Source organism: Kitasatospora sp. NPDC056446, from assembly GCF_042796115.1.
GTDB lineage: Bacteria > Actinomycetota > Actinomycetes > Streptomycetales > Streptomycetaceae > Kitasatospora.
In genome coordinates this window covers 1-113804 of sequence record NZ_JBHTRF010000018.1, presented here as the reverse complement: position 1 = coordinate 113804, position 113804 = coordinate 1, and the positions used below count along the sequence as shown (strand labels likewise).

Below are 113804 nucleotides of genomic sequence, written 5' to 3'. Positions count from 1 at the left end.
CTCGCCGAGGCGGTCGGCCGTCAGCTGACGCTGACTCGGCAGGGCTGGGCCTACGGCGCCCGTTCCGTGGTCGACCACGGCATGGGCAATCCGGAGTACGTCCGGATCGCGGAGAAGAAGACCGACCCGACCCTCGGCCTGCTCTACCTGGACGGCCTCGCCGACCGGGTGACGCTGACGGACGGCACCTGGCCGACCCCCGCCGCCGTCGGAGACCCGCTGCCGATCGTGATCAGCAAGAAGGCCGCCGAGACCATCCACATCAAGCTCGGTGACGTCATCGACAACGGCGAGGAGGGCGCGGGCGCCAAGCGGACCGCCGTGGTGGCCGGCCTCTACCGGGTCAACGACGTCCAGGACCCGTTCTGGCAGGACCTGGGCTGCCCGGACCGCGCCTGTCTGCGGACCGATCCGCGGCAGGAGCACTGGGCGACCACCGGATTCGTCGACGGCGGCAGCCTGCCCGCGATGGCCCACTGGGGTACGAACGCCGAGAACTTCTGGCGGCTGCCCGTCGATGCCGCCTCGCTGCACGCCGACCGACTCGACCGCACCCGCGGCATCCTCGCCTCCTTCATGACCGGGCGCGACGCCACCGCCCTGGCCGGCCTGACCGGGCGCCCCGACCTGCACACCTCCTCGGGCCTCCCCGACCTCCTCCGCCGGGCGGACGACCGCTACCGGGCCTCGCTGTCGCTCAGCACGATCGGCCCGGCCGGCGTCGCGGGCGTCGCCACCGTGGTGCTGTTCCTGGCCGCCGCCCTGAGCACGGACCGGCGCACCGCCGAGATCCGGCTGCTCCGGGCCCGCGGCGGCTCCCTCGCCGGGGTGGCGCGGCGGCTGCTGGGCGAGGGCGCGGTGACCGTCCTGCCCGCCGCCGTGCTCGGGACGGCGCTCGCGCTGGTGCTGCTGCCCACCCCCCGGTGGGAGTACGCGGTGTCGGCGGCCCTGGCCGCGACGCTGATCGCCCTGCTGGCCTTCCCGGCCCGGGCCGCCCTGCTCTGGGCGCGCCCGCGGGCGGCGGGCGGCCGGCGTCGGCTGGTCGGCGAACTCACCGTCCTGGCGGTCACCGCCGCGGCCGTGGCCGAGGTCCGGCGCCGGGGCGTCGGCACCGGCGCCGGACTGGATCCGCTGCTGGTGGCCGCTCCGCTGCTGCTCGCGGTCACCGGCGGCCTGCTGCTGGCCCGGATCGAGCCGTTGCTGGTCGGGTGGCTGGCCGCGCTCGCCGGCCGGGGCCGCGGACTGGTGGGCTTCCTCGGCCTGGCCCGGGCGGCCCGCGACACCTCGGGCCGTCGGCGGCCTTCCGCCCTGCCGTTGCTTGCCCTCCTGATCGCCGTCACCACGACCGGCTTCGGCGCCACCGTACTCACCACCGTCGACCAGGTGCGGACCCGCGCCGCGCGCATCTCCACGGGCGGGGACATCAGCGTCTCCCTCCCGGGCTACGCCACCCTGAGCGAGTCGTTCACCAAGGCCGTCGGCGAACTGCCGGGCGCCCGGGCCTCGACCGCGGCGTGGGTCGAGTCCAAGGCCCGCATCGCCGGCGCCGACCGGAGCTACACCGAGGCCCACCTGGTGATGGTGGTCGATCCGAACGCGTACGCCGAGATCGCCCGGACCCTCGGGGTCGGCGAGTTCGACCCGGCGAAGCTGGCGGCCGCCCCCGGCGGCCCGGACAGCCCGGTGCCCGCGCTGGTCAGCCGCGACCTGGCCGAGCGCCTGGCCGCCGGGTCGTCCCAGGTGCGCACGCCCAACGGCAACGACCTGCGCCTCACCGTCGCCGAGACCGTCGTCGCCACGCCCGCGCTGCCGGACCCGGGCAAACCGTTCATCGTCGTCCCCGCCGGTCCCGCCTGGGAGCGCCTGCCGGACACCAAGCGGCTGAACGAGTGGTTCGCCGTCGGCGACGTCGACCCCGAGCAGGTCAGGGCGGCGCTGCGGGACAAGAACGGCGGGGCCCAGCCGACCGGTGTCGCCAAGCTGGTCGCGGACGGCGCGGAGGCCGTCGGAAAGGCCACCCATGGCCTGCCCGCCGGGTACACGGTGCACAGCAGCCGGGAGAGGGCCGCCGAGCTCGGCGACGATCCGCTGCAGCACGCCGCCGGGCGGCTGTTCTGGTACGCGGCGGCGGCCGGCGCCGGGTTCGCCCTGCTCGCGGTGCTGCTGACGCTGTTCCGGGCCGCGCCCGACCGCACGGCGCTGCTCGCCAGGCTGCGGACGATGGGCCTGCGGCCCCGGCAGGGGCTCGCGCTGATCGTCACCGAGGCGCTGCCGCAGACCCTGGCAGCGGCCGTCGGCGGGGGCCTGGTCGCCCTGGCGGCGGTCGGACTGCTGGGCGGAGCCTTCGACATCTCGACCCTGGTCGGCGCCAGGGTCGGCGAGGTGATCACCCCCGTGCTGGTGCCGGTACTGCTGCCCACCGCGGGCCTGGCCCTGCTGGTCGGCCTCGGGGTGGTGCTGGAGACGCTGATCGCCGGGCGGCGTCAGATCGCCACCGAACTGCGGGCGGGGGAGCAGTCGTGACAGCGGGACGAGCGGGGCGGACCTGACCGTCCCGGCCCGGGCCGGCTACGACACGAGGCCCCGCGCGCCACCGTTACGGGGCGTGCGGGGCCTCGCCCCTTTCCACTGCTCTGCGCGTGACGCCTTGCTGCACGGCACGATCGGCCGAGGGGCCGGGCGTCCGGGCATCCGACGTCAGAGTTTGAACATCGCGGTGTACGGCTGGGGAACGCGTTCCTGCCGTGATCCGAAGTCGACGAGGACCGCGATGTCGCCGTCGCCTTCGACGCCGATGACCATGCCGAGGCCGAACCCGTCATGGGTGACCCGGTCGCCGACGGCGAAGTACTTGCGCGGGGGCTCCACCCGAGGCTTGAAGGGGCTGCCGGGCAGGGGGCGGTGACCTGCTGAAAATTTTGTCATCACGTCCAGTATGGGCCCGGAAGCGTGGCTGCGGGAATGATCGGCGCAGAGAATTTCCGACCGGACCTTGAAATCCCACCGGCAGGGTGAACGTTGCGCACCGCGGGAAAACCCGCCGGGGCCCGGGGGCGCGCCCAAGGGGCCTGCTGCTGAAGGGCGTTCACGGTCCGCTCGGCCCGGAGCCGGCGCCCCGGGGAGCCGCGCCGGTGAAACCGGGAGCGGGACGGCCCGCCGCGGCGGGCCGCGGCCTGCTACAGTCGAGTTAGTTGCAGTAGTGGTTCCCATGAACTTTGTGTGCGCCTGCTGATGTATTGCAGGCGCATTTTTTGTTCCCCGGCTCTTCCCCGGTGGGCGCTCCATGCGGTGACTCGAAGCGCGCGCTGTGCGTGTTTCGGTACAGTCCCTTGAAGGAGATTTTTTTATGGCTAATGGCACTGTGAAGTGGTTCAACGCGGAGAAGGGCTTCGGCTTCATCGAGCAGGAGGGTGGCGGCCCCGACGTCTTCGCCCACTACTCGAACATCAACGCCAACGGCTTCCGTGAGCTGCTCGAGGGCCAGAAGGTCGAGTTCGACGTCACGCAGGGCCAGAAGGGCCCGCAGGCCGAGAACATTCGCCCGCTGTAGTTCGACTGCCACGGCACCTGCCCAGCAGTGAGGGGCCCGCACCGCGCACATGCCCGGTGCGGGCCCCTCGGCATTGGCGCCAGGGCATGTCCCCCCCCGGCCGTCCAGGCCCATGGCTCCGCCACCGGCGGCCGTCCCCACGCGAGACGCACAGCGTCGCGTCCGGATCGGCGCCCTGCCGTGACACCTCACGGTTCAAGGTTCCTCTGCTCCCGCCTTCCGCGGTGAGCGTCGACCGCAGACGGCGTGCCGCACGGTTCCACCGTCCACGCTCCGCCCGTCACACCTCCGGCCCGTTCCCCTGCGGTCTCCGCCGGCGCCCCGCGCCGCCCCGGGCCTTCCTCGTGACGTGCCGCCCCGAAGAAGGTTTCCCGCATGAACCGCTCCAGTCGTTCCTCGCACTACAGCGCCGCCTCCCGCTCCGGCGGCAGTTCCGGGTCCCGCTCCGGCGGCAGCTCCTTCTACGGCGACCGGCCGTCCGGAGGCCGCCGCCCCGCAGGCCGGGGCAACCGTCAGGGCTCCGCTCCCCAGGGCGAGTTCGCGATGCCGGTGAGCACCACGCCGGCGCTGCCGGCCGTCGAGTCCTTCGGCGCACTCGACATGCCGAAGGCCCTGCTGTCGGTGCTGACCCGCAACGGCGTCACCGAGCCGTTCCCGATCCAGGCCGCGACGCTGCCGAACTCGCTGGCCGGCCGCGACGTCCTCGGCCGGGGCCGGACCGGCTCCGGAAAGACCATCGCGTTCGGTCTCGCGGTGCTGGCCCGTACCGCCGGGCAGCAGGCCGAGCCGCGCCGCCCGCTGGCCCTGGTGCTGGTCCCCACCCGCGAGCTCGCGCAGCAGGTCACCGACGCCCTCACCCCCTACGCCCACGCGGTGCGGCTGCGGATGACGAGCGTGGTGGGCGGGACGTCGATCAGCCGCCAGGCACAGGCGCTGAACCGCGGGGCGGAGGTCGTGGTGGCCACCCCCGGCCGGCTCAAGGACCTGATCCAGCGTGGCGACTGCCGGCTCGACGGGGTCGGCATCACGGTGCTCGACGAGGCCGACCAGATGGCCGACATGGGCTTCCTGCCGCAGGTCACCGAGCTCCTGGAGCAGGTCGCCGAAGGCGGCCAGACCATGCTGTTCTCCGCCACCCTGGACCGCAACGTCGACCGCCTGGTGCGGCGCTTCCTCAAGGACCCGGTCACCCACTCGGTGGACCCGTCGGCGGGAGCGGTCAGCACCATGGAGCACCACGTGCTGCAGGTGCAGAACTTCGACAAGAACGCCACGATCGCCCACATCGCGTCCCGCGACGGCCGGGTGATCATGTTCATCGACACCAAGCACGGTGCCGACCGCCTGGTGGACGACCTGCTCGCGAACGGCGTGAAGGCCGCGGCCCTGCACGGCGGCAAGTCCCAGCCGCAGCGCACCCGCACCCTGGAGCAGTTCCGCACCGGCCAGGTCACGGCCCTGATCGCGACCAACGTCGCCGCCCGCGGCATCCACGTCGACGGGCTCGACCTCGTCGTCAACCTGGACCCGCCGGGCGACCACAAGGACTACCTCCACCGGGGCGGCCGCACCGCCCGGGCCGGAGAGTCCGGCACCGTCGTCACGCTGGTGCTGCCCAACCAGCGTCGCGGGATGGCCCGCATGATGTCGACGGCCGCCATCACCCCCGTCACCACCAGGGTCAGCGCCGGCGGCGAGGACCTGGCCCGGATTACCGGCGCCCGCGTGCCCACCGGCATCCCCACCGTGATCGCCGACCCCGTCGTCGAGCGGCCGCGCCGCCGCCCGTCCGCGAGCCGCTCCCGCTACGGCCGCCCCACCCGGGCCTCCGGCGGCACCCGGACCGCCACCGACCGCGACAGCCAGGGCTCCTCGGACCGCCGCCGGGCGCCCAGGAGCGCCACCCGCGCCGGGTAGCACCTTCGGGCCCGATCGTCGGGCCCGATCGTCGGGGACGGCGATCGGGCCCGGGGTCGTCGCGGCCGTGGCTGTCGCAGGCGCTGCTGCCGTCGCCGCAGCCGCTACCGCCGCTCGGGCGGGGGAGGGATCGTCGCGGTGTCCGGTGCCGGCTCCGGCCAGACCAGCAGTACGGGGCAAGGCGCGTGGTCGACGACGAAACGGGTCGCGGGGCCGAGACTGTGCGGCCCGAGGCGGCTGCGGTCGCCGTCGCGGGCGAGGACGAGCAGTTCGGCGCCCTCGGCCGCCGCGACGACCTCGCGCTCGACCCGCCCGGTGCGCTCCACCCGGGCGCAGGGCCGGCCGAGGCGGTCGGCGGCGGCGTCCAGGAGGTGCCGGGCGGAGGCCGCCGCCAGGCCCTCCACCCGGGTGCCGGGATCCCGTTCGCGGTGGCCGCGGCCGAGCAGCCCGGCGAACGCGCCGTGCGCGACGCCCGGCACCTCCCGGCCGCTGACATGGAGCAGCACGACCTCCGCGCCCTGCGGCGCATGGGTGCGGGCGGCGTCCACGCAGCCGGGCCAGGTGCCTTCGGTGATCCAGACGACGACGGTCACGGGGTCCTCCTCCTCATGGTCCCGGTGCTCCTCATACCCCGATGACCTGCAACGATCCCCAGAGTGCCAGCACGGACAGGAGCAGGGCGGCGGGCACGACGAGCAGCCCGAGCCGGGTGAACTCGCCCAGGCCGATGCCGGTGTCGTGCTCGCGGACGATGCGCCGCCACAGCAGGGTGGCCAGGGACCCGGCGTAGGTGAGGTTGGGGCCGATGTTCACCCCGAGCAGCACCGCCAGGACCGCCCCGGCGCCGGACGGCACGGCCAACGGCAGCAGCACGAGGGTGGCGGGCAGGTTGTTGATGGCGTTCGCCAGCACCGCCGCCAGTACCGCCGTACCGAGCAGCGCGGGCAGCGAGACGCCGTGCGGGACGAGGTGTCCGAGCGCGGAGGCCAGCCCGTTGTCGACGACCGCCCGGACCACGATGCCCAGCGCCAGCACGAAGGCCAGGAACGGCACGGCGGCCGAGCGGACGATCGCGACCGGGGTGGTGCGTCGCCGGACCAGGGCCCGGACGGCGAGCGCGAGCGCGCCGGCCAGGGCCGCCCAGGCCGGATCGACGCCGACGACCGAGGCCAGGACGAAGCCGGCGAGCGTGCAGGCGACGGTCACGAGGGCGAACAGCGGCATCGGCGGTGCCGCCACCTCACCCGCCGCTACCTCGCCCGCGGCCGGTGCGCCCGTGGCCGGTGCGCCGGCGTCCAGGTCGGCGGCGAAGAACCGGCGTAGCACCAGGTACTCGACGGCGATCGCCGCCAGCCACGGCAGTGCCATCAGCGCGGCGAAGCGGGTGAAGCTCAGCCCGCTGGCGGCGAAGGCCAGCAGGTTGGTGAGGTTGGAGACCGGCAGCAGCAGCGAGGCGGTGTTCGACAGGTGGGTGCAGGCGTAGACGTGTGGCTTGGGCCGGGCGCCGAGCCGGGCCGCGGTGACGAACACCACCGGGGTGAGCAGCACCACGGTGGCGTCGAGGCTGAGCACCGCCGTGACCACCGAGGCCACCACGAACACCTGCGCCAGCAGCCGCCGCGGACTCCCGCCTGCGGTCCGGGCCATCCACGCCCCGCAGGCGCGGAACAGGCCCTCGTCGTCGCACAGTTTGGCCAGCACCAGGACGGCGGCGAGGAAGCCGATCACCGGCCCGAGCCGCTCGGCCTCGGCCGCCGCGTGCGCCGGCGGGATCGCGCCGGTGGCGACCACGAGCCCGGCGGCGGGGACCGCGACCACGGCCTCCGGCCACCCCCACGGCCGCACCACCGCGCAGACCAGGACCAGCGCCAGCAGCCCGATGGACAGCGCTTCCGCGAACGACGTACTCAGGGCTCTGCTCCTTGCGGGCGACGGTGGCGCATCCGTCCCCGAACCGGAAACACCAGGTCACGGCCGGTCGGTGCGGTCGGTGCGGGCCAACGGTACGCGGTGCCCACCGGGTGGGCGGACGGCGCCCCGAGAGGACGGGCGACCCGGCTGACCCGGCCGGGGTGGCCGGGCCGGCCGGGCCCTGTGCTCAGGGGCCGACCGGCAGGACGGACGTGGGTGCGGTGACCGGGAAGGGTTCCCCGGCGGGGGTCAGGCGCCCGGAGACCGGGTCGCGGTGGAAGGCCGTGAGGGTGTCGGACCTCTGGTTGGCGCAGAACAGGAGCCGCCCGTCGGGGGTCAGGGCGATGTCGCGGGGCCAGGATCCGCCGCACGCGACGATCTCGACCGGCTCGACGGTCGCACCGTGGTCCAGGAGGGCGTACACGGTGATCGCGTCGTCGCCGCGGTTGGTGGTGTAGAGGAACCGGCCGTCCGCGGACACCCGGACGGCGGCCGCGGAGTTGGCGGTCGGCGCTCCCGGATCCCGGCGCGTCTCCAGCTCGGCGGTGGGTTCGAGGCAGCCGGAGAGCGCGTCCCAGCGGCAGACGGTGAGGGTGGAGGAGAGCTCGTTGAGGACGTAGGCGTGCCCGGCCGAGGGGTGGAAGGCGAGGTGCCGGGGGCCGTTGCCGTCCGGCAGCCGGGTCGTCCGGTGCGCGCTGAGCAGGCCGGTGGCCGGGGCGAAGGCGTAGATGTGCACCCGGTCGGTGCCGAGGTCGGTGCAGAGGAGGAACAGCCCGTCCGGGGAGGGGGCGGCCATGTGGGCGTGCGGGGTGGTGTGCAGCCCGCCGGAGGCCTCCCGGCCGGGGTGGCGAATGGTCTGCACCGTCTCGGCGGCGGTCGCGTCGTCGCCGAGACGGATGACCGAGAGGACGCCGTCGTCGTAGTGGGCCGCGAAGAGGTGCGAACCGTCGGGGTGGATCGCGAGGTGGCAGGGGCCCGCGCCGCCGCTGGCGGTGGTGGCGGGCAGGCCGAGGACCCCGGTGCCGGGATCGATCGGGACGGACAGGACCTGCCCGGTCTCCTGCTCCAGGACGGCGTGCAGGACGGCGCGCGTCGGGTCGAGGGCCGCGTAGGAGGGCTGGTCGACCGGCACCGTGCCGACCAGGCTCATGGCGCCGGTGGCGTCGTACCGGACGGTGGACAGGCCCGCGCCGCGGGTGCCGGCCCGGGCGGCGCTGCCGATGACCAGCGAGCCGCCGGACGTCGTGGTCGGGAGGTGGTTCAAGGGTGCCTGCTCTCTGTCCACCGCTCGGCGAACGGTCCGTCAGGGGACGTCATCCGGGCGGCGCTGCCCGGGACCGGCATCCTACGGACGGCGGACTCGCCGAGTCGAACACCGGATCGTCGATCGGTCGGGTCAGCGGGTGTGGCTGCGGGGCCTGAGCGGGCTGCCGAGGAGCGCGGCCGCGGGGAGGGCCGGCCGCGGTCGGCGGACCGTCGGCAGCGGCCGGGGCGCGGGTCAGAGCCGTGCGGGGAGGTCGCGGCGGGACGGGACGGAGAGCTTGCGCAGCACCCTGGCCACGTGGTTCTCGACGGTCCTGGTGGACAGGTGCAGTGCGGCCGCGATCTGACGGTTGGTCAGGCCGTCGGCCGCGAGTCCGGCGACCTCCCGTTCGCGCGGGGAGAGCCCGGGATGGGCGGGCCGGCCGCGGCGCGGGGGCGCGAGGGCGCGCAGGCGGGAGCGGACCCGGGCGGCGTCGTGGGTGGCGCCGAGCCCGGTCAGCACGAGGAGGGCGTCGGTCAGCCGGTCGACGGAGTCGCGGTCGACGTCCTCGCTCTCACCCGTCGCCTCGGCGCAGCGGGCCGCGGCCTCCGCCGCCAAGGCGGACATGTACGGGCGGGGCAGCGCGGCGTAGGCGTCCGCGCCGGCGCGGTAGCCGGCCGCGGCACGCGCGAGGTCTCCGTCGTGCTCGGCCAGGGTGGCGCGGCACCACCGTCGGGCGGCCGCGGCGAGGGGCAGGTGCGGCGCGGCGGGGACCGCGAGGAGGTCCCGGGCCATCGTCCGGGCCGTGGCGGGGTCGCCGGCGCTCAGCGCCGCCGTGACGGCCCAGGGCGCCAGTTCCGCCGCCCAGGCCCAGACGCCCTTGCTCCGCAGCCGGCCCCAGGCCTGTGTCGCGTGCGTCCTGGCGTCGTCATGGTCGCCTCGGGCCAGGGCGAGGCGGACGAGGACGGTCGAGGAGAGCGCCGCCACCGGTGCCAGCTGCTGGTCCGGGTGCGGCGCCAGGTCGCCGGCCAGCCAGGCCCGGCACTGCGACCACTCGCCGCGGGCGAGGCACAGCGCGGCGAGGACGGTGCGTGCCTCGTGCCCGAGCACCGGGGTTCGCGCGGTGTCCGCCACCAGGTCGGCCGCCCGGTCGGCGAGGCCGCTCCAGCGGCCGGTGGCCCAGTCGAGGAGCAGCCGGATGCTGCGGATGCCGTGGGCGACGTGGGGACCGGCGTGGTGGCGTCCGGCCAGGGCCGCGCCGCGTTCGAGGAACGCCCGGCTGTCCTGGTAGCGGCCGAGCCACAGGGTGGCGTCGGCGGCGTTGCACAGGGCGCGGGCCCGGTGGCCGGCCGACGCGGCGTCGCCGTGGTCCCCGTTCCCGTTCCCGTTCCCCTCCTCGTCCTCGTCCTCGTGCCCGTCCTGGTTCTCGTCCGGTCGCGGGGCCGGGAGCGACTGTTCGGCCCCGGGGTCGCCGAGGGTCAGGAGCAGCCCGACGAGGTTGGCGTTGACGGCGGCCCGCAGGACGGGGTCGGTGGTGGCCGCCATCGCGGCGCCGGCCCGTCGCGCGCACTGCCGGTGCTCGGCGAGGGGGATGCCGGGCCAGTGCGGCATGGACATCGCGGCCAGGACGCGTGCGGCGAGGCCTGGTTCGTCGGGCAGGGTCCTGGCGGCGCGTTCCAGGTGCAGCCAGCTGTCGTGGTCCGGTGTCGTCGGGGCGCACAGCGACAGTCCCTGCAGCACCCGGGCCTGCGCGCGCAGCGGGCCGGGCAGGAGCGGGGCGCGGGTGAGGGTGTCGAGCAGGGCGCCGGCGTCCTGGAGGGTGAACCCGGCGAGGCGGCGCAGGGCCGTCGTGGCGAGCCTCGCGCGGGCGGGGCCGGGGATCCGGCGATCGGCGAGCAGGTCCTGGAGGAGCCGGGCGGCTTCGCGGTGCCGCCCGGCGGCGGCGTGGGTCTCGGCGGCGCGCTCGGCGGCCCGGAGCAGGCCGCGGCGGACCCCTGCCGCCAGGAGGTGCCCGGTGACCTGCGGCCAGGGGGCATCGGTGCGCCGCCTCAGTACCCGCGCCGCCCGGTGGTGCAGGTCGGCGCGTTCGGGGGCGGGCAGGCTCGCGGCCACGGCCCGGGCGGCGAGCGGTACGCGGAAGCCGTACCGCCGGGGGCCGAGGTCGGTCAGCACGGCGGTGGTGAGGGCGGCGAGGAGCGCGCGGCGGGCCGGCTCCGCCGCCAGACCGGTCAGGGCCGCCAACTCGGCCTCGGCGGCCGGTTCGTCGAGCACCGCCGCGGCGTGCACCAGCAGCCGGGCGTCCGACGGCAGGCCGGCGAGTCGGCCCAGCACGGTCTCGGCCAGGCGCGGCGGGGCGTCGAGCGCCTCGACGGCGTCCACGGTCGGCCCGTCCGGGGCGGTGCCCGCCAGGACGGGCAGGACGTCCACGAGCACCTGGGCGACACCGCCGGTGACCGCGTACAGCCGCTCGATCACGTCGTCCGGACAGCGGGCGCCCAGGGTCCGTTCGGCCAACTCCCGTGCCACCGGGGCCGGGAGCGGGCCGGTCCGGATCCGGAGGGCGGCGGCGCCGGGTGGGCAGGCGAGCGGCTCGCCCAGCAGGGGCCGGGCGGCGGGGAGGTCCTCGGGCCGCCAGGTGAGCACCAGGGCGCACCCGCTCGGCAGGGTGCGGGCCAGGCGCAGGATCCGGCTCCTGGTGCGCTCGTCGGCCCGGTGGACGTCCTCCACGACCAGCAGCGTCGGGGCGGCGGCCCTGGTCAGGGGGTCGAACACGCGGGCCAAGGCGTCGAAGGCGTGCCGCGCGCCGTCGTCGGACGGGTCGGCACAGGTCAGGGCCAGGCAACCGGATCCGGCCGGGTGGCGGCGGCGCAGTCCTTCCACGAGGTGCGACTTGCCGGTGCCGGCCGGGCCCTCCACCAGCAGGACCGTCCCGGGGCGGGCGGGGTCGCCGAGGGAACCGTGGAGCACGGTCCTCCAGGGGTCGTTCATACGCGCCTCCGCTCGTCCTGACGGTGTGTGCGGGGCTGCGCCCGCCCGCCGTCCGCGGCGGGGCCGGTGCTGTCCGGTCCGGTCCGGTGCGGGCGGGGGCGGGTGTGCGCTGGTGTGCCCACCCGTGAGGATGCCCGCCGTTCGGGGGCCGGACGCCCGCCCGATCCGCCAACGGGCCTTCCGGCTGGGCGGATTGATTGAGTATGGGTACTTCGGGCGGCCGGATTGTGTCGTGCCGGGGCCTGGCCCACGCTGATGGCCACCGCTCCGCCCGTCGGTGACCGGATCCCCCGTGCAACCGGTCCGGTCCCGGCGGGCGGCGGGCTGCCACCGCCGGCGGTTCCCCCACGACTCAGGAGTGTCATGAGCACGACATCTTCGTCCCGCTCGTCCGGCTCGTCCCGCTCGTCTCGTTCAATCCGTCCGTGCCGTCCGTCCGCGCTGAGGACGGCGGCCGCGGCCGCCGGCGTGTGCGCACTCGTCCTCGCCGGTACCGTCCTCGCCCCCGGCGCCCAGGCGGCCCCGGTCTCGGCGCAGGCCCCGTCCGCCGCCCACGCCGTTCGCCCGGCCGCCCCGCGGGCCGACGCACCGACGGGCGCCCCCGTGTCCGGCCGCGTTCTCGGCGACGCCGGCATCAGGCCGCAGGACCGGCCCGGCGTCCAGCGGTTCCGCGAGCTGCGCGCGGGCCTCGCCACGGAGGCGCGGCCCTCGGAGGCACGGCTCTCGGAGGCGGCCGCGAACCGCACCGCCCGGGAGCCGATCGCCGCCCAGACCCACCGGTGGTGGGGCACCGAGCTGGGCCCCGGCGGCAACACCGGCTTCGACGCCGTCATCGCCACCCACACCCTCGACGACACGCTGCGCCTGAGCGGCGCCAACGACTTCCTCTACGCCCCCACCACCAAGCCGCGCAGCAACTCCTGCATCGAGATGGTCACCGTCCACACCCGGGACAGCGCCCAGATATGGGCCTGGGACTGGTGCACCACCGACCCGGCCCAGGCGGTCGGCGCGACCGTCGACATCGACGCCGCCTTCCTCCGGAAGTACGGCGCCACCGTGAACGGCCGCTCCGCCTACAGCGTCGAGATCCAGCTCACCGACGCCCGGACCAACACCTGGAGTGCGTCCTTCTACAACGTCGCCACCAGCACCTGGGACCCGTTCTTCACCAGCCGGGGCACCGACCAGACCGGCCTCGACTACGGCTGGGACATGTTCGAGTACTACTCCGACCGGACGGCCGGCGGCAACGTGGGAGTCTGCCGGGACCTGAGCGGACGGGTCGTCGAGACCACCGGGCTGAAGGTCCGCACCCCCGCCACCGGCACCTGGAGCGACGCCGGCCCCTCCAGCTCGACCGTCTTCCCCGCCGCCACCATGAACCCGTCGGCCTACTTCTGCCCCGGCATCGCCGGCCGCATGACCGCGGCCTACAGCGCCTGGCAGGTGAGCGTCCGCTGAGCCGCCGGGCGGGACGGTGGCGCGAACCGGTCTCGGGGCAGGGAGCCGTACCCGGTGCTGCCGGTGCCCTCGCCGACCTCGCCGACCGCGCTGATCCACCGCGGTCGGGCCGCGCACCCGGTCTTCTCGCCCTTCGGGGTGCGGAGGCCGGGGCTCGGCGGGCGGCCGTGCCGCGACATGCCGACGCCGGCCGGCCCCTGGACGGGGTGGCCGGCGCCGGTGGGCCGGAGCGGAGCGAATTCACGTCACAGAAAATTCGATGGCGACCAAAGTGATCCGGGGACTTGCGGCTATTCGGCCGGGCGAATTTCCGTTCGGGGACCGCTCCGCCGGATCGTCAGAGGATTCGGATGGAGTTGACCTTCGGCGGGTGGTTCGGGAACGTGATGTCGGTCCAGCGGTTGATCCTCACCGAGTCGCCGTTGTCGTCGGAGTAGACCAGGTCGTTGTTCCCCGTGGAGATTCGGTCGACCCACCAGCCGCCGAAGCCGATCGATCCCCCGTTCGCGTAGCAGTCGACGCTGTCACGGCCGTCGAGGTGCGACCAGATCTTCAGGAAGTCATTACGGCTCCCGTCACACGGGATGTGGTCGATGGCGAAGGCGTTGCCGGACGGCACGGCCACGGTGAGCGTGGCCGCCGCGGCGAAGGCCATGGCCATCGAGCTCACGACCTTCTTCGTCTTCGAGATCATGGATTCTCCTCAGTCGGATGAAATGTCGAATCGGAGTCCGCTTCGCAACGAGTTTCCGTTGCGTCGTGCTCGATCAGTATCCAGGCCGCCTTTGTGAGGGTCAATCGAACAAATCCTGACCTGACGTGTTATCGGTCATTTCCATCCGAACTTTCGGCTAGACGTGGGGCAGGTGGGGCTGGTCGGTCGCGAGTGGTTCCGGGGCCGGGTGGGCGGGCCGTCGACCGAAGGCCGCCCACGGGCCGCTCTGACGTGGGGTGATGGCCGGACCGCCGACCGCGTGCGACGGCTGTCGGGGGTGCCTGGCTGGGAGAGGGGGGGTGGGGCTGGCGAGTTTGCGCATGACGTGCACATGCCGCCAGGAGGGAGTGCGGCGGCGTCCGCGCGCCCCCAACGGACCGTCAGGGGTGGTGGGCCGGCCGTGGACCGGGGTGAAGCGTTCGGGCTTCCGCCTGCTCGTCCCGGCCCGGCCGAAACGGGGGCCGGGCCCGGGATCCCTTGACCCGCTGTTCGGGGGATCGCCATGATGGGCCGTCATGTCGTGACTCCGCCGACGGGGGAAGTCCGGTCCGAATCCGGCGCTGACCCGCAACGGTAGGCCGCCCGACCCCGCGTCGGCGGCGAGCCCGAGTACCCGTCGGCGGAGGTGTGTCACTCCCTCCTCCCGTCGTGGTCTGCGGGCCGGAGCCCGCCGGCCGTCGGCGCTCGCCGACGCCTTTCCGGGCCCCTGCGTCCAGGCCCGGAAAGGCATCCCATGCCCGCCGTTCGCCGCTCCCTCGGCCTGCTCGCGATACCCGCCCTCGCCCTCGCCACCCTGCTCCCGGCGGCGGCCACCGCCCACGCTGCCCCCGTTGCCGCGACCTCGTCCGCGACGGTCCGTCCTGACGCCGCCGCGGGCGGCTGGCTGGCCCGGCAGCTCGTCGAGGGTGACCACTTCGAGTCCGTCTTCAACGGGACCGCCTACCCCGACCAGGGCCTGACCATCGACGCCGTGCTGGCCTTCGCCGCCTCGCACGGCTCCGACCAGGCCGCCGCGAAGGCCACCGCCTGGCTGGCGAAGCCGGAGATCATCAGCGGCTACCTCGGCGACGGCACCAGCGAGGCCTACGCGGGCGCGACCGCCAAGCTGCTGCTGGCCGTCGAGGTCCGCGGCGGAGACCCGACGGCCTTCGGCGGCGTCGACCTGCCGGCCCGGCTGCGTTCGCTCCAGACCGCCGAGGGCCGGTTCTCGGACCGCTCGCAGTGGGGCGACTACAGCAACGCCTTCGGCCAGTCGCTGGCCCTGATCGCCCTGCACCGCACGCCCGGCGACGCCCCGGCGGCGGCCGTGGACTTCCTCGCGAACAGCCAGTGCGCGGACGGCGGCTTCCCGGTCGCCTTCGGCCAGGCCACCTGCGCCGGCGACGCGGACGCCACCGCGCTGGCCGTCCAGGCCCTCGCCGCCACCGGCCGCACCGCCAAGGCGAACAGCGGCCTGGGCTGGCTCGCCGCCCACCAGAACGCCGACGGCGGGTTCGCGGCCGCCGGGGCGACCGTCTCCAACGCCAACACCACGGGCCTGGCCACCCAGGCGCTGCTGGCCGGCGGGCGCTTCGGCGCCGGCCTCAAGGGGTGGGGCCGGCTGGTGAAGTTCCAGCAGGGCTGCGAGGCCGACCCCGCGGTGCGCGGCGCCGTCGCCTACGACGCCTCCGGCTTCAACGCGGGCAACGGCGCCCGGGCCACCGCGCAGGCCGTCCTCGGCCTCGCAGGCACCCCGCTGGCCACCCTCTCCGCCGCCGGGGCCCGCCCGGACGCGCCCACCCTGGCCTGCCCGGCCCCGGCTTCCCACTGACCCGCCGAAGCCCGACACCCAGAGGAGAGCTCCGATGACCGACACCCTCACTCCGGCGCGCCCGGTCCGCCGTACGCTCGGCTCGATCGCCGCGGCCGCCGCCCTCACCGCCGGTCTGCTCGGCGTCTCCGCCGTCCAGGCCCCGCAGGCTCAGGCCGCTGCCTGCAGCGGGACGACCGGCGTCACGGTCGTGGTCGACTTCACGGCCGTCGGCGGCGGTGTCCAGACCGGCTGTGCGCTCGGCGACCCGGCCAGTGGTCTGGCCGCGCTGACCGGCGCCGGGTTCTCGTACTCCTTCCACCCGCGCTTCCCGGGCTTCGTCTGCACCATCAACAGCCTGCCGACGACCTGCACCAACCCCACCGGCAGCGCCTACTGGTCGTACTGGCACGCCCAGCACGGCGGCTCCTGGTCGTACAGCACCCTGGGCGCGGGCAGCTACGACCCGGCCCCCGGCGACGTCGAGGGCTGGTCCTTCGGCGCCGGCGCGCAGCCGGGCATCACGGCCCCCTGAGCCCGGGCGCACGCGCGCCCCGGCCCCTCCGCGGACGGAGGGGCCGGGGCGTCGGCCACTGGTGGACCCGCCTCCGGCGGCGGTGGAGGCGGTGCCGTCGACGGCACGTGTGAACGGACCTACGCTGTGGTGAAAGCGATATGACGACTCGTTGACGATGGCTCCGAGCGCGTGGTGTGATGAACCGCTTTTCAATCCTCGGCAGTCAGGGGAAGCCGGTCCGATTCCGGCGCTGACCCGCAACCGTAGACCCGCCCCCAAGGGCTGGTGAGCCGGAATGCCTGCGCCGGGCCTTGTTCATGAGTACATGCGTCGTCGTGGACTACGACGCGGTCGCGACGGCCCCCTGCCGGGGGAGAGCCGTCGGCTGCGCCGTGGGACCCGACGACCGATCGGGGAGTCGCCGGTGAGGGTCAGCAGCAGTCCTACGCGTCGCGGAAGCAGAGAGCTGGGCTCGCTTCTGGTCACCACGGCCGTCGCGGTGGCCGCGGGAGGAACCGTCCTGCTGGGCCACCCCGGCTCAGCGGCAGCCGACCCGATCGGGCAGTGCCCGGCGACGACGGGCGCGATCGTCGCCGTCGACGCCGGCCACGGGGGCGGCGGGGGCGTCCGGGGCTGTGACGCCCACCCGACGCCGGGGATGAACCCGCCGCACAGCGCGATCGCCGTCCTCGCCCCGCGCACGGCCCCTGGCTACGAGGCGGCCGCCGAGAAGGGTGCCACCACACCGCCGACCACCACGCCTTCGACCATGCCCGCAGCCGCGCCCGCCGGGAGGAAGCCCGACGCCGTGAAGGGGAGCGCCTACCTCACCGACCCGTCCCGGCTGATCGGCGGTCACTACTACGAGGGGTTCCCGGCCTTCGCCGACTTCGGCCTGACCATCGACGGCGCCTACGCCCTGGCCGCGACCGGCACCGACGACGCCGCGCTGCGCCGGATCGTCGACTTCCTGGACCAGCAGGGCAAGGACGCGAGCGAGCGCACCGTCAACGACTGGACGGCCATCGGCGCCGAGTACGCCGGAGGCGGGTCCATCGGCAAGGAGGCGTTGCTGGCGGAGGTCGTGGGCCGCGACCCGCGCGCCTTCGGCGGCCACGACCTGATCGCCGCCCTCGCCGCGATGGTGTGCACCAAGGCCGACGCGAACACCGGCTGCGCTGCCCCCGGCAACTACGTCTACGCGACCTCGGTGTTCTCCCAGGCGCTCGCCGTCATGGCCCAGCTCCGGGCCGGCGACGCCGCCCACGCCGCCCCTGCGGTCGGCTACCTGAAGGGCCTGCAGCACGCGGACGGCTCCTGGCCGAGCCTGGTCCCCGCCACCGGCGACTCGGACGTGGACAGTACGGCGATGGCCGTCATGGCCCTGGCCCTGGTTCCGGGCGACGAGGCGGCGCAGGCGGTCGACAGGGGGGTCGCCTGGCTGGCCGCGCGGCAACTGCCCGACGGGGGCTTCCCCGGTGCGGCCGGTGACTCCACCAACTCGGCCGCGCTGGCCGTCCAGGGCATGACGACACGTCAGTCGCTCTACGGTGCGCAGATCGCCAAGGCGCTCGACTTCCTCGCCGGGCAGCAGAACGGCGACGGCGGGTTCAACGTCGCCTCCGGCGGCGGGCCCGGCTCGGACGTCCGCGCCTCCACACAGGTGCTGGGCGGTGCGACCGGGATCTCCTTCGGCACGCTGACCCGCACCCTCGGAGGTACGCCGACGCCGACTCCCACGGGGACGCCGACCGGCACGCCCACGGGGACGCCGACCGTTACTCCCACGGGGACGCCGACGGGCACCGCGACCGCGACCGGTACGCCGACCCCGACGGGCACCGGCACGCAGCCGGCGACGACGTCCCCTGCCTCCGTCGCGCCCGATCCCGGTGACGGCTCGACCACCGGGCCGTCCGGCGCCCCGCCCGTCGGTGACCCGCTCGTCGGTGACCCGCTCGTCGTTGGTGTTCCCGCCGGTGCCGGGCAGTCCGGGGCCGGGCGCTCCGGTGTCGGCGGCCTCGCGGCCACGGGGAGCGAGGCACTCGCACTGACGGGTGCCGCCGGCCTGCTGACCGCGCTCGGCGCCGCGGCCGTCCTGGCCGCCCGCCGTCGTACCGCCTCCGGCCCGGGGCGTCACCGGTGATCCGGCGCTTCGCCCGGCTGCTGGGCGCGGCCGCCACGACCCTGGCCGTCGCGTTCGGGGGTGTTGCCGTGGGCACCGCCCCGGCGTCCGCGGCCCCGCTGCCGATGGACCAGTGCACCACCACCTCCGGTGTCGTGCTCGCCGTGGACTTCGGAAAGTGGGGCGGCCCGCTGCTGCGCTCCTGCGGCACCACTCCCACCACCGGCTACACCCTGCTGAACCAGGGCGGCTGGAGGACCACCGGGACCGGGCACGACGGCCCGGCCTTCATCTGCCGGATCGGGTACAGCGGCTTCCAGGGCGGCAGGCAGTTTCCGACCCCGGACCAGGAGAAGTGCGTCCTGACGCCCCCGGCCACCGCCTACTGGTCGTACTGGCACGCCGATCCGGGCCAGAACACCTGGTCGTACAGCCAACTCGGCGCGATGCTCTACCAGCCGAAGCCGGGCAGCGTCGACCTGTGGATCTTCGGCGGCACCGACATCGAGGGCGCCGAGGGGCGTCCGGCCTTCTCGCCGGACAGTGTCCGGGCGCACGACCCCGGCCCCGGCGGGCAGCCGGCCGACCCGGGTCAGGGCACTGCGGGCGGCTCCGGCGGTGCCTCAGGCGGCTCCGGCAGCGGCTCCGGTGGCTCCACCGGCACGACCGGCACGACCGGCACGACCGGCACGACCGGCACGACCGGCGGCCCCGGGGCCGGACGAGCCCCGGCTCCCGCCAAGCCCCCGGCGGGCGGAGCCCGTCCGCCCGCGCCCGGCACGCCCCCCGGCACCGCCGTCACCCCCGAGGACGGCATCACCCCGCCGGGCGCGCCCGATCCGACGCCCGTGCCGGCCACACCGGTCCCGGTCGACACACCTCCCGCGACGCCCACGGACACGCCGAGCGACCAGCCGTCGGAGCAGCCCGCCGTGGCCGCGCCGACGCCCACCCCTGCCGTACCCGGCGCAGTGGTGAACGCCGACCCGGTGGCCGATGCCCCGCACGACTCCGGCTCGATGGTTCCCGCCGTGGTCGGGGTCGTCCTCGTCGTGGTGCTCGGGGTGGCCACCGTGGTCGCGGCGCGGCAGCGCCGCCGACGGGCCGAGTGATCGGGTGAGCACGCTCGACAAGGCCGTCGCCGGCTCCTCCCCGCGCTCCGTCCTCGGGCGGGCGGCGGCGAGCGGGCGCGCCCCGCGGAACCTGCACCCGCTGGCCTGGTGGGCCTGGGCGCTCGCCCTGGCGACGGCGGCCAGCCGCACCACCAACCCGCTGCTGCTCCTGCTCGTCCTCGGCGTGCTCGGCTTCGTGGTCACCGCCCGGCGCAGCGAGGCCCCGTGGGCGCGCGGCTTCACCTACTACCTGTGGCTGGCCCTGACGGTGGTGGCGATCCGGGTGGTCTTCCGGTGCGTCTTCGCCACCGGGACCACCCCGCACGACCATCTGCTCTTCTCGCTGCCGCACATCCCCACCCCGGCCTGGTACGCGGGCATCGAGATCGGGGGGCCGGTGTCGCTGGAGGCCACGCTCTCGGCGGCCTTCGACGGGCTGCGGCTGGCCTGTCTGATCTGCTGCATCGGCGCCGCCAACACGCTGGCCAACCCCAAGCGGGCCCTGCGCGTCCTGCCCGGGGCCCTGTACGAGCTGGGCGTCGCGGTGACGGTGTCGCTCAGTGTCGCGCCGCAGCTGGTGCAGAGCGTCCAACGCGTCGCCCGGGCCCGGCGGTTGCGTGCCGGGCGGCGCAAGGGCGTGCGCGCGCTGCGCGGCATCGTGGTGCCGGTCCTGGAGGACGCGCTGGAGCGCTCGCTGAGCCTGGCGGCCGCGATGGACTCGCGCGGCTACGGGCGTTCCGGCACCGCCTCGCGCCGCTCCCGGCGGCTCACCGGCGCCCTGATGCTGCTCGGCATGTGCGGCCTGTGTGCCGGGGTGTACGGGCTGCTGGACGGAACGGCTCCGGCCGCGCTCGGCGTGCCGGCCTTCGCGGCGGGTGCCGGGCTCTGTGTGGCGGGCCTGCTGCTCGGCGGGCGGCGGGTGCGGCGCACCACCTACCGGCCGGACCGGTGGCGGGCCGCCGAGTGGGCGGTCGCCGGGTGCGGAGTGGCCGCCGCCGTGCTGCTGTTCGCCACGGTCGGCTACGACGCCACCGACCTCAACCCCTCCCTCTACCCGCTGACCTGGCCGGCCCTGCCGCTCGTCCCGGTGCTCGCCCTGTTGTTGGCGGGCGCCGCCGGGATCGTCTCCCCGCCGCCGGGCCGAACGCCCGCGGCCTCCGCCGTCCCCCCGCCAGTACCGACCGTTCGCACACCGAGGTGACCACGTGATCCGATTCGACCAGGTCGGCGTGGTGTACGACGGCGCGACGACGCCCGTCCTGCGCGACGTCGACCTGCACATCCCGGAGGGCGAGCTCTGCCTGGTGGTCGGCCGTACCGGCGCCGGCAAGTCCACCCTGCTCGGCGCCGTCAACGGGCTGGTGCCGCACTTCACCGGCGGCACCCTGCGGGGCAGGGTCACCGTGGACGGCCGCGACACCGCCCACCACCCGCCGCGTGAACTCGCCGACGTGGTCGGCGTGGTCGGGCAGGACCCGCTGGCCGGCTTCACCACCGACACGGTCGAGGAGGAACTGGCCTACGTCATGGAGCAGTTGGCGATCCCGCCGGAGGTGATGCGCAAGCGGGTCGAGGAGACCCTGGACCTGCTCGGCCTGGCCGACCTGCGCCACCGGGCCCTGCACGAGCTCTCCGGCGGCCAGCAGCAGCGCGTCGCCATCGGCTCCGTCCTCACCGCGCACCCCCGCGTGCTGGTGCTGGACGAGCCGACCTCGGCGCTGGACCCGACCGCCGCCGAGGAGGTGCTCGCCGCGATCACCCGGCTCGTCCACGACCTCGGCGTCACCGTGCTGCTCGCCGAGCACCGGCTGGAGCGGGTCGTCCAGTACGCCGACCGGGTCGCCTACCTGCCCGGCGACGGGACGGTGGTGCACGGGCCGCCCGCCGAGGTCTTCCGGGACACCGCGATCGCGCCGCCCGTCGTCGACCTCGGCCGGCTGGCGGGCTGGCGGCCGCTGCCGCTGTCCGTCCGGGACGCCCGCCGGGCCGCCGCGCCGCTGCGCGAGCGGCTCACCGACGTGCCCGTTCCTCCGCCGCGCCGGGCAGCGGTGGCGGGGGAACGGGTGCTGGACGCCCGGGGGGTGGTCGTCCGGTACGGGCCGGTGGCCGCCGTCCGGGAGGTCGACCTGGCGCTGCGCGCGGGCGAGGTCACCGCGCTGACCGGCCGCAACGGCTCCGGCAAGTCCTCGCTGCTGTGGGCCCTCCAGGGATCCGGGCCGCGCCAGGGCGGCAGCGTGAAGGTCACCGGCACCGGGGGCGGGAAGGCCGAGGACCCCAAGCGCCTGCCCGCGGCCCGGGCCCGGCAGCTGGTCGGGCTCGTCCCGCAGACCCCCACCGACCTGCTGTACCTGGAAACGGTCGCCCAGGAACTCGCCCAGAGCGACCTCGAAGCGGACCGCGCGGGCGGGCCGACCGCACGGCGGATCCTCGACCGCCTGGCCCCCGGGATCCCGGACGGCACCCACCCCCGGGACCTCTCCGAGGGCCAGCGGCTGGCCCTGGTGCTGGCGATCCAACTGTCCTCCGCACCACGGGTGGTGCTGCTGGATGAGCCCACCCGGGGCCTGGACTACCAGGCGAAGGAGGCACTCACCGGCATCGTGGACGCCCTCGCGGCGGAGGGCCGCGCGGTCGTGGTCTCCACCCACGACGTCGAGTTCGTCGCCTCCGCCGCCGACCGCGTGGTCGTGATGGCCGAGGGGGAGGTCGTCGCCGATGGCCCGACCGCCGAGGTCATCGTCGCCTCGCCCACCTTCGCCCCGCAGACCGCCAAGATCCTCGCCCCACTGGCGTACCTGACCACCCGGCAGGTCGCCGAGGCCCTCGCACCGGCGCGGGCCGCCAGGTGACCGCCCTGCGGATCCCCGGCCGGGCCCGGATCGTCGTCGCCCTGGCCGCCTTCATCGGCCTCGTGGCCTTCACCTGGCCGTTCCTCGTCGCCCCCGGGAAGTTCGGCTCCGACTACGCCCCGCCGCTGATCTTCGGCGCCCTGCTCCTCCTGGTGCTCGCCGTCGTCATCGCCGAGATCTCCGTCGGCGGCATCGACGCCAAGGCCCTCGCCATGCTCGGCGTCCTCTCCGCCGTCAACGCCGGCCTGCGACCCCTCGGCGCCGGCACCGCCGGGGTGGAGACGGTCTTCTTCGTCCTCGTCCTGGCAGGCCGGGTCTTCGGCCCCGGCTTCGGCTTCACCCTCGGCTGCACCTCCCTGTTCGCCTCCGCCCTGCTCACCGGCGGCGTCGGCCCCTGGATGCCCTACCAGATGTTCGGCTGCGCCTTCGTGGGCCTGCTCGCCGGGCTGCTCCCGCCGGCCCGCCGCCGCTGGGAGGTCCCGATGCTGGCCGCCTACGGGGCGTTCTCCGGCTACCTGTTCGGCTTCCTGCTGAACCTCTCCTTCTGGCCGTTCTCCACCGACCCCAACAGCTCCATCGCCTACCTGCCCGGCCTGCCGTTCACCGAGCAGTGGCACCGCTACCTGCTGTTCGACCTCGCCACCTCGCTCGGCTGGGACACCGGCCGCGCCGTCACCACCTTCACCGCCGTGCTCGTCGTCGGCCCGGCCGTCCTCACCGTGCTGCGCCGCGCTGCCCGCCGCGCCAACTTCGAGCCCACCGTGCGCTTCGAGCCCGCCGTGCGGATCGAGCCCCCGGACGGCGCCGGCACCACGGCGGTGCCGGCTGCCGCGCGGCCGGTGGAGACGGCGCCCTCGTGCACCGGACAGGTCCTGCCGCGGCGCGCCGACCCCGCGCGGATGCGCCGATCGGCACCCGGACGGTAACCGCGTCGGCATGGGTCTCCCGGGATCCGCCGTCCGACGGGGGAGGCGATGTCCCGTCGACGCCCCGACCCTCCGCGACAGGGGCAGCGGCGCCGACGGGACGGACGCGGTCACACCGTCCGGTACCGGTGGAACCCGCGCCCGCTCTTGCGGCCGAGCAAGCCGGCTTCGACCATCCGGGAGAGCAGCGGCGGGGGCGCGTAGAGCGGTTCCTTGTACTCCTCGTACATGGACTCGGCGATCGCCTGGACGGTGTCGAGGCCGATCAGGTCGGCGAGTCGGAGCGGGCCCATCGGGTGGGCGCAGCCGTGGACCATGCCGGCGTCGATGTCCTCGGGGGTGGCGTGGCCCGCCTCGGCCATCCGGATCGCGGCGAGCAGGTAGGGCACGAGCAGGGCGTTGACGACGAAGCCGGCGCGGTCCCGGGAGCGGATGACGTGCTTGCCGAGGACGTCCCGGGCGAAGGCCTCCACCCGGTCGACGGTGGCGGGGGCGGTGTGCAGCGAGGTGACCAGCTCGACCAGCGGCATCACCGGGGCCGGGTTGAAGAAGTGCAGGCCCAGGACGTGCGGCGCTCGGCCGGTGGCGATGCCCAGCCGGGTGACCGGGATGGCGGAGGTGTTGGTGGCCAGCACGGCGTCCCCGGCGAACAGCACCTTGTCGAGGGTGGAGAGGACCTCGGTCTTGACCCGTTCGTCCTCGACGACGGCCTCGACGACGAGCTGGCGGTCGGCGAGGGCTTCGAGGTCGTCGGCGAACAGCAGGTGGGCCCAGGCGTCGGTGCGCTGCTCCTCGGTCATTCGGCCGCGGTCGACGGCGCGGTGCAGGGAGCGGTCGATCCGGGCACGGGCGGCGCTCAGGGCGTCCCGGCCGTTCTCGCAGACGATGGTGTCGAGCCCGGCGCGGGCGAAGACCTCGGCGATGCCGGAGCCCATCTGCCCGGCACCGACGACGGCCACACGGCGGATGTCGTTCATGCGATCGGCCTTTCGGGGTGGTTGCGGACCGGACCGGGTCAGGAAGCCGGGACGGTGGTGCGCACGAGGTGACGGGCGTAGGCCTCGGTGGTGAGGAAGGCGGGCAGCTCCGCGCCGAGGGCGGTCTCCTCCAGGATCCGGACCGCGTCGTCCACGAGGACCGGGTCGGCCCCTTCGGCGAGCAGGACGGCCCGTTCCCGGTCGATGTGTCGGCGCACCAGGTCCGCGGTGGCGAGCGAGCCGCCGGTCAGGCGGGTGCAGTGGTGCTGCCACTGCCAGAGCTGGCAGCGGGCGATCTCGGCGGTGGCGACGTCCTCCATCAGGCCGAAGACGGCGACGGCTCCCACGCCGCCCAGCCAGGCGGTCAGGTAGCGCAGCGCGACCGCGACGTTGGAGCGCACGCCCTGCTCGGTGGGCAGGCCGGCCGAGAGCCGCTGGACGCCCAGCAGGTCGTCGGCGGTGACCTCGACGTCCTCGCGGGTGCGGTCGAGCTGGTGCGGGCGGTCGCCGAGGACGGCGTCGAAGGCGGTGCGGCAGGTGGCGACCAGGCCGGGGTGGGCGACCCACGAGCCGTCGAAGCCGTCGCCGGCCTCGCGTTCCTTGTCGGCGCGGACCTTGGCCAGCGCGACGGCGTCGGCCTCCGGGTCCCGCCGCGGGATGGCCGCGGCCATCCCGCCGACGGCGTGGGCGCCGCGCCGGTGGCAGGTGCGCACCAGCAGGTCGGTGTAGGCGCGCATGAACGGCTGGGTCATCGTGAGGGTCGCCCGGTCGGGCAGGACGAAGCGCGGGCCGTGGTGGGCGAAGGTCTTGATCAGGCTGAACAGGTAGTCCCAGCGGCCGGCGTTCAACCCGGCGGCGTGGTCGCGCAGTTCGTAGAGGATCTCGTCCATCTCGAAGGCGGCGGTGACGGTCTCGATCAGGACGGTGGCGCGGACGGTGCCGTGCGGGATGCCCAACTCGGCCTGGGCGAAGACGAAGACGTCGTTCCACAGCCGGGCCTCGTGGTGGTTCTCCAGCTTCGGCAGGTAGAAGTACGGGCCGCTGCCGCGTTCGATCTGCCGCTTGCCGCAGTGGAAGAGGTAGAGGCCGAAGTCGACCAGGCCGCCGACGGCCGGGCGGCCGTCGACCAGCAGGTGCCGCTCGTCCAGGTGCCAGCCGCGCGGGCGGACCACGATGGTGGCGGGGGTGTCGCCGATGCGGTACCGCCTGCCCTCCGGGGTGGTGTCGTCGATCCGGCGCTCGATAGCGTCGACCAGGTTGAGCTGACCGGAGACGAGGTTGTGCCAGGTGGGGGAGGTGGCGTCCTCGAAGTCGGCGAGCCACACCTCGGCACCGGAGTTGAGCGCGTTGACGGCCATCCGGCGCTCCGGCGGGCCGGTGATCTCCACCCGGCGGTCCTCCAGGCCCGGGCCCGCGCCGGCCACGCGCCAGTGCGGATCGGCCCGGACGGCGCTCGTCCCCGGGAGGAAGCCGAGGCCGCCGCCGGCCGCGAACTCGGCGCGGCGGCGCTCCCGTTCGACGAGCAGCCCGGTGCGGCGCCGGGCGAACCGGCGGTGCAGGAGGGCGAGGAAGGCGAGGGCCTCGGGCGTGAGGATCTCGTCGAAGCGGTCCTCGTGTGCGCCGAGGATCTCGATGCGGCTGGGCTGGCTCATCCGGTTCTCCAGGAGGGCCTAGGCGCCCGGGGCCTCGTCCCTCAACGAGGCCCCGGGCGGCGGGGTGGAAGGCGGCTCGTCCCCGACGGGCCGCCGGGGTGGGCTCAGTGGAACTGCTCGGCCTCGGTGGAGCCGGTGAGCGCCAGGGTCTCGGCGTTCGGGTTGAGGGCGGTGGAGACCAGGTCGAAGTAGCCGGTGCCGACCTCGCGCTGGTGCCTGACGGCGGTGTAGCCGTCCGGCACGGCGGCGAACTCGGCCTCCTGGAGGTCGACGTAGGCCGTCATCCCGTGCTCGGCGTAGCCGCGGGCGAGCTGGAACATCGAGTGGTTGAGCGCGTGGAAGCCGGCCAGCGTGATGAACTGGAAGCGGTAGCCCATCGCGCCCAGTTCCCGCTGGAACTTGGCGATCCGGTCGTCGTCCAGCGCCGCCTTCCAGTTGAACGACGGCGAGCAGTTGTACGCCAGCATCTTGTCCGGGTACTCGGCCTTGAGCGCCTCGGCGAACTCGCGGGCCTGGCCGAGGTCCGGGGTGCCGGTCTCCACCCAGATCAGGTCCGCGTACGGGGCGAAGGCCAAGCCGCGCGAGATCACCGGGGCCATGCCCGGCTCGACCCGGTAGAAGCCCTCGGCGGTGCGCTCGCCGGTGCAGAACCGGGCGTCTCGCTCGTCCACGTCGCTGGTCAGCAGGTCGGCCGCGAGCGCGTCGGTGCGGGCGACGATCAGGGTCGGCACGTCGGCGATGTCGGCCGCCAGCCGGGCCGAGTTGAGGGTGCGGACGTGCTGGGCGGTGGGGACGAGCACCTTGCCGCCGAGGTGGCCGCACTTCTTCTCGGAGGCCAGCTGGTCCTCGTAGTGGATGCCCGCAGCGCCGGCCGCGATCATGCCCTTGGTGAGCTCGAAGGCGTTCAGCGGCCCGCCGAACCCGGCCTCCGCGTCGGCGACGATCGGCACCAGCCAGTCCGGGCCGTCGTTGCCCTCCGCGGCGTCGATCCCGTCGGCGCGCAGCAGCGCGTTGTTGATCCTGCGCACCACCTGGGGCACGGAGTCGGCGGGGTAGAGGCTCTGGTCCGGGTAGGTCTGGCCGGCCTGGTTGGCGTCTGCCGCGACCTGCCAGCCGGACAGGTAGATCGCCTGCAGCCCGGCCCTCACCATCTGCACGGCCTGGCCGCCGGTGAGCGCGCCGAGGGCGTGGACGTAGTCCAGCTCGTGCAACTGCCGCCACAGCCGCTCGGCGCCGCGCCGGGCGAGCGTGTGCTCCTCCCGGACGGTGCCGGACAGGCGCACCACGTCGGCCGCCGAGTAGCTGCGCTCGATGCCGGCCCAGCGGGGGTCCGAGGCCCATCGGGTGGCCAGCGCCGCCGCGCGCCGCTCCTGCTGCTGCCGAACCGACTGAGTCATGGTGATCCACTCCAGGGATGCTTTGCGAAGGATGTGAAATGCCTCTCACCGCAGGGCGAGTGGGCGGCCGGTCGATGCCGGGCGGCGGTGCGTCACCGCGCGACGCGGTCGCCCGGGCAGTCCGGACCAGGCCGGTTGACCTGGTGCTTCCCGGCTGCCGGGTGCGCCTCCCGGTCGCACCACCGACTCTGGCAGCTCGCCCGGCCCCCGTCACCGATGGACCGCTGCCAACTTCTGCGAAGCCTTTCCGGCGAATCCGCGAAGACTGCGAAGGCCGCGTCCGTGCTCCTTGGCTAAGCTGCCCCACCACGTGGCCGGCACGTCGGCTCACACGAAGCGGGGAGTGACACGATGGGGAAGGCCTTCGCCGGCGCCCGGCTGCGCCGCCTGCGCGAGGAGCGCGGCCTCAGCCAGGCCGCCCTCGCCCGGTTGATCGAGCTCTCACCCAGCTACCTCAACCAGTTGGAGCACGACGCCCGCCCGCTCACCGTCCCCGTCCTGCTGCGCCTCACCGAGGCCTTCGGGGTCGAGGCCGGCTACTTCGCCCCGCCGGACAGCGCCCGGCTCACCGCCGAACTGCGCGACGCGCTCGGAGAGGAGCTGACGGCCGGCCGGGTCGGCGCCGGAGAACTCGACGAACTCGCCGCCCGCCTGCCCGCCGTGGCCCGGCTGCTGACGGACCTGGCCCGCGGCCGTCGGGACACGGCCGAGCAGCTCGCCGTGCTCGCCGGGGACCGCGGCGCCGGGGCCGAAGCCCGCACCCCGCACGAGCAGGTCCGGGAGTTCTTCTACCGCCGCCGGAACTACCTCCACGAACTCGACACCGCTGCCGAGGAGTTGGCGGACGGCATCAGGCTGAGGCGCGGTGGGGTAAGAGAGGTGCTCGCGGAACGGCTGGCCACCGCACACCAGGTCCGGATCGGCACCGGAGGCGGACAACTGCACCGGTACGACGAGCAGACCCGCACCCTGCACCTGTCGGACCGGTTGCGCCCCGGCCAGCAGGCCTTCCGGATGGCCACCCAGCTGGCCTACCTGGAACACGACTCCCTGCTGTCCGAACTCGCCGTCCAGGACAGCCCGGAGGGCTCCACCGCGTTCTCGCTCACCCGGATCGGCCTGGCCAACTACTTCGCCGCCGCCCTCGTCCTGCCCTACACCGCCTTCCACGCGCAGGCGGAGACGGCGCGCTACGACATCGAGCACCTCGCCGACCACTTCGGCGTCGGCTACGAGACCGTCTGCCACCGGCTCAGCACCCTCCAGCGCTCCGGCCTGCGCGGGGTGCCGTTCTCCTTCGTGCGGGTCGACCGGGCCGGGAACGTCTCCAAACGGCAGTCCGCCACCGCCTTCCACTTCTCCCGCACCGGCGGCACCTGCCCCCTCTGGAACGTCTACGACGCCTTCGCCGCCCCCGGGCGCGTCCACGTCCAGGTCGCCGCGATGCCCGACGGCCGCCGCTACCTCTGGACCGCCCGCGCCGTCACCCGCTCACCCGGCGGCTGGGGCCGCCCCGGCAAGACCTTCGCCATCGGGCTGGGCTGCGAACTCCGGCACGCGGCACGGCTGGTGTACTCCGCCGGCCTGGACCTCGGCGACGAGGCGGCTGCCACGCCGATCGGCCTCGGCTGCAAGGTCTGCGAACGCCCGGCCTGCCCGCAGCGCTCCGCCCCGGCCATCGGCCTGCCACTCGCCGTCGACGAGCACACCAGCACCTTCGTCCCCTACGCCGCCCAGCCCGCCCCCCGGGACTGAACCCCGGTGGCCCCGTTCCGGTGGACCTCTCGCCCCGGCACGCGCACCGCTGCTGAATGTGCGACGTGGCTGGTCACAGCCCGCTGCCGCCGCCGCTCGGCGGGCGCGTCCATGCCGCGATGCCGACAGCGGGCACGGGCGACCAGGCCTCGGCGCGGTCGAGGCGGTTCGTCAGGACTGCCTCACCATGGGGGTGTCCTGGGTGGTGAACTTCTTGCGCCAGGCCAGGGAGACGTAGACCAGGGCGATGAGGACGGGCACCTCGATGAGCGGGCCGACGACGCCGGACAGGGCCTGGCCCGAAGTCACGCCGAAGGTCGCGATGGCCACGGCGATGGCGAGTTCGAAGTTGTTGCCCGCGGCGGTGAACGCGAGCGTGGCGGTGCGGTCGTAGGCGAGGCCGATGCTCTTGCCGAGCGCGAAGGTGCCGAACCACATGATCGCGAAGTAGGCCAGCAGCGGCAGCGCGATCCGGGCGACGTCGCCGGGCTGGTTGGTGATGGTCTTCCCCTGGAGGGCGAAGAGGATCACGATCGTGAACAGCAGCCCGTACAGCGCCCAGGGGCCGATCCTGGGCAGGAACTTCCGCTCGTAGGTCTCGCGGCCGAGCTTCTTCTCGCCGAGGCGGCGGGTGAGGAAGCCGGCGAGGAGCGGGATGCCGAGGAAGATCAGCACATTGACGACGATCTTGGCGACGGAGAAGTGCAGGCCGTCCTGTTCGAGGCCGAGCAGGCCGGGCAGGACGTCGAGGTAGAACCAGCCGAGCACGCCGAACGCGATCACCTGGAACACGGAGTTGAGGGCGACCAGGACGGCGGCGGCCTCGCGGTCGCCGCAGGCGAGGTCGTTCCAGATGATGACCATGGCGATGCAGCGGGCGAGTCCGACGATGATCAGGCCGGTGCGGTACTCGGGCAGGTCGGGCAGGAAGATCCAGGCCAGGGCGAACATGACGGCGGGGCCGAGCACCCAGTTGATCACCAGGGACGAGACCATCAGCTTCTTGTCGCCGGTGACGGTGTGCAGCCGGTCGTAGCGGACCTTGGCGAGCACCGGGTACATCATGACCAGCAGGCCGACGGCGATCGGCAGCGAGACCCCGCCGACCTCGACCTTGGCGAGGGCGTCGTTCAGGCCGGGGACCATGCGGCCGAGGCCGATCCCGAGGCCCATGGCGAGCAGGATCCACACTGCCAGGAAGCGGTCCAGGAAGGAGAGCTTGCCGACCGGTCCGGCCTCGGGGCGGTCCGGGGGAGTGCTGGTCTCGGCCAGGGTCACGGGCAGGCCCTCTTCGTGTCGGCGCGGGCGGCGGCGCGGGCCGTGGAGGCGAGGTCGCCGAGGACGCCGGCGAGGCTGTCCAGGGCGTCGGGGCGGAGCTTGTAGTAGGTGAAGCGGCCGCAGGGCTCGGTGTCGACCAGTCCGGCCTCGCGAAGGATCTTGAGGTGGTTGGACAGGTTGGTCTGCCGGGCGCCGGTCTCCTCGACCAGGTGGCTGGTGCACAGGGCCTCGCGGGCGAGCAGGGTGAGGATCCGCATCCTCAGCGGGTCTGCGACGGCCTTCAGCGCGTCCACCCGGCTATTCGCATCACTCTCTACTGACATCACCATGTAGTGATACGTTAGTCGATGCCGGTGGCGGTTCCAAGCGCGCCGCCCGATCCGCCCGTCTGCGCCTCCGGACAGGCTCATCGCCATCAGTCATATCACTATCAACTGACATCATCATGCGGTGATACGTTTGTCGATGGCGGCGGCTGTTCCGAGCCGACCGCCGAGTCCGGCAGCGCCAACGGCCTGTGGACACCGCAACCGCCACAACGCCGCGTCACACGACACGACACGCCCCCGCCCGGTCGTGTCGTGCGGCACCCCGTCTCCGAGGAAGGGTGAGATGACCACCTCCCCGGCAGCCTCCGTGCTGTTCGTCTGCGTCCACAACGCCGGCCGCTCCCAGATGGCCGCCGGCTTCCTCGGCCACCTCGCGGGAGACCGCGTCGAGGTCCGCTCCGCCGGCTCCATGCCCGGCGACCAGGTCAACCCGTCCGCCGTCGCCGCCATGGCCGAGGTCGGCATCGACATCTCGGACCAGAAGCCGAAGATCCTCACCACCGAGGCCGTCCGGGCGTCCGACTACGTCATCACCATGGGCTGCGGCGACGCCTGCCCGTACTTCCCCGGCAGGAAGTACCTCGACTGGAAGCTGGAGGACCCGGCCGGCCAGGGCGTCGAGGCCGTCCGCCCGATCCGCGACGAGATCAAGACCCTCATCGAGAACCTGATCGCCGAGATCGACGCCAAGCAGCCGGAGGGCTGAGCGCAAGGGCGACGTCCGTCAGGAGTGTGCGGCGACTGCTCCCTCCTTGCGCGCGTCGACGGGCCCGCGGGCAGGAGTAGAGAATTACTTGACATCCTCAACTGTTCAGTCCTACCGTTTCGGTATTACTTAATGGGATGAACCATCGAGTGAGTCAACACTTCTTGCGAGGAGCGCCACCCATGAAGGCCATCACCTACCGCAGCTACGGCGGACCGGACGTCCTGGAGTACGGGGACGTGCCCGAGCCCAAGCTCGGTCCGGACTCCGTCCTGGTCCGCGTGGCGGCGGCGTCGGTCAACCCGGTCGACTGGAAGATCCAGGCCGGATACCTCGACGGCGCGATGGACGTGGTCTTCCCCGTGATCCCGGGCTGGGACGTCGCGGGCGTCGTGGAGCGGGTCGGCGTCGGGGTCACCGAGTTCACGCCGGGCGACGAGGTGATCGGCTACGTCCGCGAGGACATGGTGCGCCGCGGCACCTTCGCCGAGTACGTCGCCGCGCCCGTGCGCACCCTCGCCCGCAAGCCCGCCAACCTGGACTTCACCCAGGCCGCCGGCCTGCCGCTGGCGGGCCTCACCGCCTACCAGGCGCTGACCCGCGCCCTGGAACTCAAGCCGGGCGAGACCGTGCTGGTCCACGCGGCCGCGGGCGGGGTCGGTTCACTCGCCGTCCAGATCGCCGTCGCCCTCGGCGCCCGGGTCATCGGCACTGCCGGCGACCGCAACCACGACTACCTCCGCGGTCTCGGCGCCGAGCCGGTGGCCTACGGCGAGGGCCTGGCCGACCGCGTCCGCGCGCTGGCGCCGGAGGGCGTCGACGCCGCACTCGACCTGGTAGGCGGCGAAGCCCTCCAGATCTCGCCGGCGCTGCTCGCCGAAGGCGGCCGCCTCGCCTCCGTCGCCGACGGTGCCGTCCTCGGCCTCGGCGGGCGCTACGTCTTCGTGCGCCCCGATGTCGCCGACCTCGCTGCCCTGGTTGACCTCGTCGAGGGCGGCCGGCTCACCGTCGAGGTCGCGGCGACGTTCCCCCTGGAGCAGGCGGCCGACGCCCAGCGCCTCAATGCCGCCGGTCACACCCGCGGCAAGATCGTTGTCACCGTTCCCTGACCTCGTCTGAACCGCCCCTTCACCAGGACCTCCTCGTCACCCCGGAAGGACCCGCCGTGTCCCTCGTCGTGATCACCGACTGGCTCGCCGACACCGGCGCCGAGCAGCACGTCGCCGATCTGCTCCCCGCCGTCACCGAGGCCGCGCTCACCGAGCCCGGGGTGGTCTCCTTCCGGGTGGTCCGCTCCCTGCGGGACCAGGGCGCCTTCGTCGTCTTCGCCGAGTACGAGGACGAGAGCGCCCTGGCCGCCCACCGCGAGAGCGTGCCCTACCAGCGACTGGTCCTCGCCGGCATCACCCCGCACCTCATCGACCGCCAGGCCGAGGCCTACGCCCTCGTCTGACCCGAGCCGCCGACCTGTGGCGCACAGGCTTCTCCAGGCCCTGCGCCGCCTGGACCGCGGGCCCTCCTACCTCGAATTCCAACGCCGCCTGGGTGACGACGGCCGTCAGGTGGAGGGGGACTTGACGCTGCCTCATGTTCTTGACCTTCGAGGAGGGTCAGCACCCCGAGGCCGGCCTCACCTTCTACCCGGCCGACGAGCAGCATCAGCGCCGGGTCGGCTGGAACCGGACCAACCCCCGGACGCACTCCGAGGTCGTCAAGTGCGGCGCGGTTCCGGCCAACCTCTGGGTCATCGACGGCGGGACCTTCCTGCACCGCCAGGCAGTTTCATTCGGATCAGCGGGCGGACCAGAGGAAAGTGGCGGGGCATCGCCACCCGCTGCGTTGCAGTCGGTGGGCCTGCTGGACCGCCGGGATGGGGATCACCGTGCGAATGCCACGCCTGCGCAGGTGGTCCCGGGTGGCACGGGATCTCTCCGGCAGGTGGACCCACTGCGAGCCGGTCTGGAACGTGAAGGCGATCGCGTCGATCACCTGACGGTGTTCACGCCACCGGCCACCACGCTTCGGCGTCCGGTCCGGCCGCAACGGCTCGATCCGCGCCCACTGCGCGTCAGTCAACGGCACACCCGGACCAACGACCAGGTGATCCAAACGAAAGTGCCTAGACGCCGCAGCCGATACCGCCGCCGCATTGGTAGCGGCGCCGCTGCTGCCTCGCGCGCTTCACCTTCCGCAGGACGCGAGTGGCGGCGTCGCAGGTACGCAGGTCGTGGCCGGCGGGCAGGGCGGTCAGCCCCCACAGCGCCACGGTCATCGTCCCCTGGCGGACTTCGGCCCCCCGGGCGGCCTCCAACACCCGTTCTCCCGGCGCGGTGGCGGAGCGTAGCGGCGGCCACGACACCTGGTTGATCCACAGGGCGGCCGCGAAGGGCACCAGGAAGGCCGCCAGCAGGGAGACCGCCGGCGGGGTGGGCCAGAGCCCTCGGTGCGTGCCCGTCCACGCCCCGGCGACCGCGCAGGCGACGGCCACCGCGCCGATCAGCACCGGCGTCCGCCGGTTCACCCGCCGCACACGTTCGACCAGTTCCTCGTCGTCGGCGAGACCGTGCGCCGCGAGCCGTGCGCGCAGGGCCTTCGCCTCCGGGGAGCCGTCGACCGCCCTGAGGAGCGTTTTGAGATCGCCGGTGAGCGCGGACCCGAGCGAGCGTACGACCACCGCTTCGAACCCGTCTCCGGCACCGTCCCCGGCCGCCGCACCGGCCCCCGCGCCGGTACCGGTGCGGGCCGCGCCGGGTGTGGTCAGCGTGACCTCACCGGAGCGGGAGGCGATCAGTCGGCCGCCCTCGTACATCTCCGTCACGGTCAGCGCCCCCAGGTTCCCGGCGAGGAAGGCGAGTTCGATCGGTTCCAGGTCGAACTCCCGTCCATCCGCGAGCCGTTCGGCCCGGCGCAGGTCCCGCTGCCCGACGTGGCAGCGCACGGCGGCCACGGCCACCGCCGCCCCCACTCCCAGTAGAAGCACCAGGACCAACCACATGACATCCCCTCCCGGTCGGGCCCGCCCCAGTCTGTCCCCCGCGAGGACCCCGAGCAAGGGGCAACTTCGGTATGTGGCAAGGGATTTGGCCTTCGACGAGCCCGGGTCGGCTCAGCGGGCGGCCGGGCCGCCACCGGTGCGAGGAACGCATCGTCGGCGGCAGCAATCCACGAACGGCGACGGGCCGCGCCCCTTCAAGGGCGGGTGGCCCGCTGCCGTGCCCGATCGGGCGGCGTAGTGCCGCGGCTCCACCGAGTGGCCCTCGCCGAGGCCGAGCGGACGGGTGTGCGGCTCGTCGTACGGCTCCCGGACTTCTCGCCGTGGCCTCGCCGCAGGATCCGGTGGGGGCTTGGGCTGGTGAGTCTCAGATGGGTCGGGTGTGGCAGGAGGCGTGGGCGAGATCGTCGAGAAGGGTCGGGGAGGGCTGCGGGATCTCGCCGTGGTCTTCGTCGTCGGAGTTGACGGGCAGCTGGTGGACGACGGCGGCCACGCGGGACGGCAGGCGAAGGGTGAGGCCGTCGTGGCAGGCGGCGAGGGTGTCGGCCCACACGGCGGGTGGCAGTGGCCGGCCGGGCCAGGGTGCGGCCGGGTTTCGGGGTTCGGTGGCGAGCTTGTCGGCCTGGCTGCGCCAGTAGTCGGCGTCCCGGTACTCGCCGCGGCCGGCGTGGAGGAAGGACAGGCAGGTGGCGGCGGTGGTGCTGCCGCCGCCGGCGGCGAACTGCAGCCAGAACTGGCAGCCGTCGTCGTGTCCGGCGAGGTGGAGCAGCGCGGCGAGGACGAGTGCGCCGCCGGGGTGGATGTGCTGCCGGTGGTTGGTGAGGGCTTGCAGGGATTCGGCGGCCTCGGGCTGGGCGATGATCAAGGCGGCGGCGAGGTCGAGTTCGTGGCGCGCCTGAAGATGCTCGGCGCCCAGGGGGGAGCGGGCACGGATGAGGCGGCGCAGGTCGGGGCCGGACACACCGTCGGGCAGCTTGACCGGTAGGTCGGGTTCGTCTTCGAACCCGGAGCTCCGGTTCCAGGGGGCGGCTGCCCGGCGGTCGTGTCCCCGTGTCACTGCATGTCCTCCGTGGTGGTGTCGGCGCCAAGGAGCCGGCGGAGCTTGGCCAGGCCCTGGCTGCTGGCCTTTCGGGCATTGGTTTCGGTGATGCCGAGGCAGACGGCGATCCGGGGGTAGTCGATGTCGAGCATGTAGCGGAGCACGATCACGTCGTATTGGCGCTCGGGTAGGCGCAGGATCGCCTTGTAGAGCTCCTCGTAGTCATTGTCGAGGTTCTCCAGGCTGATGCGTGCCCGGGCGTGGGCGCGTCGGATGACCGCGATCCAGTCCGGGACGACGTCCTTGGACGGGGCGTGGCCGGCGCTCATCTCCCGGTCGGCGATGCACCGCTTGGCGATCATCCAGGCGTGGGCCTCGATGTCGGGCTGGCTCAGGACACCGATCCAGTCCTGCCACAGCTGCCGGCGGATGCTGCGGACCGCTTGGTCCACGAGTTCGTGGTTGTGAAGCCGGGCCCAGGCCACTCCGCGCCAGGTTGCTTCGCGGTCCTCGCAGAAGGCCCCGTAGGACACCCGGTGAGTGGGGCGGACCATCGCCCACTCGTCGTCACTGGTCAATGGTTCTCCTCGTCGGCCCCGGTCAGGCCGACGTCAGGCCGACGCGGGGTCGGGAACGGTGGAGTCTGATGGGGAACGGCTGTCCCCCATACGGACATCCAATCGTTCCGGGAAGTCCGATGTGAAGCTGAGCACAAAAGTGGTTGTAAGACCTTATATATGACTGCCAATCAGGTAATGATCAGTCATATCTGATCAGTGGTAGTCACGTTAAGATCCAAGAGCGCGGCATGCCGCCACATCAGACGGGGTCCTGTCCGGTCGAAGCGGACGGTATCCGATTGCCCGCGACGGGGTGTGGGCATAGTGAGCGATGGCCCGCGCCAGGGGTTCGCCACGCCGCGCCACGGCGCCCGTGGCATCAACCGGCCCGCGGGCTTGACAACAGCCGACGCAGGGGGAACGCATGGCAGCCGAGCAGCACGACGACACCGCCACTTCGTCGGACGTCGAGGTCAACCTCGCCATCCACCGCCCGCACTCCGCGCGAATCTACGACTACTTCCTCGACGGCACGACCAACTTCCCCGCCGACCGGGAAGCCGCCGGCCACGCCCTCGCCGTCTTCCCTCAAGCCCGGTCCGCGGCCCGCGCCAACCGGACGTTCATGCATCGCGCCACCCGGGCACTCGCCCAGAGCGGCATCGCCCAGTTCCTCGACATCGGCACCGGCATCCCGACCTCGCCCAACCTCCACGAGATCGCCCAGCGCATAGAACCGCAGGCCAGGGTCGTCTACGCCGACAACGACCCCATCGTCCTCACGCACGCCCAGGCCCTCCTGCGCAGCACCCCTGAAGGGCGCACCGCCTACGTCCAGGGCGACGTCCACGACCCCGACGCGCTCCTGGACGCGGTCCGCGACACCGGCGTCCTCGACTTCACCCGGCCGATCGCCCTGAGCCTCGTCGCCCTGCTCCACTTCGTCCCCGCCGGCGCCCACAAGATCGCCGAAACCCTCAAGAGCGCACTGCCGGCCCGCGGTTCCGCCCTTGTGATCAGTCACTTCACTCCCGACTTCGCTCCCCGGGACGCGGCCCGGATAGAGGAGGTCTACCGCGACAACGGCAACCCGGTCCGCGCCCGCCCCCACGACGAGTTCGCCCGGTTCTTCACCGGCTGGGACATCCTCGAACCCGGCATCACCTCCACCCCCCGCTGGCGCCCCGGACCGGACACCACACAGGTCAGCGACGCCGAGGCATCGTGCCTGGCCGCCGTGGCCATCCGCCCCTGACCGGTCCTGCATACCAGTCTGGCAGGCGGCGACCTCCGTTGTGACAGCCGGCCACGGCGAATGTGCCCGATCTGGAACACCACCTGGTCGGAGCCGGGCGTGGGGTACAGGAAGTGGAAGATCTGGTTGCCGTAGATCCACCCGGTGCAGTCGAAGGCGTTGAAGTCGGCGCCGTCGCCCAGTCCTTCGCCGCTGTCGTTCGGGTTCTGCTTCCGGATGCCCAGGCACTCGCCCTCGTTGTGACGGCTGAGGCAGACCACCGGCCGGTTCGCCCGATCCCGCGCGGCTGTGGCCAACCCTCCCATCCGGCAGGCCGGCTGACGTATCGTGCCCCGTCCTCCCGCGCTGCTGTGTTCTTGCAGCCGGGCAGGGTGCGCAGGGAAGCACCGGGCTGTCGGACCTGGACGAGACCCGGCTCGCCCGGGCCGTTCGGGGAGCCCGAGTGGGGCGTCGGTGTCAGGGCGTATCCGGGGCCGTTCGGTCCAGGGCGGACAAGGCACCGTAGTGGTCCGCGACGTGGACGTGGACGTGGAGGTCCGGGTGGCGGGTGAGCAGTTCGTCCAGGTCGGTGCGGAACTTCGGCGAGCGGGTCATGTGCTCGGGCACGACCAGGTATCCGCCCTGCTCGGGCGGGATGATCCCGGCGACCAGGGCGCGGCGTACGACGCGGTCGTGGCGGGTGGCGGCGCCGGTGCCGTGGTGGGGGTCATGGGCGAGGGCGACGACGCCACCGCGGGCGGAGAGCTGGTCGAGGTCGGGGACCAGGCGCCAGATCTGCTGGGCCTGGTGGCTCTGGACGGAGCCGGCGAGGTTGGCCTCCAGGCCGCGGGCGTGGCACAGGTCGACGAAGAAGCGGATCTCCTCCAGGGACAGGATGCCGGTACGGGGCAGGCCGTGGGCGTCGGTGTCGTGGGCGTCCAGGTCGACGAGTTCGTCGCTGCGCGCGGTGGAGATCAGGCCGATGCGGGCGACCTTCAGCAGGATGCTGGTGTCGATCATGATGGCGTCCGCCCCGGCGGCGGCGCCGGCCTCGACCATGGCGCGGATCGCCTCGGTGTCGGTGCGGCGGCGCCGGGTCAGGCCGTGATCGGCGTGCGGGAAGGGCTCGTTGACGGTGACATGGGTGCCGCGTGCCGCGGCCGGCAGGGCGCCGCAGGCCTTCAGCTCGGCCTCGTCGGGACGCCGGTCGGGGAAGAGCGGGCGTCCGTCGTCGCCGAGCAGGGCGTCCGCGTGCTCCGCCAGGTCGAAGGCGTCCGGTGCGTCGGGCGCGGCCGGGTCGTACTCGCGCAGGCCGACCAGGGCGCGGCGCACCTGGGGCAGGGTCTTGCGGGCGTCCCACAGGTCCAGGTCCTGGGCGAACAGCACGGACATGACGCGGGTGCGCCCGAGCCCGTCGGCGCGTCGCAGCGTGGCGGTGATCTCGCCCAGGACGTCGGTGAGTCGGCCGACGCCCATGCCGTCGAGGCCGACCTTCACGATCGGGCACGGGTGGACGGCGGTACCCATCGACACCGCGACGCCGAGCGCCGCCTGGGCGGCCTTGCCGACCATCTCGTACGGGGACTTGCCGATCGCCAGCCCGCCCGCGGCGCGCCGGTACAGGAGCTGGTCCTCGCCGATGTTGGTGCTCAACTGCACGGGCAGGTCCCGGCGGGTGGCGAGCACGGCGTCGGCGATGTCCATGATGCGCCTCGGCTTGATCGTGCCGAGCGCACTGCGCGGGTCCTCGCTGTCGATGATCCGCGCGCCGCCGAGCACCGCCTCACGCGCCTCCTGCGGTCCGAACACACTGACCAGCAGCCGCCGGTCCGCATCGATTCTGCTGCGCACGCGCCTTCCCCACCCTTCGACCAAGATCTTGACGACGGAGCAGACGGTAGGCGCGGGGCCATGCTCAGGGCACCACTTTCGCGGGTGAAGCCCTTTCGAACCATAGATGTGATGAGATGAAAGGTTGTTGTCGCTGGTCCCCCGGCCACGGGTATGGCCGGCAGGAGCGTTTCGGGGTGAGCGCGGGGCGGCTCCGGCTCGGGGGTGCGGTGGACCTGGTTGCCGCACCCCCGATTGCGTAACGCGCAGGTCAGCGGGTGCGGCCGCGGGGCTTGAGGGGGGTGCCGGGGAGTTCGGGGGCGGGGAGGCGGTCGCCCGGGTAGCCCTGGACCTCGCCGAAGCGGTCGGCGGCGGCCTGCCACTCGTCCCGGGCGTGGACGATGTCCTCGTGGGAGCGCCCGATGAAGTTCCACCACATGACGATCTGCTCCTCGAAGGGCGTGCCGCCGAGCAGGATCGTCCGGGCGTCGGTGGCGCCGGTGTTGGTGAGGGTGAGGGTGTGCCGGCCGGGGGCCGCGTAGCCGAGGTCGGCGGGCCGCAGGGGGGCGCCGTCGAGGCTGAGTTCGCCGCGGTCGACCAGGAGACCGTGCTCGAAGGCCGGGTCGACGTCGAGGGTGACGGTGGCGTGCGGCCGGAGGGTGAGTTCGGCGCCGAGCAGCGGGGTGAAGGTGGGGACGGGGGAGGTGTCTCCGGCCAGGGAGCCGAGGAAGACCCGGGCCTCGCCGCCGTCGAGGGTGACCGGGGCGGGCGCGTGGTGGTGGAAGTCGCGGCCGGTGTGCCGGTGTTCCTCGGGCAGGGCGACCCACAGCTGTACGCCGTGCAGGGTGGTGGTGGCCGGGGTGGACACCTCGGAGTGGGCGATGCCGTGGCCGGAGGTCATCAGGTTCACCTCGCCCGGCCGGACGTACGCGTGGACGCCGAGGCTGTCCCGGTGCTCGATCTCGCCGGTGAACAGCCAGCTGACCGTCTGCAGTCCGGTGTGCGGGTGCGGGGCGACGTCCATGCCGCCGGTGCGGGCGATGTCGTCGGGGCCGTAGTGGTCCACGAAGCACCAGGCGCCGATCAGGGTGCGGGAGCGCTGGGGGAGCGTCCGGCGTACGGTCATCGCGCGCGGGCCGCCGAGCGGGACGTCGCGCGGGGGCAGCACCTCCACCCGCGGGTCGGCGGCGGGCTGCTCGATGCGGTCGGTCTCGGCGGTGCTCACGGTGGGTCCCTCCCGGGTGGAAAGTAGTTCTACATTCAACTATTATGCCATGGCAGAGTGACGGGCGACAGCGATCAGCCTAAGGAGTTCAGGTGAGTGACGTGACGGTGGTCCCGACGGACCGGCGGGTGTTCATCGACAAGCAGGACCCGAAGGCGTACAAGGCACTGCTCGCGGCCGCCGAGGCGGCGGGCGAGGCCGCGGCGGACGCCGGGCTGGACCGGCGGCTCGTGGAACTGGTCAACCTCCGGGTGTCGCAGGTCAACGGCTGCGCCTACTGCCTGAACGTGCACACCAGGGCCGCGCTGCGCGAGGGCGAGACGACGCAGCGGCTGGGGGTGCTCGCGGCGTGGCGCGACACCGAGCTGTTCGACCCGAGGGAGCGCGCCGCGCTCGCGCTCGCCGAGGCGACCACCCACCCGTCCGACGCGGGCGCCCAGGAGGCCGCGTACCGCGTCGCGCGCGAGGTACTGAGCGAGGCGGAGATCTCCGCGGTGCTCTGGGTGGCGATCGCCATCAACTCCTTCAACAGGGTCTCCATCATGAGCAAGCACCCGGTCCGTCCGACCCCGGTGCGGTAGCGCGGGACCCGCGGTGCGGCAGCGCCGCCGTTCGCCGGAGGGCCTCCGCCTTTCGGCGTAGGCCCTCCTTTGACCGGTGTACGACCGGTTCCTCCCGGCGGCGGATGACCGATCGTCCGTGCGGCGGCGAGGCTGGGCACCGAGGGCGAGGCAGCGCTCGCCCCAGGTGAGGGTGGAGACGCATGGCACAGGGTGGGGAACGCGGCGGGCGGAGCAGGGCGCGCGCGGCAGGTCGGACGGCTTCCGCCGCGCTGGCGGCGGCGGTCTGCCTGGCACTGGCCGCACCGGTCGCCTCGGCGGGCGCCGCCGAACGGTCCGTCGGGCAGCCGTCCGCCGGGCAGTGGGAGGCCGCGGACCGTGCCGACCGCCGGACGGCGGCGCTGCGCGCGGTGACCGGGGCGGGCGCGGTCTCGGCGATCGCGGAGGTGCGGGACGGCACCGGGGTGTGGCGCGGCGGATCGGGCGTCTCCGACCTGGCCACCGGCGCGCCGGTCCGCACGGACGGCCGGTTCCGGGCCGGCAGCATCACCAAGATGTTCACCGCCACCACCGTGCTCCAGCTGGTGGGGGAGGGCCGGATCGGCCTGGACGACCCGGTGGAGCGCCACCTGCCGGGCGTGGTCCCGAACGGCGCCGGCATCACCCTCCGGCAGCTGCTCAACCACAGCTCCGGCCTCTGGGACCCGACCAACGAGAAGGGCGGGGTCTTCCCCGACCTGACCGACCCGGCGGCCATCCGGAACTGGCTGGACCAGGGGGGCCTGACCAGGTCGATCACCCCGGCCCAGGTGGTGGCCGCCTCGGTGGCGCACGCGCCGAACTTCCCGCCGGGCACCAGGTTCAGCTACTCCAACGTCAACTACACCCTGCTCGGCATGGTCATCGAACGGGTCACCGGGCACGGCTACGCGCAGGAGGCCACCGCGCGCATCCTGCGCCCGCTCGGCCTGACCGAGACGTACTTCCCCGGGACGGCGACCGACATCAAGGGCCCGCACGCGCACGGCTACTGGACGGTCGCCGAAGGCCCCGGCCCGGCGGACCGCAGCGACCGGGACGTCACGGTGGCGAGTGTCACCTGGGCGAACTCGGCGGGCGAGCTGGTCTCCACCCTGGGCGACCTGGACCGCTTCGAGAAGGCGCTGGTCGGCGGCCGCCTGCTCCCGCCGAAGCTGATGAAGGAGATGACCACGACGATCCCGATCGAGGGGGAGGGGAAGCCCACGGGCCTGAGCTACGGGCTGGGGCTGGCCCGCTGGCAGCTGTCCTGCGGACCGGTCTACGGGCACGACGGCGGGGTGCCCGGCTACAGCTCGCAGCTGTGGAGCTCGGGTGACCGGCAGGTCGCGATGTCCGTCACCACGCGGGGCTACCTGCCGCAGATCGAGGCGCAGATGGTGGCGGAGGGCGGCTTCCTGGAGCAGGCCTTCTGCGGAGGCCGGTGACCACCTCTCCCGAAGGTCTCCCCGGCGGGGTACCTCACTGACCCCGTCGGGGGTGTCACCGCCGCCGCGGCCCGTCCCCGTCCGGCCGGGATGGCCTGCGGTACCCTCACCGGGTTCCCGGACGGCCCGCTCCACCGCGTGGCGGACGGGCCGTTCCCGACCCCGCCGGCCCCAGGAGGACACCCGTGACCGACGTGACGCTGAACCTCTGGCGGCAGCCGCTCGGCGCGGTGCCGGAGGGGGTGTGGGACCGCACCGACCTGACCGTACTCATCCTCGCCGAGACCGGGATCTGCGAACTGTCCCCGGACATCGGACGGTTGACCCGGCTGCGCACCCTCGACCTCGGGCACAACGAGCTCGCTGAGCTGCCCGCCGAGCTGGGCGGCCTCACCGCGCTCCGCGACTTCCTCTACCTGCACGACAACGAGCTCACCGCCCTGCCGGACACCCTCGGGCGGCTCACCGCGCTGCGCTACCTCAACATCGGCGACAACCTGCTCGGCGAACTCCCCGCCACCATCGGGGAGATGGCCTCCCTGGTCGAACTCCGGGCCCAGCGCAACCGGCTCGGATCGCTGCCCGAGGAGCTCGGACGGCTCCGGTCGCTGCGCGAACTCTGGCTTCGCGGCAACGAGTTGACCGGCCTGCCGGACTCCGTCCGCGGGCTCACCGAACTGCGCGAGCTGGAACTCAGGGAGAACGTCCTCACCGGGATCCCGGCCGCGCTCGCCGGACTTCCGAAGCTGCGCCGCCTCGACCTGCGGGGCAACCGGATCACCGAACTGCCGGACTGGGCGGCCGAGCCGGGCGCGCTGCCGGCCCTGGAGAAGCTCGACCTGCGCTGGAACGAGGTCCGACCGTCGGCGCGACTGGTGTCCGCGCTCGGGGCACGCGGGTGCCTCGTCCTGTACTGAGGCGTGCGGGTGCCGAGGCAGCGGGACGGCGAGGCGGCGGGGCGGCGGGGCTCGGAAAGATCTTGCACTCGTCGGCCGAACTGCTACCGTTGATGCCATGAAGCGCGCTGCACTCGCCACGACGACGCCGGAGAGAGTCCCGGTGCGCTGACTGCTGACCTAGTCCGAAGCCCCGGGGCCGAGTGCCCCGGGGCTTCGTCGTTCCCGGCTCCACTCGCCCCGAGCCCCGCCAGAGTGGAGACCACCCCATGAACGACCACCTCCTGCACGGCAGCCTGTCGCACGCACAGCCCGTGAACGACCACCGCAAGCTCGGCCGTGAACTCGACCTGTTCGACACCGACCCGCTGATGGGCTCCGGCCTGCCGTACTGGCTGCCCGCCGGCGCCGCGATCCGGCACACCCTGGAGGAGTTCATCCGGGACCGCGAGCGCCGGGCCGGCTACCGGCACGTCTACTCCCCGGTGCTCGGCAAGCGCGAGCTGTACGAGATCTCCGGCCACTGGGCGCACTACCGCGAGGACATGTTCCCACCCATGAAACTGGGCTCGGAGGAGATGGTGCTGCGCCCCAGCCTGTGTCCGCACCACGCCCTGATCTTCCGCTCCCGCTCCCACAGCTACCGGGAACTTCCGCTGCGGATGGCCGAGTTGGGCGGCATGTACCGCTCCGAGCTGTCCGGGGTGCTGGGCGGGCTGACCAGGGTCCGGGCCATCCAGCTGAACGACGCCCACGTGTTCTGCACCCCGGAGCAGGCCGCCGACGAGGCCGTCGCCGCACTCGAACTGATCCGCGAGGCGCACCGGGCGCTCGGCATCGTGCCGGTCCGCTACCGCCTCTCGCTGCCCGGCGCCGGCGGCAAGTACGTGGCGGACCCGGCGCTCTGGGAGCGGGCCACCGCCCTGCTCACCGGTGTACTGGAGCGCTCCGGGGTGCCGTTCGAGGCGGCGGAGGGCGAGGCCGCGTTCTACGGCCCGAAGATCGACGTGCAGATCGCCGACGGCGCCGGGCGCGAATTCACCCTCTCCACCGTCCAGATCGACTTCCACCAGCCCGAGCGGTTCGATCTGCACTACATCGGCCCCGACGGGGCCAAGCACCGCCCGGTGATGGTCCACCGCAGCGTGATCGGCAGCGTCGAGCGCGTGGTCGCCCACCTGATCGAGCTGTACGGCGGCGCGTTCCCGGCCTGGCTCGCCCCCGTCCAGGTGGTGCTGCTGCCGGTCTCCGACGCCGAACTGCCGCAGGCCGAACGGTTCCGGCAGCGCTGCCTCGACCTCGGCCTGCGCGCCGAGGTCGCCGGGTCCGAGCACGGGACCCTGGGCGCGCGCATCCGGCAGGCCCGGCTGGTGCCGTACCAGGCGGTCATCGGGGCCAGGGAGGCCGTGGACGGCCGGGTCGCGCTGCGCCTGCGGGACGGCCGGCGGCCGGAGCCGCTGCCCGCCGAGGAGGCGTGGGCGCGGATCGGGGCGCTGGTGGCCGGGTGCGGCGCCGAGCTGTGGGCGGAGGGCGCCGAAGGCTGAGCGGGCGGTCGGGCGGCCGGGCGGGCCGGACCTGGTCGGACCGGCCCGGCCCGCCGGGGCCCGTCAGTACGACTGCAGCTCGATCAGGTGGCCGTCCGGGTCGCGCAGATGGGCGCTGCGGAGGCCGGGGCCCCACTCCGGCCGGTCGGTCGCCCCGACGGCCGGGGTGCCGCCGTGGCGCAGGCAGAGGGCGAGGGCGGCGTCCACGTCGTCCACCCGGAAGACCAGCATCGCGCTGTCCTGCGCGGGTGCGGCAGGGCGGGCGGGCAGGTCGGCGGTGGCGAGGGCGGCGGCCATCGCGGAGCGGTCGTAGAGCACCAGGACGGCCTGGTCGGCGACGTCCCAGTTGGCGTACGGGCCCTCGGGTGCGCCCTTGACCAGGGCGGCGCCGGTGAGCGGCGGGAGGACCGCGCCGTAGAAGGCGAAGCAGTCGGCGAAGCGGGTGACGAGCAGGCGAGGGTACAGGGCGTCCACGGTCGAACTCCTGGGGTCGGTCGGGCTTGCTATTAGTGGGTCTTCACCCACTATAGGGACAGACCCTAGACTGCTGCCATGACCTCCGAGTTTCCGCCGACCCTGCTCGACCTGAGTACCTTCCTGCTCTCCCGGGTCGGCCGGGCGGCACGCGTCCGGCTCGCCGAGCGGCTGGCCGAACGCGGCCTGCGGCTCTGGGACATGGCGGTGCTGGCCACGCTCGCCGACTCCGGCCCGCAGGCCCAGCGGGACCTGGTCCGGCGGCTGGGCATCGACCCGAGCGACCTGGCCAAGGTCGCCGACCAGCTCTCCGCCGCCGGGTACGTCGAGCGCGCCAGGGACCCGGCCGACCGGCGGCGCGTCTCGGTCTCGATCACCGGTGCCGGGCGGCAGCTGCTCGCCGAACTGGACGCGCAGGCACGGGTGGTACAGGACGAGGTGCTCGCCCCGCTGGACGCGGGGGAGCGGCAGGTGTTGCAGGGGATGCTGCTGCGGCTCCACCGGGGGCTGGGGGAGCGGCACGGCGGCCCGTGACCGGGGGCGGGGCGCCCGCGTGGGGCCTCGGGCGGGACTCGGGGCCGAACCTGGGGCCGGACCCGGGGTCGGATCTCGGGCCGGACTCGGGGCCGGGGCTCAGGCGGTGGGTGCCCCGGGGCGGCGGGCGCCGGCGAACTCGCCCGCCCAGCGCGGGATGTCGAGCACGTGGTCCACGCGTGCCACCAGCGTCCCGGTGCGCTCGGCGTGGATCATCGCGCCGTCGCCGACGTGGATCCCGACGTGGTGCAGGGGCGCGTCCGGGCGCGAGAAGAACAGCAGGTCGCCGGGCGCGAGGGCGTCGCGCTCCACCGGCGCGCTGCGGTTGAACTGGGCGACGGTGTAGTGCCCCAGCTCGACGGTGCCGTGGCTGGCCCGGTACCAGCAGTAGAGCGACAGGCCGCTGCAGTCGAAGCCGACCGTGGTCTCGCCCAGGCAGACGCCGTCGAGGTAGCCGTTCTCCTCGTCGCAGAAGCCGAGGCCCGCGCCCAGGCGGTCGCCGCCGCCCCAGGCGTACGGCACGCCGATCTGGGCCGCGGCCACGGCGGCTACCCGGCGGCCCAGTGCGGCTGCGGTCGGCGAGGCGGGTCCGGCGGCCGGTACGGCGGCGGTCGCGGGGGCCGCCGGGGCGAGCGCCGGGACCAGGCCCGCGCCGAGCGCCAGGCCGAGCACGCGTCGGCGCCCGAGGCCGGAGTCCTGGTCGCGGTCGCGGTCGCGGTCGGACGGTCGGGGTTCCATGGGGCGGCTCCCTGGCGGTGGATGCGGCGTACGCGGTGGAGACGTGCGGACGGGCACCAGGATTCCGGTCCGGTGGGGCCGTCCGCCATCACCCGCAATGGTGAATCGCGGACGCACGGGCCTTGGAACGGCGGGAAGTTCGCCGGTAAATCGTTTGACGGGTGTTCAGGTGGCGCCAACGATGGGCGCGAACGTTCGGTCGGGCAGTCGGAGGACTTCGTGAGCAGTGCAGTCAGTGCAGTCAGTGCCGTCAAGCTGGTCCGCTCCACGCGGCTGACAAGCGCCGTCGACTACGCCTACGGCGCGGTGGTCGACGCCCCGGCGCGCTCGCTCTGGCTGGCCGGAGCCTGCCCGCTCGACGAGGAGGGGAGGACGGTCTCCGTCGGCGACTTCGAGGGGCAGGCCCATCAGGTGATGCGCAATCTGATGACGGTCCTGGAGGACGCGGGCGCCGGGCTCACCGACATCGCTCGCACCACCGTGTACGTGGCCTCCGGCGACCAGGCCGATCTGGTGAAGGTGTGGAAGGTGTACCGCGCGTACATGGGGGAGCACGACGCGCCCAGCACCCTGCTCGGGGTCTCGGTGCTCGGGTACCACGACCAGCTGGTGGAGGTGGAGGCGGTGGCCGTGCTGCCCTGAACGGTCGTGGAAGCGTCCGGCCGTCGGACGGCGTTCCTGTCGTCCGCACGCTCGGTCGTCGGGTCGTCGGGTCGTCGGGTCGTCGGGTCGGTGCGCCCGGCGGCTCAGGAGCCGGCGAGCAGGGCGTCCAGCTTCCGGTAGCCGTCGACCACGCCGTGTTCCATGCCGCTGGCGAGGATGGCGTCCCGCGCCGTCAGGCTGTCGACCACGGACAGCACGGTGACGCGGGTGCGGCCCTCCCCGGCGGGTTCGAAGGTCGCGGTGTCCAGCGAGACGCCGTCCGGCACGCCCTCGAACGTGAAGGTCTGCACGAGCCGGGTGGCTGGACGGACCTCGTGGAAGGAGCCGTAGAAGGCGGCGACCTCCTGGCCCTCGCGGTGCATCGAGTAGCGGTAGTGCCCGCCGGTGCGGGCCTCCCAGGTGTCGATCTTCATGTCGAGGTCGTCCGGGCCGAGCCAGCGGGCGACCAGCTCGGGCTCGATCCAGGCCCGGAACACCCGCTCCTGCGGGGCGTCGAACTCGCGGACGATCCGGATGGTGGGCAGCTGCGGGTCCGCCTCGATCCGGGTCTCGTGGCCAGTGGTGGAGGTCATGACGGGTCTCCTTCGTCGGATTCGGATTCGGATTCGGATCAGGAGTCGGTATCGGGATCGGATCGGGGCCCGGGCTCGTCTGTGGGCCCGTTCGGGGGCGTGGGCTCGGAGTCGCCCTCGGTGACGGCCATGTCCGCGAGCAGGGCGTCGAGGCGGCCGAACCGCTCCTCGGCCTGGCGTCGGTACTGTTCGATCCAGCTCGTCATCAAGTCGAACACCTGCGGCTCCAGGTGGCACGGCCGGCGTTGCCCGTCCCGGCTGCGACTCACCAGCCCGGCCTCCTCCAGCACCTTCAGGTGCTTGGACACGGCCTGCATGGACATCGCGTAGGACTCGGCCAACTCGCCGACGGTCGCGTCCCGGACCGACAGCCGGGCCACGATGTCCCGCCGGGTCGGATCGCCCAGTGCGACGAACGCCCTGGACAGCTGGTCGACGGCCACCGCGCACCCCTGTTCATCCTCAACCGATTGGTTGAGGACAACGCTACGCCGCTCCGCCCGCGTATTCAACCGATTGGTTGTGGATCCCTCTGGTGTCCGAACGGGCGCCCCGGGTGGCGTCCCGGGGCGCCCGTTCCGGCTCAGGCCGGTATCAGCGCGTCCCACTGGTCCCGGGTCGGGCCGTCGTGCCGAGGTGCGAAGTCCGGGCGGGCGGCCAACCAGGCGGTGACGTGCCGGTCCACCTCGTCACTGCCGTAGGCCTCCTGGGGCGACCGCACGAGGTGGCGGACCTGGGCCCGGGCCCGCATGACGACGGGATCCTCGAAGGCGCAGGCGGCCAGGGCGGCGGCCCGCCGGTCCGAGATCGGCGAAGCCTCGGCGAGGCGCTGCCCGTTGGTGCGGTCGGCCGTCACCTGCGCGTCGAACCACGGGCGGAGGTCCCGTACCGTCCAGGCGTGGTACTCCGTCGGGTCCGCCGCGATCCGGTCGACACGGCCGGCGAGGTGGCGGCCGGCGAGCAGGCCGAGCGCCACGCCGTGGCCCAGGGTCGGGTTGGTGTGGACGAGGCTGTCCCCGGCGTTGACCAGGCCGGTGACGACGAGTCCGGCATCGTCGACGAGGGAGGTCCAGCTGTTGTCCAGACCGGCCATCGGCAGGACGTCCGACAGCGGTTCGGGGTCCAGGCCGAGCCAGGCGGCGGTCGCGGGGAAGCTGCGGGCGACGGCCTCGAACACGGCCGGGTCGACGAGCGCGGCACGGGTCGGATCGCCCGTGGAGAGCACCATGCTCACCGCGAAGGTGTCGTTGTCCGAGGGGAAGACGCCGGCCATCGCGAACGGCGCGGCCGAACCGTTCTGCACCTTCCCGGGGTTGCGCGGGCCGTCGGCGCGCAGCCGGTACCAGCGGCACAGGTAGGCGATCCCGGTGCGGTGGCTCTCCACCACGGGCGGGCGGCAGCCGGCCGCGACCAGCCAGCCGGGAACGGGCGAGCGGCGACCGGACGCGTCGACGACGAGGTCCGCCCGGTGCGTCTCCGTCCCCGTCCGCACACCGGTGACCCGGGCGGGGCGGCCTTCCCCGGCGGACGTCTGGGCTCCGCGCGCCCCGGCGGGCCCGGCGGCCCCGGCGGCCTCGTCGGCTTCGGGGGTCTCGAAGACGAGGGCGTCCACCCGGCTGCCCTGTCGCACCTCGACGGTGGGCTCCCGCCGCACGGCCGCGGCCAGTGCGGCCTCCAGCGCGATGCGCCGGGTGCGCAGGGTCACCAGTTCCTCGTCGCCCGCCCGGTGCGCGGGATGCTCGCCGAACCAGTCGAAGTCGTGGTACTCCCGGGCTCCGCGTGCCAGCAGGTCCGCGTAGACGTCCGGGGCCTCGGCCCGCAGTACCGTGCGCACGGGGGCGAGGAACGAGTGGGGCTGGGCGGCCTGCGGGACCCGGGGCCGGTGCCAGCGGAAGAAGTCCTGGTCCAGGTCCTCGCCGACCTCCCGCGCGTCCTGTTCGAACAGGGTGACCGGGTGGCCCCGCCGTCCGAGCATGAGCGCCGTTCCCAGCCCACTGATACCGCCACCGATCACCGCAACCCGCGCCACTGAGGTCCCCTTCGCGTCGTGTTGCGGCAGCAGCCTACTGCCAGATGATCTTCGATCGTCCACCGGCCCCGGGTCGTGCTGTTCGCCCGGGGGCCCTTGCTTCCCGTCGGTGAAGAAGAACGGCAGCTGGCCGCTCGGCATCGTCCCGCCCACGGAGGGGAGCCTCGACCGGGAGACCTGGGAGCGTCTGCTCGCGGTCCTCGCCGCGTCCTGTCCGGGTGGCCCGGACACCCGCTGCTTCGCCTACTACAACCCGCTGATGCTCGGGGCCGACGACTTCGACAACCGCCATGTGCGTGCCGGCCGCCTGGGCGACGCCGGGCTCCTCTACGACACCGGGGACGCCGACTTCAGCCCCTCCACCCTCTGGGCCGCCGACGGCTCATGGGTCCTGTGCACCGACTGCGACCTCTGGGCCACCAAGGTGGCCGGGCCGCCGGCCCTGGTCGAAGCCCTGCTGAACGACCCGGAGATCGAGGCGCTGCGGCTGCCCTGGGCGACCTGAGGCGCCACGGGGGCCCGAAGGCCCCGACCGGCCGGAGTGAGAAGTCGGCTCGGCCGACTTCTCACGTGCAGACGCGCTCGCTCGAGACGTGGGCGGACCCGTTGCCGTCCGGGAACTTCACCTGGTCGGGGGCGATGGTGCCGTCCGCGTGGCGGACCCGGGCGTGCAGCACGCCCAGTACGGCCCACGGGGTGGGGACGGCGTAGAGGACGCGCGGTCCGAGGGGGCCGGGGAAGGTGCCGATGCGGGTGGCGGTGAGCCGGGCGTCGCCGCAGCTGACGTCCTGGACCTCCTCCTGGTCCGCGTAGAGGAAGCTGACCCAGCCGCCGTGGTCCGTGCTGGCCGGGCCGTGCAGCGCCTTCACCGCGGGCCCGCCGTCGTCCGGGAGCGGGTCGCTGCTGCAGCCGACCTCCCGGATGTCCTGGTCGCCGAGCCGGAACTCCTTCCCGAAGCAGTACCGTCCGTCGGGGAGGGGCCAGAAGTACCAGATGGTGCCGCTCGCGTCCTTGTAGTGGGTCCACTGGTCCCCGGGCGGGTTGTCCGAGGTGTGGCGGATCCGTGCCAGGCCGGCCGAGACCCGCTGTGCGAGCGGGAGTTGGACCGCGTCCGCCGGGATGGTGGCGGAGCTTGCGGGGCCGGTCCGGGCGGCGGTGCCGCAGGAGGCCAGGGTGGCGAGTGCCAGTCCGGTGGCCGTGGAGATGGCGGCATGGCGCCGGAGTGTGTCGAGCTTCACGTTTCCCCCCGTGTACGACTTCTTCGATCGTACGGCCGATCATGTTCGGACGATGCCGGGATCGACGGCGCCGCGAGCGGTGGCGGTGGTTGCGGTCGGGCCGCGCGAGGAGGCTGCGAGGAAGGCCGCGAGGAGGAGGACGGCGCGGAGGCATAAGCACGCCAAAGAAACCGATCGTTCGGTTTCTGCTGGAGGGGGTGGTTCCTCGGCGAAGCACTCACGGCCGGGGCAGGCGGGATGCCTGGGGATGACCCGCCCGGTGGGGCCTGGTGGGTTGTGGAGAAGGGGGAACGGTTGGGGGGATTAACCGACATCGTCTTGTCGGCTGTGGGTGGGGCGCAGCTAAGATACGGGGTGTTTGGTTTTGTTTTCCGGGATCTCAGGGCGGGGTGGTTGCGGTGGTACGGCAGGAGCGGGCGCTCCGGACGCGTCGGCTGATCCTGGAGGCGGCGGCGTCGGTCTTCGACGAGTTCGGGTACGAGGGCGCGACCATCGGCGAGGTGGTCTCCCGGGCCGGGGTGACGCGGGGCGCGGTGTATTTCCATTTCGCGTCGAAGCGGGATCTCGCGCAGGGCGTGGTCGAGGAACAGTTCGCCCAGGACGGGGTTCCCGAGCGGAGTTGCAAGCTCCAGGAGTTCGTGGACACCGGGATGGTGGTCGCGCACCTGATGCCGCGTGACCCGCTGCTGAGCGCGGGGGCCCGGCTCTCGCTCGGCCAGGACGTGTTCGACGACATCGGCGGCGGTGCCATTCCCGGCTGGATCGGCCGGATGGAGGCCCTGCTGCTGGCGGCCGGCGAGCGCGGCGAGCTGCTGCCGCACGTCGTCCCCGCGGATACCGCGTGGCTGATCACCGCTGCCTGGACGGGAGTTCAGATCCAGTCCCAGAAGCTCTCCGGGCGGGCGGACCTGGAGCTGCGGGTGTCCGGACTGTTCCAGCACCTGATGCCGAGCATTGCTGTTCCGGGTGTGCTCGGTTCGCTGCGGATGGGGCCGGACCGGGGCGCCCAGGTGGTCGCCGAGGTCGCGGCGGTCCGGGCGGCGGAGGAGGGTGCGGGAGGCGCGGATGACGCGTCCGGTGCGTCCGGTGCGTCCGGTGGGGGGGTGGGCGGCGAGGCGCCGGTCGGGGCGCAGGCGGGGGTCGGCGTGGGCTGACGAGGGCTCAGCGGGCCTCCCGGGCGCGGGAGGCCGGTCGGGCGGCGGGGGCGTAGTGGCGGCGGTGGGACCATGGGGGTCCAGCGCCGCCTTTGGTTTGCCCGGCCTCCGACACGTGGGGTCACCGGGCAGATTCGCACAGTTCTTCGACCACCCCTCCTGAAAACAAACAGCACGTTCGGTTTTGTATTGACAAACCGCGCGTCCTGTTTTTCACTGGAGTCAGTTGCCCCCTGGGGTGTCGACCCGGGTGCCGGCCGCGGCGGAAGAGCCTGCGGCGTTCCGTGTGATTGGGGTGGTCATCGTGGAAATTCGGGTGCTCGGGGCGTTGGACGTCCGGGTGTGCGGAGTGTCGGTGGTGCCGTCGGCACCGAAACCGCGTCAGGTGTTAGGGGTGCTGGCGCTCCGTGCGGACCAGGTGGTCCCGGCGGGGGTGCTGGCCGACGAGCTGTGGTCCGGGAGGCCGCCGCGCAGTGCGCGCACCACCGTGCAGACGTACGTCCTCCAACTGCGCGACCTGATCGACCGGGCGCTGGCCCAGGCCGGTGCGACGGCGGGGGTGTCCTGCGCCAAGGACGTCCTGGTCACCTCGCCCGGCGGCTACATGCTGAACAGCGGCGGCGGGATGACGGACATCCGGGAGTTCGAGCGGCTGGCCGGCACGGGCTACCGGGCGATGGACGCCGAGGACCACCCGCTGGCCGCCCGGATGCTCGGCGAAGCGCTCGCGCTGTGGCGCGGACCGGCCTTCGCCGACGTCCCCGTCGGCGGCCAACTCGCGGTCGAGGCCCGGCGCTTGGAGGAGACCCGGCTCTGCGCGCTGGACCAGCGGATCGACGCCGACCTGCGCCTCGGCCGACACCGCGTGCTGCTCGCCGAACTCACCGTCCTGGTCGACCGCTACCGCACCCACGAGAGCCTGCACGGCCAGTACATGGTCGCCCTGCACCGCTCCGGCCGACGAGGCGAAGCCCTGGAGGCCTTCCAGCGGTTGCGGAACACCCTGGTACGGGAGTTGGGCATGGAGCCGTCGGTCGGACTGCGCCGGCTGCAGCGCTCCATCCTGCTGGCCGGGCCGGAGCGGGCGGACCGCGAGCCCGCCGTCGCGGCCGCGGTGCCGGAGGCCGCGGCGGCCCGGTTCAGCCGGGTCGGCTGAGGAAGACGGTCGGGAGGACCCGGCGCCCGCCCGTGGCTGCCGAGGTCCGGTCGGAACGTGCTTGTCGTTGTGAGGGGTTGTGGGACGGGTGGTCCAGGAGAGGTCGGAACGGACGCGCGGGCGGCTGGTGGAGGCGGGGGCGGGACTGTTCGACCGCTGCGGGTACGCCGGCGCCACGCTCGGCGAGATCGCCGCGGCGGCAGGAGTGACGAAGGGGGCGCTCTACTTCCACTTCGCTTCCAAGGAGGAACTGGCCAGAGCGGTGTTCGAGCAGGCCGAGCGCTCGCTGCGGTCGGCCTGCGGCGGCCCGCGCGCGTCCGCCTCGCCGCTCCAGGGGCTGATCGACGCCGGGTACTGGCTGGTCGACGCGCTGGGGGCGGACCCGGTGATCCGGGCGGCGTTCCGGCTCGGCCGCGAGGACGGCGGCTGGCAGGCGCAGCCCTCGTCGGCGGGGCCGGGTGCGGGCGCGGCGGACGCGGCGGACGCGGCGGACGCGGTGGGTGTGGCGGGGGCGGGGTCGGCCGGTCCTCGGCAGGCCTTCGCCGGCATGCGGGGCTTCCACAGCGTCTGGGCCGGCGTCGTCCGGGAACTGCTGGCCGGAGCGCGGCGAGCGGGGGAACTGCGCGACCGCGCGGGCGGGCTCGGCCCGGAGACCCTGGTCGTGACGGCGGCCTGCGGCTTGGAGGTGGTCTTCGCGGACGGTTGCCCGGCCGAGGAGCGGGCCCGCCGGGTCGGCGCCCTCTGGGAGTGGCTGCTGCCGTGCCTGGTGCCCCCGGGCACGGCCGACGGCTACCGCACCCGGCCGCCGGAGTCACGGCCCGTCTGAACCGGCCTGGTCGCCAAGGCCCCGCCGTCCGAGGGGCGGGGGCGTCCGCGTGGCGGTGGTCGGACGCGGACCGGGCGGCCGTGCGGGCCGGACGGCCGCTCCGGGCCCGGCGCCCGCTCCGGGCCCGGTACCGCCGGATCATCCGTTGATCATCCTGGCGTGACGGTGCGGTAGGGTGGCCGACACCGAGTATGACCGTGACTCAGGGAGGTGAGACCCATTACCGGAATGTCCGAGCGGGTGCTCCCGGAGCGCGGCCGTGCGGGCGACGCTCCGCGCGGATAGCGCGGGGGCGCGCCGACGCGGCATCGGCCCTGGCGGGAGCACTGACGGAGTCCTTCTCCTCCGTTCGCCCTCCTCCCGTCCTCCCCAAGGGGTTCTGTTGCCGGTCTTCATCTCCACATCCCTCCGTTCCTCCGTGGTCTCCCGACTGCGCGCCGCCGGCTGTGTCTTCGCCGAGGACGAGGCGCGGATCCTCCTCGCCGCCGCCTCCACGCCCGCCGAACTGGCCGCCATGGTCCGCGCCCGGGCCGACGGCCGGCCGCTCGAACACGTCGTCGGCTGGGCCGAGTTCGCCGGGCTGCGGATCGCCGTCGACCCCGGTGTCTTCGTCCCGCGCCGGCGCAGCGAGTTCCTGGCCGCCGCCGCGACCGCGCTCACCGGCCCGCCGCGCGGACCGGGCGCCGTGGTGCTCGACCTCTGCTGCGGCAGCGGCGCGCTGGGCGCCGCCGTGGCCGCCGGGGCCGCCCACCCGGTCGAACTGCACGCGGCGGACATCGACACCGACGCCGTCCGCTGCGCCCGCCGCAACCTGGTTGGGACCGGCGCACACGTGCACCAGGGCGACCTGTTCGCCGCCCTGCCGGCCGCGCTGCGCGGCCGGATCGACATCCTGATCGCCAACGTCCCGTACGTCCCGACCGGTGACCTGGCGCTGCTGCCGCCCGAGGCGCGGCTGCACGAAGCCCGACCGGCGCTCGACGGCGGTGCGGACGGCCTGGACGTGCTGCGCAGGGTCGTCGCGCAGGCGTCCGCGTGGCTCGCGCCGGGCGGGGCGCTGCTGTTCGAGACCAGTGAGCGGCAGGTGTCCGCGGCCCTCGCGGTGGCCCGGGCGGCCGGGCTGACGGCGGCGGCGGGGCGGAACGAGGACCTGGACGCGACGGTGGTCACCGCGACGCCGCGGTGAGCGCGCCCGAGGACGGAACGGGCCCGGCCACCGCTCCCCTGTGACGGTGGCCGGGCCGGGTTCCCGCGTCGGACCGGACTGCACCGGACCGCACCGGACCGGCCGAAGCCGGGCAGGCCGAAACCGGGCAGGGTCAGAGTGGCGTCAGGGCCGGGCTCGAACCGGGTGGCTCAGAGGTGGGTGCCGTACACGTGGTCGACCGGGATGGTGAGGAGGACCCGGCGGTCGGACACCATCACCCGGCGGTACTCCGCCCAGTCGGGGTGCTCCCCGGCGGCCCGGCGGTAGTAGTCGACCAGCGCGTCGACCTCCGGGCCGTCCGGGTCGGTGCCCGGGCCGGTGAGGGCGGCGACGCCCTCGGCGGTGACCCAGGAGCGCCCGTCCGGCCCGGTCACCTCCAGGCTCACCCGGGGGTCCCGGCGCAGGTTGGCCGTCTTGGCCAGCCCCTCCCGGGTCGAGACCAGGATGGCGTTCGCCGTCTGGTCGTAGCACGGCATGACGGGGGAGAGCTGGGGCCGTCCATCCGCCTTGATGGTGGCGAGGACGCCGAGGCGGCTCTGCGCGAGCAGCGCGTACGGGTCGAAAGGTGTGGCGGTCATGGGAGCATCATCGGCCTTCACGCCGGTGTGAAGGTCAAGGCGCGGCAGGCGTGTTGCCCGGTCCGGGGCTGGTCCCGGGCTGGTCCGGTGCCGCCCGGAGGCCTTCGGGCCGGACTGTCGGTGCCTCCTGCTACGGTCCGCGCATGACCAAAATCGTGCCCTTCACGGGTGAGGAGAAGGAAAGCCTTCACGTGGCGCTGGACCGGCACCGCGATGTCGTGCTGTGGAAGCTTCAGGGTCTGGACGACGAGCAGTTGCGCCGCCCGATGACGCCGTCGGGGACGAACCTGCTGGGTCTGGTGAAGCACCTCGGCGGTGCCGAACTCGGCTGGTTCCGGGAGACGTTCGGTCGGGACACCGGGCCGCTGCCGTTCGACCTCGATGCCGACGAGATGACCGACATGCGCGTCGAGCCGCACGAGTCGACGGCCGACATCCTGGCGTTCTACGCCCGGGCGCGGGCCGTCGCGGACGAGACGATCCGGGAGCTCGCCCTGGACGACGTGGGGACGTCCTGGTCGGGCAACACCGTCTCGCTGCGCTGGGTGCTGATCCACATGACGACGGAGACGGCCCGGCACACCGGACACCTGGACATCCTGCGGGAGCTGATCGACGGCGGGACGGGGGACCACGACCGGAGCTGAACGGGGGAGTCCGGTGCCGCCCTGGGCTCGGTCGGCGGTCGGCGGTCGGCGGTCGGCGGTCGGCAGCGGGGTGGCGGGCGGTATCGGGTCGGCCCGGCGTCAGCCGCCCGCCGGTTTCCGGACGGCCTCCGCCAGCGCCTCCGCCGTGCGCCGGACGTCCTCCCCGGTTGTGCGCCAGTTGCTGAACGCCGCTCGCAGGGCGGGCAGGCCGGCGTAGCGGGTGGGGGTGACGAAGGCCTCGTCGGCCAGTTCGGCGGCGAGGGCGGCCAGGCGCTCGGGGGTGGGATCCGTCGCCAGGGTGAAGCAGACGACGTTCAGCCGGACCGGGGCGAGCAGGCGCAGCCCGTCGATCCTTCCGACCGCCTCGCCGAGCGCCCGGGCGCCCGCGACATTGCGTTCCACGATCTCGCGGTAGCCGGAACGGCCGTACGCGCGCAGCGTGAACCACGCGGCCAGGGCGCGCAGGCGGTGGGAGTTCTCCGGGGTGAGGTGGACCAGGTCGGGCTGCTCGCCCCCGGGGTGCTCCCGGCCGGCGCCCGGGGCAGGGCCGAGGTAGGCGGCGGCGTTCCGGAAGACCCTGGCCTGCAGATCGGGGCGGCGGGTGAACTGCACGGCGCTGTCGTAGGGCACGTTGAGCCACTTGTGCAGGTCGACGCAGACCGAGTCCGCGAGGTCCAGCCCGGCCACCAGCTCCGCGTGCTCCGGTGACAGGGCCGCGAAGGCGCCGAACGCGGCGTCCACGTGCAGCCAGAACCCGTACCGTTCACGCAGCTCCGCGATCGCCCGCAGGTCGTCGAAGTCGACGGTGTTGACCGTGCCCGCGTTGGCCACGACGACGCACGGCCCGTCGGCCTCGGCCAGCGCCCGCTCCAGCGCGGCCGGGTCGACCGCCTCCCGCCCGGGCAGGGCGGGCACCGTCCGCAGGGCCGTCCGGCCCAGACCGAGCACCGACAGGGCCTTGGAGACGGAGGAGTGCGCGCTGCCCGACAGCACCCGGACCCGGCCCAGCGCACCGACCCCGTCCTCGGCGACGTCCACCCCGAGCCGCTCGCCCAGCCACTCGCGGGCGATCGCCAGCCCGACGGTGTTCGACATGGTCGCGCCGCTCACGAAGGTGCCGTGGTGCGCGGCCGAGAGCCCGAACAGCCCGCGCAGCAGGCCGACCGTCTCGCGCTCCAGATGCTGACCGGCCGGGTCCAGCGAGGAGTTGGAGTTCTGGTCGACGGCGGCGGTCAGCCAGTCGCCCGCCAGCGCCGCCGGGGTCGCGCCACCGGTCACGAACCCGAAGTACCGGGGCCCGGCGCTCGCCGACAGCCGGGGCTCCCACCGCTCGGCGAACTCCGCCAGTGCCGCCGACAGCCCTCCGCCCGCCTCGACGGGCCGCGCCGGGGCGGGCTCAGTCGGGGCGGGCGGTGCCGGGACGACGGGGCGACGGTCGAGGCCGTCGAGGAAGGCGACGGCCTGCTGCCGGGTCTCCTCCAGGAGTTCGGGCAACCGCGCGAGGTCGGCGGCGAGTTCGGGGTGCATGGGCGCTCTCCGTTGATCGACTGATCGACTCCGGCCGAGCGTAGTGCGCGTCCTCCGGGCCGTCCCGGGCCAATCCGGGGCAGGTGGCCTGCTCCCGGTGCCACGACACCCCGGGGCAGGTGTGGCCTGCTCCGGGGTGTCATGGCACCGGCGTGCGGGGACGCTACTTCGGGCAGATGTCCTGGGTCACCTTGCCGCCCGAGGTGGAGGCGGTGGCCGGATCGACCGACAGGCACAGCCCCGTCCACTGGTTGATGAACTTGTACCCCGTCGTGCGCTGGCCGTTGACCTCGATCGGGGTCGGGATGACGTTCCACAGCTGGCTGCCCGAGAACCAGCGGGTCTCACAGCCCCACCAGTACAGCTGGGTCCCGGCGCCCGGCGGGGTGCCGTTGTTGTAGGGGGCCGTCAGGCACGTGCCGTTGGAGGCCTTGATCCAGTAGTAGCCCTTGCCGTCGTAGGCCGTGGGGCGCTCGGCCCCCCACTGGTGGCTGCCGGGCGCCGTCGGCTGGCACGCGCGCTGGGTGACCAGCCCGCCGGTCTTGGAACTGTCGAACTCGGGCCCCCGCACCATGCACCGGTTGTACTTGGTGTCGACGTACGTCTTGTCGGCCTTGACCTGCCAGACGGCCGGGTGGCCGTCCGCGACGACGTTCCCCCGGTTGCGGGCGATGATGTCGTCCACCAGGGACCAGCCGGGGAAGTCCATCATGACGACGCCGAGGCGGCCGTTGCCCCCGCCGTTGTCGAGGTAGTCCATCAACTTGAAGTTGACGCCCGGAATGTGTGTGGGGTACTTGCCCGCCGTCACGTACCCGCCCGCGTACACGTAGGGGACGGTGAGCGGCGCGGTGGACGCGGACGTGTACGTCACGAACATCTCGCCGCTGCCGTCGGCGACCGCCTGGTCGATGTTCTTCCTGACGTAGTCCCACTTCGTCGAGACGTCCGGCGCGTTGTAGTGGTCCTCCTTGTGGTCGTTGAAGGACCTGATCCCGTAGTCGTCGCCGTCGAGGCCGTCGAAGGAGGCCAGCACGATCTTGCCGCGGACCTGCGACAGGTGGGGGACGTCCGCCTTCGTGCCCTTGACCACCGACGGGCTGTAGAACAGGTTCGGGTACCGGGACACGTAGTCCCGGAAGATCGCCTCGCGCTGCGCGTTGTCGACCGTGGGCGGGTCGTTCTTGCAGTCGAACCCGCCGCCACCGCTGAGCGGGCACTCCGCGCGCAGCCGCATCACGATCGTCTCGCCGCTGTGCTGCCCGAGGAAGGCCTGCGCCTTGCCGAGGACGTCGTCGAAGTTGGCGTTCTGGTAGAACGACCCGTGATGGACCGTGAAGTACTTGCCCTCGGTGACGCGGACCCGGATGTCGATGGCACGGATGCCCCGGTCCAACTGCGCCGTCAGGGTGGCGCCGCTGTCGCCGAAGTCCTGCTGGGTCTGCACGCTGCTGCCGCCGTGGACGGCGAGCGTGTCGTGGGTGCCGGGCAGGGACAGCGCCGCCAGCCAGGTGCCGCCGGCGACGTTCTTCATCCAGTCCGCCTTGGACGCCGGTCCGAGGTTGTCGAAGGCGGCACTGTTGGGCTTCCCGGCCGCCTCGGCGGAACCGGGCGCGAGCAGCGCCGCACCCACGGCGACGCAGGCCGTCACCAGGCGCGTCAGCCGGCGCAGCCCCTGCCGCGGCCTGCCACGGACGGCCTGGGGGGAGGGTCGAGACATGGAACTCCTGTCCAGCACGGGGAATCGCGGTCATGTGGGTCTACGTCCCACACATCCCCCCGGTTCAGCGGGTGAGGGTGGGGACTGTTCCGCCGTCGACGTGTCGGAGGTGGACGCCGGGGAGGGGGCGGCACCAGGTGGTGGCGATTGCGGCGACGATGTCCGGGGGGAGCGGGTCGGGGCCGAGGCCGATGGGGAAGTGGGTGCGGCCGTCCGGGGTGCGGTAGGGGTGCGGCCAGGCGTGGAGGCGGGTGCCGCCGGCTTCCTCCAGGGCGGCCAGCAGGCTGCGGAGGCGGCCCCGGACCAGGCCGGCGGACTCGTCCCCGGTGGTCACCACGGCCCAGGCGGCGTGGCGCCGGTGGAGCGGGGGCGGGGCGAGCAGGGCGGGCCAGGGGTCGGCGCTCTCCGTGCAGAGCTCCCAGGCGCGGTAGAGCTCCTCGGTGAGCAGGTCGCGGGTGTCGGCGCCGACCTGGGTGGTGCAGCTGCGGACCGGGGAGGAGGGGGTGAGGACGGACACCGGATCGGACTGATGGGGCGTCAATTCCGTGGAGAGGGAGACGGGACGGCTCCAGTCCCAGCCCGTCCAGGTCTCGGCGAAGCGCTGGAACAGGTCGGCGTCGGCGTCGGCATCGGCGGTGTCGTCGGCGGTGTCGTCGGCGTCCAGGACCGTTCGGGCGGCGAGCACCGACCAGGCGAGCGACGGCAGTTGGCCGAAGGGGGCGGAGTCGAGCCCGCGTGCCCGGGCCCAGGCCTTGACCTGGCGGGCCAGTCGGACGAACCGGGCGTGCCGGCCGCCGAGTGCCGTCAGGATCGCCTCGGCGTCCGTGACCGCGCTCAGCGCGACCGCCGTCGCCTCGTCCGACTCCGTGCGGCGGTCGACGGCCTGGGCGGGGTCGAGCGGGCCGGTGAAGACCACGACGAGGTCGACGGACAGCCCGCCCGCCTCCAGCCGCAGCCCCGGCACCCGGGCGCCGCGCACCTCGCGCAGCCGGCGGGCGTCCGGCAGCGCGGCGGCGATCCGGGCGCGGACGCCGGGCAGGTCGGCGGGCCCGGGCAGTGCGGCCACGAGGTCGAGGTCGGCGCCGTCCAGCTGGCAGCCCAGCCGTCGCGAGCCGACCAGGCGGACCGCGCCCTCGGGCAGTGCCCCGGCGATCCGTTCGGCGGACTCCCTTGCGGCAGCGGCGCGTCGGGCGGGCTCGGGCCGCAGGGTGACGGACGGCTCGTCCGGTACCGTGCGCACCTCGCCCGTCCCCAGGGTGACCACCGCGCGTGCCCGCATCGGCTCGGACCCCCGACGCGACAGCACCACCAGCTCGCCCACCCGGGCCGAGGCCCCGGTGAGCCCGGCCGCACAGTCGGCGGCTGCCCGCTGCGGGTCGGCAGCGCGCCCGAGGGTCAGATGCGGTGTGAAGCCCTCCGTGCGGCCCCGACAGCGCGGGAACCGGCGTTCCAGCGCGTGTCGAAGCGCCTCCCAGGGCTCGGCGGAGGAGGCGGCAGGGTCCAGCCAGACGGTGGCGTCCTCGCGGTGGCCGAAGGTGTGCACCCCGTCCAGGAGCGCGGTGAACGGGGCGACCTCGGCGGCGGCCGCGCCCAGCAGCGGCAGGGCGCGGTCGAACTCGGCCTCCGGGACGAAGCCGAACAGCAGGTTGACGTGCGGCGGCCAGCGGTCCAGCTGGGGGTCGTACGCGGCGCGCAGCCGCTGGATCGGCGGCCACAGCTCCTCGGGCGGCAGCCAGGCGACGGCGGTGCGGACGGTGGGCGCGGTGTCGAGGAGGTCCGGGGTCCCGGCCGCTGTGCCGAGTGCCAGGTCCACGGCCACGCCGTAGTGGTCGGAGGGGTGCAGTCCGTCGGCGGCGGGGCGGTCGCCGAGCAGTGCGGCGGCGGTGGCGCGGGCGTGCCCGCCGCGGTGCAGCACACGGTCGATGCGGCCGGGGCGGCCCGTCAGCGAGGAGACGGCGGCGAGCGGGTTGGCGGTCGGGTCGAAGGTGGGGGTGTCGTCGGATGGCCCGTGCACCTGAGCCCAGGCGTCCCGCAGGCCGAGTGCGGCGGCCGGGCCGGACGGGCCGGAGCGGGCGTCGTTGAAGTCGCCGAGCAGCAGCAGCTCTCCCTCCACCCCGGCCAACCCCTCGGCCAGCCGGGCCAGTTCGGCCTCACGGCGGGCCGGACCGTCGGTCGAGTGGTCGCTGCTCAGATGGACGGCGGCGACGGTCAGCGGCTCGTCGTCGGTCCGTACGCTGATCGCGGTGACGGCCTTGTGCGGGCCCAGCGTGTGCCGGCCGGCCTCCACGACCGGAAGCCGGCTGAGCAGCAGCAGGCCGTGCTCGTCGACCTCCCGCCCGAGCGGGTCGGCGTTGAGGGTGTACCCGGCGCGGACCCAGGGCGCCGCCAGCAGCAGGGCGACCAGGGCCGGTTCGACCTCCTGGAGGGCGATGACGTCGGCGTCGGCGGCCTCCAGTGCGGCGAGCAGCAGGGGTCGGCGGCGGGCGGTGGCGATCCGGTCGGCGTCGTAGCGGTCCCACAGGGTGTTCCAGGTGACCACGCGCAGGCTCGTCGCCGGCGGGGCCGGGTCGGCGGTGGTCGTCGCCCCGGTGTGCCGAGCGGGCGCTGCGGCCGCTGGGGGCGCGGCCTGCCAGCCGACGTCCGGTCGCCAGGAGTACGGCGTCGTCGCGGTGAAGAAGGGCGAGCGCAGGCGGCGCGGTTCGGTGCGGCGCCCGGCCCCGGTGCTGTCGAGCACGTCCACGCCGGAGTCGCGGTCCCAGACCACGACGCCGTCGGCCTCGACCCAGCGCACCCGGTGCCACGGGATGTCGCCCGAGGCGGTGAAGGCCTCCATGGGGACGCGCTTGGTGCGGTCGTCGCGCTGTCGCACGCCCAGGGTGAACCGGGCCGGGTCGAAGCGGGCGTCCCAGCGGACCCGCTGGCAGATCTGTTCGATGGGACGCATCAGTCCTCCTCGGCGTCGAGCGTGCCCGCGGTGTCCTCCACGGTGCCACCGGGGCCGACGTACCAGGTGCGGTGCGCCTCGCCGGGGTAGGGCGGGCTGAAACGGTACAGCTGTGCGGTGAGCACCTCGCCCGGCACCGGGTGCGGCCGGACGGCGTTGCGGCGCAGCAGTTCGTCCTCGCCGACCACCAGGACCACCTGGGTGACCAGGGCGTCGCGGCGCCGCGCGATCTCGTGGACGTGGGAGCGCTGGCCGTGGTTGAGGGAGGTGGCGTCCCAGACGGCGGTGCCGTAGCCGGATCCGGGAGTTCCTGGGCCGGCAGTCCCTGGGCCGGCAGTCCCGGACCTGGCGGCGCCGGACCCGTCAGCGCCGGACCTGGCGGCGCCCGACCCGGCGGTGTGCGGAGCGGCCAGGGCGGCGTCCAGCCGGGCCAGGCCCTCCCGCAGCACCACGGCGTTGTCGCGCTGGTCGGCGCGCGAGCCCCGGGCGGCGCGCAGGTCGTCCAGGCTGATCCGGGCGTGGCCGCCGGGGAGCCCGGCGGCGAAGGTGCTCTTGCCGCTGCCGGACGGGCCGCACAGCTGCACCAGCCGGGGGAAGCCGCCGTCGCGTAGGCGCCAGGTGGCCGCGACGGCCTCCTCCGGAGTGGAGATCCGACCGAGCGCGTACGCCTCGCGGGCCTGTGCCCAGCAGCGGTCGGCGGCGTCCCGGTCGAGGTCGGCCAGCGCCTCGCGCAGGCCGCTGCGCAGCCGGGCGAGCGGCGCCTCGGCGAGCAGCCCGGCGTCCTCGGCGTGCAGCGCGGACCAGGCGACCTGCTCGCGTTCCGCCTCCCCGGGGGCGGCGGTCGCGGCGACGGCGTGCAGCGCCCCGAGGTCGGCGGCGACGGAGAGCCGGACCAGCCCGGCGCGCCGGCCCTCGTCCGGGTACGGCCGGTGCAGGCGGGCGTGCAGACCGACCAGGTCGGCGACCCGGCGGGCCAGCGGCAGACCGAGCGGTCCGGCCAGCCCCGGCACCAGCGCCGACCGGCGTCCGGTGCGCAGCGCGGTGGCGAGCACGCCGGCCAGCCGGGCGTCCCCACTGCGGCCGAGTTCGTCCAGCCGGGCCGCCGTCTCCGCCAACTCATGCTCGGGGCAGGCGAGTTCCGCAATCCCCAGCGCGGCTGCCAGGGGGCCGGGTTCGGGCTGCGCACCGGACCGTACGGACCAGAGCGCGGCGTTCGGCCCGAGCCCGTTCTCCACCACCGCGGCGTGCATCCAGTGGGTGTCGGTGCGCACGTGGTGCGGGCGGACCCACTTGGCGACGTGCTCGCCGAACTCCGCCCGGGGGAAGCCCCGGACGGTCCGGACGACGTAGCCCTCCTGCCGGTCCGGATCCAACGCCAGTGCGCGCAGGGCCCGTTCGTCACACCGGCCGCGCCACAGCACCCGGGGTGCCGGCACGCCGAGGCGGCGCAGGAAGCGCACGGTGGCGTCCCAGTCGAGGCAGTGGTCGCGGTCCGTCCAGACCGAGAAGCCGTAGAACCAGCTCTCCAGGTCGCTGTAGGCGATCGAGTGCCGGGCGAACAGGTTCTCCCCGCAGACCCGCCAGCCGGCCGGGATCCGCCGTCCGATCCGGCCCTGGAGGCCCTTCACCCAGGCACGGGACGGGTGGTGGGCCGAGTCCAGCGAACGGGCGTGCAGGCCGTCGGAGTAGAGGGTGGTGTTCTCGCCGTCGAGCTTCTCGGTGACGACGACCTCCGCGCCCGCCAGCGCGCCGAGGCCCCCGGCCCGTACGTCGTCCGCCGCCGCCCCGGGTGACCAGGGCAGATGCGGAGTCCGGGGGTAGTGCGCGCGCATGCTGGGGCTCCTGTGAACGTTGGTGGTCCGGCGGACACTGTAGAAGCGGCCGCTCCACCCGGGCCACCGAATTAGACCCTCTTGTCCGCCGGGCGCGGCGGCCCCGGCCGCCGGGGCGAGGGTGGGAGCGGCGGGGCCACCCTCCGGCCGCCGCACCCCTCGGACGTGTGGCGATACTGAACCGCATGGCGGATCCGATCATGACCCCGAACAGCCTCGGCGACTACCTGCGGGCCCGACGGGCGCTGGTCTCGCCCGAGGAGGCGGGCCTGCCCGCGACCGGGCGCCGACGGGTGCCCGGACTGCGCCGCGAGGAGGTCGCCGAGCTCGTCGGGCTCAGCACCGACTACTACGTGCGCCTGGAACAGGGCCGCGCCGACCGCCCGTCCGACGAGGTGCTCGACGCACTCGGCCGTGCCTTGCGGCTCGGCCGCGCCGAACGCGCCCACCTGCGCGACCTGGCCCGGCCGCCCCGGCGCGCGACCGTCCGGAAGGAGCGCGGCGAGGATCGTGACGAGGGCCTGCGTCCGGCGCTGCGCCCGGCGTTGCAGCGGGTCGTCGAGGCGATGCCGCTGACCCCGGCCGTCGTCATGAACGACCGCAACGACGTCCTCGCGTGGAACGGCCTCGCCGCCGCGCTGCTCGCCGACTTCCCCCGACTCCCGCCGCGCGAACGGAACATGGCCCGCCGGATCTTCCTCGACCCGCGCGCCCGGGAGGTCCACCCCGACTGGGACGAGGCCGCGCGCACCACGGTGGGCATCCTGCGGATGGCCGCCGGGCGGCGGCCGCGCGATCCGGAGCTGGCCCGGCTGATCGGCGAACTCTCGTCGGCCAGCGCCGAGTTCCGCACCCTGTGGGCGAGCCGGTATGTCCACGAGAAGGCCCACGGGCCCAAGCTGTTCCGCCACCCGGAGGTCGGCGAGGTCCGGCTCGACTACGAGACCTTCCGGGTGCCGGGCGCCGGGCAGCACGTCCTGGTGGTGTACACCGCCGCGCCCGGGAGCCCGGCGGAGGAGGCACTGCGGCGGCTCGCCGGGCTCGCCGGGCTCGCCGGGCTTGCCGGGGTCGCCGGGCTTGCCGGGCTCGCCGGAGCGGAGCTCAGCGCCGCGAACCCGGATCACGGCCGGGCCTGAGCGCGAGCCAGGTGAACAGCGCCCCGGCGGCGGACAGCGCGGCGAGCAGCAGTCCGACGGTGTGCAGGGCACCGGTGAAGCCCGCGGCCACGGCGTCCCGGTGCTCCGGCGCCACCCGGCCCTGGACGACGGCCTGTCCGGCGAGGTCGGAGGCCGCGTCGCCACCCAGGCCGCCCGCCCGCAGCCGGGCCGAGGTGAGCGAGGTGAGCAGGGCCGCGGCGCCCGCGACGGCGACGGACTCCCCGGTGATCCGCAGGGTGTTGAAGATGCCCGCGGCAGCCCCCGCCCGTTCCACCGGGACGGTGCCGACGGCCGCGCCGTCCATCACGCCGAAGGCCAGGCCGACGCCCGCGCCGAACGGCAGCAGCGGCACGGCGAGCGCCGCCAGGGAGGCACCGTCGTCCAGCGTGGTCAGCAGCAGGGCGCCGGTCGCGATGAGCACCGAGGCGGCGGTGAGGACGGCCCGCACCGAGGTGCGCCCGGCCAGCCGCCCGGCGGCCAGCGGCAGGAGCAGGACGGGGGCGGTCATCGGCAGCAGGAGCAGCCCGCTGTCCAGGGTGCCGCGGCCCGCCGTGCCCTGGAGGTAGGCGGGCAGGTAGACCAGCAGGACGACGAAGCCGAGGGTGACGGTGAACGGCTGGCAGACCACGGCGACGAACTCCGGCCGGCCGAACAACCGGACGTCGAACAGGGCCCGGTCGGCCCGGCGGAGCTCGACCGCGGCGAACAGCAGGACCAGCAGGGCGGCGGCCGAGAACAGCCCGAGCGGCGCGGGCGCGGCCCAGCCGTCGGTGGTCACCCGGGCGAAGCCGAACGCGAGCGCGCCGAGACCGGCGGTGAACAGGACCAGCCCGGCGAGGTCGATGGGGCCGCGGGCGTCGGCTCCACGGGACTCCGGCGTACGGGTCGCGCACAGTCCGGCGGGCAGCGCCATCACCGCGACCAGCAGGAACACCGACCGCCAGCCCAGCGCCTCCACCAGCGCCCCGGCGACCGGCGGCCCGGCCGCCAAACCGGTGCCGAAGGCCGTCCCCAGGATGCCGAAGGCCACCGGCCGACGCGGTCCGGGGACACCGTGCGCCAGGACCGCCGCACCCGAGGCGAGCACCGCCGCGGCCCCGCAGCCCTGGACGGCCCTCGCGGCATCCACCAGCGCCATCGACGGTGCGAGCGCGACCAGCAGCGACATCGCGCCGACCAGCGTGATCCCGGCCAGCAGCACCCGCCGCCGCCCGTACCGGTCGGCGAGGCCGCCCGCCGCGAGCGGCAGCGCGGCGAAGCCGATGTTGAACCCGTTGAGCACCCACTGGGCGCTGCCGACCGACGAGCCCAGGTCGGACGCCATGCCCGGGAGGGCGACCGCGGCCCCGGTCACCGAGAATGGCAGCATCAGACTGGCGCTGGCGACGGCGAGGACGGTGGTCCGCAAGCGCCGCCCGTCGGTGCCCGGCGGCGACGGGACTTCGGGGTTCGGACGGGCGGGGTTCGGATGGGTGGGGTTCGGACGGCCGGGGGAAGTGGTGGTCATGCGGCCGATCGTTCGCGAGCACCGGGGACGCGGGAAGGGAACGCCGTTCCCTGGGAACCGCAGACCCACCCTCCGGCCCCGTCCCGCCGCACGACACGCGGGCAGGAACGTCCCTGCACACGGACGGCCGTACGCCGGTGTGCAATGGGCCCGCCCGACACGCCGTCAGAGGGAGGCCCACGGATGGAGACCACGACGAGGGACGCGGACCCGGTCCGCGTGCTGGACGTGGCGAGCGCCGACTACCGCCGGGCGTTCGAGCTGTTCCTCGCCGGGACGGACGAGAAGCCCGTCACCCACGCCCGGCTGAGCGAACTCGTCGCCGCCCTGCCGAACCGCCGGGTCCTGCTGGACCTCGGCGCCGGCGACGGCCGCACCACCGCTCACCTGGCCCGCTCCTTCGACCGCACGATCGCCGTCGAACCCAGCGTGGCGATGCGCGAGAAGCTGCGCACCGCCTGCCCGGACGCCCTCGTCCTCCCCGACCGGCTCGACCGCGTCCGGCCCCCCGAGCCGGCCGACCTCGTCCACCTCTCCCACGTGCTGTACTACGTCCCCGAACCGGACTGGCCGGGCACCGTCGCCCGCGCCCTGGACTGGACCGCCCCCGGCGGCACCCTCCTGGTCGTCCTGCAGAACCCGGAGAGCCCCTGCATGCGGATGGCCGCCCATTTCACCGGCGTCCGCTACGACCTGAGCCCGCTCGCCGACCGCCTGCGCGCACAGCACCCGGCGTACGACTACGCCATCGAAACCCTCGACCTGCACTACCGCACGCCGTACCTCGCCGAGGCCGTGGACGTCGCCGAGTTCATGGTCAACGTCGCCGACCTCGCCACCCTCGACCCCCGCCCCTCCCGCGCCGCCCTGACCGCCTACGTCCAGGACCACTTCGCCCGCCCCGACGGCGGCTACGCCATCGGCCACACCCAGGACATGCTGATCATCCGCCGCTCCCCGACCTCCTGACCCGACCACCTGACCCGACCGTCTGACGCGGCGTCGACTGTTACGAGGACGTGACAATCCGCGCACAACCCATGACGGGCGGTGAGGCGTCCTCCTCTGTGACAGTGCCCGAACGACACCGACCGTGACGTCGGGCCGAAACGACCACCTCCCCCTGGAAGGGGTGCACCCGTGATCGTCTCCAAGAGGAACTCCCTGCGCCTGACCGCCGTCGCCGCCCTCAGCGTGCTCTGCCTCGGCGCGGCCGGTACCGCCATGGCCGCGGCCCCGGTGGCCCAGACCACCCCGGCCGTCTCCGCCGCGGCCCCGGTGGCCCCGGCCGTGCAGGCCGGCATCACCGCCAAGCCGTCGGTCTCGTCCGTCCAGGCGTGGCAGCTGTTCCGGGTCACCGGCACGACCACCGGGCTCAAGGCCGGAACCACGGTGACCCTCCAGCAGAAGCAGCACGGCGCGTGGGTCACCCTGCCCGCCTCCGTGGCCACGACCCGCACCGGCACCTACTCGCTCGGCGTGAAGCTCGGGATCAAGGGCCTGAACGAGCTGCGCATCGTCGGCGGGGGCGCCGCCTCCCCGGTGTTCACCGTGACCGTGCGCTGACCGCCGGCCCACGGCCCACGGCCCACGGCTCAGGGCCAACGCCCGGAGCCCACGGCCGACGGCTCACGACCCGCGGCCCCGTCGTCGAACGACGGGGCCGCGGCGTTTGCGCGTCATCCCTCCGACCAGGCCCCGGACCGCCCCCTGGCCGCAGGCCGGTCCGGGCCGCCTCCTACGATCGTGTGGCAGTCCTCGACGGACGCCGCCGCCGCCCGGCCGTGCGCCCGCCGTCCGACACCCGGCACGACACACGACGACTCCACCGCACGGCGAGGGGGTCGTGCACCGAGGAGGAACGTCCATGCAAGCCCGGAAGATCGGCGCGGCCGCCGCGACAGCGGTGGCGCTCCTGGCTGCCCGCGACCTCGTCCAGAAGAGGCACGCACTGCTCCGGAACTTCCCGGTGGTCGGGCATGCCCGGTACCTGCTGGAGACGATCGGGCCGGAGCTGCGGCAGTACATCGTGACCTCCAACGAGGAGGAGCGCCCGTTCAGCCGCGACCAGCGCACGTGGATCTACGCGTCGGCGAAGGAGGAGAACAACTACTTCGGGTTCGGCACCGAGGTCGACGTCGAGCACGTCCAGGGCCACGCCTACCTGAAGCAGCGCACGTTCGCCGGCCCGCTGCCCGACCTGCACGACCCGCAGGCCCCGCTGCCCTCGGCCAAGGTGCTGGGCGGCCCGCGCGGGCGCGCCAAGGCGTTCCGGCCGGCGAGCGTGGTGAACATCTCGGCGATGAGCTTCGGATCGCTCTCCGGCGCTGCCATCACGGCGCTGAACAAGGGGGCGGCGCTGGCGGGCGCCATGCACAACACCGGCGAGGGCGGCCTCTCCCCGCACCACCGCAACGGCGGTGACCTCGTCCTCCAGCTGGGGACGGCGTACTTCGGCTGCCGCAACGAGGACGGCAGCTTCAACCTCGACAAGCTGAAGGACGTCGTCGCCGGCGCCCCGGTCAAGGCGATAGAGATCAAGCTCTCCCAGGGCGCCAAGCCAGGGCTGGGCGGGATGCTGCCGGGCGCGAAGGTGACCCCGGAGATCGCCGGGATCCGCGGCATCCCGGTCGGCAAGGACTGCGCCTCCCCGTCGCGGCACAGCGCGTTCGCCGACGTCGACTCGATGCTGGACTTCGTCGAGCTGCTCGCCACCGAGACCGGCGTGCCGGTCGGGATCAAGAGCGCGGTGGGGGACCTGGGCTTCTGGCAGGAACTGGCCACCCTGATGGCGCGCGGCGACCGCGGGGTCGACTTCGTGACGGTCGACGGCGGCGAGGGCGGCACCGGGGCGGCGCCGCGGATGTTCGCCGACTCGGTGTCGCTGCCGTTCCGGATGGGCTTCTCCCGGGTCTACGGCACGTTCGCCGAGCTGGGGCTGACCGACGACCTGACCTTCATCGGCTCCGGCAAGCTCGGGCTGCCCGAGAACGCCGCGGTCGCCTTCGCCCTGGGCGCCGACATGATCAACGTCGCCCGTGAGGCGATGCTGGCGATCGGCTGCATCCAGGCGCAGAAGTGCCACACCGACAAGTGCCCCACCGGCATCGCCACCCAGAACCCGTGGCTGGCCCGCGGCGTCGACCCGGCCTCCAAGGCCGACCGGGCCGCCTCCTACCTGCGGACCCTGCGCAAGGAGCTGCTGAAGGTCTCGTCGGCCGTCGGCGTGGCCCACCCGGGGCTCATCACCGCCGACGACGTCGAGATCCTCAACGGGGACTACGAGGCCCGCACCCTGGCCGGCGTCTACGGCTACAAGGAGGGCTGGGGCGAGCTCGGCCCGCACCTCGCCGAGGGGATCACGGCACTGCTCGCCGCCGGCCCGGCCCCCCTCCCGGAGTCCACGGTCTGACGCACCGACGACGGTGAGCCGCCGTGCCGGACACCGCCCGGCACGGCGGATTCCCGCCAGGCTGTGGAGTGTCCGGTGCCGGGCGGTAGCGTTACGTGGATATGACATGTACGCTGCGTGTCGCTGGTACAACACAGGCGGGCCTGGCCGCCACTCCGTGGGGGGAGTCACGTCCAGGCCCGGTCGCCGGCCAAGGGCCCGGTTGCGCTTCGTGGGGGAGCTTCAGCCGGGCCCATCGGTGGGCTATCGAAAGTATGCCCATTCGGATGGTGTTTCAGTCATGACAAATGCTCAGTGCTCGCACCGGCGACATTTCGAAGCCGTCGGCGCCCCCTGGGACGGCTCCGCCCCGGAGTACGGCACCACCCCTGAGCACCACCCCTGAGCACCGCGACCGAAGCGGCCCCGACCGCCCCGCCAGGCAATCGGCCCAGTTCCCCGCGCGCCGTCGGCGCCCGACTGGTGAGCTGTGCGGGGAGCCCGCCGACCGACCGGCCTCCCCGACGCCCTGAGGGAGGAACCCGTGCCGGACACGTCGACGTCGTACGCCGACCTGCGCGCCCTGGTGATCAACTGCACGCTCAAGCGCTCCCCGGAACGCAGCCACACCCAGGGCCTGATCGACCTCAGCACCGGCATCCTCAAGCGCCAGGGCGTCGAGGTCGAAGTCCTCCGGGCGGTGGACCTCGACATCGCGACGGGCGTCTGGCCCGACATGACCGAGCACGGCTGGGAAACCGACGACTGGCCGGTCATCTACTCCCAGGTGATGAGCGCCGACATCCTGACCCTGGCCGGCCCGGTCTGGCTGGGTGACAACTCCTCGGTGATGAAGAAGGTCGTCGAGCGGTTGTACGCCTGTTCGTCGATCCTCAACTCCGAGGGGCAGTACGCCTATTACGGCCGGGTCGGCGGCTGTCTGATCACCGGGAACGAGGACGGCGCGAAGCACTGCGCGATGAACGTGCTCTACAGCCTCCAGCACCTCGGTTACACGATCCCCCCGCAGGCCGACGCCGGCTGGGTCGGTGAGGCGGGGCCCGGCCCGTCCTACCTCGATGCCGGATCGGGCGGCCCGGAGAACGACTTCACCAACCGCAACACCACCTTCATGACCTGGAACCAGCTCCACCTGGCCCGCATGCTGAAGGACGCCGGCGGCATCCCCGCCCACGGCAACCAGCGCTCCGAGTGGGACGCCGGGTGCCGCTTCGACTTCGAGAACCCCGAACACCGCTGATCCGGCTGCCCGGCCGGGCACTCCGCCGGAGACCGCGGGACTTCGGTTCTCGCCCGGAACGGTGTCGGCGGGCGGCTCCCGAAGGCGCGGGGAGCTACGACGGAACGGAGCTCAGCGCGGTGACGAGTTCCCGCCTGCCGGCGATGGAGAGCTTCCGGTACACGCTGGACAGGTGGAATTCGACGGTCCGGACCGTCAGACAGGTCATCTGCGCGATATGCCGGTTGCTGTGTCCGGCGCGGGCCAGGTAGGCGATCTTCTCCTCCTGGCGGGTGAGCTTCGAGGTGTTGGCCGGCGCCCGGAGGCGCTCCAGGGCGAAACGGATGCGCTCCTGCCAGAAGGCGTTGCGGCACTCGTATGCCACCATGGCCGCGTCGACGAGCCGCCTTCGTCCCTCTGTCACGTCCCGCCGTCGGATCTGCATCGTGCCGAGGTCGTAGAGGGCCTGCATGAACTCGGTGCCCGCATGCCCCTGGGCCAGCAGTGCCACGGCCTCCTCGAGCACGGCGACCGAGGTGTTGTCGTGTCGTGCCACTCCCACGGCATGCAGGGCGATGCCGATGCCGCGCGGTGATCCCCACTTCCTTGCCGCGATGAGCTCCTCCTCGGCAAGGGCGAGTGCCAGGTCGTACCGGCGCATGCCCAGCGCCCCGAACACGGCCCTCGAACGCCACGGGATCACCGCCGGATTGACCACGAAGCAGGTGTCGAGGACCCAGCCGCAGGCCATGTAGTCGTCGATGGCGTGCCGGAACTGCCCGCCGGCCATGTGGAGGGCCCCGCGGGCAGCCAGGATGTGCGCACGGTCCGGCAGGTCGGGGTCCAGTGGGCCGGCCAACTTGTTGTCGAGCAGCACCTGGTGCGCCCGGTCGAGTTCACCGAGGTGGACCAGTGCCTCGATCAGCCAAGCGACCGCGAGGCAGGCCGACTGCGTCCACGTGCCGGGTTCGAGCACGGTCTGGAGCATGTCCGCGGCCTGGCGGGCCTTCCCTGTGAGCAGGCTGCTCCGTGCCTGCAGCAGCGTGAGCAGTTCCTGACGCGGTGCCGAGCCCGCCCAGGCGGGATCGTCCCGGAGCCGCCTGCACTGCGCGTCGGCGGATTCGAGGTCTCCGGCGTAGAGCAGGGCCAGGATCGCGAGCCACGTGCGGTGCGGGTTCCCTTGCGGCTCTGCCGCATCGAGCAGCCACTTGGCCTGCTCGTTGACCATCACGCGGTCGACTCCGCGATTCGCGAACTCGATGGTGCTCAGGGCGAGGTTCAACTCGTCGGGCGGCAGAAGCGCGCGGTCTTCGGTGAGGGGGATTCCCGGTACGTAGGTATTCGCGACATTCCTGGGTGTCGGAAACGTGGCGGCCTTGTCGATTCTCCCGCCGATGTTCGCGGTTGGGCACTTCCTGTCGTCTCCGGCCATCTTGCTACCCCCATAGCTGACGAATGGTGCCGCTTCACAACACGAGACCGGCAGGGTCACGTCGGGCAGAAGGGGGCTTCCGGCCTCGTTCTGCGGGACGGTGGCGACAGCGCGGGCCGCTCCGCACGGTGGTGACGGTGTCTCCGGTGCGGAAAGTTCGGGCAGGCTGCCGGTGGCTGAGCGCAGGATCCGCAGCACTGCCATCGATGACCGCCGGTGGACGTCGGGCTGGGAAATGCTCGGCGAAAACGGGACGGCCGCGACCTGGGGTCCGTAGCCCCGCTGCCGACGGGAGGTTTGACAGTGGGGCCGATCGACAGCGTCGCGAGGTTGCCACCCCGCCCTTGAGCAAAACCCTCCTGCCGGAACGGGCCCTGGCTTGGAAAGTACCGTACGGTGAATCTCTATTGATCCCGGACCGATCGGTCCACCTAACGGTTCGGGAATCGTTTCACAAAATCAAGCTTCTGTCAAAGGTAAACAAGGGGCAAGGCGTCGGGCGAACTCGGCCGTCTCCTGGCAGTCGGCGACGGGGTACGTGACCCCTCCGTGCACCTGTGCGCGACGGACCCTCGCAGCCGGCCCCGGCGCCTGCAAGAGGGCGCATGGAGCCCCTGCGGGGCGCCGGCGGGAAGGGGTGGGGAATCTGGTGGAGACCCGTAGAGACAACACGGCCGGTCCAGGGCCAAGGTCACGTGACGGGCAGACCCCGTACGCCCGGGACCAGGGAGGAAACGTGTTGCAGTCACAGCAGCGGGTGGTGCTGATCAGCGGTGCGAGTCGAGGGATCGGAGCGGCTACCGCTCGGGAGATGGGAAGGCGCGGCTACCACGTCGTCGTGAACTACCGTCAGAACGCGGACGCGGCAGGGGAGGTGGTGAGCTCGATCGAGGCCGCGGGCGGATCGGCCCAGGCCGTCCAGGCCGATGTGTGTGACCCCGGGCAGGTGTCCGGGATGCTCGACCGCATCCGCGCCGACCGCGGTCGCCTCGACGCCCTGGTCTGCAATGCCAACACGGTGAATCCGCCGTTCGAGCCTCTGCTCACGCTCTCCTGGGATGCCTTCATCGGGAAGGTGAGCGGGGAGTTGGCGGGAGCGTACTTCCTCACCCAGAGCGTGCTGCGCGGCATGACGGAGGAACGGAAGGGCCGGATCGTCTACGTTTCGAGCACCGCTGCGGATTCGATCGGCACCGTCGCGGCCCACTCCACGGCCAAGGCCGCGCTCAACACCTTCAGCCGGCACGTCGCGGGCGTCGCGGCACAGTACGGGGTCGTCGTCAACACCGTCGCACTCGGCGCGGTGCGGACCGACGCCACCGCAGGTGTCATGACGGATGACCTCCGCAGGTTCATCGAGAGCCGATCGGCATCCGGCCGGCTGCTCGAAGCCGACGAGGCGGCCCGCAGCATCGCGATGCTCGCCGACGAGGACTTCACCGCGTCGGTGGGCCAAGTGATCCGGGTCGACGGCGGTTTCGAGGTCCTGGACCGACAATTCAACCCGTTGGTAAGGCACTTCGAGTAGTCCGGTGGGCGCCCGCGCTGTACCGGGTGTCCCGTGGGGCCGGGCGCCGGCGGTCGGCCCCACTGCCGCCCACTGCCCCCCACCGCCCCCACCGCCCCCCCACGGGACACCGTCAGCGGAAACTGTGTGCCAGGGGATGCAGCTGCTGGTCGAGGACCTCGAAACCGCCGTCGACCCGGATCACCTGCCCTGAGGTGAAGCCGAAGCCGTCGTCGGCGACGAGGGCCACGGCGCGCGCGGCGTCCGCCGGTTCCACCCTGCGCGCCGTCACCGAACGGTCTGTCGTGTACTTCCAGAACTCCTCGCTGAACTCCGATGTGGCGTCGGTGTGGACGGCGCCGAAGGCGACGGTGTTCACGGTCACCCCGTGCTCGGCGGCGATGCCGGCGATGTGGCGGCTGAACGTGTTCAGCGCCGCCTTGGCGACGGAATGGGGCAGGGCCATGCCGATGGTGTCCGACGCCGTGCTGGAGATGTAGATGATCCTGCCCGACCGCTGTTCGCGCATGATGGCGAGCGTGCGCTGGGTGAGGAAGAAGGAGCCGGCGAGCTCTCCGTTCACCTTTGCGGCGAATGCGTCCCAGTCCAGTTCGGCGAAGGACGTGAAGGGCGGTGTCACGGTGTTCGCGTTGCAGATCAGCAGGTCTATGCGCCCGTGGTCGGCCCGCACCCGTTCGACGAGGGCGCCGACCTGGCCGGCGTCGCAGACGTCGGCCTGCGCGGCCTCGGCCGTGCCGCCGCGCGACTCGATCTCCGTGACCACGTCCGCCGCCGCGTCCGCGTCGCGCCGGTAGTTCACGATCACGTGGTAGCCGCGGCCGGCCAGCTCCTTGGCCGTCGCGGCGCCGATGTTGCGGCCCGCGCCACTGATCAGGGCTATGCGCTTCGACTGGTTCACGGTGTCTCCCGTTGGGTGTCGTCGGCGTTCCTGCGGCTCGACCCTAATCGCGTGAGGGAGGTCGAGGATTGCGGACCGACCACAGGAAAGGCGTGCGGGCCTTGTGGCGTGTGTCCTGCGGCTGCGACTCTCGGTCCGGTTTCGGCAAGAGGCGGAACGGGATCCGGCGGCGCTCGAGAGGATGCACGATGGCGGACGAGGTTGACCTGCTGGCCCGGATCAGCGAACTGTCGGCCAGAGTGCGGGAGCTCGAGGCGATCCGTGAGCTCACGAAGCTGCGCAACGCCTTCCACCACTGCCTCAACTCGCAGGACTGGCAGGGCCTCGGCGCGCTGTTCGCGAGGGACGCGCACCTGGCCTACGGGGGCTTCGGCGATGCCCGTGGGCGCGCGGGGATCCAGGAGTACTACAGCGCACTGCTGCCCAAGATGGTCGAGCTCCAGGGCGCCTCGGAGGTGGCTCTGAGGAGCTTCAACCAGGTCCACCAGGTGGAGGTCGAAGGTGACCGCGCATCCGGCGCCTGCTTCTTCGTGGAGCACGTCAGGTTCGACAAGGCGGACCTCGTGCACCAGAGCGTCGGCCGGTTCTCCGACACCTATGTGGTCGAGGACGGACGATGGCTGTTCGAGCGCGTCGAACTGGACCACTACTGGGTGGTTCCGCAGAACAAGGAGTGGCGCTGGCCCTGGTGATGGCGCACCTGCACGGTCCCGTCGCCGCGTTCGTCCGACAGGCCGACAGGCCGACGGGGCCCGGGGCGCCACGACCGGCATGCCGGATTGACACCTGGATTGAACTGCTACTAGCGTTGTTGCAGTTGGATCGGCGAGGTGGCCGTCGCGAAGGGGGCTCGGTGAGCATCAGCAGCAGGAGTGCGGTCGCGATTCACGCACTCACCATGCTGGGGCGCTGGGATCACTCGCTGACCTCGGCGGAGATCGCGGAGAGCCTGGCCAGCAACCCGGTGCTGGTGCGGCGGATCCTCGGCAGTCTGAGGGATGCCGGTCTGGTCTGGTCCACCGAGGGGCGCAACGGCGGTTGGTCGCTTGCCCAGCCCGCCCGCGAGATCACGCTCTACGACGCGTACACCGCCGTGGAGGCGGGGCCGATCCTGTCGCGGCACCCGCATCCGCCGAGCGCCGAATGCGAGGTCGGGCGGAACATGCAGAAGCTGCTCGAGGTGGAGTTCCAGGACGCGGAGCGGGCCATGAAGGAACGGCTCGGGCGGACGACGATCGCGCACCTCGTCCGGCAAGTGCTGGCCAGTGAGCGCGAGGTCGCGCGGCGCGCCAACAGCTGACCGATGGCGGAGGCAATGTCCTCCGCCGTTCTTTTGCCCTAACTGTAACTATCATGGTGGCGGAAAGTCACCCGAAGGGCCTCGTATGACTTCCACGTCGACAACGACCGAGCGGGCCGGCTCGGAACTGGGCTTACTGGCCGTCCTCATGCCGGCGATCCTCGTCACGGTCACGGCCAGCGACATGGTCAACCTGATGCTTCCGACGATCGGGTCCGAGTTCGGGGCCTCCGAGGCCGAACTCGCCTGGGTCGTCACCGGGTTCCTGCTGATGTTCTCGGTCGGGATTCCCTTGTACGGCCGGATCTCGGACCGCGTGAGCCTGCGTCGTCTCTTCGCCTTCGCGCTCGTCACCTACGCGGTCGGAAGCCTGATCTGCGCGATCTCCTCGAATCTGGCCGTGCTCGTGGCCGGGCGGATCGTGACGGGCATCGGCGCAGCCGCGATCCCCGTGCTCTCGATCATCGCCGTCACGACGCTGCTGCCGCCGGAGCGGCGCGGCGTCGGGATCGGCGTCGTCTCCGCCGGTGCGGGCGTCGGCACCGCCGCCGGACCGGCGTTGGGCGGCGGCATCGGGGAAGCGCTCGGCTGGCCCGCACTGTTCTGGATCATGCTCGTGGTCTCGCTGCTGCTGCTCTTCCCGGCCCTGCGCGTACTCCCGGACGAGACTCCGCAGGGCTCGGGACGGCTCGACCTCCCCGGCGGCATCCTCCTCGCGCTGGGAACAGGTCTCGTCCTGTTCGGCATGACCCGGGCGCAGGTATCCGGTTTCACCGAACCCCTTTCCTGGGGAAGCCTCGTGATCGCGATCGTGGCGCTCGTGCTCTTCGGAGTGCGCACCGCCAGGGTCGACCAGCCGTTCGTTCCGCCGGTGCTGTTCACCAATCGCGTCTACCGGACCGGCATCCTCGTCGCGTTCCTGGCCATGGTCGTCAACCTCGGCGGTCTGGTGTTCGTCCCGCTGCTGCTGGTGGAGGTCAACGAACTCACGCCGGGCAAGGGCGCTTTGGTCATGATCCCGGCCGGAGTCGTGACCGCGCTCCTCTCGCCGTGGATCGGACGCCTCGCCGGCCGCGTCAACACGCGGGTCCTGGTGCTCTCCGGGCTCGGCCTCATCGGACTGTTCTCGCTGTTCCTCTCGTCCTTCACCGGCGGCTCGTCGGTGGTCTTCGCCGGTGTCGGGATCCTCGGGCTGAGCATCGGCTTCATGCTCGTGATGACCACCATCATCGGTGCTGCGGCGAGCGAACTGCCCCCCGAGCAGGTCGGTGTCGGTCTCGGGATCCTCCAGGGGGCCCAGTTCCTCGGGGCCGGAACCGGCCCCGCCGTGTTCGGTGTGCTGGTGTCCGCGAGGCAGCAGGGCGGTAGTGACGCCATCAACCCCCTCTACGACGGTCACAACGGTTCGGCCTACTCCGATGTCTTCCTGGCCATGGCCGCGGTCATCGTCCTCACGCTCGTCGTCGCGTCACGGATGCGTCCCACGGCCGGGCCCGAGGCCGGGTCCGAGGCCGAGGCCGGACCGAAGGCCGAGGCGGCTCCGCCGGTCGTGCCGGCGCAGGAAGCGAACAACGTCCAGTAGGAACGCGACTGCCCCGCATCCGGGGCGCGCCAGATCCACCGAGTGTCGGTTGACGGGCTTGCGAGCGACAAGGGGACCGGTATGGCCACGCAGCGGACTTTCTCTCAAGAGGACAAGGAATACGAAGCGTTGTACGCGGGGCGCGCGTCCTTCGACGGCGTCGCCCCCGGTGAGGTGCTGATCCCCTGGGACATCGGTGAGCCCCAACAGGCCGTGGTGGACCTGGCGCGCGCGGGAGGTTTCAGCGGCAAGGTGCTCGACGCGGGGTGCGGACTGGGTGAGAACGCCATTCTGCTGGCGGGCCGAGGATGCGAGGTGACCGGTATGGACGGTTCGCCCAGCGCCATCGAGCAGGCGGCGCGACGGGCCGAGGCCCATGGCGTGCAGGTGCGGTTCCTGACGTCGGACGCCACCGAACTGGACGGTGTCGGAAGCGATTTCGACACCGTGCTCGACAGCGGCCTCTACCACTGCCTCAACGGCGAGCAGCGGTCGGCCTACGCTGCCGCGCTCCACCGGGTGTGCCGGCCGGGTGCCACGCTCCACCTGTTCTGCTTCGCGGAATCCATGCCGTCGGGGACACCGATCGTGGCGGAGGCCCTGATCAGTGAGGCCGACCTGCGGGCGAACCTGGGCCGCCACTGGGAGATCCAGGACATCACCGAAGCCGTCTTCGCCACCACCTTCACCCGCGAACTCCTGGCCAGGCTGGGCGAATCGGGTGCCCCGGACACCGGTGCCAGGCCGGGCCCGGACGCGATCCGGGTGGACGAACGCGGGCGGGTGCTGACACCGATGTCCCATGTGCGTGCGCGGCGCAGGTGAGGCTCCGCCGTCCCGGGCCGCGTGGGCGGCCCGACCCGGGGCACGGGGCCCGGACGCGGTGACAGGAGCCCGCCGCCGGGACGGCCGGTATCCGGCCGGTACGGGACCGATTGGTCTGTTAGCCTCGGCCCATGGCCCGGAAACCTGCTGCCGGTACCCGCGAGCGCATTCTGGACGCCGCTGCCCACCTCTTCGACCAGCGGGGCGTGCACGCGGTCGGCATGCAGCAGATCATCGACGAAGCCGGCTGCGGAAAGCAGTTGCTCTATCGGGAGTTCCCCGGCAAGGACCAGCTGGTGGTGGCGTATCTGGAGCGGTCCGCCGAGGCCTGGGACCGGATCGTGACCGGTGTGTGCACCGCGGTGGACGCGCCCGAAGACCGGCTCGTCGAGCTGGTCCGGGCGGTCCAGGGCATGGCGCCGAACTCCAGGGGCTGCCCGCTCCGTAACACGCACGCGGAATTCCCCGACCCGGACCATCCGGCGCATCAGGTTTCCCTGAGGCATTTCCGGCGCGTGCGCGAGCAATTGCGGGATCTCGCACGCAGGACTCCGGCCGCGGACCCGGACCGGCTCGGCGACCGGATCATGCTGATCATCGACGGCGTCTACGTGAACGGGTCGACCCTGGGTTCCACCGGTGCCGCGGAAGCGGCCGTCGGACTCGCCGGTGACGTCGTCCGGGCGGAAATCGCCGCCGCGGTCGGCTGAGTTCCCCGCGCCGGCTCCTCTTTCCGATTTCTCTCTCTCCTGCCCCCGCCCAGGGGTGAAGTCCGTCCGGGGCGGGAGCTTCTCTGCTGCGCAGAATCCCACGACCCAGTGTTCCGAGGAGGATCACGGTGAAGACCATTGTTGTCACAGGGGGCACTTCCGGTATCGGGCAGGCGCTCGCGAACACCTATCTCGGCCGGGGAGACCAGGTGGTCGTCATCGCTCCGGATCCGGTGAAGGGAAGGAAGTTCCTCGACACGGCACAGAAGACGGGTGCGGCCGACCGCGCCTTCTTCATCGAGGCAGACCTCAGCCTCGTCAGCGAGAACCGGCGCGTCATCGCGGAGATCGAGGACCGGTTCGCGGTGGTGGACGTACTCGTGCTGTGCGCACGGTACTTCCGCAGCCACCGGATGGTGACCTCCGAAGGGATCGAGCACAATTTCGCGCTGTACTACCTCAGCCGGTACCTGCTCGGATACGGCCTGGCAGACCTCATGAACACGGCCGAGACGCCGGTGGTGATGAACATCGCCGGCCCTGGTGTGGGGGCGTCGGGCATCCACTGGAACGACCTCGGCCTTGAACACGGTTACGACGGCTGGTCGGCCATGTTCCAGGGCGGCCGGCTCAACGACCTTCTCGGCGTCTCGTTCGCCGAGGGAGGGAGCACCCGTCGTGCCCGGTACGTGCTGCTGTTCCCCGGTGGGACGCGCACCGGCTTCGCGGGCGAATTCGACGCCGCCACCGCGGCTCACGTCGACCAGATGAAGCGGGCCGCGCAGCCGGTCGAGTTCACCGTCCCGCCGATCCTCGAGATCATCGACGCTCCGCCCCGGGAACCGCTGAGCGCCTTCGTGGAGGGCACCCCTCTCAGTCTCCTTCGTCCGACGTTCGACAAGGACGCCGCGGCGCGGCTCGACAGCATCACCAGGGAACTCCTGCGTGACAAGGCGGGCGCCTCATGACGAAGGGCCCGCAGCCGGTGTCCACGTTCCGCTGAAGTGCCCTCGTGCCGTCAGGAAGGTAATGAACGCCATGACCGAACCGGTGTCGATGCCCCACAACCACCGTCAGGCCGAGTGTCCGTTCCGGCCCGGGCCCGGTCTCGTGGAACTGCACGAGGACCCGTTGCTGCACCGGGTCGCGGTGCCGAACTCCCAGCTCGGCGAAGTCGGAGCCGTGCTCATCACCCGTGAGGACGATGCCCGCACGGTGCTGGCGGACGCCCGTCACGAGGTCGGGTTCGCCTTCGATCCGCAGTGGACCGGTCCGCGCTCGGTGATGAACCAGCCGGGCGTCCTGCTCAACTATGACGGGGACGAGCACACCCGGTACCGTCGGATGCAGGCCGGCGCCTTCACGATGAAGAGGATCCGGGCGCTCAGCGGCGTGATCGAGCAGATCGTCGAGAAGCACCTCGACGCCGTGGAGAAGGCCGGTCCGGGCGTCGATCTGATCAAGAGCTTCGCCGAACCGTTGCCCCTGATCGTGATCTGCGAGTTGCTCGGGGCACCCCTGGAGGACCGGGCGGGCATCCTGGAGCGCAGCTCGATCGCGAGCAGCGTCGACACCACGCTGGAGGTCCAGCAGGACAACTTCGCGGCCATGATCGACTACATGGCCGAACTGGTCGCCGCACACCGTAGGGAACCGGGAGACGACATCCTCGGGGACCTGGTGCGCAAACACGGTGCGGAGCTCGGCGACGACGAACTGGTCGGCATGGGCCTGGACGTCCTCGTGGCCGGACACGGAACCCTCTCCGGCATGATCGGGATCAGCGTCCTCGCCCTGTTGTCGCACCCGGAGCAACTGGCGGTCCTGCGCGACGAGGACGAGCCGTCCGGTGGCGCCGTCGAGGAGTTGCTGCGGTTCCTCGCGGTGGCGCCCCCGCTGGTCAGGAAGGCGAGCACCGACCTGTCGGTCAACGGACAGGAGGTGCGGGCCGGGGAGTACGTCGTCGTCTCGACGCTCATGGCCAACCACGGCGCCGCCCTGTCCCCGCCCGCGGACGAGCTCGACCTGCGCCGCAAGCCGGTGCCGCACCTGGCCTTCGGTTACGGCCGGCACCAGTGCGTCGGTCAGCAACTCGCCCGACTCGAACTCGGCATCGCTCTGCCCGCGTTGTTCCGCCGCTTCCCCGGCCTGCGGCTCGCGGTCCCGTTCGAGGAGATCGAGTACCGAACGGAATCACTGGTGTACGGGGTCAGGAGCCTTCCCGTCGAGTGGTGATCCGACCGGGGACGCCCCGGGTGGAACGTCACACATGAGTGAGCCGCCCTCCTGACCGGAGGGCGGCTCCAGGCCGCTCACGACAGCGGGCCGGGGTTCAGCCGCGCTTCGCTACACGGATGGCGGCGGCCGGGCACAGAGCCACCGCCGCGCGCACCCCGTCGTGGGCCGTCGTGGGAGGCCGGGCGTCCAACAGGATGACGACTCCGTCCTCGTCGCGCTGGTCGAAGACCTCCGGTGCGGTCATCGCGCACTGCCCCGAGGCCACGCACCTGTGCTCCTCGACGGTGATCTCCAGGGAGACGGTCATGACGGGTTCCTCTCCGGCCGGGGCCCGCGGCCGGCCCGGTCGACTCCCGGCGGGCCGGAGCGCGTTCCGGTGACCGCGATGCCGACCCCGGCCGCACCGGCGAGCACGACGGCCAGGAGCGCCGGCCGGTAGCCGCCGAAGCGGGTGAACAGGGCGGCGGTCAGGGGCAGCATCAGGACGCCGCCGAGCTGCACGCCCGTCTGGAACAGCGGCACCGCCGCCGCGCGCAGGCCAGGGTCGACGTCCTGGGTGGCTTGCATGTTGAGGGCGGCGAAGGACAGTGCCAGGGCGGCGCCGACCAGAAGGAGCGTCGGCAGCACACCGCTGACGTACGAGGCGGGTTCGGGGCGCAGCAGCAGGAGCAGCTGGCCCGCGAACGCGGCCGCCGCGCCGGCGGCGATCTGTCGCCGCGTACCGAACCGGGCGACCAGACGGCCGGCGAACGGCACGGACACCGCGAGCGGCACGCACGCGGGGAGCAGCGCGAGCGACAGCTGCCAGGGCCGCCATCCGAAGCGGTCGTACGCCTGGAAGGTGACCAGGAGGAGCAGCGCCGCGTAGGTGCCGTTGAGGGTGGCCGCGCCGAGTGTCGAGCGGATCAGCGGGCCGTTGCGGACGATCCCCGTCGTCAGGCGCGGAGGCGTTCGGCGCCCCGTGTCCGGGATCGCCCGCAGGCCCCACAGCAGGAGCACGAGGGCGAGCGGCGCGGGGAACAGGAACGTCCAGCGCCAGCTCGCGCCGGTGAGTACCCCGGAGAGCAGCAGGCCGAGGGTGAACCCGGCCGCGCCGAACAGGGAGTACACCGACACGGCCCGCCGTTGCTGCGGGCCGTCGGGGAACGTGGTGGTGATCAGGGCCAGCCCGGCGGGCGCCGTGAGCGCGGCGCAGCCGCCCTTGATGACGCGCGAGGCGATCAGGAGGGCCGTCGAGTCGGCCAGGCCGCCCGCCACGGAGGCCGCGGCGAATACCAGCATCGCCACGAGGTAGCAGCGGCGCAGGCCCCACTGGGCGGTGGCGCGGGGCCCGAGGAGCAGCATCGCGGCGAATCCGGCGGCGAAGCCGCTCATCAGCCACTGCACCGTCCACACGGACAGGCTGAGGTCGGCGCCGATCCAGGGCAGGGCGACGAGGACCACCGAGACCTCGACGGCGTCCAGGACCATGTTGCCCGACAGGATGAACAGGAGCCGCCACGTGCCGTGTCCGACCCGCGCGGAGACGGCTTCCGTGGCGGGCGGCTCAGTCACCTGCGGGCACCCCGGCCGTGCGGGCCCTGGCGGCGCCGCCGGCCTCGGCCAGCAGCGTGGGCAGGCGCTCGCTGACCAGCTCGATGTTGCGGACGACGAGGTCGTCGGGCATGCCGGCGATGCTCGCCCAGAAGATGAGGTGTTTCACCGGAAGGCCCTTGGTCCGCTCGTGGATGCGGACCGCGGCGTCCTCGGGCGTGAGGATCTCGAGGGTCGACCAGGAGCCGTCGGCCTTCGGGGCCTCGGGGAAGTCGTCGGGGCCGAGCAGTGGTGGCCTGGGGTGGCCGGTGCCCTCCACGGAGCCCTGCCGGTAGGTGTTCATCTGGTGGGCGACATGCGGTGCGACGCGGGGCCACGCCGCTTCGGGATCGTCGGCGAGTATCACGGGGAGCAGGTCGGAGACCCGGGCGAGCCCGGGGTCGTGGCCGCCCTCGATCAGGCCCTCGCGGTAGTGCCCGTACGTCTCGTGCGAGATGTGCAGGAGACCGATGCCGAGCCGTCCCGCGATGCGGGCGCCGCGCGGACCGTAGAAGCCGCCCCATAGCGGGACCGGCGTCTGGAGCGGTCCCGGGGTGACGCCGCCTTCCTCCCAAAGCCGCCTGACCTCGGCGATGTTGCGTTCGACCTGCTGGAAGCGGTTCTTGAAGTCGGCGGCGAACAAGTCGTACTCGGGCATCCGGTACCCGGCACCGAAGCCGACTTCCAGCCGGCCGCCGCTGATCAGGTCGACGACCGCGGCGTCCTCGGCGAGCTGGGCGGGTTTGTGGAGGTTGGGGAGCACGACCGCGGTGCCGATGCGGGCGTTGCGGGTGCGGGCGGCGGCGGCCGCGGCGAACGTCAGGGGCCGCGGCAGGTAGCCGTCCTCGAAGAGGTGGTGCTCGGTGAACCAGAGGCCGCCCGCGCCGCGCAGGTCGGCCTCCTCGCAGAATTCCAGGGAGCGGGCGTAGTGGTCGGCCCAGGGCCTGTGCCACCGGTCCGGGTTGCGCAGATCGAAGAGAAGTCCGACATCCATGCTCTGGTCTCCGTGTCTTGTGGGGTACGGGTGCTCGACTGGGGCCGTACACGCCGCCCTACGCCCTGCGCGGGGTCACCGGGATGCGGGGCACGGTCGCGTCGCGGTGCGCGTGGAGTTGTCTCGCGCCGCGCCGGCAGGTGGCGGTGGCGGTGGCGGTGGTCGCGGGTGTCCGCGCGGTGGTCATCGTCGTTCCCGACGGTCCGAGAGGGCCTAACCGAGCAGGGTGCCGCCGCTCGCGTCGACGAAGGACCCGGTGATCCAGCGGGCTTCGTCGGAGGCCAGGAACGTCACGACGTCCGCGATGTCGACGGCTTTGCCGACCCGCTTGAACGCGGACAGCTGGGACATCTGCTCCACTGCCTCGGGGATGTCGAAGACCGCGCTGCCGTTGTCGGTGATGCCGGGTGCCACGCTGTTCACGGTGATGCCGCGCGGGGCGAGGTGCCGGGCGAAGTGCAGCGAGAGCTGCTCGATGGCACCCTTCGTCATGGCGTACGCCACCTGGTCGGGGCTGGCGAAACGGGTGAGACCCGACGAGATGTTGATGATGCGGCCGCCGTCGGAGAGCAGCGGGAGCGCCCGCTGGACGATGAAGAACGGGGCCTTCGCGTTCACGGCGAAGAGCCGGTCGAACTCCTCGGCCGTGACGTCCTCGGGGGCGAGCCCGGCCGGAGTCGTGGCGCCCGCGTTGTTGACCAGGATGTCGAGCCTGGTCTCGCCGATGCGCTCCTTGAGGCCCCGCTCCACACCGAGGAACAGCTCGTGCACGTCACCGGGGACGCCGAGCCGCGCGCGGACCGGGAAGGCACGGCCGCCGTCCCGCTCGATCAGCTCCACGGTCTCGTCGGCGGCGGCCTGGTCGGAGGCGTAGTGCACGATGACGAGGGCGCCCTCCCGGGCGAGGCGTTGTGCGGTGGCGCGGCCGATGCCCCGGCTGGAACCGGTGACCAGCGCCGTCTTGTCGGTGAGCCTGCCCATCTTCGGACTCCTGTCATTCGATACGGTCGGGTCGGGTGGGATCCACTCGGCGGGAGATGTGTTCGGTGCCACGGAGGCAGGGGAGCGGCCGAGGCCGCTGATCGCGCGGGCCAGGTGGCGGCGGACCGGGCCGAAGCCGAGGAGTTCGCCGAACACGTCCCGCAGGTGCTCCACTTCGGGTCCGCCGAGGAGCAGCAGTGACTGCGCCCGGATGTTGGCCAGGGTGTGCGCGCCGATGGGCCTGCGCACGAGGTCGTAGCCGTCGAGCAGGTCGTCGCGGTCCTGTGACCTGATCCGTCCCGCGAGGCGTCCGCCGAGTTCGGCGGCGTCCTGCAGGCCGAGGTTGAGTGCCTGCCCGCCGACGGGCATCTGCGCGTGGGCGGCGTCGCCCGCGAGCAGGACCCGGCCCCTGCGGTACCGGGTGGCCTGGCGGCTCGTGTCGTCGAACGCGTTCAGCCACAAGGGCGCACCGTGGCCGATGTCCTCGCCGGTGACGTCCGCCCATGCGGTGACGACCTCGTCGAACGTGGGGGGCCCGGTGCGCTCCTTCGGGTCCGTGCCGAAGACGTGGACCATCACACGGGTGCTGCCGTTCGGCCAACGGTGCGCCACGGCGAGGCCGTTGGGGTGCCGCTCGAAGCGCCGGGCCGGCACGTCGATTCCCGCCACATCGGCCCGCAGCATTTCGCGCGTCGCGGCGTGACCCGCGAAGCCGAAGCCCGCGAGTCGTCGTACGGTGCTGTCGCCGCCGTCGCACCCCACCACGAACGCGCTGGTGACGCGGGCGTGCACGCCGTCGTCCCCGACGGCCTCGACCAGGACGTGCCCCGCCCGGTCGGCCAGGGACACCAGACGCAGGCCGCGCCGCAGCTGCGCCCCGAGTTCCAGGGCCCGCTCCTGGAGGACCGACTCGATGCGGGTCTGCGGGCACTTCCACTGGCCGGCGTAGCGGTGGCCGGGGTCGGCGGCGGTCAGGTCGAGCCGCATGCCCCCGAAGTGGCCGTGGCCTCCGTCCGGCAGCTCGCCGAGCCGGTCGAGGATGCCGCGCTCCTCGAAGACCTCCATGGTGCGGGCGTGCAGCGTGGATGCCCGTGACTCGGTCATCGGCTCGCTGAGCTGCTCCAGGACGGTGGTGCGCACGCCGTGCGTGCGCAGGTCCCCGGCGAGCAGCAGTCCGACGGGTCCTGCGCCGACGATCACGACATCGGTGTCCGTCGGGGGAGTCGAGATGAGCGGCATCGGTCAGCGCCGCGCTTCCGCGTATCGCTTGGCGTGGTCCAGGGTGGCCCGGCTGTTGGCACCGAGCGCGCCGCGCAGGAACGCCCGGGCCTGTTCGACGCCGGCGTCCGGGCCCATGATCCTGGTGATGTTCTCCGCGTTGACGACGACGGTGTGCTGTGACGTCGCCGTGACGATCCCGTCGTCGCCCTCCTCGAACTGCCAGTTCCCGGTGTGCAGCGTCATGAGCGCGGGCAGGGTGGTCTGCTTGTACGCGATCCGCCGGTGCGGGAGGCACACCCGCACCGATGAAGTGGTGTGCGTGGAGCCGTCCTTGGCGACGGTGTCCATCCGCAGGACCTGCAGGCCGGGGGTGTCCTCGGTGAGATCGACGGAGCTGACGTGCGGCAGGCGCTCGACCCACCGGTCGGCCTCGTTGATGAAGTCGTACAGGTCCGTCGCGGACCCCTCGACCCTCACCGAATCCGTGAACGACAGTGTCAACTCCGCTGTCCGCGAGGCCTCTTCGAGCCCGGCCTTGAGCGAGGGCAGCTCGGCACGGCTGTTGCTGTCGACCGCCTCGTCTATCCAGGCGAGCGACTCGGGGTCGTCGTCGACGGCCCGGTAGGAGTGCAGGAGCCGCAGCCGGGTCTCCTGCACGCCCAGCGGCTCGATGATCCATGTGCCGCTCATCTCGGCGATCGGCGGTGAGGACACCTCCTGCCGGAAGGTGATGCGCAGTGCCTCCGGGTCGAGGTGGCGGCGCGAGGTCCAGTTCTTGGCCTCGCCGTTGGCGGTGGCCCAGATCCGGATCCGCTCCCGGTCGCCCTCCCGTTCCAGGTACTCGACGTACACGTTCGGGGGGAAGAGGCGCGGCCAGTTCTCCACCTCGGCGAGCAGCCGGTAGACCTCCTCCGCCGCCGCGGCGACGGTGATCTCGTGCTCCACCTCACGAATCGTCATGATGGTTGCTCCTCAGTCGGGTCGGGCGGGGTCAGAAGTTGCCGAGGCCGCCGCACACGTTCAGGGCCTGGGCGGTGATGGAACCCGCCAGGTCGGAGGCGAGATAGCCGACCAGGCCCGCGACCTCCTCGGGCGTCGAGTACCTGCCGAGCGGGATCTTCGACTGGAACTTCTCCAGGATCGCGTCCTCGGTGGTGCCGTACGCGTCCGCGTAGCCCTGGCGGACCCGCTGCGCCATGGGGGTCTCCACATAGCCGGGGCACACCGCGTTCACCGTGACGCCGGTCGGCGCGAGCTCGTTGCCGAGGGCCTTGGTGAAGCCGACCACGCCGTGCTTGGACGCCGAGTAGGGGGCGCCGAGCACCACGCCCTGCTTGCCGGCCGTGGAGGCGATGTTGATGATGCGGCCGTGCGCCCTGGTGCGCATCCCGCCCGCGTTGAGGACCTCGCGGGTCACCAGGAACACGCTGGTGAGATTGGTCGCGATGACGTCCTCCCACAGTTCGTCGGCCAGGTCGGCGGTCACCCCGCCGCCCGAGCGTCCCGCGTTGTTGACCAGGACGTCGATGGGCCCGAACCGGGCGACTGCGGCCCGCACGAGGCCGGCCACCTGGTCCTTGGAACGTACGTCGCCGGTGGTGCCGTCCACGTCGAGGCCCTCGTCCTGCAAGGACTTGACGGTTTCCGCGACGGCCTTCCCGTCGCGGGCGCACAGGAACACCCGGTGGCCCTGCTCGGCGAGCAGCCGGGCCGAGGCCAGGCCTATCCCGCTGGTCGCACCGGTGACCAGGGCGACCCTGGGTGCTGTGGTGGCGGTCATGTTCGGCTCCCGGTCAGGCGGTGCGGGCGGCGGGCAGGTGGGCGGTGACGAGGTCGATCAGGGCGCGCGGGGTGCGGGCCTCGCCGAAGGCGTCCTCGTCGAGGCTGATCCCGTACTCGCGCTCGATGCGCCCCGCCGTCTCCAGGAGGGCGAGCGACTCGTAGCCGAGGTCACCGAATTCGGTGTCGAGGATGTCCCCGTCCAGGTCGGCCTCCTCGTCGGTGCCGGCGGCTTCCAGGAGGATCTGCTTGAGCTCGGACAGGGTGAAAACGGTGGTGGGCACGATGGTCCTTTCGTCAGCGGTGGGCGGCCCGTACGACCATCGCGGAGTTGAATCCGCCCTGGCCGCGGGCGAGTACGAGGGCGGTACGCACCGCGAGGGGACGCGGGGCGCCGACCACCAGGTCGATGTCGTAGTCCGGGGACAGCGTGGAGCCGGTGGTCGGCGGGATCACGCCGTCGCGCATCGACAGGAACGCGGCCGCCAGGTCCAGCGGTGCCGCGCCCGAGTACAGGCGGCCGGTCATCGTCTTCGGCGCGGTCACCGGTACCGAGCGCACCCCGAACACCTCGGTGATGGCCTCCGCCTCGGCCCGGTCCAGGTCGGGCACGGCCGCCGCGTCGGCGAACACCACGTCGATGTCGTCGGGTGCCAGGCCGGCGTCGGCCAGGGCGAGTTCGATGGCGCGCCGCAGGGTCGGCGCGCGGTCGCTGCCGGGCCGCGGGTCGAGCGTGGAGGCGTGTCCGGCGATCTCCCCGTACACCTGCGGGGCATCGCGTTCCTGGGCGTGCTCGGCGTTCTCCAGGACGAGCAGCGCGCCGCCCTCGCCCGGCACGTGGCCCGCGGCCCGCTCGTCGAAGGGCAGATAGGCGCGCTCCGGGTCGTCGCTGGTGGTCAGGCGCCCGCTGGTCAACTGGGCCACCCAGCCCCACGGGCAGATGGAGGCGTCGACCGCCCCGGAGACCACCATGCCGGTGCCCTTGCGGATCTGCCGGCGGGCTTGCGCCACCGCGTCGAGGCCGCCGGCCTGGTCGCTGACCACCACGCTGCTCGGGCCGCGCAGTCCGCGGCGGATGGAGATCTGACCGCTGTTGACCGCGTAGAACCAGGCGAAGGACTGATAGGCGCTGACGTACTGGCCGCCCTTGCTCCACAGTGCGCGCAGCTCGTTCTGCCCGAACTCGAAGCCGCCGGAGTGGCTTGCCGTGATGACGCCGACGTCGTAGTCGGGCAGCTCGGACGGGACGACGCCCGCGTCCGCGAACGCCCAGTCGGCGCCGACCAGGGCGAGGCGCGTCATCCGGTCCGTCTGCGGAAGCAGCCTGCCGGGAAGGTGTTCCCTGGCATCGAACCCGTGTATCTCGCCCGCGAGCCGGGAGGCGTACGGGGACGGGTCGAAGCGTGTGACCCGGCCGATCGCGCCCCGTCCGGCGAGCGTCGCCGCCCAGTAGTCCGCCAGGCCGAGGCCGGTGGGCGCGACTATGCCGAGCCCCGTGACCACCGTGCGCGGCCTCATCGGGCAGCTGCCCGATCGGGGGCGGCGAGTACGATCGCGCTCTGGAAGCCGCCGAATCCGCTGCCGACCGAGAGCACCGCGTCGGTCTTCCACTCCCGGGCCGTCAGCGGGACGTAGTCCAGGTCGCATTCCGGGTCGGGGGTGTGGAGGTTCGCGGTCGGGGGCACGACGTCGTGGGCCATGGCGAGGAGCGAGGCGGCCACCTCGATCGAGCCGATCGCACCGAGCGAGTGCCCCACCATCGACTTGATGGAGCTGACCGGCGTGCGGTAGGCGTGGTCGCCGAGGCTCCGTTTGAACGCGGCCGTCTCGTGCCGGTCGTTCTGCTTGGTGCCCGAGCCGTGCGCGTTGATGTAGTCGATGTCCTGCGGGGCGAGCCGTGCCTCGTCGAGGGCGACCCGGATCGCCTCGGCCATCTCCTTGCCGTCGGGCCGGAGCCCTGTCATGTGGAAGGCGTTCGACCGGGTCGCGAAGCCGGCGACCTCGGCGTAGATCCGTGCTCCGCGGGCGCGGGCGCTCTGGAGCTCCTCCAGGACGAAGACCGCCGAGCCCTCACCCAGGACGAAGCCGTTGCGGCTGTGGTCGAAGGGGCGTGAGGCGTGCTGCGGATCGTCGTTGCGCGGCGTGGTCGCCTTGATCGCGTCGAAGCAGGCCACCGTGATGGGCGAGATGGGAGCGTCGGCGGCGCCGGCGATCATCACGTCCGCGGAGCCCTCCCGGATGACGTCGGCGGCGTATCCCACCGCGTCGAGACCGGAGGTGCAGCCGGTGGAGACGACGGTGCTCGGGCCCTCGGCGCCCACCGCCCAGGCGACTTCCGTCGCGAAGGAGCTGGGCACCATGTAGTTGTAGAGGTGCGGCACGGCGTAGGCGTGGTCGACCAGTTCGAGGCGACCGCCGTCGCTGACGGTCCGGTACTCCTGGTCGAGGCCCATCGTGGCGCCGACCGCGCTTCCGATCGTCACTCCGGTGCGGTGCGGGGCGAGCGTCTCGAACTCCAGGCCGCTGTCGGCGACCGCCTCGCGCGCCGTGACCACCGCGAACTGCGCGGCCCTGTCCATGCGCCGGATCTCCTGCGGGGTGAGTCCCGACAGCTCCGCGTCGAAGTCGACCTCGGCGGCCACCTGTGAGCGGAACGGCGACGGGTCGAAGAACGAGATGCGGCGTGTTGCCGTGCGGCCGTCGGTGAGCAGCTTCCAGAAGCCCTTGGTTCCCTGCCCGCCCGGTGCGGTCACGCCGACACCGGTGATCACGACCCGCCGGCCGTGGGAGTCCCCCATCACGCGCTCCATTCGTAGAAGCGGTGGGCCATGGCGTCCGCGGGGGACCGCCAGGTCGCCGGGTCGTACGCCCCGATGTACGGCTTGAGGTCCTCGCTGATCAGGGTGAACAGCGGATCGGTCTTGGCCTCCTCGATGCGAGCGGCGCCGTTGTCGTCGTCGAAGTCCTGGAGGTGGAAGTACAGGCCCCGGTAGGCGAAGAGCTGACGGCGACGCGTACCCATGCGGTCGGGCATGTCGGTCCGGTCGAAGGCCCCGAAGAGCCCGGCGACGTTCTCGGCCGAGGCGGGTGCCATCCTGGCCACGATCAGAGTGCTGTGCATGTGTCCCTTCTCCCTTGCTTATCGAGCGGGTCCGAACCAGCGGTCCAGGGCCATCGGCAGGTCGTGACGGCTACCGGGGGCGGCCCAGGCGACGTGTCCGTCCGGGCGCACGAGGACCGCCGAAGTCCCCTTCAGATCACTGCCGTCGGGTATGCCGACGGGGGTTGCCGTCACGATGTCGACCCGGTCGCGCCAGGCGGCGGCTCGCCCGCGCAGCGTCGCGTTGTCGTCGAGGTCGAGCAGCACGCCGCGCCCCGCGCGCAGGAGCGCGGTGCTCGTGGTGTGCCCTCGCGTCGAGGTCAGGTCGAGTTGTGGAAGTCGCGCACCGAGCAGCGGACTGCGTCCGCCGCCGACCTCGTAGCGGATGTCGAGGCCGCTGACCCGCGCCGCGAGATGGCGGACCACCTCGGGGTGGTCGAGGAGTTCGCCGAGCACTTCCCGTACGGGGGAGACCTCCTCGCCGCCGAGCATGAGCAGGCTCTGCGCCCTCGTGTTGGCCAGGAGCCTGCGGCCGACCTCGTGCCGCTCCTCGTGGTAGCTGTCGAGCAGAGCCTCGTCCGCCGTGCCCCGTACCACCGCGGCGAGCTTCCAGCCGAGGTTGACCGAGTCCTGTACGGAGGTGTTCATGCCCTGGCCGCCGGCGGGGAGGTGGACGTGCGCGGCGTCCCCGGAGAGCAGCACCCGGCCACGCCGGTACTCGGTGACCTGTCGGGCCGTGTCGCTGAACGCGCTCACCCAGACCGGTTCGGCACCGGAGATGTCGATGTCCGTGAGCCGCTTCCACACGTCGGCGACCTCACTGAACTCCGGCGGCCCGGAACGGCGCCGTGGAGGAGCGCCCCGCTCTCCGACGATGATCCGGTGGATGCCGCCGGGCAGCTTGGCCACGATGACCAGGCCGCCGGTGGGCTGCCCGGTCATCCGGGGCTCCAGGTCGACGCCCCTGAGGTCGGCGAGGAACAGCTCGGTGGTCGCGGGCGTGCCGGGGAAGTCGAACCCGGCGAGCTTGCGGACGGTGCTGCGACCGCCGTCGCAGCCCACGACGTAGCGGGCCCGCAGCGCACGGGCCGAGTCCCGCACGATCACGGTCACGCCGTCGCCGTCCTCGGCGAGGCCTGTCACCTCCGTGCCGCGCCGGATGTCGGCGCCCAACTCCCGTGCCCAGGAGTCCAGTACGGACTCGGTGGTGGACTGGGGAATGGCGCGTGCCGAGGCGTGGGCGGCGTCCAGGACCGCCAGGTCGAGCGGAAGGCCGCCGAAGTGCCCCGCCTCGCTCGTCTGGATCTCGCCGAACCGGGGTAGCAGGCCACGCTGGTCGAAGACCTCCATCGTGCGGATCGTGAAGCCGATCCCGCGGGACTCGCCGGTCCGTTCCGGCAGCCGGTCGAGCACGATCGTGTCGACGCCCGCCAGACGCAGTTCTCCGGCCAGCATGAGTCCGGCCGGCCCGGCGCCGACGACAATGACTGAAGCGTCCATGTGAATCTCCAGGGCGTCCGGGGAGTCGATCCCGGAGGGTCGGGTGTCGGAAGTCCCTACTCGGTCTCGATGTTGGCGGCTATGCGGGCCAGTACGTCATTGGCGGAGAGGAATTCGGCTTCGGAGATTCCGGCGAGCGAGCCGGCCGCGTGCGCGTTCACCAGGACCTCGGCCCGCGCGTGCGCCGCACTTCCGGATTCGGTGAGCGTCACCGTGCCGCCCTGATTCGACACCCAGCCACGGTCCACGAATCCATCGACCACCGACCGGTAGGAGTCGGCACGGTCCACTGCCAGGAAGGGGGAGAACGCCGAGTCGATGTCCGCGACGGTCCGCACACCGATACTGATGGCATGCAGAACCTGCCATTGCCGCCGGTTCATATTCTCTCCGGCGAGGACCTTCGTGGTGGCCTCGTCGAACAGTCGGTGCAAATGCAGAAGCCAGTATCCGATGCGCTTGGTGGTGTTCTGCTGGAGCATGAAGCGCCTACTTCCTCGCGTACGGGGAAAGATTCCCAACCCGCTTGTCCAGACTTGCGGTTGAATCTCCAACCACTCGACACTCGCATGATCGGCTGCCGTGCTACAAGGTTCCACGGGCAAGCCTACGGGCGACCCACAGGGTCCCTTGCGGGTCGCCCGTAGGGCCTTTTGTAGGAATCCCCGACATGCGACTCTGCGGCGTACCCGAGCGAAGGATGCGGCCGGTCCCGCAGCGCGGACGCGTCATGGACCGGGCGTCAGGCGGCAGAAGGGCCTGAATCGCGAAGCGCCGCCCACCCGACTGCGGGTGAGCGGCGCATGGACGCGGTGTCTATACGGCGGAAGAACAGTGATCGGTCCTGAAGGAGGAATGGCGCTGGGTGTGGAGCGCGGAGTGGAGCTCGCTCCGGCCGGAGATGGCGAGTTTGCGGTACACGCTCGACAGGTGGAACTCGACGGTGCGGATCGCCAGGAAGAGGGTCGCGGCGATCTGCCGGTTGCTGTAGCCGGCGCTCGCCAGCTGGCCGATGTGCAGCTCCTGGGCGGTGAGGCAGGGGACGTCCAGGCGCTCCAGGGCGGACTTCAGGCTGTGCTGCCAGAGCCGGTTGCCGCTCTCCCGGGCCACCATGAGGGCGGCCTCCAGATGGCGGCGGCCCGCGGACAGGTTCCTGCGGTCGATCTGCAGAGTCCCCAGATCGCGCTGGGCCTGGATCAACTCGCCCCAGGCATGGGCGAGGTGGAGCAGTACCGTGGCCTCTTCCAGGAGGGCCACTGAGGTGTCGTCCCTGCGGGCGACCGCGACGGCGTGCAGTGCCAGGCCGATACAGCGCGGCGAGCCCCAGATGCGGGCCGCAGTCAGTTCCTCCTCTGCCAGGGCGAGCGCGAGGTCGCCCTGCTGGATCGCGAGCGCGGCCGACGAGGCCCGTGAACGCCACGGAATGACAGCGGGGTTGGCGACCTGGCGCTCGGCGAGCAGCCGCCCGCACGCCAGGAAGTCCTTCAGGCTGTGCTGGAACTGGCCGGCTGCCTGATGCAGCGCGCCGCGCGCGGCCAGGATGTGGACGACGTCCGGAGGGCTGGTGTCGAGCCGGCCCGCCAGGCCGTGCGCCCGCAGTACCTGGTGTGCTTGCCCCAGTTCACCGGAGAGGACGTGTGCCTCGATGAGCCATGCGGCGGCGAGCCCGCTGAGGTGCGGCGAGAGACCGCGGGTCAGCTGCGCGCCGAGCAGGCCGGACGCCTCGATGCCGTGGCCTTCGAGCAGACTGATCCGCGCGCGCAGCAGTGTCAGTACTTCCTGGTGGCGCGGTGAGCCCGACCAGCGGGCGTCCTTGGCCAGTCGACGGCACTCGGCGTGTGCGGTGACGATGTCGCCGGTGTAGAGGAGCGTCAGGATCGTCGGCCACATGCCGCGCGGGTTGCCTCGGCTGTCCTCCGCTGCGAGGACCGCCTCGACCTGCTGGTGGACGAGGGCACGCCTGATCCCCAGGTTGGCCAGTTCGATGCTGCGTAAGGAGTCGCTCGCGTCGGGGGACGGTATGTGTTCGTTCCCGGCGAGGTCGAAGCATCCCGGTACGTAGACGTCTTGGCCTTCCCGGAGGGCCCCGGCCCTCGGCCCGGCCGTGGTGGCCGTCCGAGCTGCGGCGAAGTCTCTCTGGCGAGGCGTGTTCCCGCGGTCGTGCTCGATCATCCCTATTTCCCCCTTGCTGTCCATCCGGTCGCCGGCTTCGACCTGCTGCCGGGCGCGGCCTCGGGCGGCATTCCGCTTCGTGGACGCCTCATCCGGGTCGACGCTACAGGGCGCCTATTGCATACGCATCAACAAATCCCGGATGCCGGAAAGCATGCCAATCGGTGTGTATCGGCGGCAGGTCGAGGCGACGGGCGCCGTGCTGACCTGGTGGATTCCGGGCGGGTTCGGCTATGTCGTCAAGTGCTCTCCTTGCGACTTCCTGACGCGAGCGCGGCGCCGAAACGTGACTGTTGCCACATGCCGTCGACCGGTGCGCCGGTAGCGCCTCCGGCAGAAGTGTGCGGCGCGGTGCCGGGAAAGCGGGAGAGGCGGGTTCCGTTTTCCTCGCCGTCGGTTCCGGTGGCTTGAAATCAGGGGGGCTGGCGTGAAATCCGTTCATTGGCAGTGGTGGTGGCCGTCCGGGGGCTTCCGGGTGGTTTGTCATTCGCGGACGCGGCATCGTTCATCGGAGGTCGTGTACGCCGAGTCACCGTTGATGGCGCCACGGTGGCGCTTCGGTGAAGAATTCGGGGTCGTACGGAGGAAACTCCCGCCGCCATACGGTGGACGCATTCGCCTCGATTCCGGGACGGACGGCGGTGAGGGGACGGGAGACTTCCCGATCGGACGGCGAGTCCGTGCGGCGAGAGCCGGACGCCCCGCAATCGACACCGTTCCCGGCGCGTCCATGCTCGCCGCGGGGCCGGGCTGCTACGCGGGGGGCTCCAACGCGCCGCGTGCGGCGAGGAGTTCGCGGAGGCGCTCGTGCGGGAGCGCGGGGGAGCGGTGGCCGTCGCGGCCGATCGTCTCCTCGGCGGTGACCAGGGCGTTCAGCACCGCTTCCTCGACGGCCTGGACCACGGCCTCGTAGAAGGGGTCGATCCGGCCCCAGGGGATGAACCGCAGGGTGTCGTAGTCGGCGTCGCCGGGTTCGCCCTGGGGGAAGGAGCTGCCCAGGGCGCCCGGGTTGGCGGTGGAGAAGGCGAGGAAGATGTCGCCGGAGAAGTGGCCCCCGCTGGTGCCGGTCCGGCCCAGGCCCAGTGGCACCCGGCGGGCCAGGGCCTTGCACTGGCCGGGCAGCAGTGGCGCGTCGGTGCCGACCACGACGATCACCGAGCCGGCCCCGCCGGGGGCGAACCAGTCGCTGTCCTCCATCGGGTTGTCGGCCGACAGCTCCCGCCCCACCGGTACGCCGCCGACCACGAGTTCGCGCCGGTCGCCGAAGTTGGCCTGGACGAAGGCGCCGACGGTGTAGTCGGCGGAGCCGTAGTGGACGATCCGGCTGGCGGTGCCGGAACCGCCCTTGAAGCCGTAGCAGTTCATCCCGGTGCCGCCGCCGACGCAGCCCTCCTCGACCGGCCCGGCCGCCGCCGACTCGATCGCCGCGATCGCGTGCTCGGCACGGACGTGCGGTCCGTTGATGTCGTTGAGGTAGCCGTCCCAGGTCTCGGCGACCACCGGCAGCAGCCACTGCCGGGCCAGGTCGGGCCGGTTGGCGGCGGTCCAGTCGACGACCCCCCGGTGCACGGTGCCGACGGCGTGGGTGTTGGTCACCATGACCGGGCCGTTGAGCGCGCCGGTCTCCTCGATCCAGGTCGTCCCGGTCATCTCGCCGTTGCCGTTCAGCGAGTACCAGCCGGCCGCGCAGGGCGTGCCCACGCCCTCGCGTCCGCGCGGGAGCAACGCGGTGACGCCGGTGCGGACTTGCTCGCCCTCGACGAGCGTGGTGTAGCCGATCTGCACGCCGGGGACGTCGGTGAGGGCGTTGGCGGGTCCGGGAGTGCCGTCCAGGACCAGGCCGAGCGCGCGGGCCCGGGGCCGTCCGGACGGGGTGGAGAGCGTGGTCATGTGTTTCCTTCCTGGCGGGAGCGGGAGCGGGAGCGGGAGCGGGAGGGACGGGAGGTAGGGGAGGGGAGCGGGAGCGTGGGAGGTCAGTCGCGCGGGCGCGCGGCCGGGCCGTCCGCCACCCGGTCGGGGCGCAGCTCCGGGCAGCCGGTCGCCGTGCGGGCGTAGCCGAGCAGCAGGTCCAGTGAGCGCTCGGGTGTCAGCGAGGCGTTGCGCGAGATGATGTGGAGGCCGTAGCCGTCCTCCAGGACGACCAGGTTGGCGGCGAGGTCGAGGGCCGGTGCGGTGGGCCGGAAGTGTCCCTGGGCCCGGCCGATCTCCAGGATGCTCGCGTAGAGGGCGACCTGACGGTCGAACAGGCTTTGCGCGAGCGCGGAGTAGACCGGGTTGTCGTGCGTGGCGGAGCTGAACTCGTACAGCACCAGCGCGAGTTCGTCGTCCGGGCCGTCCGGGAGGCCGAGCCGGGCGCAGGCCACCAGCTTGTCGCGGGCGTCCGGTAGTTCGGCCGCGACGGCGCTGCGGCCGGTGAAGAAGCGGTCGGCGGCGCGCTGGTAGACCTGCCGGAGCAGCTCGCCGAGATCGCTGAAGTAGTAGTTGACCGACCCCCGGGCGACGCCGGCGGCGTCCGCGATGTCGGCGACGCGCAGCTGTGAAAGGCCGCGCCGTCCGACGGCCTCGGTGGCGGCGAGCACCAGCTGCTCGCGGCGGGCCGTCTGGTTCTTTGCTCGGGCCATCCCATTCCTTGTCACTGGTGTCGGATCATGTCATAGCTCTTGACGAGGAACTATCCCAGAACTTTGACTTCTGTGCCAAAGAACTCCGACGAAGTTTCGTTGACTCGGAAGGAGCACGATGGCCGATCCCTGTGCCACCGACCCCGCCACCGCCGACCCGGGCTCCCCACCCGCCGGCTATGCCCAGGACCTCTCCCGCTCGCTCAGCCTGCGCGAGAACATGCTGATCACCCTCTCCTCGGTGACCCCGGCCTCCAGCGTGTTCATCGTGATGCCGGCGGTGATCCAGGGCCTCGGCGGGGCGGCGGCCGTGGCCTTCGCCCTCGCGGCGGCGGTCGGCGTGCTGATGGCCCTCTGCTACGCGGAACTGTCCAGCGCCTTCCCGATCACCGGGGGCGAGTACGCCTTCGCGGCGCGCACCCTCGGCCGGTCCACCGGGTTCGCGCTGTTCGCGCTCAGCCTGCTCGGCGGGGTGCTGGTCACCGCCGTCATCGCCCTCGGCACCGGCGGCTACCTGGGCGTGGTCTGGAGCGCGCTGGACGGCAAGGGGGCCGGGCTGGCGGTGATCGCGCTCGCCTCGCTGGTCGCGGTGCTCGACATCCGCACCAACGCCTGGGTCACCGGGTTCTTCCTGCTCCTGGAGCTGGCGGCGGTCGCGGTGCTGGCCGTGCTCGGCTTCGTCCACGTCGACCAGCCGGTCTCGGTGCTGTGGACCCCGCAGGCGCTCGGCGGCGCCGGCGGCGACGTGCTGGTCGGGGCGTCCTGGGGCCTGGTCGCCTCGTTCACGGCGACCGCGATCTTCGCCTACAACGGCTACGGCACCGCCGTGTACTTCGCGGAGGAGACCAGGAAGGCGTCCTCGATCGGCCGGGTGGTGCTCTGGTCGCTGGGGATCACCGTCGCCGCCGAGTGCCTGCCACTGGTCGGGGTGCTGCTCGGCACACCGAGCATGAGCGGACTGATGTCGGCGGCCTCACCGATGAGCTACTTCCTGCTGGCGCGGGCCGGCTCCACCGTCAACACCGTGGTCAGCCTGGGCATCGCCGTCGCCGTCGTCAACGCGGTCATCGCGATCATGCTGCAGAGCGGACGGCTGCTCTACTCCTCGGCCCGCGACCGGGCCTGGCCCGACATCGTCGGCACCCGGCTCGCCTCCGTCCACCCCCGGCTGCGCACGCCCCTCACGGCGACCCTGACCATGGGCCTGGCCACCCTGCTGGTCGGCTGGCTCGTCTCGCTCGACACGCTGATCCTGGCCACCGGCTCGACCCTGGTCGTCGTCTACGTCCTGGTCGCGCTGTCGGCGCTGCTCGGCCGGATCAGGGGGACCACCGCCACGGCCCCCTACCGGATGCGCGGATGGCCGTACGTGCCGCTGGGCGTCGTGGCGATCATGCTCTACGTCGGGTACGAGTCGGTACGGGCCGACTGGCGCCCGATCGCCATCGCCGTCGGGATGCCGGCCCTCGGCTACGCCTACTACTACGCCTACCTCCACCCCCGCCGCGCCGACCGCTGGACCATGCCCGACCCGGTCCGCGAGGAGGAGGACGAGCGCCCGACCCGCTGAGGCCCGGGGCCGGCTCCGCTCGGCGCCTTGCGCTTCGGCGGACGCCGCGGACCGCCCGGCCCCGGGGCCGGGCGGTCCTGTGGTCAGCCCTTTCCGGCGAGGTTCTTCTCCAGCGCGGCGGGGTAGTTGGGCAGGTGGTGGTCCTTGATCGCGTCCGTCTCGGGAGCGAACATGTCCTGGCTGAAGCCCTTGGCCCGGTCCTTCAGCCCGGCGAGGAGCGGCATGGTCTCGTGGAGCTTCCCGTCCGCGTCGAAGTAGCGGAGCGCGTCGACGTGGGTGAAGACCGGCTCGGGCGGAAGCTGGGGGACGATGTCGTTGTTGTTGACGAAGCGGTAACAGCGGTTCCTGAAGGCCGCGTTGTGGGCGCCGGCGAGGAGGCGTTCACAGGTGCGGGGCTGGCCGAAGGTGTAGACGCCGTCGGGGAGTCGGCGGGGCTCCTCGAAGTACCAGCGGGCGCCGGCCAGCATCGCGAGGGCGCCGCCGAGGCTGTGGCCGGTGAACCAGACGGTCTGTCCGTCGGTGCGCAGTTCCTGGATGGTGTCGCGGATCTGCGGGTAGACGGACTGCAGGGCCCGGTGGAAGCCGTAGTGGACGAATCCCTTGTCCGCCGGTCCGGGGACGGGCGGGGTGTTGACGTCGGTGAGCCAGTCGTAGATCTTCAGGACCTCGGTGCCGCGGAAGCCGGTGACGATCATGCGGTCGCTGGCCATGGTGTAGGCCTGGGTGTCCTCGATCGGGAACGGCATCCGGTGCGTCGACTCGTAGTGGCGGACCTCGTCGAACCCCCAGGCGTGGGCCTTGTCCTCGATACCGGCGTGGTCCAGCGTGGCCAGTCCGGCGGCCTGCGCCATCCAGTAGGCGTGGGGAAGGGAGTAGCGGGTCGTCGAGTGGTCCAGGGCGGGGATGGCCATCGGTGTCCTTCGGAGAGCGTCAGCGGTTCGTCCAGCAACGTAGTGCCGCATGCGAACGGCCGGTAGCCGAAGGGGCCGAAGATCACCTGGACGGGCGCCGACCGCGCCGACAGCCCCGGCGGCCCCGGCAGCCGTATTGGCACGGGGCCGGCACGGGACTGCCGGGACCTTCATGACGTCACCGGGTCCGGGGCGGTCAGCAGCTCAGGTTGTTGCCCGGCACGGTGCCGAGGAGCTGGGTGAAGCGCTGGTAGGCGTCGATCCGGCTCTGCACCTGCGCGGGGTTGCCGCCGTTGCACTCCAGCGAGCCGTTGATGCTGCGGATGGTCTCGCCGAAGCCGTAGCCGTTGACGATCGCGTTGTGCGGGGTCATGGTGCCCGGCCCGTTCTGGGTGTTCCAGTACCAGAGCGCGGTCTTCCAGGCGACGGCCGGGTCGGTCTGCACCAGGCCGGGGTTGTGCAGCAGGTCGATGCCGAGGGCGTCGCCGGCGGCCTTGTAGTTGAAGTTCCAGCTCAGCTGGATGGGGCCGCGCCCGTAGTACGCGGCCTGCCCGGCCGGGCAGCCGTACGGTTGCGAAGTGTCGCAGTAGTGGGGGTAGTTGGCGGTGTTCTGCTCGACGACGTAGACCAGTGCGCCGGTCTCGTGGTTGACGTTGGCGAGGAAGGCCGCGGCCTCCTGCTTGCGGACGGTGTCGCTGCCGGTGGCCGCGAAGGCCGGGTAGGCGGCGAGGGCGTCGATCAGGCCCTGGTAGGTGTAGAAGGGGTTCCGGTTCGGGAACATCTGGTCGAACTGGGCCTGGCTGACCGGGAATCCGCCGGGGTTCGGCGTGCTGGTGGACGTCGGCGTGACGGTCGGGGTCGGGGTCGTCGTCGGGCCGGTGCCGCACCCGCCCTGGTCGGACCAGACGCCCGAACCGCCGGTGCTGGGCGGCTCGTTCTGGGTCCACCACTTGGCGAGCCAGTTGTGGCCGTTGTAGGAGACGGCGGCGCCGCCGGTGTAGACGGCCGAGGAGTTCCAGGGCGCGGAGCAGACGGCGGCGCTGGCGTTGGCCGCGGGCAGCAGCAGGACCACCGCCAGTGCCGTGAGAACGGCGGAGAGCAGTGCGAGCAGGCGTTTCGTGGACACTTGATCACCCCTTGTGCGGTGTGGGGCCGCACGGTCGTGGAGGAAGGGACGTCGGGGCAGGGGAGCCGGGCCCCGCCGGGTGGGGGCACGTCGTGGGGGACGGGCCGACCGGGGTGCGGGCCGGTGCGGGGCTGCCCCAGACTCAAGCGGAGTGGTCTATACCTGTCAAGGGGTTCCGGCGAAGACGCGCCCTGCGGAAGGGTCATGGAACCCGAAGGGGCACCACCGGCGGGGGCGGGGGCGGGGGCGGGGGCAGGGGCAGGCGCAGGGGCGGCCGGGGGCGGCTCCGGCTCGGGGGAGGGGGCGCGTTCGAGGCCTGCGTGCCCCCGCACGCCGCACCGGACCACGACCGGAGCGCGCAGTGGCACGAGCACCTGGGTAGCGGGAAGTGGGTAGCGGCAAGTGGGTGCCGCGTGGCCACGGGAGGTTCCATGAGTGAGCAGCAGGCGCCGCCGATCTCGATCTTCTACCGTCGTGACGGCCTCGACCCGGGCCCGGCCCTGGGCGAGGCCCAGCGGGGGGACCCGGTCCGGCGGGTCCGGGACTTCTGGCTGCACCGGACCGGCGAGTACTGGCTCGTCACCCGGCACGCCGACGTGCGGCGCGTGCTGGCCGACCAGGAGACCTTCGCGATGTACGACCCGGAACGCGCTCCGGTCCTGCCGAACGAGCTCCTCAACATGGACCCGCCGGAGCACACGCGGCTGCGCCACGTCCTGACACCGGAGTTCACCGGGAAGCGGATCCGCTCACTGGAGCCGATGATCCGCGCCCGGGTGGCCGAGCTGATCGACGCCATGGAGTCCAGGGGCCGCACGGCGGACCTGATGGACGACTTCGCCCTGCCGCTGCCGCTCGGGGTGATCTGCGCGATGCTCGGCGTTCCCGACCCCGACCAGGGGGAGTTCCACCGCTGGTCCCGTACCACGCTGGACCTCGGACTCCCCATGGAGGAACGGCTCGCGGCCGGCCGGGAGTCGCACGCGTACATGGCCTCCCTGGTGGCGGAGAAACGGCGCAGCCCGGACGACGGGATGATCGGCATGCTCGTCCGGGAGCACGGCGGCGCGGTGTCGGACTCCGAACTGGTCGGTGTCGCCGAGTTGTTGCTGCTCGCCGGCCACGTCACGGTGTCCAACACGATCGGCCTGGGCGTGCTCGCCCTGCTGTCGCACCCGGAGCAGGCCGCCCGGCTGCGCGCTGCCACCGAGGCCGATCCGGTGGTCGACACCGCCGTCGAGGAACTGCTGCGGTACCTGTCCGTGTCCAGCACCGCGCTGGCCCGGACCGCGCGGTGTGACACGGAGGTCGGCGGCGTGCCGATCAAGGCCGGTGACCAGGTCGTCTGCCAACTGCCGGTGGCCAACCGCGATCCGGTGCTCGGCGCCGGGATGGACCGCCTCGACATCGAGCGCAAACCCGTGTCGCACGTGGCCTTCGGGCACGGCCCGCACCACTGCCTCGGCGCGCCACTGGCCCGTACCGAACTGCGGATCGCCGTGCCCGCGCTGCTGCGCCGCCTGCCCGGTCTCGCGCTCGCGTGCCCCGCCGAGGACGTGCCCTACCGCGTCAACAACGAGGTCTACGGTCTCCACGCGCTGCCGGTCACCTGGTGACCGGTGGCGTCGGCCCGGCGCCCCCGGTCACCTCCTCCCGTACCTCCCGTACTTCCCGCACCTTCGGGACGTCCGCGGCGAGGCTGCCCCACGCCATCCACTGCTCGGGGTGTTCGGCCACCCAGCGTTCGTAGCAGGCGCCGAACCCGTGCAGCGCCCGGTCGGGGTCACCGGGCAGGCGGGAGCTCGCCGCCAGGGCCACCCGCCCGTCCGCGCCGGGAGCGGCGACCGCCCTGACGTCGAAGGACCTCCTCAGGGCAAGGGAGAGCAGTCCGGTCGGGACGGTCAGGTGACCGTCGAGGAAGGGCAGGTGCCGTGTCTGCCGGGTGCCCGGGTAGCACGTGTCGATGTTGGTCAGCATGATGCCGTCCGAGTCGAGCCACCGCCGGATGTCGGCGGCGCCGAGCGTCGTCAGGACCAGGGGTCTGCCCAGCTTCAGCCGCTCGCGGTACATGTCGAGCACCAGCGGGTTCCGGTCGTGGACGACCGGATACGCGGGCCGGCCGGTCGCCTCCTCGACGATCATCGGCAGCAGGAGCGCGTAGCCGAGTTGCATGCCCATGAGCAGCCGCACCGAGTCCCCGAGGGCGCGCGCCTCCCGTACGGCCTCGGACCAGTCGGCGATCGCGGGCGGTCCGACCCGCATGAAGTCGTGGAGCTGGAGGAAGTACCCGGCCATCCAGCTGACCATCGCCGTGATCGGGTCGGACGGACCGCGCCACCGTGCGACGTACGTGGCGCCGTGACGGTGCAGGAAGAGCTTGACGTCGTCCCCGATGGCGTCGACCAGCAGTCGGAGGACGTGCAGGTGGCGTTCCGCCGCGCCTGCCGCGGGTGGCGGGTGTTCGGCGAGCGCCCGCAGCACGGCGAGGTCCCAGTTGGAGCCCTCCACGCGGATGGTCATCGGGGCGGGGCCGCCGCGGCCGCCAGCGCTGCGCCGGCCCGCTGCTTGGCGAGGTCGTGGTACCGGCGCAGCCGCGATCCGGGCAGGGAGACGTCAGCCAGGATGCGGGGGAAGAGCGCGAGCCTGGTCGAGCACTCAAGGTCGTCGATCGAGAACAGCGAGCCGTTGTTGATCATGGCCCGCGCCGGGCAGGTGCCCGCGCACTGGTGCAGCCACGGGCACGACGCACAGGGCGCTTCGCTGAGCAGCCAGCGTTCGCGGGCGCGCAGCGCACGGGCGGACTCGGAGGCACGGCTGCGGGCGGTCAGGCTGTCCGCCGGCGCTCGGTGCTCCTCGACGTTCTGGGCGTGCTCGGCGTTCTCAGCGTCCTCGACCAGCTCGACCTGCTCACCTCTCCCGACTCTCCCGCCTCGCTCTCCTCTGCCGGTGGCGGAGCCGATGACCGGCAGTACGGTCCGACCGGTCGGTGGGAGCACCGCGTCCCCCGGCAGAAGCCGGAACGCGGGGTGGTAGCTGGAGTCACACGCCCGTACCGAGCCCACGGCGTCGAGCACGAGGAGGTCGTTGGACGCCCCGCACGGCATCTTCATGCACATGTTGGGGCGTTCCAGGGAGAGGAAGGGCTCGATCAGCTGTACGAGATTGGTGAGGTAGGGATGCTCCGACTCCCCGTCCAGCACGGCTTCGAGGCGATCGGACAGGAACTCGACGAAGGCCTCGCGGAACTGCGCCGTCTCCGGTGTCCCGCTCGCCCGGCCCTCGGCGTCGGCGGGGAGGAGCTTCCAGGTGAGCACGCCCAGGTTCTTGAAGAAGCGCCAGGTGGCGTGCAGTTGGCGGAGATCGGTGGCGGTTCCGATGACACTGATGTAGCCGACCTCGTGACGCATGAAGTCCGGGAAGCGGCGGAAGTTCTCGGCGATCCGGTCGAACGTGCCCCGGCCGCCGTGGTCGACACGGTCCCGGTCGTGGATCTCCCTGGGCCCGTCGAGGGAGACCCCGACCGAGAAGCGGTGCGTGCGCAGGAAATCGACCACGGGCTCGGTGAAGTGCAGCCCGTTGGTCTGGATGGTGAAGCTCACCGTCGCCCCGACGTCGGCGGCGGCCCGGTCGGCGAAGTCGACGAGCTCACGGATCTGCGCGAACCGCAGCAGGGGTTCTCCGCCGTGGAACATCAGCATCAGGCGCCGGCCCGGGCGCAGGCACTCCTTGATGAGCCGCCGGGCGAGCCCGGAGTCCATGCGCCCGGGCCAGCGCTGCGCGTCGTAGTCGTAGCAGTAGTTGCAGGCCATGTCGCACGCGCCGGTGAGCTTGAGGAGCAGCGCCGTCGGCGGCTCCGACGGGTCTCCGTCGCGAGGCATCGGCACCGCGCGCAGGCCGGTGCGACCGCCGATGAACAGGAGGCCGTTGTCGTACAGTGCCCGCACCGTGTCGGCGACGTCCGCGAACCCGCTCCAGGCCGTCAGGTCGGCGACGTCGGTGCCGTCGAGCGCATCGAGCAGGGCGTCGACGGACGCAGGGCACCGCAGCCATCCGGGCCGGCCGTCCGGCACGATGAGGATGTCGCCGTCTCCCGTCGGGATGCGGTGATGGCGGGCGACCTGGACCAGGTCGTCACCGTCCACCTCGGCCCAGTCGGGAAGCGGTGCGATGCTGTACTTCATTCGGCTGCTCCTCGCCAACAATCACGCGAACTGACGGACCGGATCACGGGGTTCAGCAGCAGGTGGCCTTGGTCCAGGAGACGCCGGCGTTGACCTGGGCGACGGATTTCACGTCGAACCGGCCGAACTGGTCGAGGTTGAAGCCGGTTTCCGCCAGGTAGCTGTGGACCTCCGGGCTCACGCGTGACGTGAACGGGACGTTCGGCCCACCGAGGCGCTTCACGTTGTGCGCCGCGATCTCCGTCAGGTTCACGCCGTGCGCTCGCAGGTACGCCCGGGCCGGCTCGGCCAACTGGCAGTCACCGAACAGGGCTTCGACGATATCGGCGACGAGGCCGGGGGAGTCCGATGCCTCCTGGTAGACGACGCGCGGCAGTTTGAGCTTGATCTCCAGGGCGTCCGACGGGGGCGTCCGACTGTCGCCGTAGGTGTCGTACGTGAATCCGACCTGAACGGTCCCGCCCGAGGTCAGCTCGATGCCATGGCGCCTGCAGACCTCGGCGACGGCGTCGCTCGGGATGAACTCCAGCGCCCCGGGCGACGGGCACACCCCGATCTGCGGCTTCTGCGACAGCAGTGCGAGGTGGTTGAAGTCCACGCCGACGGCTGCCAGGGGCTCCCGCAGCTCGGGACGCACCCGGTCGAATCCGAAGAGGAACTGCCCGAGGGCCTGTTCGAACGTGGAGCGCTGGTCATCGGGAATGCTCACCGGCACGAATACGATGATCTGGATGACATTGGTCGCCTCGGCGCCCGTCGTGGTCATGTCCTTGCCTTCCTGAGTGGGTTTCCGCGTGGGTTTCCGAGTGGGTTTCCGTATGGGGTTCCTGTCCCGCGGACAGGTCGAACAGCGCTGACACCACGTCCTCGACGGGAGGCGCCATGCCGTCGGGGGAGCCCAGCACGCGGATGCCGGCCTGGCGCAGGCGCCGCACGTTCTGCTGGACCAGGTGGTTGGCCCACATGCGCGGGTGCATCGAGGGCACCATCAGCGTGGGGGTGCCGGTCGCGCAGAGCAGGGTGGTGGACGCCAGGTCGGTGGCCATGCCCGCCGCGGCGCGTGCGAGGAAGCCGGCCGAGGCCGGGTACACGAGCAGCCGACTCGCGACGTCGGTGAGCCAGACGTGGAGCGGTTCGAGCGAGGGGGCGGTGGTCTCCTCCCCCAGGACGGGGCAGCGCCCCAGGTGCCGCACCGCGGCCGGCCTCACGAACCGCCCGGCTGCCTCGGTGAGGATCACGACGAGCGGTCCGGGCCGGGTCCTGCCGAGTTCGTACGCCAGTCCGCCCAGGTTCGCCGCCGCCACCGATCCGGTGCCGATGACCACGGTCAGGCCCTCCTGCCGGGCCCGTTCGGCGAAGGCGGGGTCCAGGCCCGGTGCGTACTCACCCATGCCGGCCAGTAGATACCGACGGGAGGCACACCTGCACCCGAGCCGTGCCATTCGAAGGCGAAGGATCACCTGAACGGCCACGTTTGAGTCGTCATCCGCTGCCGCCCGGCGGCCTGGCTTCGATCCGGCCCGATCCGGCCTGGTCGGGCCCGATCCGGATCCCGACCCCGCTCGGTCCGGTGATCCGGGCGTGGGCCCGGGAGGTCTCCCCTCCACCGGTCGGACCTGTTAACTTAGGCAAGCCTAACCATCTGATCGACCTGACGACACGACCGGGGGACCCCCATGACCGATCAGCCGACCCGTAAGACGCCGCGCGTCCGCGAGACGCGGGTTCTGCGCACCGAGCGGATCACGCCGCACATGGTGCGCCTGGTCCTCGGCGGCGAGGGTCTGCGGGACTTCGATGCCACGGAGTTCACCGACCACTACGTCAAGGTGCTCTTCGCGCCCACGGCCGTGGAGTACCCGGAGCCGTTCGACCTGGCACGGATCCGCGAGGAGTACCCGCGTGAGCAGTGGCCGGTCACCCGGACCTACACCGTGCGGGCCTGGGACCAGGCGCTGCGCGAACTGACCGTCGACTTCGTCGTGCACGGCGACGAGGGCCTGGCCGGGCCGTGGGCCGCCCGGGCGGAGCCGGGCGAGACGGTGCGCATCCTGGGCCCCGGCGGCGGCTACGCCCCGGAGGCGGACGCCGACTGGCACCTGCTCGTCGGCGACGAGAGCGCGCTGCCCGCGATCGCGGCGGCCCTGGAGCGGATGCCGTCCGGTGCCGTGGTGCACGCCTTCGTCGAGGTCGCCGACGCGTCGGAGGAGCAGAAGATCGTCTCGCCCGCCGCCGTCGAGCTCACCTGGCTGCACCGGGGCGAGCGCCCGGTGGGCGAGGCCCTCGTCGAGGCGGTGCGCGCGCTGGAGTTCCCCGCCGGCACGGTGTCGGCCTTCGTCCACGGCGAGGCCGGCTTCGTCAAGGAACTGCGCCGCCAACTGCGCGTGGAGCACGCCGTCCCGCGCGAGCGCCTGTCCGTCTCGGGCTACTGGCGGTTCGGCCAGAACGACGACGCCTGGCGGGCGACCAAGCGCGAGTGGAACGCCCAGGTGGAAGCCGAACAGGAGCAGACCAACTGACCCCGCATCCGGCATGCGGTGGCGGTCGGCGGGCCGCCGGCGCACGCGGACCCGGGGGTCGTCCCCCCGCCCCGGTCCGGGCGAGGGGGTGTCAGAGGGCTCGGATTTCGGGTCTGGTCAGGGCGTAGGTGAATGCGCCGACCAGGCACAGGCCGGTGGTGGCGAAGACTGCCTGGCTGCCGAAGGCGTCCACGGCTGCGCCGGCCGCGATCACCGAGAGGGGGAAGACGGCCAGGCCGCAGAAGGTGATGGCGGCCATGACGCGGGCCAGCAGGGTGGGCGGGGTGCTCTTCTGGACGCCGGTGACGACGAGGACGTTGGTCACCGTGCTGGCGGCGCCGGCGAGGAAGAGCAGTACGACGGCGCCGATGAGGCCGGTGAACGGCACCAGGCCGATCGCCGCGCCCATCACCAGGCCGGAGCGCATCGCGGTGCGGCCCCGCGAGCGGAGGTGGGTGAGGCCGGCCGCGAACAGGCCGCCGACCAGCGCACCGCCGGTGAACGCGGCCAGCAGCAGGCCCAGTCCGACGGCGCCGGCGGCGAAGCCGTGGGTGGCCAGGGTGGGCAGGGCGACCCGGGTGGCGCCGCCCACTGTCAGGTTGGCGATCACCGTCACCGTCAGCACCGCGCGCAGCAGGGGCGATTCCCGGAGCAGGGCACGGAAGTTCCTCGGTGCGGAGGCGCGTTCGGAGATCGGGCCGGCCGGTGCGACGGCGCTGCCGCGGCCGATCAGCAGCAGCGTCGCCGCCGACACGGCGAAGGTGGCCGTGTCCAGGGCCAGGGCGGCGGCCGGGTCCAGCCAGGCGACCAGCGGGCCGGCCAGCGCCGGGCCGAGCAGGCCGGCGCCGAAGTTGACCGTACTGTTCAGGGCGTTGCCCGCGTGCAGGTCCTCGGCGGGCAGCAGGGTCGGGGTGATCGCCCAGGCGGCCGGCAGGAACACCCCCGCTCCGATGCCGACCAGCAGCGCGAGCCCGCCGATCAGCCAGAAGTGCGCCGTCCCGCTCGCGGCGACCGCGCACAGTCCGGCGGTGGCGAGCAGGCGGCCGAGGTCGGCGGACAGCATCACCCGCCGGGCGCCGAAGCGGTCGGCGAGCATCCCGCCGAGCGGGGTGGCGGCCAGCCGTCCCGCGCCGTAGGCGGCGACCACCAGGCTCAGTTCGCGGGCGCCTCCGGCGAGGGAGTAGACCAGCAGCGGGAGGGCGACCACCTGGAACGCGTTGCCGAACTCGGAGGTGGCCTGCCCGATCACCAGCAGCCGGTAGCCGCGCGAGCGCAGGGGCGCCAGGCCGATCCTGGGGCGGAACCGCGCCGGCTTCGCGCTGCCGCCAGTGCCCGAGGTGCCGCCGGTGCCTGCGGTGCCGGAGGTGCCCGTCTCCGTGCCGCTAGCCATGGAGCGAGACCGGCAGCGACTCCAGGCCGCGCAGCATGATGGTGTTGCGCCAGGGCAGGGCCTCCTCGTCCGCGGCCAGTTCGATCCGCGCGAAGCGCTCCAGCAGGCCGGTCAGGGCGACCTCGCTCTCCAGCTTGCCGAGGAAGGAGCCGAGGCAGCGGTGCAGGCCCTGTCCGAAGGCGAGGTGGCCCGGGTCGCCCCGGTCCAGGATCAGCCGGTCGGGGTCGGTGAAGCGGGCGGGGTCGCGGTTGGCCGCGCCGAGCGAGAGCAGTACCAGTTCGTCCGCCGGGAGTTCCACATCGTCGACCGTCACGTCGGCGTTCGTGAAGCGGAGCGTGGCCATGCTCACCGGGGACTCGTAGCGCAGGAACTCGTCGATCGCGACCGGCATCGCCGCCGGGTTGGCGCGCAGCCAGGCGAGCTGGTCGGGGTGGTGGAGCAGCGCGAGGGTGGCGGTGCCGAGCAGGTTGACGGTGGTCTCGTGGCCGCCGATCAGCAGCAGGAAGACCATGGAGAACACCTCCTGTTCGGTGAGTTCGCCGGCGTCGCAGGCCTGCACCAGGTCGGTGAGGATGTCCGTGCTCGGAGCCGCCCGCCGGGCGGTCATCAACTCCCGTAGGTAGTCGTTCAGTTCGGCGGTGGCCTGGTCGAAGGTCATCTCGCCGCCCTGGGTGAGGATCGCCGTCGACCAGGTGCGGAAGGCCTGCATGTCCTCCGGGGGGAAGCCCAGCAGCTCGCAGATGACCATGATCGGCAGCGGGAAGGCGAAGTCCGTCACCAGATCGGCGGTCTCCCGCCCGCGCAGCCCGTCCAGCAGGCCGCCGGCGATGCGCTCGACCATCGGCCGCATCAGGTCGACCCGCCGCCGGGTGAAGACGCCCTGGATCAGGCGGCGCAGCCGGGTGTGGTCCGGCGGGTCGCTGTTGAGCATGTGGACGACCTCGGAACCGAGCGTCAGGCCGGAGCCCCGACCGCTCGCGATGGCCTGGCTCCGGCGGACGTCCTGCCCGAAGCGCGGGTCCATCAGCGCGGCCCGGACGTCCTGGTAGCGCGTCACCAGGTAGACCGGCAGGCCCTCGCCGAACTCCACGACGGAGACCGCGCCGGCCTCGCGGATCCGGGCGAGCGTGGGGTAGGGGTCGCGGATGAAGGCGGACATCCGCGCGGCGGCGTCGTCGACCGCGGTGGTCATGGCTCTCTCCTCGGGCTCGGAACTCTCGCGGTTGCAGGGCTACGCGACCGGTGGCTACACCGTCAGCGACGGGAAGGGCCAGCGGCGTACCCGCATGGGCAGGAACCAGGCGCGGCCGGCCTGTTCGGCGATCAGGCCGGCCTCGGTGAAGTCCCGGCGGACCGCGTCCGGCAGCAGGCCGGCCTCGACGCCCTCGGCCAGCGCCTCCAGTTGGGCCAGGTGGCCCGGTTCGTCGATGGTGAACAGCTCCAGCGTCCCGAACCGGCGGTCGCGCACCTCGACGAAGCCGGGGCCGCGCCGGAAGACGCACTTGCTCGGGTAGTAGGTGGCGCGCCAGTCGGCGGCGAGGCCGTCCGGGCCGCCGGTCAACCGCTCGGGCGGGTACAGGTGGTGGAACCGGCGCCGCGCCGCGCAGCCGTCCGTGCAGACCGCCTGCCAGAGCACGGCCAGCCCCTGCCCGGTCGCCTCGCGCAGCAGCATCAGCGCCCGCGCGGACGCCGCCGGGGCGTCCGCGCAGAGCCGCACCGGCTCGGTCAGCCGCAGGCAGCGGACCCCGGCGCGGTGCAGTTCGGTGATCTCCGCCTCCGCCGTCCCGGGCAGGGTGCGGCGGCCGAGCGCGACGCCCGGCAGCTCCCGTACGGCGGGGTCGTAGTCGGACCACAGCTCGACCTCCGGGGCGGCCGCGTGCCAGGCGGCGGCACCGGTCCGTTCAGCCGACCGTGACGGCATCGGGCACCTCCTCAGTAAGGGCGACGGTTTCCGGGCCCACGCCGACGGTCTCCGGGCCCAGGCCGACGGTCGACGGGCCCCCGCCGGCGGTCTCCGGGTGCACGGCGGCGGGGCCGTGCCGGTGCCGCATCCGCATCAGCACCTGGTTGTCGGACTCGACGGCGACCTGGAGGTAGCTGTCCCCGTCGTGGAACAGCAGGCCCAGCGCGGTGAAGCGCTCCAGCACCGGTTCGACCGCCGCCGCGCCGCCGGGGGCCTTGGCGGCCAGCGCGGCCGTCGAGCGGGGCTGGGACAGCAGCCGGAAGACGGCGAGCTCCACCGGGTCGGTCAGCTCGACCGCCCGCCAGTCGTACCCGGGACGGGTGTTGACGAGCAGGATCCGGCCGCCCGCGTCCCGGTAGCTGAGCCGGCTGTCGGGGAACCGCGCGAGCCAGGTGTCCACCGCCTCGCTCAGCCGCTCCGCCAGGGCGCCGCCGATCCCGCGCGGCGGCGCGGTGAACACGTAGGCCAGCTCGGCAAGTTCGCTCTCCGGAAGGCGGTAGGTCGCCCGGTACTGGAAGGCCGGTTGGGTGATCGCGAAGCCCAGGTCAGGGCGGTCGAAGTACGGGCTGAACCGCTCGATCGCGATCCGCCCGGCCCCGGTCGGCGGGTCCAGGTGGTGCAGCACGGGCAGTTGGCGGATCACCGACTCGTAGTCGGCGGGCTGCTCACCGGGGAAGCCGTAGAGGTAGTTCCAGGTCACCGAGACCCCGGCGCTCTGCGCGTCCCGCAGCGCACGGACGTTCTGGCAGCCCGTCACCCCCTTGTCCATGATCCGCAGGACCCGGGTGCTCAGGCTCTCGATGCCGGGCTGCACCTGGGCCGCGCCCGAGTCGCCGAGGAGCTGGAACTGGTGGCGGCGCAGGTTGGCCTTGATCTCGAAGTGCAGCCGCAGGTCGACCGGGAGCTCGGCCAGCGACCTCAGGACGGTGTCGAAGTAGCCCATGTCCAGGATGTTGTCGACCACGTAGACGTCCAGCAGCTGGTGGCGCTCGGCGAGCGCGAGCAGCTCGGCGAGGAAGTCCGCGGGCGGCTTGGAGCGGAACTCCATCGAGGACCCGTTGAGCCCGCAGAAGGTGCAGTGGTGCTTCTCGCCCCACCAGCAGCCCCGGGAGCCTTCGAGGACCAGTTTGGGATCGACCCAGCCGGCCGCGACGGAGGCGTCGAGGCGCTCGAAGAAGCCGTCGTAGCGGGGCGCCACGATCGCCGCGGGCGGCAGCGGCCGTCTCGTCATCTCGTTGGCCACCGCTCTCCCGGTGTCGTCCCGCCAGCACAGCCCGGGGATCGCGGAGGGGTCGCCGCCCGCCAGGAGTGCCGGGAACGCGGCATCGCCCTCGCCGCGCACCACGTAGTCCAGGAACGGGAAGTTGCGGTGCAGTGCGGCACCCTGCGGGCCGTCGCAGTTCGCGCCGCCGAACACCGTGCGCACCTGCGGGCACCGCTGTTTGAGCAGCCGGGCGGCGGCGAGGCTCGCGGTGTTCTGCTGGAAGGTGGTGGTGAAGCCGACCAGGTCCGGCGGGTCGGCGGCGAGTTCCTCGACCAGTCGGGCGATGAACGCGGGGGCGATCGCGCGGGTGGCCCGGGTCAGGGCGATCTCCCGCTCGCTCGCGCCGTTGGCGGCCAGGTACTCGAAGTAGCTCGCGGAGCCGGTGTCGGCACCGTCGTCGGTGGCGCTGGAGCTGTCGCCGTCGTCGCCGTAGAGCGCGCCGGCGAACGCCCAGTCGCCCGCGCCCTGGAAGTAGGACTTCTCGGAGAAGTACTGGTAGTCGTCCACGCCGAAGCCCGCGGTCTCGGCGGCCCAGTCGACGAAGTCCAGGTTGGCGTACCGCACGTCGACCCGGTGGCCGGCCCGGGCGGCGGCGGTGTGCAGGATCCCGAGCGCCAGCGACGGAACGTCGATCGCGCCCCAGGGCATGTGCAGGAGGACGATACGCATGGTGGCCACTTCTGTCGGTCTCGGGCGGTCGGGTGGAGGTGGTGCCGCCCGCGGGCGCACCAGGGGCCCCGCGGGGGC

Annotated in this window: 101 protein-coding genes and 2 riboswitches (1 of these 103 running past the window's edge); of the genes, 44 read left to right on the top strand and 57 right to left on the bottom strand. The window is 72.8% G+C overall.

Going from position 1 to position 113804, the window contains the following annotated elements; translation table 11 throughout:
- Nucleotides 1–2523 carry the 3' portion of a hypothetical protein gene (locus ACFQ6N_RS14195; protein WP_380649167.1) on the top strand. The gene continues 291 nt to the left of window position 1, outside the view, so only the last 2523 of its 2814 coding nucleotides appear in the window; its start codon lies beyond the left edge, outside the window; it ends in the stop codon at nt 2521–2523.
- Nucleotides 2524–2697: 174 nt separating this feature from the next.
- On the opposite strand, the gene ACFQ6N_RS14190 is transcribed toward ACFQ6N_RS14195, so the two are convergent.
- A complete protein-coding gene (locus ACFQ6N_RS14190; protein WP_380649166.1) occupies nt 2698–2925 on the bottom strand; it encodes a hypothetical protein in 228 nt (75 codons plus the stop codon).
- Nucleotides 2926–3346: 421 nt separating this feature from the next.
- Here ACFQ6N_RS14190 and ACFQ6N_RS14185 point away from each other — a divergent pair, with 421 nt between their 5' ends.
- Nucleotides 3347–3550, top strand: a complete 204-nt coding sequence (locus ACFQ6N_RS14185; RefSeq protein WP_030918248.1) for a cold-shock protein — start codon at nt 3347–3349, stop codon at nt 3548–3550.
- Between the two features lie 375 nt (nt 3551–3925).
- Nucleotides 3926–5467 (top strand): DEAD/DEAH box helicase, encoded by a 1542-nt coding sequence (locus ACFQ6N_RS14180; protein ID WP_380649165.1) that lies wholly within the window; start codon nt 3926–3928, stop codon nt 5465–5467.
- 104 nt (nt 5468–5571) lie between these two features.
- On the opposite strand, the gene ACFQ6N_RS14175 is transcribed toward ACFQ6N_RS14180, so the two are convergent.
- From ACFQ6N_RS14175 to ACFQ6N_RS14160, 4 genes are all read right to left on the bottom strand, one after another.
- Nucleotides 5572–6060 (bottom strand): universal stress protein, encoded by a 489-nt coding sequence (locus ACFQ6N_RS14175; RefSeq protein WP_380649164.1) that lies wholly within the window; start codon nt 6058–6060, stop codon nt 5572–5574.
- A gap of 31 nt (nt 6061–6091) precedes the next feature.
- Complete coding sequence (locus tag ACFQ6N_RS14170) at nt 6092–7378, bottom strand: SLC13 family permease (RefSeq protein WP_380649195.1); 1287 nt, start codon at nt 7376–7378, stop codon at nt 6092–6094.
- Between the two features lie 187 nt (nt 7379–7565).
- Complete coding sequence (locus ACFQ6N_RS14165) at nt 7566–8642, bottom strand: lactonase family protein (RefSeq protein WP_380649163.1); 1077 nt, start codon at nt 8640–8642, stop codon at nt 7566–7568.
- Nucleotides 8643–8876: 234 nt separating this feature from the next.
- A complete protein-coding gene (locus ACFQ6N_RS14160; RefSeq protein WP_380649161.1) occupies nt 8877–11609 on the bottom strand; it encodes a LuxR C-terminal-related transcriptional regulator in 2733 nt (910 codons plus the stop codon).
- Nucleotides 11610–12077: 468 nt separating this feature from the next.
- Here ACFQ6N_RS14160 and ACFQ6N_RS14155 point away from each other — a divergent pair, with 468 nt between their 5' ends.
- Nucleotides 12078–13073 (top strand): hypothetical protein, encoded by a 996-nt coding sequence (locus ACFQ6N_RS14155; RefSeq protein ID WP_380649160.1) that lies wholly within the window; start codon nt 12078–12080, stop codon nt 13071–13073.
- Nucleotides 13074–13410: 337 nt separating this feature from the next.
- Here the strand turns inward: ACFQ6N_RS14155 and ACFQ6N_RS14150 are convergent, their stop codons facing one another.
- Nucleotides 13411–13767, bottom strand: a complete 357-nt coding sequence (locus ACFQ6N_RS14150; RefSeq protein WP_380649159.1) for a beta/gamma crystallin domain-containing protein — start codon at nt 13765–13767, stop codon at nt 13411–13413.
- Nucleotides 13768–14301: 534 nt separating this feature from the next.
- Nucleotides 14302–14424: riboswitch (cobalamin riboswitch) on the top strand.
- 97 nt (nt 14425–14521) lie between these two features.
- Here ACFQ6N_RS14150 and ACFQ6N_RS14145 point away from each other — a divergent pair.
- The 7 genes from ACFQ6N_RS14145 (at nt 14522) to ACFQ6N_RS14115 (ending at nt 23106) form a co-directional block, all read left to right on the top strand.
- Nucleotides 14522–15598, top strand: coding sequence for a peptidase (locus tag ACFQ6N_RS14145; RefSeq protein WP_380649158.1), 1077 nt, complete (start codon nt 14522–14524; stop codon nt 15596–15598).
- A gap of 34 nt (nt 15599–15632) precedes the next feature.
- Entirely contained in the window at nt 15633–16112 is a 480-nt protein-coding gene (locus tag ACFQ6N_RS14140) for a flagellar hook-length control protein FliK (protein WP_380649157.1), read from the top strand.
- A gap of 157 nt (nt 16113–16269) precedes the next feature.
- Nucleotides 16270–16416, top strand: a riboswitch (cobalamin riboswitch).
- A gap of 177 nt (nt 16417–16593) precedes the next feature.
- Entirely contained in the window at nt 16594–18240 is a 1647-nt protein-coding gene (locus ACFQ6N_RS14135) for a prenyltransferase/squalene oxidase repeat-containing protein (protein WP_380649156.1), read from the top strand.
- Entirely contained in the window at nt 18237–19331 is a 1095-nt protein-coding gene (locus tag ACFQ6N_RS14130) for a hypothetical protein (protein ID WP_380649155.1), read from the top strand. The genes ACFQ6N_RS14135 and ACFQ6N_RS14130 overlap by 4 nt, the downstream gene beginning before the upstream one ends.
- 4 nt (nt 19332–19335) lie before the next feature.
- Nucleotides 19336–20532 carry a CbiQ family ECF transporter T component gene (locus ACFQ6N_RS14125; protein WP_380649154.1) on the top strand — a complete coding sequence of 399 codons (1197 nt, stop codon included), beginning with the start codon at nt 19336–19338 and terminating at the stop codon, nt 20530–20532.
- Nucleotides 20533–20536: 4 nt separating this feature from the next.
- Entirely contained in the window at nt 20537–22180 is a 1644-nt protein-coding gene (locus ACFQ6N_RS14120) for an ABC transporter ATP-binding protein (protein WP_380649153.1), read from the top strand.
- A complete protein-coding gene (locus ACFQ6N_RS14115) occupies nt 22177–23106 on the top strand; it encodes an ECF transporter S component (protein WP_380649152.1) in 930 nt (309 codons plus the stop codon). Before ACFQ6N_RS14120 ends, ACFQ6N_RS14115 begins: the two co-directional genes overlap by 4 nt.
- A gap of 110 nt (nt 23107–23216) precedes the next feature.
- Here the strand turns inward: ACFQ6N_RS14115 and ACFQ6N_RS14110 are convergent, their stop codons facing one another.
- The 3 genes from ACFQ6N_RS14110 to aceA form a co-directional block, all read right to left on the bottom strand.
- The gene (locus tag ACFQ6N_RS14110; RefSeq protein WP_380649151.1) at nt 23217–24083 is read right to left on the bottom strand and encodes a 3-hydroxybutyryl-CoA dehydrogenase; all 867 of its coding nucleotides are present in this window, start codon (nt 24081–24083) and stop codon (nt 23217–23219) included.
- A 38-nt stretch (nt 24084–24121) separates the two neighbouring features.
- Complete coding sequence (gene aceB / locus ACFQ6N_RS14105) at nt 24122–25735, bottom strand: malate synthase A (protein ID WP_380649150.1); 1614 nt, start codon at nt 25733–25735, stop codon at nt 24122–24124.
- A 104-nt stretch (nt 25736–25839) separates the two neighbouring features.
- Nucleotides 25840–27132: an isocitrate lyase gene (gene aceA / locus ACFQ6N_RS14100; RefSeq protein WP_380649148.1), complete on the bottom strand. Its 1293-nt coding sequence runs from the start codon at nt 27130–27132 to the stop codon at nt 25840–25842.
- A gap of 351 nt (nt 27133–27483) precedes the next feature.
- Between aceA and ACFQ6N_RS14095 the strand changes: the two genes are divergently transcribed.
- Nucleotides 27484–28887 (top strand): short-chain fatty acyl-CoA regulator family protein, encoded by a 1404-nt coding sequence (locus ACFQ6N_RS14095; RefSeq protein WP_380649147.1) that lies wholly within the window; start codon nt 27484–27486, stop codon nt 28885–28887.
- 171 nt (nt 28888–29058) lie between these two features.
- Here the strand turns inward: ACFQ6N_RS14095 and arsB are convergent, their stop codons facing one another.
- On the bottom strand, nt 29059–30165 hold the full coding sequence (gene arsB, locus ACFQ6N_RS14090) for an ACR3 family arsenite efflux transporter (protein ID WP_380649146.1): 1107 nt from the start codon (nt 30163–30165) through the stop codon (nt 29059–29061).
- Entirely contained in the window at nt 30162–30494 is a 333-nt protein-coding gene (locus tag ACFQ6N_RS14085) for an ArsR/SmtB family transcription factor (RefSeq protein ID WP_380649145.1), read from the bottom strand. The genes arsB and ACFQ6N_RS14085 overlap by 4 nt, the downstream gene beginning before the upstream one ends.
- A gap of 283 nt (nt 30495–30777) precedes the next feature.
- On the opposite strand from ACFQ6N_RS14085, the gene ACFQ6N_RS14080 reads away from it, so the two are divergent.
- The 3 genes from ACFQ6N_RS14080 to ACFQ6N_RS14070 all read left to right on the top strand — a co-directional run bounded on the left by ACFQ6N_RS14080 (nt 30778) and on the right by ACFQ6N_RS14070 (nt 32653).
- Nucleotides 30778–31200, top strand: a complete 423-nt coding sequence (locus ACFQ6N_RS14080) for an arsenate reductase ArsC (RefSeq protein ID WP_380649144.1) — start codon at nt 30778–30780, stop codon at nt 31198–31200.
- Nucleotides 31201–31382: 182 nt separating this feature from the next.
- A complete protein-coding gene (locus ACFQ6N_RS14075; protein ID WP_380649143.1) occupies nt 31383–32309 on the top strand; it encodes an NADP-dependent oxidoreductase in 927 nt (308 codons plus the stop codon).
- A 56-nt stretch (nt 32310–32365) separates the two neighbouring features.
- Complete coding sequence (locus ACFQ6N_RS14070) at nt 32366–32653, top strand: putative quinol monooxygenase (RefSeq protein WP_380649142.1); 288 nt, start codon at nt 32366–32368, stop codon at nt 32651–32653.
- A 338-nt stretch (nt 32654–32991) separates the two neighbouring features.
- On the opposite strand, the gene ACFQ6N_RS14065 is transcribed toward ACFQ6N_RS14070, so the two are convergent.
- The 4 genes from ACFQ6N_RS14065 to ACFQ6N_RS14050 all read right to left on the bottom strand — a co-directional run bounded on the left by ACFQ6N_RS14065 (nt 32992) and on the right by ACFQ6N_RS14050 (nt 35809).
- Complete coding sequence (locus ACFQ6N_RS14065; RefSeq protein ID WP_380649141.1) at nt 32992–33309, bottom strand: transposase; 318 nt, start codon at nt 33307–33309, stop codon at nt 32992–32994.
- A gap of 10 nt (nt 33310–33319) precedes the next feature.
- The gene (locus ACFQ6N_RS14060) at nt 33320–34195 is read right to left on the bottom strand and encodes a TIGR04222 domain-containing membrane protein (RefSeq protein WP_380649140.1); all 876 of its coding nucleotides are present in this window, start codon (nt 34193–34195) and stop codon (nt 33320–33322) included.
- Between the two features lie 364 nt (nt 34196–34559).
- Nucleotides 34560–35153, bottom strand: coding sequence for a hypothetical protein (locus ACFQ6N_RS14055; RefSeq protein WP_380649139.1), 594 nt, complete (start codon nt 35151–35153; stop codon nt 34560–34562).
- Between the two features lie 92 nt (nt 35154–35245).
- Entirely contained in the window at nt 35246–35809 is a 564-nt protein-coding gene (locus ACFQ6N_RS14050; protein WP_380649138.1) for an RNA polymerase sigma factor, read from the bottom strand.
- A 406-nt stretch (nt 35810–36215) separates the two neighbouring features.
- Here ACFQ6N_RS14050 and ACFQ6N_RS14045 point away from each other — a divergent pair, with 406 nt between their 5' ends.
- On the top strand, nt 36216–37046 hold the full coding sequence (locus ACFQ6N_RS14045; protein ID WP_380649137.1) for an SAM-dependent methyltransferase: 831 nt from the start codon (nt 36216–36218) through the stop codon (nt 37044–37046).
- Between the two features lie 456 nt (nt 37047–37502).
- Here ACFQ6N_RS14045 and ACFQ6N_RS14040 read toward each other — a convergent pair whose 3' ends face one another.
- Nucleotides 37503–38876 (bottom strand): (5-formylfuran-3-yl)methyl phosphate synthase, encoded by a 1374-nt coding sequence (locus ACFQ6N_RS14040; protein WP_380649136.1) that lies wholly within the window; start codon nt 38874–38876, stop codon nt 37503–37505.
- Nucleotides 38877–39126: 250 nt separating this feature from the next.
- On the bottom strand, nt 39127–40080 hold the full coding sequence (locus ACFQ6N_RS14035) for a pirin family protein (RefSeq protein ID WP_380649135.1): 954 nt from the start codon (nt 40078–40080) through the stop codon (nt 39127–39129).
- 92 nt (nt 40081–40172) lie between these two features.
- Here ACFQ6N_RS14035 and ACFQ6N_RS14030 point away from each other — a divergent pair, with 92 nt between their 5' ends.
- The 4 genes from ACFQ6N_RS14030 to thrS all read left to right on the top strand — a co-directional run bounded on the left by ACFQ6N_RS14030 (nt 40173) and on the right by thrS (nt 44546).
- Nucleotides 40173–40661: a carboxymuconolactone decarboxylase family protein gene (locus ACFQ6N_RS14030; protein WP_380649134.1), complete on the top strand. Its 489-nt coding sequence runs from the start codon at nt 40173–40175 to the stop codon at nt 40659–40661.
- Between the two features lie 182 nt (nt 40662–40843).
- Nucleotides 40844–42106, top strand: coding sequence for a serine hydrolase domain-containing protein (locus tag ACFQ6N_RS14025; RefSeq protein ID WP_380649133.1), 1263 nt, complete (start codon nt 40844–40846; stop codon nt 42104–42106).
- 185 nt (nt 42107–42291) lie between these two features.
- Nucleotides 42292–43023, top strand: coding sequence for a leucine-rich repeat domain-containing protein (locus ACFQ6N_RS14020; protein ID WP_380649132.1), 732 nt, complete (start codon nt 42292–42294; stop codon nt 43021–43023).
- A gap of 293 nt (nt 43024–43316) precedes the next feature.
- Nucleotides 43317–44546, top strand: a complete 1230-nt coding sequence (thrS, locus tag ACFQ6N_RS14015) for a threonine--tRNA ligase (protein ID WP_380649194.1) — start codon at nt 43317–43319, stop codon at nt 44544–44546.
- A gap of 63 nt (nt 44547–44609) precedes the next feature.
- Here the strand turns inward: thrS and ACFQ6N_RS14010 are convergent, their stop codons facing one another.
- Nucleotides 44610–45020: a VOC family protein gene (locus tag ACFQ6N_RS14010; protein ID WP_380649131.1), complete on the bottom strand. Its 411-nt coding sequence runs from the start codon at nt 45018–45020 to the stop codon at nt 44610–44612.
- Nucleotides 45021–45098: 78 nt separating this feature from the next.
- Here ACFQ6N_RS14010 and ACFQ6N_RS14005 point away from each other — a divergent pair, with 78 nt between their 5' ends.
- Complete coding sequence (locus ACFQ6N_RS14005) at nt 45099–45554, top strand: MarR family winged helix-turn-helix transcriptional regulator (protein ID WP_380649130.1); 456 nt, start codon at nt 45099–45101, stop codon at nt 45552–45554.
- 99 nt (nt 45555–45653) lie between these two features.
- Here ACFQ6N_RS14005 and ACFQ6N_RS14000 read toward each other — a convergent pair whose 3' ends face one another.
- The gene (locus ACFQ6N_RS14000; RefSeq protein WP_380649129.1) at nt 45654–46292 is read right to left on the bottom strand and encodes a C40 family peptidase; all 639 of its coding nucleotides are present in this window, start codon (nt 46290–46292) and stop codon (nt 45654–45656) included.
- A 219-nt stretch (nt 46293–46511) separates the two neighbouring features.
- Between ACFQ6N_RS14000 and ACFQ6N_RS13995 the strand changes: the two genes are divergently transcribed.
- A complete protein-coding gene (locus tag ACFQ6N_RS13995) occupies nt 46512–46934 on the top strand; it encodes a RidA family protein (protein WP_380649128.1) in 423 nt (140 codons plus the stop codon).
- A gap of 104 nt (nt 46935–47038) precedes the next feature.
- Here the strand turns inward: ACFQ6N_RS13995 and ACFQ6N_RS13990 are convergent, their stop codons facing one another.
- From ACFQ6N_RS13990 to ACFQ6N_RS13980, 3 genes are all read right to left on the bottom strand, one after another.
- On the bottom strand, nt 47039–47527 hold the full coding sequence (locus tag ACFQ6N_RS13990) for an SRPBCC family protein (RefSeq protein ID WP_380649126.1): 489 nt from the start codon (nt 47525–47527) through the stop codon (nt 47039–47041).
- Between the two features lie 38 nt (nt 47528–47565).
- A complete protein-coding gene (locus ACFQ6N_RS13985; RefSeq protein ID WP_380649125.1) occupies nt 47566–47970 on the bottom strand; it encodes an ArsR/SmtB family transcription factor in 405 nt (134 codons plus the stop codon).
- A gap of 140 nt (nt 47971–48110) precedes the next feature.
- Nucleotides 48111–49502 carry an NAD(P)/FAD-dependent oxidoreductase gene (locus ACFQ6N_RS13980; protein WP_380649124.1) on the bottom strand — a complete coding sequence of 464 codons (1392 nt, stop codon included), beginning with the start codon at nt 49500–49502 and terminating at the stop codon, nt 48111–48113.
- A gap of 163 nt (nt 49503–49665) precedes the next feature.
- Between ACFQ6N_RS13980 and ACFQ6N_RS13975 the strand changes: the two genes are divergently transcribed.
- Entirely contained in the window at nt 49666–50061 is a 396-nt protein-coding gene (locus ACFQ6N_RS13975) for a hypothetical protein (RefSeq protein WP_380649123.1), read from the top strand.
- Between the two features lie 61 nt (nt 50062–50122).
- Here ACFQ6N_RS13975 and ACFQ6N_RS13970 read toward each other — a convergent pair whose 3' ends face one another.
- Nucleotides 50123–50794, bottom strand: a complete 672-nt coding sequence (locus ACFQ6N_RS13970) for a hypothetical protein (RefSeq protein WP_380649122.1) — start codon at nt 50792–50794, stop codon at nt 50123–50125.
- A gap of 398 nt (nt 50795–51192) precedes the next feature.
- Here ACFQ6N_RS13970 and ACFQ6N_RS13965 point away from each other — a divergent pair, with 398 nt between their 5' ends.
- From ACFQ6N_RS13965 to ACFQ6N_RS13950, 4 genes are all read left to right on the top strand, one after another.
- Nucleotides 51193–51948: a ScbR family autoregulator-binding transcription factor gene (locus ACFQ6N_RS13965; RefSeq protein WP_380649121.1), complete on the top strand. Its 756-nt coding sequence runs from the start codon at nt 51193–51195 to the stop codon at nt 51946–51948.
- A 304-nt stretch (nt 51949–52252) separates the two neighbouring features.
- Entirely contained in the window at nt 52253–53104 is an 852-nt protein-coding gene (locus ACFQ6N_RS13960) for a BTAD domain-containing putative transcriptional regulator (protein ID WP_380649120.1), read from the top strand.
- Between the two features lie 88 nt (nt 53105–53192).
- The gene (locus ACFQ6N_RS13955; protein WP_380649119.1) at nt 53193–53930 is read left to right on the top strand and encodes a TetR family transcriptional regulator; all 738 of its coding nucleotides are present in this window, start codon (nt 53193–53195) and stop codon (nt 53928–53930) included.
- Nucleotides 53931–54312: 382 nt separating this feature from the next.
- Nucleotides 54313–55116 (top strand): putative protein N(5)-glutamine methyltransferase, encoded by an 804-nt coding sequence (locus ACFQ6N_RS13950; RefSeq protein WP_380649118.1) that lies wholly within the window; start codon nt 54313–54315, stop codon nt 55114–55116.
- A gap of 170 nt (nt 55117–55286) precedes the next feature.
- On the opposite strand, the gene ACFQ6N_RS13945 is transcribed toward ACFQ6N_RS13950, so the two are convergent.
- Entirely contained in the window at nt 55287–55715 is a 429-nt protein-coding gene (locus ACFQ6N_RS13945) for a PPOX class F420-dependent oxidoreductase (RefSeq protein WP_380649116.1), read from the bottom strand.
- A 143-nt stretch (nt 55716–55858) separates the two neighbouring features.
- Here ACFQ6N_RS13945 and ACFQ6N_RS13940 point away from each other — a divergent pair, with 143 nt between their 5' ends.
- On the top strand, nt 55859–56362 hold the full coding sequence (locus ACFQ6N_RS13940) for a DinB family protein (RefSeq protein ID WP_380649115.1): 504 nt from the start codon (nt 55859–55861) through the stop codon (nt 56360–56362).
- A gap of 99 nt (nt 56363–56461) precedes the next feature.
- On the opposite strand, the gene ACFQ6N_RS13935 is transcribed toward ACFQ6N_RS13940, so the two are convergent.
- From ACFQ6N_RS13935 to ACFQ6N_RS13920, 4 genes are all read right to left on the bottom strand, one after another.
- Nucleotides 56462–57889 carry a pyridoxal phosphate-dependent decarboxylase family protein gene (locus ACFQ6N_RS13935; RefSeq protein WP_380649113.1) on the bottom strand — a complete coding sequence of 476 codons (1428 nt, stop codon included), beginning with the start codon at nt 57887–57889 and terminating at the stop codon, nt 56462–56464.
- 163 nt (nt 57890–58052) lie between these two features.
- Entirely contained in the window at nt 58053–59609 is a 1557-nt protein-coding gene (locus tag ACFQ6N_RS13930) for a phosphatidylinositol-specific phospholipase C domain-containing protein (protein ID WP_380649112.1), read from the bottom strand.
- Nucleotides 59610–59673: 64 nt separating this feature from the next.
- Nucleotides 59674–62553: an RNA repair domain-containing protein gene (locus ACFQ6N_RS13925; protein ID WP_380649111.1), complete on the bottom strand. Its 2880-nt coding sequence runs from the start codon at nt 62551–62553 to the stop codon at nt 59674–59676.
- Nucleotides 62553–64385, bottom strand: a complete 1833-nt coding sequence (locus ACFQ6N_RS13920; RefSeq protein WP_380649109.1) for an RNA ligase family protein — start codon at nt 64383–64385, stop codon at nt 62553–62555. Before ACFQ6N_RS13920 ends, ACFQ6N_RS13925 begins: the two co-directional genes overlap by 1 nt.
- Before the next feature lie 185 nt (nt 64386–64570).
- Between ACFQ6N_RS13920 and ACFQ6N_RS13915 the strand changes: the two genes are divergently transcribed.
- The gene (locus tag ACFQ6N_RS13915; RefSeq protein WP_380649108.1) at nt 64571–65521 is read left to right on the top strand and encodes a helix-turn-helix transcriptional regulator; all 951 of its coding nucleotides are present in this window, start codon (nt 64571–64573) and stop codon (nt 65519–65521) included.
- On the opposite strand, the gene ACFQ6N_RS13910 is transcribed toward ACFQ6N_RS13915, so the two are convergent.
- Nucleotides 65487–67049 (bottom strand): MFS transporter, encoded by a 1563-nt coding sequence (locus ACFQ6N_RS13910; protein ID WP_380649107.1) that lies wholly within the window; start codon nt 67047–67049, stop codon nt 65487–65489. The two genes, ACFQ6N_RS13915 and ACFQ6N_RS13910, sit on opposite strands and share 35 nt — an antisense overlap.
- 183 nt (nt 67050–67232) lie before the next feature.
- Between ACFQ6N_RS13910 and ACFQ6N_RS13905 the strand changes: the two genes are divergently transcribed.
- From ACFQ6N_RS13905 to ACFQ6N_RS13890, 4 genes are all read left to right on the top strand, one after another.
- Nucleotides 67233–68018, top strand: a complete 786-nt coding sequence (locus tag ACFQ6N_RS13905; RefSeq protein ID WP_380649106.1) for a class I SAM-dependent methyltransferase — start codon at nt 67233–67235, stop codon at nt 68016–68018.
- A gap of 171 nt (nt 68019–68189) precedes the next feature.
- On the top strand, nt 68190–68615 hold the full coding sequence (locus ACFQ6N_RS13900; protein WP_380649105.1) for a hypothetical protein: 426 nt from the start codon (nt 68190–68192) through the stop codon (nt 68613–68615).
- A gap of 301 nt (nt 68616–68916) precedes the next feature.
- Entirely contained in the window at nt 68917–70461 is a 1545-nt protein-coding gene (locus ACFQ6N_RS13895; RefSeq protein WP_380649104.1) for an FMN-binding glutamate synthase family protein, read from the top strand.
- A gap of 523 nt (nt 70462–70984) precedes the next feature.
- Complete coding sequence (locus tag ACFQ6N_RS13890; RefSeq protein WP_380649103.1) at nt 70985–71701, top strand: flavodoxin family protein; 717 nt, start codon at nt 70985–70987, stop codon at nt 71699–71701.
- 94 nt (nt 71702–71795) lie between these two features.
- Here the strand turns inward: ACFQ6N_RS13890 and ACFQ6N_RS13885 are convergent, their stop codons facing one another.
- The gene (locus ACFQ6N_RS13885; protein WP_380649102.1) at nt 71796–73112 is read right to left on the bottom strand and encodes a LuxR C-terminal-related transcriptional regulator; all 1317 of its coding nucleotides are present in this window, start codon (nt 73110–73112) and stop codon (nt 71796–71798) included.
- A 757-nt stretch (nt 73113–73869) separates the two neighbouring features.
- On the opposite strand from ACFQ6N_RS13885, the gene ACFQ6N_RS13880 reads away from it, so the two are divergent.
- The gene (locus ACFQ6N_RS13880) at nt 73870–74640 is read left to right on the top strand and encodes an SDR family oxidoreductase (RefSeq protein WP_380649101.1); all 771 of its coding nucleotides are present in this window, start codon (nt 73870–73872) and stop codon (nt 74638–74640) included.
- A gap of 112 nt (nt 74641–74752) precedes the next feature.
- On the opposite strand, the gene ACFQ6N_RS13875 is transcribed toward ACFQ6N_RS13880, so the two are convergent.
- Entirely contained in the window at nt 74753–75538 is a 786-nt protein-coding gene (locus ACFQ6N_RS13875; protein WP_380649099.1) for an SDR family oxidoreductase, read from the bottom strand.
- Between the two features lie 188 nt (nt 75539–75726).
- Between ACFQ6N_RS13875 and ACFQ6N_RS13870 the strand changes: the two genes are divergently transcribed.
- The 7 genes from ACFQ6N_RS13870 to ACFQ6N_RS13840 all read left to right on the top strand — a co-directional run bounded on the left by ACFQ6N_RS13870 (nt 75727) and on the right by ACFQ6N_RS13840 (nt 82190).
- Nucleotides 75727–76230 (top strand): nuclear transport factor 2 family protein, encoded by a 504-nt coding sequence (locus tag ACFQ6N_RS13870; protein WP_380649098.1) that lies wholly within the window; start codon nt 75727–75729, stop codon nt 76228–76230.
- A gap of 161 nt (nt 76231–76391) precedes the next feature.
- Nucleotides 76392–76838, top strand: a complete 447-nt coding sequence (locus ACFQ6N_RS13865) for an RrF2 family transcriptional regulator (protein ID WP_380649096.1) — start codon at nt 76392–76394, stop codon at nt 76836–76838.
- On the top strand, nt 76804–78420 hold the full coding sequence (locus tag ACFQ6N_RS13860) for an MFS transporter (RefSeq protein ID WP_380649095.1): 1617 nt from the start codon (nt 76804–76806) through the stop codon (nt 78418–78420). The genes ACFQ6N_RS13865 and ACFQ6N_RS13860 overlap by 35 nt, the downstream gene beginning before the upstream one ends.
- An 81-nt stretch (nt 78421–78501) precedes the next feature.
- On the top strand, nt 78502–79245 hold the full coding sequence (locus ACFQ6N_RS13855; protein WP_380649094.1) for a class I SAM-dependent methyltransferase: 744 nt from the start codon (nt 78502–78504) through the stop codon (nt 79243–79245).
- 131 nt (nt 79246–79376) lie between these two features.
- Nucleotides 79377–79955 carry a TetR/AcrR family transcriptional regulator gene (locus tag ACFQ6N_RS13850; RefSeq protein WP_380649093.1) on the top strand — a complete coding sequence of 193 codons (579 nt, stop codon included), beginning with the start codon at nt 79377–79379 and terminating at the stop codon, nt 79953–79955.
- Between the two features lie 128 nt (nt 79956–80083).
- On the top strand, nt 80084–80923 hold the full coding sequence (locus tag ACFQ6N_RS13845; RefSeq protein WP_380649092.1) for an SDR family NAD(P)-dependent oxidoreductase: 840 nt from the start codon (nt 80084–80086) through the stop codon (nt 80921–80923).
- Nucleotides 80924–80993: 70 nt separating this feature from the next.
- Complete coding sequence (locus tag ACFQ6N_RS13840) at nt 80994–82190, top strand: cytochrome P450 (protein WP_380649091.1); 1197 nt, start codon at nt 80994–80996, stop codon at nt 82188–82190.
- Nucleotides 82191–82287: 97 nt separating this feature from the next.
- Here the strand turns inward: ACFQ6N_RS13840 and ACFQ6N_RS13835 are convergent, their stop codons facing one another.
- From ACFQ6N_RS13835 to ACFQ6N_RS13760, 16 genes are all read right to left on the bottom strand, one after another.
- Nucleotides 82288–82500 carry a ferredoxin gene (locus ACFQ6N_RS13835; protein ID WP_380649089.1) on the bottom strand — a complete coding sequence of 71 codons (213 nt, stop codon included), beginning with the start codon at nt 82498–82500 and terminating at the stop codon, nt 82288–82290.
- Entirely contained in the window at nt 82497–83747 is a 1251-nt protein-coding gene (locus ACFQ6N_RS13830; protein ID WP_380649087.1) for an MFS transporter, read from the bottom strand. The genes ACFQ6N_RS13835 and ACFQ6N_RS13830 overlap by 4 nt, the downstream gene beginning before the upstream one ends.
- A complete protein-coding gene (locus tag ACFQ6N_RS13825; protein WP_380649086.1) occupies nt 83740–84759 on the bottom strand; it encodes an LLM class flavin-dependent oxidoreductase in 1020 nt (339 codons plus the stop codon). The genes ACFQ6N_RS13830 and ACFQ6N_RS13825 overlap by 8 nt, the downstream gene beginning before the upstream one ends.
- 58 nt (nt 84760–84817) lie before the next feature.
- Entirely contained in the window at nt 84818–84946 is a 129-nt protein-coding gene (locus ACFQ6N_RS13820) for a hypothetical protein (RefSeq protein ID WP_380649085.1), read from the bottom strand.
- 26 nt (nt 84947–84972) lie between these two features.
- Nucleotides 84973–86979: an SDR family oxidoreductase gene (locus tag ACFQ6N_RS13815; protein WP_380649084.1), complete on the bottom strand. Its 2007-nt coding sequence runs from the start codon at nt 86977–86979 to the stop codon at nt 84973–84975.
- 3 nt (nt 86980–86982) lie between these two features.
- On the bottom strand, nt 86983–87921 hold the full coding sequence (locus ACFQ6N_RS13810) for an aromatase/cyclase (RefSeq protein ID WP_380649082.1): 939 nt from the start codon (nt 87919–87921) through the stop codon (nt 86983–86985).
- 31 nt (nt 87922–87952) lie between these two features.
- A complete protein-coding gene (gene fabG, locus ACFQ6N_RS13805; protein ID WP_380649081.1) occupies nt 87953–88741 on the bottom strand; it encodes a 3-oxoacyl-ACP reductase FabG in 789 nt (262 codons plus the stop codon).
- 13 nt (nt 88742–88754) lie between these two features.
- On the bottom strand, nt 88755–89024 hold the full coding sequence (locus ACFQ6N_RS13800) for an acyl carrier protein (protein WP_380649080.1): 270 nt from the start codon (nt 89022–89024) through the stop codon (nt 88755–88757).
- 13 nt (nt 89025–89037) lie between these two features.
- Nucleotides 89038–90258, bottom strand: coding sequence for a ketosynthase chain-length factor (locus ACFQ6N_RS13795; RefSeq protein WP_380649079.1), 1221 nt, complete (start codon nt 90256–90258; stop codon nt 89038–89040).
- Nucleotides 90255–91538 (bottom strand): beta-ketoacyl-[acyl-carrier-protein] synthase family protein, encoded by a 1284-nt coding sequence (locus tag ACFQ6N_RS13790; protein WP_380649078.1) that lies wholly within the window; start codon nt 91536–91538, stop codon nt 90255–90257. Before ACFQ6N_RS13790 ends, ACFQ6N_RS13795 begins: the two co-directional genes overlap by 4 nt.
- On the bottom strand, nt 91538–91861 hold the full coding sequence (locus ACFQ6N_RS13785) for a TcmI family type II polyketide cyclase (protein WP_380649076.1): 324 nt from the start codon (nt 91859–91861) through the stop codon (nt 91538–91540). The genes ACFQ6N_RS13790 and ACFQ6N_RS13785 overlap by 1 nt, the downstream gene beginning before the upstream one ends.
- A gap of 18 nt (nt 91862–91879) precedes the next feature.
- A complete protein-coding gene (locus tag ACFQ6N_RS13780) occupies nt 91880–93340 on the bottom strand; it encodes an FAD-dependent monooxygenase (RefSeq protein ID WP_380649074.1) in 1461 nt (486 codons plus the stop codon).
- Nucleotides 93341–93396: 56 nt separating this feature from the next.
- The gene (locus ACFQ6N_RS13775; RefSeq protein WP_380649072.1) at nt 93397–93822 is read right to left on the bottom strand and encodes a MarR family winged helix-turn-helix transcriptional regulator; all 426 of its coding nucleotides are present in this window, start codon (nt 93820–93822) and stop codon (nt 93397–93399) included.
- Between the two features lie 334 nt (nt 93823–94156).
- Nucleotides 94157–95512 (bottom strand): LuxR C-terminal-related transcriptional regulator, encoded by a 1356-nt coding sequence (locus tag ACFQ6N_RS13770; RefSeq protein WP_380649070.1) that lies wholly within the window; start codon nt 95510–95512, stop codon nt 94157–94159.
- Between the two features lie 753 nt (nt 95513–96265).
- A complete protein-coding gene (locus ACFQ6N_RS13765; RefSeq protein WP_380649069.1) occupies nt 96266–97402 on the bottom strand; it encodes a P1 family peptidase in 1137 nt (378 codons plus the stop codon).
- Nucleotides 97403–97485: 83 nt separating this feature from the next.
- Nucleotides 97486–98133 (bottom strand): TetR/AcrR family transcriptional regulator, encoded by a 648-nt coding sequence (locus tag ACFQ6N_RS13760; RefSeq protein ID WP_380649068.1) that lies wholly within the window; start codon nt 98131–98133, stop codon nt 97486–97488.
- A 118-nt stretch (nt 98134–98251) separates the two neighbouring features.
- Between ACFQ6N_RS13760 and ACFQ6N_RS13755 the strand changes: the two genes are divergently transcribed.
- A complete protein-coding gene (locus ACFQ6N_RS13755; RefSeq protein WP_380649067.1) occupies nt 98252–99703 on the top strand; it encodes an APC family permease in 1452 nt (483 codons plus the stop codon).
- Between the two features lie 83 nt (nt 99704–99786).
- On the opposite strand, the gene ACFQ6N_RS13750 is transcribed toward ACFQ6N_RS13755, so the two are convergent.
- Entirely contained in the window at nt 99787–100614 is an 828-nt protein-coding gene (locus ACFQ6N_RS13750) for a lipase family protein (protein WP_380649065.1), read from the bottom strand.
- A gap of 196 nt (nt 100615–100810) precedes the next feature.
- On the bottom strand, nt 100811–101740 hold the full coding sequence (locus ACFQ6N_RS13745; RefSeq protein ID WP_380649064.1) for a glycoside hydrolase family 19 protein: 930 nt from the start codon (nt 101738–101740) through the stop codon (nt 100811–100813).
- A 431-nt stretch (nt 101741–102171) separates the two neighbouring features.
- Here ACFQ6N_RS13745 and ACFQ6N_RS13740 point away from each other — a divergent pair, with 431 nt between their 5' ends.
- Nucleotides 102172–103356: a cytochrome P450 gene (locus ACFQ6N_RS13740; protein WP_380649060.1), complete on the top strand. Its 1185-nt coding sequence runs from the start codon at nt 102172–102174 to the stop codon at nt 103354–103356.
- On the opposite strand, the gene ACFQ6N_RS13735 is transcribed toward ACFQ6N_RS13740, so the two are convergent.
- From ACFQ6N_RS13735 to ACFQ6N_RS13720, 4 genes are read right to left on the bottom strand one after another with little or no spacing between them, the layout of a single operon-like run.
- A complete protein-coding gene (locus ACFQ6N_RS13735; RefSeq protein WP_380649058.1) occupies nt 103346–104260 on the bottom strand; it encodes a hypothetical protein in 915 nt (304 codons plus the stop codon). The two genes, ACFQ6N_RS13740 and ACFQ6N_RS13735, sit on opposite strands and share 11 nt — an antisense overlap.
- Entirely contained in the window at nt 104257–105921 is a 1665-nt protein-coding gene (locus tag ACFQ6N_RS13730; protein WP_380649057.1) for a radical SAM protein, read from the bottom strand. The genes ACFQ6N_RS13735 and ACFQ6N_RS13730 overlap by 4 nt, the downstream gene beginning before the upstream one ends.
- Before the next feature lie 52 nt (nt 105922–105973).
- Entirely contained in the window at nt 105974–106687 is a 714-nt protein-coding gene (locus ACFQ6N_RS13725; protein ID WP_380649055.1) for a hypothetical protein, read from the bottom strand.
- Nucleotides 106614–107312, bottom strand: coding sequence for a flavoprotein (locus tag ACFQ6N_RS13720; protein ID WP_380649054.1), 699 nt, complete (start codon nt 107310–107312; stop codon nt 106614–106616). The genes ACFQ6N_RS13725 and ACFQ6N_RS13720 overlap by 74 nt, the downstream gene beginning before the upstream one ends.
- Before the next feature lie 285 nt (nt 107313–107597).
- On the opposite strand from ACFQ6N_RS13720, the gene ACFQ6N_RS13715 reads away from it, so the two are divergent.
- The gene (locus ACFQ6N_RS13715) at nt 107598–108440 is read left to right on the top strand and encodes a siderophore-interacting protein (protein WP_380649053.1); all 843 of its coding nucleotides are present in this window, start codon (nt 107598–107600) and stop codon (nt 108438–108440) included.
- Between the two features lie 91 nt (nt 108441–108531).
- Here ACFQ6N_RS13715 and ACFQ6N_RS13710 read toward each other — a convergent pair whose 3' ends face one another.
- From ACFQ6N_RS13710 to ACFQ6N_RS13695, 4 genes are read right to left on the bottom strand one after another with little or no spacing between them, the layout of a single operon-like run.
- Nucleotides 108532–109830 (bottom strand): MFS transporter, encoded by a 1299-nt coding sequence (locus tag ACFQ6N_RS13710; RefSeq protein ID WP_380649052.1) that lies wholly within the window; start codon nt 109828–109830, stop codon nt 108532–108534.
- A complete protein-coding gene (locus ACFQ6N_RS13705) occupies nt 109823–111022 on the bottom strand; it encodes a cytochrome P450 (protein ID WP_380649051.1) in 1200 nt (399 codons plus the stop codon). The genes ACFQ6N_RS13710 and ACFQ6N_RS13705 overlap by 8 nt, the downstream gene beginning before the upstream one ends.
- A 54-nt stretch (nt 111023–111076) precedes the next feature.
- Nucleotides 111077–111751, bottom strand: a complete 675-nt coding sequence (locus tag ACFQ6N_RS13700) for a DUF5825 family protein (RefSeq protein ID WP_380649050.1) — start codon at nt 111749–111751, stop codon at nt 111077–111079.
- Complete coding sequence (locus tag ACFQ6N_RS13695; RefSeq protein WP_380649049.1) at nt 111732–113726, bottom strand: RiPP maturation radical SAM C-methyltransferase; 1995 nt, start codon at nt 113724–113726, stop codon at nt 111732–111734. Before ACFQ6N_RS13695 ends, ACFQ6N_RS13700 begins: the two co-directional genes overlap by 20 nt.
- Nucleotides 113727–113804: the final 78 nt, after the last annotated feature.

Bases quoted from the DNA above. Each gene is read 5' to 3' on its own strand.
- ACFQ6N_RS14190 (WP_380649166.1), bottom strand. From the start codon at position 2,925: ATGACAAAATTTTCAGCAGGTCACCGCCCCCTGCCCGGCAGCCCCTTC.
- ACFQ6N_RS14185 (WP_030918248.1), top strand. From the start codon at position 3,347: ATGGCTAATGGCACTGTGAAGTGGTTCAACGCGGAGAAGGGCTTCGGC.
- ACFQ6N_RS14180 (WP_380649165.1), top strand. From the start codon at position 3,926: ATGAACCGCTCCAGTCGTTCCTCGCACTACAGCGCCGCCTCCCGCTCC.
- ACFQ6N_RS14160 (WP_380649161.1), bottom strand. From the start codon at position 11,609: ATGAACGACCCCTGGAGGACCGTGCTCCACGGTTCCCTCGGCGACCCC.
- ACFQ6N_RS14150 (WP_380649159.1), bottom strand. From the start codon at position 13,767: ATGATCTCGAAGACGAAGAAGGTCGTGAGCTCGATGGCCATGGCCTTC.
- ACFQ6N_RS14145 (WP_380649158.1), top strand. From the start codon at position 14,522: ATGCCCGCCGTTCGCCGCTCCCTCGGCCTGCTCGCGATACCCGCCCTC.
- ACFQ6N_RS14140 (WP_380649157.1), top strand. From the start codon at position 15,633: ATGACCGACACCCTCACTCCGGCGCGCCCGGTCCGCCGTACGCTCGGC.
- ACFQ6N_RS14110 (WP_380649151.1), bottom strand. From the start codon at position 24,083: ATGAACGACATCCGCCGTGTGGCCGTCGTCGGTGCCGGGCAGATGGGC.
- aceB (WP_380649150.1), bottom strand. From the start codon at position 25,735: ATGAGCCAGCCCAGCCGCATCGAGATCCTCGGCGCACACGAGGACCGC.
- aceA (WP_380649148.1), bottom strand. From the start codon at position 27,132: ATGACTCAGTCGGTTCGGCAGCAGCAGGAGCGGCGCGCGGCGGCGCTG.
- ACFQ6N_RS14095 (WP_380649147.1), top strand. From the start codon at position 27,484: ATGGGGAAGGCCTTCGCCGGCGCCCGGCTGCGCCGCCTGCGCGAGGAG.
- ACFQ6N_RS14085 (WP_380649145.1), bottom strand. From the start codon at position 30,494: ATGGTGATGTCAGTAGAGAGTGATGCGAATAGCCGGGTGGACGCGCTG.
- ACFQ6N_RS14080 (WP_380649144.1), top strand. From the start codon at position 30,778: ATGACCACCTCCCCGGCAGCCTCCGTGCTGTTCGTCTGCGTCCACAAC.
- ACFQ6N_RS14075 (WP_380649143.1), top strand. From the start codon at position 31,383: ATGAAGGCCATCACCTACCGCAGCTACGGCGGACCGGACGTCCTGGAG.
- ACFQ6N_RS14060 (WP_380649140.1), bottom strand. From the start codon at position 34,195: ATGTGGTTGGTCCTGGTGCTTCTACTGGGAGTGGGGGCGGCGGTGGCC.
- ACFQ6N_RS14045 (WP_380649137.1), top strand. From the start codon at position 36,216: ATGGCAGCCGAGCAGCACGACGACACCGCCACTTCGTCGGACGTCGAG.
- ACFQ6N_RS14025 (WP_380649133.1), top strand. From the start codon at position 40,844: ATGGCACAGGGTGGGGAACGCGGCGGGCGGAGCAGGGCGCGCGCGGCA.
- ACFQ6N_RS14005 (WP_380649130.1), top strand. From the start codon at position 45,099: ATGACCTCCGAGTTTCCGCCGACCCTGCTCGACCTGAGTACCTTCCTG.
- ACFQ6N_RS14000 (WP_380649129.1), bottom strand. From the start codon at position 46,292: ATGGAACCCCGACCGTCCGACCGCGACCGCGACCGCGACCAGGACTCC.
- ACFQ6N_RS13990 (WP_380649126.1), bottom strand. From the start codon at position 47,527: ATGACCTCCACCACTGGCCACGAGACCCGGATCGAGGCGGACCCGCAG.
- ACFQ6N_RS13980 (WP_380649124.1), bottom strand. From the start codon at position 49,502: ATGCTCGGACGGCGGGGCCACCCGGTCACCCTGTTCGAACAGGACGCG.
- ACFQ6N_RS13945 (WP_380649116.1), bottom strand. From the start codon at position 55,715: ATGACCGCCACACCTTTCGACCCGTACGCGCTGCTCGCGCAGAGCCGC.
- ACFQ6N_RS13940 (WP_380649115.1), top strand. From the start codon at position 55,859: ATGACCAAAATCGTGCCCTTCACGGGTGAGGAGAAGGAAAGCCTTCAC.
- ACFQ6N_RS13935 (WP_380649113.1), bottom strand. From the start codon at position 57,889: ATGCACCCCGAACTCGCCGCCGACCTCGCGCGGTTGCCCGAACTCCTG.
- ACFQ6N_RS13930 (WP_380649112.1), bottom strand. From the start codon at position 59,609: ATGTCTCGACCCTCCCCCCAGGCCGTCCGTGGCAGGCCGCGGCAGGGG.
- ACFQ6N_RS13925 (WP_380649111.1), bottom strand. From the start codon at position 62,553: ATGCGTCCCATCGAACAGATCTGCCAGCGGGTCCGCTGGGACGCCCGC.
- ACFQ6N_RS13920 (WP_380649109.1), bottom strand. From the start codon at position 64,385: ATGCGCGCGCACTACCCCCGGACTCCGCATCTGCCCTGGTCACCCGGG.
- ACFQ6N_RS13915 (WP_380649108.1), top strand. From the start codon at position 64,571: ATGGCGGATCCGATCATGACCCCGAACAGCCTCGGCGACTACCTGCGG.
- ACFQ6N_RS13910 (WP_380649107.1), bottom strand. From the start codon at position 67,049: ATGACCACCACTTCCCCCGGCCGTCCGAACCCCACCCATCCGAACCCC.
- ACFQ6N_RS13905 (WP_380649106.1), top strand. From the start codon at position 67,233: ATGGAGACCACGACGAGGGACGCGGACCCGGTCCGCGTGCTGGACGTG.
- ACFQ6N_RS13895 (WP_380649104.1), top strand. From the start codon at position 68,917: ATGCAAGCCCGGAAGATCGGCGCGGCCGCCGCGACAGCGGTGGCGCTC.
- ACFQ6N_RS13885 (WP_380649102.1), bottom strand. From the start codon at position 73,112: ATGGCCGGAGACGACAGGAAGTGCCCAACCGCGAACATCGGCGGGAGA.
- ACFQ6N_RS13870 (WP_380649098.1), top strand. From the start codon at position 75,727: ATGGCGGACGAGGTTGACCTGCTGGCCCGGATCAGCGAACTGTCGGCC.
- ACFQ6N_RS13855 (WP_380649094.1), top strand. From the start codon at position 78,502: ATGGCCACGCAGCGGACTTTCTCTCAAGAGGACAAGGAATACGAAGCG.
- ACFQ6N_RS13850 (WP_380649093.1), top strand. From the start codon at position 79,377: ATGGCCCGGAAACCTGCTGCCGGTACCCGCGAGCGCATTCTGGACGCC.
- ACFQ6N_RS13840 (WP_380649091.1), top strand. From the start codon at position 80,994: ATGACCGAACCGGTGTCGATGCCCCACAACCACCGTCAGGCCGAGTGT.
- ACFQ6N_RS13835 (WP_380649089.1), bottom strand. From the start codon at position 82,500: ATGACCGTCTCCCTGGAGATCACCGTCGAGGAGCACAGGTGCGTGGCC.
- ACFQ6N_RS13825 (WP_380649086.1), bottom strand. From the start codon at position 84,759: ATGGATGTCGGACTTCTCTTCGATCTGCGCAACCCGGACCGGTGGCAC.
- ACFQ6N_RS13820 (WP_380649085.1), bottom strand. From the start codon at position 84,946: ATGACCACCGCGCGGACACCCGCGACCACCGCCACCGCCACCGCCACC.
- ACFQ6N_RS13815 (WP_380649084.1), bottom strand. From the start codon at position 86,979: ATGCCGCTCATCTCGACTCCCCCGACGGACACCGATGTCGTGATCGTC.
- ACFQ6N_RS13810 (WP_380649082.1), bottom strand. From the start codon at position 87,921: ATGACGATTCGTGAGGTGGAGCACGAGATCACCGTCGCCGCGGCGGCG.
- fabG (WP_380649081.1), bottom strand. From the start codon at position 88,741: ATGACCGCCACCACAGCACCCAGGGTCGCCCTGGTCACCGGTGCGACC.
- ACFQ6N_RS13795 (WP_380649079.1), bottom strand. From the start codon at position 90,258: ATGAGGCCGCGCACGGTGGTCACGGGGCTCGGCATAGTCGCGCCCACC.
- ACFQ6N_RS13790 (WP_380649078.1), bottom strand. From the start codon at position 91,538: ATGGGGGACTCCCACGGCCGGCGGGTCGTGATCACCGGTGTCGGCGTG.
- ACFQ6N_RS13785 (WP_380649076.1), bottom strand. From the start codon at position 91,861: ATGCACAGCACTCTGATCGTGGCCAGGATGGCACCCGCCTCGGCCGAG.
- ACFQ6N_RS13780 (WP_380649074.1), bottom strand. From the start codon at position 93,340: ATGGACGCTTCAGTCATTGTCGTCGGCGCCGGGCCGGCCGGACTCATG.
- ACFQ6N_RS13775 (WP_380649072.1), bottom strand. From the start codon at position 93,822: ATGCTCCAGCAGAACACCACCAAGCGCATCGGATACTGGCTTCTGCAT.
- ACFQ6N_RS13770 (WP_380649070.1), bottom strand. From the start codon at position 95,512: ATGATCGAGCACGACCGCGGGAACACGCCTCGCCAGAGAGACTTCGCC.
- ACFQ6N_RS13765 (WP_380649069.1), bottom strand. From the start codon at position 97,402: ATGACCACGCTCTCCACCCCGTCCGGACGGCCCCGGGCCCGCGCGCTC.
- ACFQ6N_RS13760 (WP_380649068.1), bottom strand. From the start codon at position 98,133: ATGGCCCGAGCAAAGAACCAGACGGCCCGCCGCGAGCAGCTGGTGCTC.
- ACFQ6N_RS13755 (WP_380649067.1), top strand. From the start codon at position 98,252: ATGGCCGATCCCTGTGCCACCGACCCCGCCACCGCCGACCCGGGCTCC.
- ACFQ6N_RS13750 (WP_380649065.1), bottom strand. From the start codon at position 100,614: ATGGCCATCCCCGCCCTGGACCACTCGACGACCCGCTACTCCCTTCCC.
- ACFQ6N_RS13740 (WP_380649060.1), top strand. From the start codon at position 102,172: ATGAGTGAGCAGCAGGCGCCGCCGATCTCGATCTTCTACCGTCGTGAC.
- ACFQ6N_RS13735 (WP_380649058.1), bottom strand. From the start codon at position 104,260: ATGACCATCCGCGTGGAGGGCTCCAACTGGGACCTCGCCGTGCTGCGG.
- ACFQ6N_RS13730 (WP_380649057.1), bottom strand. From the start codon at position 105,921: ATGAAGTACAGCATCGCACCGCTTCCCGACTGGGCCGAGGTGGACGGT.
- ACFQ6N_RS13725 (WP_380649055.1), bottom strand. From the start codon at position 106,687: ATGACCACGACGGGCGCCGAGGCGACCAATGTCATCCAGATCATCGTA.
- ACFQ6N_RS13720 (WP_380649054.1), bottom strand. From the start codon at position 107,312: ATGGGTGAGTACGCACCGGGCCTGGACCCCGCCTTCGCCGAACGGGCC.
- ACFQ6N_RS13715 (WP_380649053.1), top strand. From the start codon at position 107,598: ATGACCGATCAGCCGACCCGTAAGACGCCGCGCGTCCGCGAGACGCGG.
- ACFQ6N_RS13710 (WP_380649052.1), bottom strand. From the start codon at position 109,830: ATGGCTAGCGGCACGGAGACGGGCACCTCCGGCACCGCAGGCACCGGC.
- ACFQ6N_RS13705 (WP_380649051.1), bottom strand. From the start codon at position 111,022: ATGACCACCGCGGTCGACGACGCCGCCGCGCGGATGTCCGCCTTCATC.
- ACFQ6N_RS13700 (WP_380649050.1), bottom strand. From the start codon at position 111,751: ATGCCGTCACGGTCGGCTGAACGGACCGGTGCCGCCGCCTGGCACGCG.
- ACFQ6N_RS13695 (WP_380649049.1), bottom strand. From the start codon at position 113,726: ATGCGTATCGTCCTCCTGCACATGCCCTGGGGCGCGATCGACGTTCCG.